The following is a 115343-nucleotide window of genomic DNA, read 5'->3' on the forward strand; positions in this document are numbered from 1 at the left end:
GATTTGTCGCTAGCAGGAAAGACACGCCCGTGATCCTCTACCTTTAGTTTGACGCCATTTTTCGTAAAAAAGTTGATAATATCATGGTTATCAAACTGGGAGAAGACGCTGTATAGAAAGCGCCCATTTCCAGGAATGCCGGCTAATAGGTCATCTAGGGTTCCGTTGTTGGTTACATTGCAACGACCACCACCAGTTCCAGCTAATTTTTTTCCGGGTTTCCGATTTTTTTCAATGAGAAGGGTTTTCTGCCCGTAAAAGCTACTGGAAATCGTAGCCATCATACCAGCAGGGCCACCTCCGATGACAATAGTATCAAAATGTTTCATAAGAGTATTGTACCATAAAAAAACAAGAGATGATTAGACATCTCTTGTCAGATTTATTAGTTGATTTCGTATCCCATGAGGAGCCCGCCTTCTTCCGCATAGAAACTGCAGAGTCCAGAAGTTGGGATGATTTTAATGTCAGCTTGTGGGTATTTTTCTCGTAAGAGCTCTGAGAGCTGTTGGCAAAATTTTTCATTGCTGCGGTGAGCCATGACGATACGCCCACCAGCATAGCCAGCTTTGATTAACTCTTCATAGGCAGCCTGAAGGGACTTTTTAGCACCACGAGCTTTTTGGAGGAGTTCCAAGGTTCCAGTTTCGCTTGCTTCACCAACCATACGAATATTGAGGAGCCCGACAACTGTACCGATAAGCTTACTCAATCGACCGTTTTTAACCAGGTTATCCACTTTAGCAAGAACGAACAACAACTTCGTTTTTTCTTGGTAAGTAGTAATCACTTCAACGACTTCTTCAAAAGAAAGTCCTTGTTTGATCAAATCATTGATCTTTTCGACGATTAAGTCAACTTCCCCACCAGCAGACAAACTATCAATAACGTGAATCTGAGTGTCAGGGTGGTCTTCGAGATAAATGTTTTTAGCTAATTGAGCGCTATTGTGGCTACCAGAGAGAGTTCCTGTGATGGTCACTACAAAAATATGTTTGGCACCTTCAAATGCTCGTAAATAATCATCAGGACTAGGGCAAGCTGATTTAGAAGCTTCAGAAGTCGCATACATAGTTTCCATCATTTGATCAATATCCAGATTGGCATCATCGACAAAGACCTGGTCCGCAACTTGAATCGTTAATGGGACACTGACAAATTCAGTATCAAAAGCAGGATTTGCCAGTTGACGATAATCACAACCAGAGTCAGCTATAATCTTCCAAGTCATAGAATTTCTCCATCTTTATCACTTATACATTGACAAAGGTTCTGTCTTTTTTTACAATTATATCATGAAAGCCCTTGAAACAAAAGTAGTACCTCTCTGTTGTCACAAGTAGAAAGAAATTGTTATGTCTGAACGTAAAATATCTGAAAAATCGCTTGAAAATCTTAGAAAATCCAATCAAGAATCTAATTTGCTAACCAGAGAAGCGATTGAAACAGCTCTTTTGCAACTCTTGGAGAAAAAGGAGTTAGCTAAGATTAGCATTTCTGAGCTAGTCAAACGTGCTGGCGTTTCTCGTGCAGCCTTTTATCGAAACTATGATTCAAAAGAAGAGATTTTAGAAAGTGTCTTTAAACGTAGCGTCCATAACATCATGGAGCAACTAAGTCATTACGATGTCAAGACGGATCTCTATCTAGTTTGGGTTCATCTTTTCCGAGAAGCCAAGAAAGAAGCCAAGGTTATTCAGCTTGCCCTGGACTATCACCTGGAAAAAATCTTTGTTCAAGCTATGCAGGAATTTTTGGAAAAATATTATGGAAAATCAAAGGGTGTTAGCAGTTATCTGCATTCTTTTTGGAGTTCTGCTATCGTATCCGTTTTGCTAAAATGGATCAAGGATGGAATGAAGGTTCCTGCTGAGAAAATTGCCGATTTACGCTTGCCATTTTTCAAAAAATAAGTTAAGAGGAGAAAAACTATGACAGAAAAAAGACTGGCTTGGGATGAGTATTTCGCTGCTCAAGCTCTATTGATTGCCAATCGCTCAACCTGTAAACGTGCCAAGGTAGGAGCCGTTTTAGTTAAGGATAACAAGGTTGTTTCAACAGGCTATAATGGCTCTGTATCAGGAACAGAACATTGTATTGACCACGACTGTCTGGTGATTGAGGGCCACTGTGTCCGCACTCTTCATGCAGAGGTAAATGCTATTTTACAAGGGGCAGAGCGTGGCGTTCCAAAAGGCTTTACAGCCTACGTTACTCATTTCCCATGTCTCAACTGTACCAAGCAACTCCTTCAAGTAGGTTGTGAGCGTGTTGTTTATATCAACCAATACCGTATGGATGACTATGCCCAACATCTTTATCGCGAAAAAGGGACAGAGTTAACCCATTTACCACTTGAAACAGTACAAGCAGCTCTCCAAGAGGCTCACCTAATCTAGAAATTATAAAAAATAAATTGTTTAGAAAGCTTTTTAAGCCATTTTTTGATATAATAAGAAGAATAAATTGAAAGAAGGAATTCTTAAAATGGGAAAACTTGAAGTTATTAATCATCCATTGATTCAACACAAATTGTCAATCTTGCGTCGTACTGACACTTCTACAAAAGCTTTTCGTGAGTTAGTTAACGAGATTGCAATGTTGATGGGATATGAAGTACTTCGTGATCTTCCACTTGAAGACGTTGAAATCGAAACACCTATCACAAAAACAGTTCAAAAACAATTGGCTGGTAAAAAATTAGCGATTGTTCCAATCTTGCGTGCAGGTATTGGGATGGTTGATGGATTGTTGAGCTTGGTTCCAGCAGCAAAAGTAGGACATATCGGTATGTATCGTGATGAAGAAACCCTTCAACCAGTGGAATACTTAGTAAAATTACCTGAAGATATCGACCAACGTCAAATCTTTGTGGTTGACCCTATGCTTGCAACTGGTGGTTCAGCAATCTTAGCTGTTGATTCCCTTAAAAAACGTGGGGCTTCAAACATCAAGTTTGTCTGCCTTGTATCTGCTCCTGAAGGGGTTAAAGCTCTCCAAGAAGCTCACCCAGATGTAGAAATCTTTACTGCAGCTTTAGATGAACGTTTGAACGAACATGGTTATATTGTTCCAGGTCTTGGTGACGCAGGAGACCGCTTGTTCGGTACAAAATAAGATTCTAAGCATACACTAAAACTGTTCATTGGTTTTAGTTTCGAAAGGAGGTTGAATTTTTGTGTCTGTCTTTAGAATGGAGCAAAAATTTGACCTTTTTTGACCAAAGATATATAATAATCTTATTAACAAAGAAATTAGAAATCAAAAGGAGAAATGAATGATTCCTGTAGTTATTGAACAAACAAGTCGTGGAGAACGTTCATATGACATTTACTCACGTCTTCTAAAAGATCGTATCATCATGTTGACTGGACCAGTCGAAGACAATATGGCAAACTCAGTCATCGCCCAATTGCTCTTCTTGGATGCCCAAGATAGTACAAAAGATATTTACCTTTATGTAAATACTCCTGGTGGTTCTGTATCAGCTGGTTTGGCAATTGTTGATACTATGAACTTTATCAAGGCAGATGTTCAAACTATCGTCATGGGTATGGCTGCTTCAATGGGTACAATTATTGCTTCAAGTGGAGCAAAAGGTAAACGTTTCATGCTTCCAAATGCAGAGTACATGATTCACCAACCAATGGGTGGTACAGGTGGTGGTACTCAGCAAACAGATATGGCTATCGCTGCTGAACACTTGCTTAAAACTCGTAAGACTTTGGAGCAAATTCTTGCAGATAATTCTGGTAAATCAGTTGAGCAAATCCATGCAGATGCTGAACGTGATTACTGGATGAGTGCTCAAGAAACACTTGAATATGGTTTCATTGATGAAATTATGGCTAATAATTCTTTGAATTAATCTACTAAAGCAAACTCGACTGAGTTTGCTTTTTTTGTTATAATAAGAGGAAGATTACTAGAAGGAAGATGAATTATGTTTCAAAAAGAAAATCGGTCTGGTCTGATTATCTACCTATACTATAATCGTGATGCAAAAAAACTCGCAAATTATGGCGATATTTGTTATCACTCTAAAAAACACCGTTATCTGCAACTTTATGTTCAAACAGAAGAAGTAGAAGACCTGGTAGGTCGTTTAGGTAAAGAGAAATTTATCAAAAAAGTGAGACGATGTCATATCCAAGAATTAGAAACTCCTTTCGTTGGTAACCTCTATAAAAACACCGAAAACGTTATCATTTAAAAAAAGAGATAAAGTTGTTGACAATTTTCTGATAATTCGGTATATTCTTAACATGTAATTTAAATTAAGAAATCAAAAGGAGATAAACATGAAGAAAAAATTCGCATTATCACTTGTAGCTCTTGCAAGTGTAGCTGTTTTAGCAGCCTGTGGAGAAGTGAAGTCAGGAGCTTCAAATACAACTGGTAACCCAATTGATGAAAAAGTTGTAAAAATTGGTTTCAACTTTGAAGAAACTGGAGCTGTAGCGTCTTACGGTTCATCTGAGCAAAAAGGTGCTCAACTTGCGGTTGATGAAATCAACGCAGCAGGTGGTATCGACGGAAAACAAATCGAAGTAGTAGATAAAGATAACAAATCTGAAACTGCTGAAGCTGCTTCTGTTTCAACAAACCTTGTTACTCAATCTAAAGTTGCTGCAATCGTAGGACCTGCGACTTCAGGTGCAACTGCAGCAGCAGTAGCAAATGCTACACAAGCTGGAGTTCCATTGATTTCTCCAAGTGCTACTCAAGATGGTTTGACTAAGGGACAAGATTTCCTTTTCATCGGAACCTTCCAAGATAGCTTCCAAGGGAAAATCATTTCTAACTATGTTTCAAATAAATTGAACGCTAAGAAGGTTGTCTTGTATACAGATAACTCAAGTGACTACGCTAAAGGAATTGCAAAATCATTCCGTGATTCATTTACAGGTGAAATCGTAGCAGATGAAACATTTGTTTCAGGTGATACAGACTTCCAAGCAGCTTTGACAAAAATCAAAGACAAAGACTTTGACGCTATCGTGTTGCCAGGTTACTACACAGAAGCTGGTAAGATTGTAAACCAAGCTCGTGGTATGGGAATTGATAAACCAATCATCGGTGGTGATGGATTTAACGGTGCAGAATTTGTTCAACAAGCAACTGCTGAACGCGCATCAAATATCTACTTCATCTCAGGATTCTCAACTACTGTTGATGTTTCAGATAAAGCAAAAGCCTTCCTTGAAGCTTACCGTGCAAAATACAACGAAGATCCTTCAACATTTGCAGCTCTTGCTTATGACTCAGTTTACCTTGTAGCTAACGCAGCAAAAGGTGCAAAAACTTCAGTTGATCTCAAGAACAACCTTGCTAAAACACAAAACTTCGAAGGTGTTACAGGTCAAACAAGCTTTGATGCAGACCATAACACTGTGAAAACAGCCTTCATGATGACCATGAATAATGGTAAAGTAGAAGCGGCAGAAGTCGTAAAACCTTAATTTTATAGATATCGTAAATGGGGAATGAGCTTTTACTCACTCCCTGTTTCGGTATTTATAAAGGGATTATTTTTTTATATAAATCCTAAGAAAAATAATTAGAAAGAGTGAACCATATGCTTCAACAACTTGTCAATGGTTTGATCCTGGGTAGTGTTTATGCACTACTAGCACTGGGTTATACCATGGTTTATGGAATTATCAAACTCATTAACTTTGCCCACGGTGATATCTACATGATGGGTGCTTTTATGGGTTATTTCTTGATTAATTCCCTACAATTAAATTTCTTTTTAGCCTTAATTTTGTCCATGATTGGTTCAGCCATTCTCGGTGTTATCATTGAGTTTCTAGCTTATCGCCCACTGCGTCATTCAACTCGTATCTCTGTACTGATTACAGCTATCGGGGTATCCTTCTTATTGGAATACGGAATGGTCTATCTGGTGGGTGCCAATACACGTGCCTTCCCTCAAGCAATCCAAACTGTACGATATGACTTGGGACCAATTAGTCTTACAAATATCCAATTGTTGATTTTGACTGTCTCAATTGTCTTAATGATTCTTTTGCAACTTATCGTACAAAAAACCAAGATGGGGAAAGCTATGCGTGCCGTTTCTGTAGATAGCGATGCTGCTCAGTTGATGGGGATTAACGTGAACCGTACAATCAGCTTTACCTTTGCTTTGGGTTCAGCTTTGGCTGGAGCAGCAGGTGTCTTGATTGCCCTTTATTACAACTCTCTCGAACCATTGATGGGAATGACTCCAGGTATTAAATCTTTCGTTGCTGCCGTTCTTGGTGGTATCGGTATCATCCCTGGTGCAGCTCTTGGAGGTTTTGTAATCGGTCTATTGGAAACTTTTGCAATCGCTTTTGGATTGTCAGATTTCCGTGATGCCATCGTGTATGGAATCTTGCTCTTAATCTTGATTGTTCGTCCAGCTGGTATTCTTGGTAAGAATGTGAAAGAGAAGGTGTAAACAATGAAAGTAAATGTAAAAGCTAATATTCTCTGGATATTCCTTTTGTTGCTTGGATATGGTATGATTAGCCTATTAGTTTCACTTGGTATTTTAAACCTTTTCCATATTCAAATTCTGGAACAAATCGGTATCAATATTATTCTTGCAGTAGGACTTAACCTGATCGTTGGTTTCTCTGGCCAATTTTCACTTGGACATGCTGGATTTATGGCTATCGGTGCTTATGCAGCAGCTATTATTGGATCAAAATCTCCAACTTATGGTGCCTTCTTTGGAGCTATGTTGCTCGGCGCCATTATTGCTGGTTTGGTTGCCCTTATCGTTGGAATTCCAACCCTCCGATTAAAAGGGGACTATCTTGCAGTTGCGACACTTGGGGTTGCTGAGATTATTCGTATCTTAATCGTCAATGGTGGTGATTTAACAAACGGAGCTGCTGGTATCCTTGGTATTCCAAGCTTCACTAATTGGCAAATGGTATATATCTTTGCTGTAATTACAACAATTGCAACGCTTAATTTCCTTCGCAGTCCAATCGGTCGTTTAACCTTGTCTGTTCGTGAAGATGAGATTGCAGCTGAGTCTGTTGGGGTCAATACAACAAAAATCAAAATTATTGCTTTCGTCTTTGGAGCTATGACTGCAAGTATTGCAGGTTCGCTTCAAGCAGGATTTATCGGTTCTGTTGTACCTAAAGATTATAGTTTTATCAACTCTATCAACGTTTTAATTATCGTTGTATTTGGTGGCTTGGGATCCATTACAGGGGCAATTGTTGCTGCGATTGTTCTTGGTATTTTAAACATGCTTCTTCAAGACGTGGCTAGTGTTCGTATGATTATCTATGCTTTGGCCTTGGTACTTGTTATGATTTTCAGACCAGGTGGTCTCCTTGGAACATGGGAATTGAGCCTATCACGTCTCTTTAAAAAAGGTAAGAAGGAGGGACAAAACTAATGGCGTTACTTGAAGTAAAAAATTTAACCAAACACTTTGGTGGTCTGACAGCCGTTGGGGACGTTACTCTTGAATTGAACGAAGGTGAACTTGTTGGTTTGATTGGACCGAATGGAGCGGGCAAAACAACTCTTTTCAACTTACTGACAGGAGTTTATGAACCGAGTGAAGGAACCGTTACTTTGGATGGGCATTTACTAAATGGGAAGCAACCTTATAAAATCGCATCCCTTGGTTTAGGGCGTACCTTCCAAAATATTCGTCTTTTTAAAGACCTAACAGTTTTGGACAATGTTCTCATCGCATTTAGCAATCATCATAAACAACATGTATTTGCTAGTTTCTTGCGCTTGCCAGCTTTCTATAAAAATGAAGAAGAATTGAAAGCCAAAGCTTTAGAATTACTAAAAATCTTTGATTTAGATGGTGATGCTGAAACTTTAGCTAAAAACTTAGCTTATGGTCAACAACGTCGTTTGGAGATTGTTCGTGCTCTTGCCACAGAACCTAAAATCCTTTTCTTGGATGAACCTGCGGCAGGTATGAATCCACAAGAGACTGCAGAATTGACTGAGTTGATTCGTCGTATCAAGGATGAATTCAAGATCACCATCATGCTGATTGAACATGATATGAACTTGGTCATGGAAGTCACTGAACGTATCTATGTTCTCGAGTACGGTCGTTTGATTGCTCATGGAACACCGGATGAAATTAAGAACAACAAACGCGTTATCGAAGCTTATCTTGGAGGTGAAGCCTAATGTCTATGTTAAAAGTTGAAAACCTCTCAGTACACTACGGTATGATTCAAGCTGTACGTGATGTGAGCTTTGAAGTCAATGAAGGAGAAGTTGTTTCTCTTATCGGTGCTAACGGTGCTGGTAAAACAACCATCCTTCGTACTCTATCAGGACTTGTTCGCCCAAGTTCTGGTCGAATTGAATTTTTGGGCCAAGAAATCCAAAAGATGCCTGCTCAAAAGATTGTGGCATCAGGACTTTCTCAAGTGCCAGAAGGACGTCATGTCTTCCCTGGTTTGACAGTTATGGAAAACTTGGAGATGGGAGCCTTTCTTAAGAAGAACCGTGAAGAGAACCAAGCAAATTTGAAGAAAGTCTTTTCACGTTTTCCACGTTTGGAAGAACGTAAAAACCAGGATGCAGCAACCCTATCTGGAGGTGAGCAACAGATGCTTGCTATGGGACGTGCACTTATGTCGACTCCTAAACTCCTTCTTTTGGATGAGCCATCAATGGGGCTTGCACCAATCTTCATTCAAGAAATTTTTGATATCATCCAAGATATTCAAAAACAAGGAACAACCGTTCTTTTGATTGAACAAAATGCTAATAAAGCACTTGCCATCGCAGATCGAGGATATGTACTTGAAACAGGTAAGATTGTTCTTTCAGGAACAGGCAAAGAACTCGCAGCTTCAGACGAAGTCAGAAAAGCATATCTAGGTGGCTAAAACAATCCAGTGAATTGTTTTAGTCAGCGGATAAGGATTGCGTAGTATTCTTCGTATAGTCTGGGAGACTAGTTTAGGTTGCGGATAAGGATTGCGCAAGCAATCCACATTATTCCGGGGGACCTTTTTAGTCGGCGGATAGAGATTGCAAAGCAACCATAGAATCCATATAAGTAAATGATTAAGAGCTCTTAGGTGGAGCTCTTTTTCGTAAAGTTCACCAGATTTTTCTGAATCTTGAAAAAGAGATGAAAGCGTTTGATAGCTTTCCGTAAAAAGTGTATAATAAAACTATAAACATAAAGGAGATTTCCTATGGCAGTTAAAGATTTTATGACTCGTAAGGTCGTTTATATTAGTCCTGATACAACTGTTGCGCATGCAGCAGATTTAATGCGTGAACAAGGCTTGCACCGTCTTCCTGTTATTGAAAATGATAAATTAGTAGGATTGGTGACAGAAGGAACAATTGCTGAAGCTAGTCCATCAAAAGCAACTAGTCTTTCAATCTTTGAGATGAACTACTTGCTTAACAAGACAAAGGTAAAAGATGTCATGATTCGTGATGTTGTTACTGTTTCAGGATATGCAAGCTTGGAAGACGCAACTTATCTCATGCTTAAAAATAAGATTGGTATTTTGCCAGTTGTTGACAATGGACAAGTGTATGGAGTCATTACAGATCGTGATGTATTCAGTGCCTTTCTTGAAATTGCTGGTTATGGTGAAGAGGGAATTCGTGTTCGTTTTATCACTGAAAATGAAGTTGGGGTACTCGGTAAGATAGTTTCTTTAATCGTTGAGGAAAATCTTAATATTTCTCATACTGTTAATATTCCACGTAAAGATGGTAAGATTGTTATCGAAGTCCAAATTGAGGGAAGCATTGACCTTTCTTCATTAAAAAAGAAATTTGAGGATGAAAATATTCTCGTAGATGAAATTACCCAGACTTCTGCAAAGAAACTCTAAAAAGTAAACAATTATTGTTTTATACTTGCGAAAAAAATTTTTTTCTAGTATAATAGTTTATTGTGAGCAAACCTCACTTACCCCATGCAAAGACTTGGGGTCATTAGACCAAAAGGAGGAACATATCAATGGCTAAATACGAAATTCTTTATATCATTCGTCCAAACATTGAAGAAGAAGCGAAAAACGCTTTGGTAGCACGTTTTGACTCTATCTTGACTGACAACGGTGCAACTGTTGTTGAATCAAAAGATTGGGAAAAACGTCGTCTTGCATACGAAATCCAAGATTTCCGTGAAGGACTTTACCACATCGTTAACGTTGAAGCAAACGATGACGCAGCTCTTAAAGAGTTTGACCGTTTGTCAAAAATCAACGCTGACATTCTTCGTCACATGATCGTCAAGCTTGACGCGTAAGAAGGTAGATTATGATTAACAATGTTGTACTTGTAGGGCGTATGGTACGTGACGCTGAGTTGCGTTATACCCCATCAAATGTAGCAGTAGCTACTTTTACTCTTGCAGTAAACCGTACATTCAAGAGTCAAAATGGTGAACGTGAGGCTGATTTTATCAATGTCGTAATGTGGCGCCAACAGGCTGAAAACCTTGCTAACTGGGCTAAAAAAGGCTCACTTATTGGGGTTACAGGCCGTATCCAGACTCGTAGTTACGATAACCAGCAAGGACAACGTGTCTACGTGACTGAAGTCGTAGCTGAAAATTTCCAAATGTTGGAAAGCCGTAGCGTGCGTGAAGGTCAAACTGGTGGAGGTCATTCTGCACCAAGTTCAAGTTATTCAGCACCTACACAATCAGTACCTGACTTTTCACGAGATGAAAATCCATTTGGAAAAACCAATCCTTTGGATATTTCAGACGATGATTTACCATTCTAATGGACAATTAAAACTATAAAGGAGAGAAAAACATGGCTCAACAACGTCGTGGCGGATTCAAACGCCGTAAAAAAGTTGATTACATCGCAGCAAACAAAATTGAATATGTTGATTACAAAGATACTGAGCTTCTTAGCCGTTTCGTTTCAGAACGTGGGAAAATCCTTCCTCGTCGTGTAACAGGAACTTCAGCTAAAAACCAACGTAAAGTAACAACAGCTATCAAACGCGCTCGCGTAATGGCTTTGATGCCTTTCGTAAACGAAGATTAAAGAAAAGACCCGGGTGGGTCTTTTTTTCAGGTCCGGGGGACCTCTTTTTCACGAGCTTGAAAACAAGAGAGCGAGTAAGACCCTTACGGGTCTTTTTTTACGAGATAGTTTTTTTCTGACCTTAGCGTGCTATAATGGTAATAGAAAGAGTAAAGGTTGGTAAGTCAAAGATGAATTGTACGATTAGAAATATGATTAAGTCTGACATTGAATCCTTATCTCATGGATTTATGAATCAAGGTTGGCCTGGTAGAGAGGAAATTTTGGCTAGATATTTTCTGGAACAGGAAAGTGGGGAGAGAGAAGTCTTAGTTGCAGAGATTGATGGTGCTGTAGCGGGCTACGTTACCATTTTACCCTCTGCTAAACATGGTCCTTTTGTAGAAGTCTATCCAGAATTATCAGATTTTAATGTGTTTGAGCCTTTTCGAAATCAAGGGATTGGGAATCAACTGCTAGAAGAAGCAGAAAAACGAGTAAAACTCGTATCGGATAAGGTGACGCTTGGTGTTGGGCTCCACTCAGGTTATGGACCTGCTCAGAGATTGTACATCAAACGAGGTTATATTCCAGATGGGACAGGTGTCTGGTATCGAAATCAACCCTTGGAAATGAATGCAACTAGCCAAAATAATGATGATTTGGTTTTGTATCTAGTAAAGGAATTCGGATAAGAGAAAAGGACTTTATTGGGGATGTGGGATTTGCCTACTTTATGGTATAATGGAAAGAGTGAATTGAAGGAGGTATTATAATGGATGCCAAGTTAAGATACAAGGCTAAGAAGATTAAGATTATCTTTTTTGATATAGATGATACTTTACGAAATTCAAAGACAGGTTTTGTTCCAAGTAATATTCCAACGGTTTTTCAACAATTACGCGAGAAGGGAATCTTGACAGGAATTGCGACTGGTCGGGGCTTATTTGGCGTCGTACCAGAGATTAAAGCCCTCAAACCTGATTTCTTTGTAACCTTGAATGGTGCTTATATTGTGGACAAAAAGGGCAATGTCATATATAGTAATAAAATTGCTAGAGATAAGGTTGAAGAGTATATTGCTTGGACTAAGGAAGTAGGAATTGACTACGGCTTGGTCGGTAGTCATGCAGCTAAACTATCGAGACGAACTGAGATGATTAGCCAGGCTATTGATCCAATTTATCCTGATTTAGAGGTGGACCCTGATTTTTATCAAAAAGAAGATATTTATCAGATGTGGACATTTGAGGATCAGGGAGATGACTTAACTTTGCCTGAAAGTTTAGCATCGACTTTACGTATGGTACGCTGGCATGAACATTCGTCAGATGTTGTGCCGATTTCCGGTTCAAAAGCAGCTGGAGTTGCCAAGGTGGTAGACCAATTAGGTTTAAAACCTGAAAACGTTATGGTTTTTGGGGACGGTCTTAACGATTTAGAACTCTTTGATTATGCAGGCATTAGTGTAGCTATGGGAATTTCTCATGATAAAATCAAAGAAAAAGCAGATTATGTTACAAAAACATTAGAAGAAGATGGCATTTTTGATGCCCTAGAAGGATTTGGTATGGTAGAAAAAGAATTACATTTTCCACAAGTAGACATTGAAGCAGTAGATGGTCCAATTGCGACTATTAAAACAAATCACGGAGATATGCGCATTAAGCTTTTCCCTGAGCATGCACCAAAAACAGTAGCCAACTTTATTGCTCTATCAAAAGATGGTTACTATGACGGTGTCATTTTCCATCGTATTATTAAAGATTTTATGATTCAAGGTGGAGACCCAACTGGAACTGGTATGGGTGGAGAGTCTATCTATGGAGAGTCTTTTGAGGATGAGTTTTCAGAAGAACTTTACAATGTCCGTGGAGCCCTTTCTATGGCTAATGCTGGGCCAAATACAAATGGTAGCCAGTTCTTTATCGTACAGAACCAACACTTGCCATATTCTAAGAAAGAAATTGCTCGCGGTGGCTGGCCAGAACCAATTGCGGAAATTTATGCTGAACAAGGTGGGACTCCTCATCTAGACCGCCATCATACTGTATTTGGTCAACTTGCGGATGAAGCTTCTTATGAAGTTCTGGATGCAATTGCAGGTGTCGAAACAGGTGCAATGGACAAGCCAGTTGATGACGTAGTCATTGAAACTATTGAAATTGAGGACTAAAATGAAAATCGGTGATAAGCTAAATGGCCGTATTACTGGGATTCAGCCCTATGGAGCTTTTGTTGAGTTAGAAACAGGAGTGACAGGCCTGATTCATATCTCGGAGATTCGGACAGGATTTATCGAAAATATTTACGAGGTTTTAAAGATCGGTGATGAAGTCCAGGTACAGGTCGTAGATTTTGATGAATATACTGGGAAAGCTAGCCTTTCCATTCGTACCTTGGAAGAAGAAAAGCATCAACTTCCTAGACGGAGACGTTTTTCGAATGATCGCATCAAACATGGTTTTGCACCGCTTGGTCGCATGATGCCTGTTTGGACTCGAGAAGCCTTGGAGCATTTAAAGAAAAACAGTAATTGATAAATTTCTAACCATCTTTGATGTTATTAAATTTGTGGCAATAGAAGTATGAACGAAGAACAATTATTAAAATCAGGAGAGCGCATTAACCAACTCTTCTCTACAGATATCAAGATTATTCAAAATAGAGAGGTTTTCAGCTATTCAGTGGATAGTGTTCTCTTGTCGCGTTTTCCTCGTTTCCCAAAAAATGGGTTGATAGTGGATTTCTGTGCAGGTAATGGAGCTGTTGGGCTTTTTGCCAGTAGTCGTACTAAGGCGAAAATTCTGTCTGTTGAAATCCAAGAACGCCTGGCTGATATGGCTGAACGGTCGGTTCGTTTAAATGGCTTAGAAGAGCAGATGCAGGTTATTTGTGATGATTTGAAAAATATGTCTAGCTACATTCAGGGGAGCAAGGTCGATTTGATTTTGTGCAACCCTCCCTATTTTAAGGTGGACGCAAATTCTAATCTGAACGAAAGCGAACACTACTTGTTGGCTCGGCACGAAATTACGACTAATCTCAAGGAAATCTGTCGTAGTGCTCAAAGTATTCTCAAATCTAACGGACGTCTAGCCATGGTTCATCGTCCTGATCGTTTATTAGATATTTTAGAAACCCTTCAACAACACAATTTAGCTCCAAAGCGTCTGCAATTTGTCTACCCTAAACGGGAAAAGGAAGCCAATATGCTTTTGATTGAGGCTATCAAAGACGGCTCCACTAGTGGCTTTAAGGTTTTACCACCACTCATTGTTCATAATAATGATGGTACTTATACACCAGAAATTCAAGAGATTTATTATGGATCATAAGGCTTATATGTATGTAGTTGAGTGTCGTGATGGTTCTTACTATACAGGCTATACAACAGATGTGAAGAAACGAGTTGCTGTCCACAATAGTGGCAAAGGAGCCAAGTATACACGAGCTCGTTTGCCGGTAAAACTCATCTATGCAGAAGGTTTTGATAGTAAGGAAGAAGCAATGTCGGCTGAGGCCCTACTCAAACGGAAGAAGCGTCCTCAGAAGGAAAGCTACCTAAACGATAATCAAAATAAAAATCTAGTGAGTGCTTTTAACCTATAAAGAGAAGCCCTTTAGGCTTCTCTTACTTTTGTCAAAAATTGAAAAAAATGCTACAATAAAGAGAATAAAGAAACGAGGTATTATCATGTCTAAGATTCTAGTATTTGGTCACCAAAATCCAGATTCAGATGCTATCGGCTCATCTGTAGCCTTTGCTTATCTTGCGAAAGAAGCTTATGGTTTGGATACAGAAGCAGTGGCTCTTGGTACTCCAAATGAAGAAACAGCTTTCGTATTAGATTATTTTGGTGTTGAAGCACCGCGTGTTATCACTTCAGCTAAGGCAGAAGGTGCAGAACAAGTCATTTTGACTGACCACAATGAATTCCAACAATCAGTGTCAGATATCGCTGAAGTAGAAGTTTATGGTGTGGTGGACCACCACCGTGTGGCTAACTTTGAAACTGCCAGCCCACTTTACATGCGTTTGGAACCAGTAGGATCAGCATCTTCAATCGTGTACCGCATGTTCAAAGAACATGGTGTAGCAGTGCCAAAAGAAATCGCAGGTTTGATGCTTTCAGGTTTGATTTCAGATACCCTTCTTTTGAAATCTCCAACAACTCATCCATCTGATAAAGTGATTGCGCCTGAATTGGCTGAATTGGCTGGTGTGAACTTGGAAGAATATGGTCTTTCAATGCTTAAGGCGGGTACAAACTTGGCAAGCAAGTCAGCAGAAGAATTGATCGACATCGATGCTAAGACTTTTGAATTGAACGGAAACAACGTTCGTGTGGCTCAAGTCAATACAGTTGATATCGCTGAAGTCTTGGAACGCCAAGCTGAAATCGAAGCAGCTATCCAAGCAGCAAATGCAGCTAACGGTTACTCTGACTTTGTTTTGATGATTACAGACATTGTCAACTCAAACTCAGAAATTTTGGCTCTTGGTGCCAACATGGACAAGGTAGAAGCAGCCTTCAACTTCAAGCTTGAAAACAACCACGCTTTCCTTCCAGGTGCCGTTTCACGTAAGAAACAAGTGGTACCACAATTGACAGAAAGCTTTAATGCATAATGATAGATGGGGAAACCCATTATTAAAAAGGAGTTTCGGCTCCTTTTTTGCTAGTAGAGAAGTATGTTAGAAAATGGTGATTTAATCTTTGTGAAAGATAGTTCGGATATAGGACAAGCCATCCAGGAATCTACTGGTAACTATAGCCACGTGGCCATCTTTTTGGACGGACAGGTCTATCATGCTACGGTGGAAGGTGGCGTCCTTGCCCAATCCCCTGAAGATTTCTTTGAAGCTGAGAAAGTCTATGACCTTTATCGCTATCCGAAAATCAATCACAAAGAAGTCAAAAAGCGGGTAGAAGGCCTTTTAGGGGCTCTCTACAATGCTTCCTTTTATCCGGATGGAGATGGTTATTACTGTTCCCAGTTCATTGCTGAACTACTACCTATTTTTGAGACCATTCCCATGAAATTTGGGAATGATACTCAGGAAATTAGTGATTTCTGGAGTGAATACTATAGAGAACTAGGACTAGCTGTACCTTTGAATCAGCCTGGCACTAATCCGAGTCAATTAGCAACATCACCACTTTTAGTTTGTAAAGAAAGGAATCTTTATGATTCAGATTTTTAATCCATCTCGTTTGACACGGCAACCATTCTTTAGAGATTTGGTTGATTATCTTGATCAGCATGATGATGTTATCCTCCGTGAAATCAAGGCTCAGTTTCCAGGGGTTGCAGTTGACAAGTACTTGGAGGAATATATTAAAGCTGGTTTCATCCTTCGAGAAAACAAACGCTATTATCTCAATCTTCCTTTTCTAGAGTCTACGGAATCTCTTGAACTAGACCAAGAAGTCTTTGTGAGAGACGATAGTCCTGTTTATCCAGAAATCCTGGAGAAACATTTTCAGACGGAATTACGCAATCAAACCAATGCAGCAATCCTAGAAGAGTATACAGATTTTGCTAGGGAGCAGATGACCTTGTCTAATTACTTTTATAAGGTTAAGCACCAGTATCCGCTGACAGAAAATCAGCAGAAACTCTATGCTGTTTTGGGGGATGTAAACCCTGAGTATGCTCTCAAGTATATGACAACATTTTTGCTTAAATTTCTCAAAAAAGACCAGCTTATGCAGAAACGTCGTGATATCTTTGTCGATAGTTTAGTTTTATTGGGCTACATCATTCAAAATGAAGATGGGAAATATGAGTTAGCTGTAGAATTTGATAAAGAAAGATTCATCTTTATAAAAAAATAGAAAAAGGCTAGGAAATTTTCTAGCCTTCTTTAAGTCCTTATAGATAACGTTCTGCGATAGTTGCATCTCCAGGGTAGTCTTCCTTCTTGCCTTGGACGATTTGATAGCAATCAGCTCCTTTACCAGCGATAATCACAGCGTCCAGTTCTTGACTTGTAACAGACATAGCAGCCTTGATAGCTTGCTCGCGATCGACAATCTTTTCAACAGGATGATGGATATAGCTACTGATTTCATCTGCAATGGCCATCGGATCTTCATAGTTTGGATCATCAGCTGTTAGAAAGACTTGAATTTCAGGATGTTGATCAAGGAGAAGTCCAAAGTCCTTACGACGGCTTTCTCCCTTGTTTCCAGTTGAACCAAGTACTAAAGCAATCTTTCCAGTTTGATGAGTTTCAACGACAGAAATAAGTTTTTTAAGACTGTCACCATTGTGGGCGTAGTCGATGAAAACTTTTGCACCATTTTTCTGAGTGAGAACTTCCATACGACCAGGTACTCGAGTAGTCGCAATCCCTTTCTTGATGTCATCCAGACTAGCACCTAAACGAAGACAAGCAAGTCCTGCAGCGACTGCATTTTCTTGGTTGAAGTGCCCAATCAACTGAATATTATAGTCTCCAGCTAATTTACCAGTAGCTGAGAAGCTAAAGGCTTTAGAGTTTTCAATTTGATTACTTGATTGGCTACCGTAGAAGTCATGGTTTTGGTTCTCAACTTGTTCTTTTAGAACAGAGAAGTGGTCCATATCACTATTAATGACAACTGCGCGACTATTTTTCATCAAGAGACGTTTGTGATAGAAGTAGTCTTCAAAGGTCGGATGCTCAATAGGACCAATATGGTCAGGACTAATGTTGAGGAAGACACCGACATCAAAAGTTAGGCCGTAGACTCGTTTCACCAGATAGGCTTGACTGGAAACTTCCATAATAAGGTGGGTTCTTCCGTTATCAACTGACTGGGCCATCATCTCAAAGAGGTCGATGCTTTCAGGAGTTGTTAGAGCAGATTTAAAGAAAGTCTTACCGTCCAAAGTAGTGTTCATGGTTGACAACATAGCTGGACGATGTTTTTGATTTAAGATATTGTAGGCAAAGTAAGCCGCAGTTGTTTTTCCTTTAGTACCAGTGAAAGCAAGGAGTTTTAGTTTTTCCTGAGGATTGCCATAAAACTCCATAGCAATCAAACTCATGGCTTTCTTGATATCGCTAACGACAATAACAGGGATGCCTACTTCATAGTCTTGTTCAGCTACATACCAACCGAGCCCTTGTGAGATTGCCGAGAGGAGAAATTCCTTCTTAAAAGCAGCTCCTTTTACAAAAAAGAGGCTATTATCTTTTGCTTTTCGACTATCGTAGCAGATGCTATCAAAAACGACATCACTGTAATAATAATGGTAATGTCCTTGGTCAATAATCTCACGGAAGAGATCGTCTTTCTTTAAAATATCTAATACGGTTTCAATCTTTATCATACTTTCTATTGTAAACTGAAAGTCTGAATTTTACAAGTAACAAGGAAAAGTTTATAATGGAAGATAAGGAACATTTCCTAGTTATTAAAATTGAATGAGGAAGTTATGTCTAACGAAAATAATCATCAGCAGGCCCAGATGTTACGCGGGACTGCCTGGCTTACAGCTAGTAACTTTATCAGTCGCCTCCTCGGGGCTATTTACATTATTCCCTGGTATATTTGGATGGGGACTTATGCCGCAACAGCTAACGGTCTCTTTACCATGGGCTATAATATTTACGCCTGGTTCTTGTTGATTTCGACAGCAGGTATTCCAGTTGCAGTTGCTAAGCAGGTCGCTAAATACAATACCATGCAAGAAGAAGAGCATAGTTTTGCCCTGATTCGAAGTTTCTTGGGCTTTATGACTGTGCTAGGACTTGCCTTTGCCTTGATCTTATACCTCTTTGCACCTTGGTTGGCTGACCTTTCTGGAGTCGGTAAGGACTTGATTCCTATTATGCAGAGTCTAGCGTGGGCGGTCTTGATTTTCCCATCTATGAGTGTTATCCGTGGATTTTTCCAAGGGATGAATAATCTTAAGCCCTATGCTATGAGCCAAATCGCTGAGCAGGTTATCCGTGTCATTTGGATGCTCTTAGCAACCTTTATCATCATGAAACTTGGTTCAAGAGATTATCTATCAGCTGTTACCCAATCTACCTTTGCGGCTTTTGTGGGAATGGTAGCTAGTTTTGCAGTCTTGCTTTATTTTCTTTATAAAGAAGGATTGCTCCAAAAAGTTTTTGAAACACGAGATAAGATTGACAGTAAGAGTCTACTGGTCGATACGATTAAGGAAGCTATTCCTTTTATTATAACAGGTTCAGCTATTCAACTTTTCCAAATCTTGGACCAAATGACCTTTATCAATAGCATGAAGTGGTTTACCAACTATAGTAACGAAGATTTGGTTGTCATGTTTTCTTATTTCTCTGCCAATCCTAATAAGATCACCATGATTTTGATTTCTGTAGGAGTATCAATCGGTAGCGTTGGTTTGCCTCTCTTGACCGAGAACTATGTCAAGGGTGATTTACCAGCAGCTTCTCGGTTGGTGCAAGATAGTATTACTATGCTCTTCTTATTCCTACTACCTGCAACGGTTGGAGTAGTCATGGTAGGGGAACCCCTCTATACAGTCTTTTACGGCAAACCTGATAGTTTGGCTTTGGGCTTGTTTGTCTTTGCAGTCTTGCAGTCAACAATCCTAGGTTTGTACATGGTCTTGTCTCCAATGCTTCAGGCTATGTTCCGTAATCGTAAGGCAGTTCTATATTTTATCTATGGTTCGCTTGCTAAGCTTGTCTTACAACTACCAACAATAGCGATTTTCCACAGTTATGGACCATTAATTTCAACGACCATCGGTCTCATCATCCCAATTGTTTTAATGTACCGTGAAATCTGTCAGATTACAGGTGCTCGCCGAAAGATTATCTTGAAGAGAACAATCTTAGTCACTATTTTGACTTTAGTCATGTTTATCCTTGTTGGATTCTTGCAGTGGATTATCGGCTTTGTCTTCCATCCAACTGGACGTTTCTGGAGTTTTATCTATGTCGCCCTTATTGGTGTAATCGGCGGTGGGATCTATGGCTTCATGAGTCTCTATACTCGACTCTTGGATAAGATTATTGGAAAGGCAAAAGCTGACCAGTTGAGAGCACGATTAAAATTATCATAATGCTTTATAAATAAAACGAACAGTTTGAACTTTTAAAGAAAAAAAGTTTAGATTGTTCTTTTTTTCTTTAAAAAATACAAAAAAATATAAAAATTGGAGAAAAAAGTAATTTTTTAACACATAAACGCTTGACTAAAAAAAACTTTAACTGTATAATGATACAAATATTTAAATTTGGAGGTTCTGGAGATGAAAAAGTCTAAGGCAAAATATCTGACGCTGGCAGGCGTCGTCTTAAGTGCTGGTCTGCTCTTAGCGGCTTGTAGCAACTCTGCTAGTTCAACAAAGACTTACAATTATGTATACAGTAACGATCCTTCCAGTCTGAACTATCTAGTAGAAAATCGTGCAACAACAGGTGATGTAGTTACAAACTTGGTAGATGGTTTGATGGAAAATGACCAATACGGGAACTATATTCCTTCATTGGCAGAAGATTGGTCTGTTTCCCAAGATGGCTTGACCTATACATACAAACTTCGTAAGGAAGCCAAATGGTATACTGCAGATGGTGAAGAGTATGCACCTGTAACAGCACAAGATTTTGTGACAGGATTGAAGTATGCTGCGGATAAAAATTCAGAAGCCTTGTATTTAGTGCAAGATTCTGTTGCTGGTCTGGCTGACTATGTTAGCGGGAAAACAACAGACTTTTCAACAGTTGGAGTTAAGGCTATTGATGACCAGACTGTTCAATATACTTTGACTCAACCAGAACCTTATTGGAATTCAAAAACAACTGCAACTATTCTATTTCCAGTAAATGCTGACTTCTTGAACTCAAAAGGGGATGATTTTGGTAAAGTGGATCCAGCAAATATCTTGTATAATGGTCCATTCATCCTAAAATCATTCACATCTAAATCTGTACTTGAATACAAGAAAAATCCAAACTACTGGGACGCAAAAAATGTATTTGTAGATGATGTCAAATTGACATACTATGATGGAAGCGACCAAGATGCGCTTGTTCGTAACTTTAGCGAAGGTGTCTATAGTTTCGCACGTCTCTACCCAAATAGTTCAAGTTTTGCAGGTGTGCAAGAGAAGTACAAGGATAATATTATCTATAGTATGCAAACTGCGACATCCTACTATTATAACTTTAACCTAGATAGAAAATCTTATAACCACACATCAAAAACGACAGACGTTGAAAAGACAGCTCAACAAGAAGCAGTCTTAAACAAATCATTCCGTCAAGCCATTAACTTTGCCTATGACCGTAAAGCTTATGGGGCTCAGTCACAAGGGGAAGAGGGAGCGACTAAGATTATCAGAAACTTGCTTGTTCCACCTTCATTTGTAACACTTGATGGTAAAGATTTTGGTGATGTCGTAGCTTCTAAGATGGTTAACTATGGCCAAGTATGGCAAAATATGAACTTTGCTGATGGACAAGATGCCTACTATAATGCTGATAAGGCTAAAGAAGCTTTTACACAAGCCAAGAAAGAATTGGAAGCTAAAGGCGTTCAGTTCCCTATCCATCTTGACTTACCAGTAGATCAAGCTTCGAAAAGAGGTGTCCAAGAGGCAAGTTCCTTCAAACAATCTATCGAGTCTGTTTTGGGTGCAGATAATGTCGTCATCGATATTCAAATGCTGACTACAGAAGAAATGGATAGCATTGGTTACCTTGCTAATACAGCTGCTCAAAAAGATTACGACCTTTATAATGGTGGTTGGGGACCAGACTACCAAGATCCGTCAACTTATCTTGATACACTTAACCTTACAAATGGTGGTTCATTGCAAAACCTTGGCTTAGAACCTGGTGAAAGTAATACTAAAGCAACTGCGGTTGGCATGGATACCTACACTAAGATGATAGAAGAAGCCAATGGTGAACAAGATTTGACAAAACGTTATGACAAATACGCTGAAGCACAAGCTTGGTTAGTGGATAGCTCTCTCACGCTTCCAAGCGTATCTCTTGGTGGAACACCAGGAATCAGAAAAACAGTTCCATTCTCTGCTGCCTTCTCTCAAGCAGGTAACAAGGGTGTGGAATCATACAAATACGTTAAACTGCAAGATAAGATTGTCACAACAGCTGAGTATGAAGAAGCTAGACAAAAATGGCTAAAAGAAAAAGAAGAATCTAACAAAAAAGCCCAAGAAGATCTTGCCAAACACGTTAAATAATGAGTTTTAACAGAAAAACGATAACTTTAGAAAAGGTTATCGTTTTTTATATAGTTTGAAACTATAACTAGCTCTTGAAAACAAGAAAATGAGTAGATGGAAATAAGTGGTACAATAGTTAGTATAGATTTGGAGGTATTGTATGAGTAAATCTTTTCACATCAACACAATTTTAGCACAAGCAGGGATCAAGTCTGATGAAGCAACAGGTGCTTTGGTTACACCAATCCACTTTTCAACGACTTATCAGCACCCAGAATTTGGTCAATCAACGGGATTTGACTATACCCGCACCAAAAACCCAACTCGTAGCAAGGCAGAGGAAGTCTTGGCAGCTATTGAATCTGCCCACTATGCTCTAGCAACTAGTTCAGGTATGTCTGCCATTGTGTTAGCCTTTAGCGTTTTTCCAGTAGGAAGCAAGGTTTTGGCTGTTCGTGACCTTTACGGTGGATCTTTCCGCTGGTTCAATCAAGTGGAACAGGAAGGTCGTTTCCATTTTACCTATGCAAACACAGAAGAAGAGTTGATTGCTGAGCTAGAAAAGGATGTGGATGTACTCTATATTGAAACACCAACCAACCCTTTGATGTTGGAATTTGATATTGAAAAATTGTCAAAATTAGCTCATGCTAAGGGTGCTAAAGTTGTCGTGGACAATACCTTCTACAGTCCAATCTATCAACGTCCAATTGAAGATGGTGCAGATATCGTCATTCATTCAGCAACAAAATACCTTGCAGGACATAATGATGTTCTAGCTGGTGTAGTTGTGACAGATAGTACGGATTTATACGAAAAACTCTTTTACAATCTCAACACTACTGGGGCTGTTTTGTCACCATTTGATAGTTATCAATTGATTCGTGGTCTTAAGACTTTGTCACTTCGTATGGAGCGCTCAACAGCCAATGCCCAAGAAATTGTAGCCTTTTTAGAACAATCACCTGCAGTTAAAGAAGTACTGTATACAGGACGTGGGGGGATGATTTCCTTTAAAGTAGCTGATGAGAAGCGTATTCCTCATATCTTAAATACCTTGAAAGTATTCTCTTTTGCTGAAAGTTTGGGTGGGGTTGAAAGTCTGATTACCTACCCAACTACTCAAACCCATGCAGATATTCCTGCAGAGGTTCGTCATTCTTATGGATTGACAGATGACCTCTTACGCTTGTCTATTGGTATTGAGGATGTTAGAGATTTGATTGAAGACTTGCGTCAAGCCTTGGAAGGATAAAACTATGGGGAAATATGATTTTACGACCTTGCCCAATCGTTTTGGACACCATACCTATAAATGGAAAGAAGCAGAGACTGACCGAGAAGTATTGCCGGCTTGGATTGCTGATATGGACTTTGAGGTGTTACCTGAGATTCGTCAGACAGTCCATGACTATGCAGAGCAATTAGTCTATGGCTATACCTATGCTAGTGATGGATTGATTGAAGCCGTTCAAAACTGGGAGGAAAAACACCATGGTTATCGCTTTGATAAGGATGCCCTAGTCTTTATCGAAGGGGTAGTACCAGCTATTTCAACAGCCATTCAAGCCTTTACCAAGGAAGGCCAAGCAGTGCTCATTAACACACCAGTATATCCTCCTTTTGCTCGCAGTATTAAGCTCAATAATCGTAGACTAATCACCAACTCTCTAGTAGAAAAAGACGGACTTTTTGAGATTGATTTTGATCAATTAGAGAAAGACTTTGTTGAAGAGGATGTGAAACTTTACGTTCTCTGCAACCCTCATAATCCTGGTGGACGTGTTTGGGAGAAGGAAGTCTTAGAGAAGATTGGACAACTTTGTCAAAAACATGGCGTTTTGCTAGTATCTGATGAGATCCACCAAGACTTGGCCTTGTTTGGAAACAAGCACCAGTCATTAAACACTGTAAATAAAGACTTCAAAGAATTCTCACTGATTTTAAGTAGCGCTACCAAGACCTTTAATATTGCAGGAACCAAGAATTCCTACGCTATTATCGAGAATCCTAAGTTAAGACTTGCTTTCCAAAAACGTCAGCTGGCTAATAATCAACATGAAATTTCAGGATTAGGATACTTAGCAACAGAAGCTGCCTATCGCTATGGTGAAGATTGGTTAGCAGAACTTAAAGAACTGATCGAGAAGCATATCAATGATGTAGTGGATGTATTTGGTAAAGAAACTAAAATCAAGGTCATGAAACCTCAAGGGACCTATCTCATTTGGCTTGATTTTTCAGCCTATGATGTTAGCGATGAAGAACTAAGAAAACTCTTGAGAGACGAAGCCAAGGTTATCCTGAACAGAGGCCTGGACTTTGGTGAAGAAGGAGCTCTCCATGCTCGCTTAAATGTAGCCATGCCTACATCTGTCTTGGAAGAAGTTTGCCAACGAATCATTACCACTTTTTCAAATCATTAAAAAACTAGCCTTTTAGGAGAAAAGTACTCCTAGAAGGCTATTTTCATAGACAGAAATGTGGTATAATTAAGAGATAAAGAAAAGGGGACACTATGGCTAAATTGATTCCAGGAAAGCTTCGAATGGAGGGAGCTCAACTCTACGAAACTGGTCAGATTGAAATCATCAAAGAACAAGACCATCGCATCTATGCGCGTGTAACGGATGAAGAAATCCGCTATAGTTTAGATGACGATTTGGTTTTTTGTACCTGTGCATTTTTCAAAAAAAGAGGTTACTGTGTTCATTTGGCGGCATTGGAATATTATCTGAAAAATGACCAATTAGGGCAAGAAATCTTACTCAATCTAGAGGCTAATCAGGAAGAAAAGGAAATTGTTGAGACACAAGTGACTTTCGGAGGAAAATTCTTGGAGTCTATCCAAGCACCTAGTCAGTCTGACCTCTATCAGCTTTCTGCTCAAGGACAGTTGGAAGCAGGAACCAATCGCCTTATCTGGACTTTAAGGATTGGTCTTTCTAACCAAGAAAAATTTTATGTAATTAGGGATATTCCTCTATTTTTAAAAGTCATAGAGGCCGCTAAACCATACATGATAGGGAAACATTACGAGACCTTATTAAGACTTGAGTATTTTGATAAAGCTAGCCAAGAAGTTTTGAGTTTCTTGCTAGGACTGGTTGAGGAGAAAACGGACAATCCTATTTTTTTCCAAAATCAAGGGCGACATCTCTATTTCCCTAAGACTTTTTTTGAGCAAGGTGTCAGTCTTCTGATGAGCTTAGATGTATTCCAATTTGATCATCAGCTTTCGATATATCACCATCTTCTTTTCCAGGATTTTGATGGTCATGCAGGTTTGTTTTCTTTTGAGATTGAAGAAAAATCCAACTATTATGAGATGGAAATCTGCGAACAGGCAGGAGTCAATGTCTTTTATGGGGGACAAGTTTTATTCTCTAAAGGCAATTTTTACCTATTGACGAAAAAACAGGCTAGTTTATTAGATGCGCTTAGAAAAGTTCCTTTAGATCATAGTGGTAGAAAGATTTTACAGTTTGATACTAGTGATCGAGATCTCTTAGCTTCGACTCTGTTCCAGTTTAAAGAACTCGGAAAAGTAGAGGCACCTGAGTCTCTTCAAATCCAATCTTTTCGTCCCTCTTTCTACATGGAACGAGAAGAGGACGGATCTATTCGATTAGATATGCAATTTCAATATGAAACTTGCTTAGTAACTACTCGAAATGAACTAGAGAACCTCCCTTTTGCTAGTGACATTCAATTGGAAAAACAGATTTTTCAGTTGGCCTTATCTGCTGGGTTTGAAGCGGATTTTCGTTCGTGGCGTCAAAGTTTGAAAGCTGAAGCAGTCCATGCTTTCTTTCAGGAAGTTTTACCAGCCTTTGCAGCACTTGGAGAATTAAAGATTTCAGAGAGCATGCAAGATCTTTATCAGATTCAGAAACCTCAAGTCCACATCTCGTCCAAGGGAAGTCTTTTAGATATTCAATTTGATTTTCAGGATATAGACCAAGAAGAAATCAATCGAGCGATGAAGGCTCTGGTTGCCAAGCAGGACTATTATATTAGCTCGTCAAATCAGGTTTATTATTTCGACGAAGAGACCAAGCGTATTCGTCAGGATTTGGATGATTTGGGAATTGGAGAGATAGAGAGTGATACTTTCCATGCACGCAAATCATTGGCTTATACCCTTTCTCATCTTTTTAAGGATCAGGACCAAGTAATATTTACTGAAGAATTTAGGCATTTGGCGTACGATTTGACGCATCCAGAGGATTTTCCGATGAAGTCCCTAGATATTCGAGCCCAGCTCAGAGATTATCAGAGAAAAGGGATTCAATGGCTCCAAATGCTAGACCATTATGGTTTTGGTGGAATTTTAGCAGATGATATGGGACTTGGAAAGACTTTACAAGCCATCGCCTTTTTAAGTAGCCAGCTTCAGGAGAATAGCCGTGTCTTGATTCTTGCTCCGTCTGGTCTAATCTATAACTGGGCTGATGAATTTAAAAAGTTTGCACCGAATTTGGATGTGGCTGTCGTACATGGATTGAAACCTTATCGTGAGACTATTTTAGCAGAAAAACATCAGGTCTATGTGACCAGTTATGCCACTTTCCGTCAGGATAGTGAAATCTATCGAAATTTATCTTTTGATTTTCTATTTCTAGATGAAGCCCAAGTGATGAAAAATGCCCAAACCAAAATTGCTAAGATTTTGAGAAAGTTTGTGGTTCCATCAGTTTTTGCTCTTTCCGGAACACCAATTGAAAATAATCTAGGGGAATTATGGTCTATCTTTCAGATTGTATTGCCAGGACTTTTGCCAGCAAAAAAAGACTTTATGAAATTGCCTGCTGAGAGAGTGGCACAGTTTATCAAACCATTTGTCATGCGTCGAAAAAAAGAGGATGTTCTTACAGAGTTACCTGATCTGATAGAAGTCGTTTATAAAAATGAACTGGAGGACCAGCAAAAAGCTATCTATCTAGCTCAACTTCAACAGATGCAAGAGCGCTTGGGACAAGTGACCGATGCAGAATTTCAACGAAATCGAGTTGAAATTTTAACAGGACTCATGCGTCTTCGCCAGATTTGTGATACTCCAGCTCTATTTATGGAAGATTATAAGGGAGATAGCGGGAAGCTTGATAGTTTACGAGATCTGCTAGGTCAAATTGCTGAGGGAAATCATCGTGTACTCATCTTCTCTCAATTTAGGGGAATGCTTGATCGCATCGAAAAGGAGTTGCCTCAACTTGGCTTAACTTCCTTTAAGATTACTGGCTCTACACCATCACAGGAGCGTCAAGAAATGACCAAGGCATTTAACCAAGGTGAGCGCGATGTGTTTTTGATTTCTCTAAAAGCTGGTGGTGTTGGTCTCAATCTTACTGGTGCTGACACAGTTATTCTGGTCGACTTATGGTGGAATCCAGCAGTCGAATCACAGGCTATTGGAAGAGCTCATCGTATGGGACAAGAACAAGCTGTTGAAGTTTATCGCCTAGTAACTCGTGGAACAATCGAAGAGAAAATTCAAGAGTTACAGGAAGAGAAAAAAAATCTGGTCTCAGAAGTCTTGGACGGAACAGAGTCTCGTGGAAGTCTGACACTTTCTGAAATTCAAGAAATATTAGGAATTTCTGAAGCCAAGACTTGAAAAATCAAGACTTTACGCTATAATGGAGTATTGAAAGGAAATAAAAATGAAGCTAGAACGATTTCCAATAGTGTCAGATGATGAAATTATGCTGACAGAGATGCCGTTTATGAATTTATATGATGAGTCGGATCTCATTAGTAACATTAAGGGAGACTACCAAGATAAAAACTACTTGGAATGGTCACCAATTACTAGTGAAAAAAAGTCATCGACTAAGGCGCCAGAGAAATTGACTGAAAAAAAGGAAAAAACCTACGCTGAACTTGCTCGTGAAGAAGCCAGAGCTGATTTGAAACGAAAACGTTCAGCAAAGTATTTGACCCAAGATGTTAGTTTTACAAAACGCTATAAATCTTCAAATAATGTAGTAAGGCAAGCAAATCAGCCAACAGCTCCTTTCCAAAAGGAAAATCCAGGTGAGCTTACCAAATATAGTGACAAACTAAAACAAAGCCATTATATTTTGGCTGAAATAGCTCCACAGATGCAACAAACAAGTAAAGAAGAGCATCTGGGACCAAAGAAAAATAATTATGATTTTCTAAAGAAAAGCCAGATTTATAACAAAAAAGTAAATCAAACAGAAAAAGAACGTAAAATTGCTCAAGAGTTGAACTTGACAAATATGACAGAGTAAAGGGGAAAAAGATGGCAAAAACCTATCATTTTATCGGAATTAAAGGATCAGGAATGAGTGCCTTGGCTTTGATGTTGCACCAAATGGGGCACAAGGTCCAAGGATCTGATGTTGAAAAATATTACTTTACCCAACGTGGACTAGAGCAAGCAGGGATTAAAATTTTACCTTTCGATGAGAAAAATCTTCAGGGTGATTTAGAAATTATCGCTGGGAATGCCTTTCGTCCAGATAACAACGTTGAAATCGCCTATGCAGACAAGAATGGTCTAAGTTATAAACGTTATCATGAGTTTCTTGGTAGTTTTATGCGTGACTTTATCAGCATGGGAGTTGCTGGTGCACACGGTAAGACTTCAACAACCGGGATGCTTTCTCACGTCTTGTCACACATTACTGATACTAGCTATCTAATTGGAGATGGTACAGGTCGTGGCTCTGAAAATGCCAAGTATTTTGTCTTTGAGTCAGACGAGTACGAGCGCCATTTCATGCCATATCACCCAGAATACTCTATCATTACCAACATCGACTTTGACCACCCTGACTACTTCACAAGCTTAGAAGATGTTTTCAACGCCTTCAATGATTATGCAAAACAAATCAGCAAAGGTTTGTTTGTCTATGGTGAAGATGCTGAGTTGCGTAAGATTACATCTGATGCTCCAATTTACTATTATGGTTTTGAAGCAGAAAACAATGACTTTGTAGCCAGTGACTTGCTTCGTTCTACTACAGGTTCAACCTTCACCGTTCACTTCCGTGGTCAAGAGTTAGGTCAATTCCACATTCCAACTTTCGGACGCCACAATATCATGAATGCTACTGCAGTGATTGGTTTGCTTTATACTGCTGGTTTTGACTTGAATCTAGTGCGTGAACACTTGAAGACTTTTGGTGGGGTGAAACGTCGCTTTACAGAAAAAATTGTCAATGATACTGTTATCATCGATGATTTTGCGCATCACCCAACTGAAATTATCGCAACTCTAGATGCTGCACGACAAAAATACCCAAGCAAGGAAATCGTTGCTATTTTCCAACCGCATACCTTTACTCGTACAATTGCTTTGTTGGATGATTTTGCACAAGCTTTGAACCAGGCTGACGCAGTTTACCTAGCACAAATCTATGGATCTGCTCGTGAAGTTGACCATGGTGATGTTAAGGTTGAGGATTTAGCAGCCAAGATTGATAAAAAACATCAAGTTATCACTGTTGAAAATGTGTCTCCGCTCTTAGACCATGACAATGCTGTATACGTCTTTATGGGAGCAGGTGACATTCAATCATATGAATACTCATTCGAACGTCTCTTGTCAAATTTGACAAATAATGTTCAGTAAGGAACAAGATGGAATTTCCAATTAAAATTCGAGAAGCCACGCAATCAGATATGGAACAAATTTGCTTGATTTCTAATTGCACAGCAGGTTCTCGAGAAATAACAAATAGAAAAATGATAGAAGAACGTATCCGCAGTCATGCGGATACGTTTCTCTTAGCTAGTCTTGATGATGTGGTAATTGCTTATATCCTAGGAACAGATCTTGCTAATTCCTCACTAATCAGATGGATAGAAGAGTTGGCAAATGTAGAACTTATCAGTGATAGAAATTATGTGATTGCTGATTTATCTGTTCATCCGGATTATCAGAGGCAAGGATTTGGAACCTTATTGCTAGCAGCCTTCAAACAAGTTGTTCTTCAACAAAATAGTCCCGGTATTTATCTTCTTTGTGAGGATGAATTGCTAGCCTACTTTGAAATGAATGGATTTGTGGAACAAGGGATTATAGAAGGAGAAAGGAGCAGTGAGTTTGCCTTTCTCATGCATTGGCAGAATCCCTATTATCAGGAGGAAATATGATTATTCGACAAGCTAGATTTAGCGATTTAGACCGTATTTTAGAGATTGAATTAGAGAATTTTTCAATTGAGGAAGCCATACCTCGATCTGTTTTTGAAGCTCATCTAAAAGAGATTAAGACTAGTTTTTTAGTGGCCGAAAAAGATGGAGAGATACTCGGTTATATTGAAGGGCCAGTGGTTCCTCATCGCTATTTACAAGATCAGTCCTTCACAGAGGACATACAAGATCACGGTCATAGAGCAGGTGGTTATATATCTGTTACATGTTTGTCTGTTGCAAAGAAGGCTCAATCCTTAGGGCTGGGAAGAAAACTACTGGCAGCCTTGAAAGAGGTAGCTCTTAAGCATGAGCGAGAGGGAATTAATTTGACCTGCCATGACTACCTTATTGATTACTATGAGAAGCATGGTTTTGTCAATGAAGGTAAGTCTAAGTCCCAATTTGCGGGAGAAGAATGGTATGATATGGTCTGGGAAAATAAGAATTAATAGTAGAAAAGCTTATAAGGTTGCTTTTCTCTAGTTTTTAAGATATAATATTATGGATTATCAACAAGGAGGTAAATACCTTTGAGCGAAAATTCAAATGAAGAAGAAAAGTTAAGTTTTAAAGAGCAAATTTTACGCGATTTAGAACGACTTAAAAAAGAGGCAAATGGGGCGGAACAAACTGACGACCTTTTTTCAGCTTTAGCAGATTCTTCTGAATCAATTCCAGAAAAAAAAGAACCAGGTATTTCTGAAGAAGAATTAATTGCACAATCAATTTCAGCTGTTGATCAGTTAATTGATAATGCACCAGTTGTTCCTCCACGTTCAACTGATACAGAAGGAACTCCTGAAGAGGTAGTTGAGTCACCTCAAACAATCTTAGAAAAAGAAGAAAAACATTCGATTCCAACTAGGGTTTCAGTTTCTTACAAAACTCAAGATGCTTCACCAGAAGCAACTGAAACTGTAAGCTTCTCATCTAGCAAAGAAGAGTTCGCGAATGAAAATCATGCGGATGTTGAAACTGAAACTGCAGAACTTCCTAGAAGAAGTCGTAGAGAGTCTGTGAAACCAACCAAGAAAAAGAAAAAATCTCACTTAAAAGGATGTTTAGTGACAGTATTTCTATTACTGATTTTATTCAGTGTAGGTGGTTTCTTTGGTCTTCGTTATGCAGAATCGGCCTTGCAACCTGTAGATCCATCATCTAAACAATTTGTAAAGGTTCAGATTCCAAATGGTTCTAATACTCAGGAAATTGGTTCAATATTAGAAAAATCTGGCCTAGTTAAGCATGGTATGCTTTTTACTTTATATGTAAAATATAAAAATTATACAGAATTAAAGTCAGGTTTTTATAATTTGCAGAAGAGTATGAGCACTGATGAATTAATTAAAGCCTTGCAAGTTGGTGGGACTCCAGAGCCTCAAGAAGTAGTATTTGCAAATTTAACTATTCCAGAAGGTTATACGCTTGAGCAAATTGCACAAGCTGTTGGACAACTTCAAGGTGATTTTAAAGAACCATTAACAGCAGATGCCTTTAAGGCAAAAGTTCAAGATGAAAACTTTATTGCTCAAGAGGTTGCAAAATATCCAAATCTTCTCGAAAGTTTACCTACAAAAGATAGTGGTGTTCGATATCGTTTAGAGGGTTATCTTTTCCCTGCAACATATAGTATTAAAGAAGGTACGACTGTTGAAAGTTTAATTGATGAAATGTTAGCTGCTATGGACAAAAGTTTAGCTACACATTATACTACTATCAAAGAAAAGAACTTAACAGTAAATGAGCTCTTAACGATTGCTTCACTTGTAGAAAAAGAAGGAGCAAAAACAGAGGATCGTAAGTTGATTGCGGGAATTTTCTACAATCGCTTGAACCAAAATATGCCACTTCAAAGTAATATTGCTATCCTTTATGCAGAAGGAAAACTTGGTCAAAAAATCAGTCTTGCTGATGATGCAGCTATTGATACATCAATTGATTCACCATACAATGTCTATACAAAAGTAGGTCTTATGCCTGGACCAGTTGATAGCCCGAGTTTAGATGCTATCGAATCAAGTATCAATCAAACAAAGAGTGATTATCTATACTTTGTGGCCAATGTTCAAGATGGTAAAGTTTACTTTGCCACAACATTGGAAGAACATGACAAAAATGTTCAAGAACATATCAATGGTAAATTAAACAAATCAAATAGCACAAACTAAAATTATGTGGTTTTCCACATAATTTTGCTTTAAGAAAGTAAATTTTATTGAAACAATCAAAAGAAAGTTGAGAAAAATGGTAGAAAAAACTTATCCAATGACATTGGAAGAAAAGGAAAAACTCGAAAAAGAATTAGAAGAATTAAAATTAGTACGTCGTCCAGAAGTCGTAGAACGTATCAAGATTGCTCGTTCATACGGTGATTTGTCAGAAAATAGTGAGTATGAAGCAGCTAAGGACGAACAAGCCTTTGTTGAAGGACAAATCTCAAGCTTGGAAACAAAAATTCGTTATGCAGAAATCGTGAATAGCGATGCAGTTGCGCAAGATGAAGTTGCTATCGGAAAAACTGTAACTATCCAAGAAGTTGGAGAAGACGAAGAAGAAGTTTACATTATCGTTGGTTCAGCTGGTGCAGATGCCTTCGCAGGAAAAGTATCAAACGAAAGCCCAATCGGTCAAGCCTTGATTGGTAAGAAAACAGGTGATATCGCTACAATCGAAACACCTGCTGGAAGCTATGACGTTAAAATTTTAAAAGTTGAAAAAACAGTTTAATAGGGTAAAAAAGAAGGAGTAGATACAGGGAAAGCGCTTCCTATCACTCCTTTTCTTCATTCTAAAAACTTGAGGAGACTAGATGAATTCAGAAAATAAACATAAAAAGAAAAGTAAAATGGAACGTGGATTAACAAACCGCCACGTTCAAGTTATGGCCATTGCGGGAACAATCGGGACTGGACTATTTTTGGGAGCTGGTCGCTCTATCAGTTTAACGGGACCTTCGATTGTCCTTGTCTATATGATTACGGGTGGTTTTATGTATCTCATGATGCGAGCTATCGGAGAGATGTTGTACCAGGACCCAGAGCAACATACCTTTATCAATTTTATTACTCGTTATCTAGGTAAGGGCTGGGGCTATTTCTCAGTTTGGTCTTATTGGTTATCGGTGGTCTTTATCGGAATGGCTGAGATTACAGCCATCTCGCACTATGTTCAGTTTTGGTTTCCATCCTGGCCATCTTGGTTGATTCAGGTTGTCTTTCTAACAATTTTAGGACTGGTCAATTTGATTGCCGTTAAAATCTTTGGTGAAGTAGAATTTTGGTTTGCCATGATTAAAATTGTGGCTATTCTTGCCATGATTGCGACAGGTGTTTTTATGGTTTTGACCGGCTTTGAAACTCCTTATGGTTCAGCAAGCCTGACAAATATCAGCGAGCATTTCTCCCTTTTCCCAAATGGTGGTATGAACTTTGTCATGGCCTTCCAGATGGTTTTCTTTGCCTACTTGATGATTGAATTTATCGGTGTTACCACATCTGAAACTAAGGATCCAAGAAAAGTATTGCCTAAGGCTGTTAAGGAAATTCCTTTGCGAATTATCTTCTTCTACGGTGGAGCACTCTTAGCTATTATGTCTATTATTCCTTGGCGTGAGCTTTCTGCAGCAGATTCACCATTTGTAACGGTATTTGAACTTGTTGGTCTTAAGTGGGCGGCTGCTTTGATTAACTTTGTTGTCTTGACTTCAGCAGCGTCAGCATTGAATTCAACCCTTTACTCAACAGGTCGTCACTTGTATCAGATTGCCCATGATTCACCCAATCGTTTCTTGAAAGCTATTAAGGCAGATACCCTCTCACGCCACAACGTTCCTCAGAATGCAATCATTGCTTCTGCCGTATTGATTGGTTTTGCTGCCTTCATCAATGTACTTCCTGGCGTATCAGATGCCTTTGCTTTGATTACAGCTTCTTCATCAGGTGTTTATATTGCCATCTACATCTTGATCATGGTAGCCCATCTCAAATATCGTAAGTCTAAGGACTTTATGGAAAATGGTTATCTCATGCCCCAATATCGTTTGTTAAATCCTCTGACCATGCTCTTCTTTATCTTTGTGTTTGGAACACTCTTCCTACAAGAATCAACTGTAATGGGAGCTCGAGGTTCAGCAATCTGGATTGTTGCATTCGGTATATACAGCCAATGGAAGTTTAGAAAATAAGTCAGAAGCTCATCAACTCAGGTTGGTGAGCTTTTTTTAGTTTGACAGTTATTTAAAATAGGAATATAATCAAGGCGTAAGTGTCTTTGAGGAGGGTTTGATGCACATTCGATTGGAAGATACAGAGTCTCAGAAAGCGCAAAAAATCGGAGAGTTGGTTCGCTCTTATAATCGTTCCAAAAGGGAAACAGCTGAAAGTGAGCCACTTAACCTTTATGTTGAAGATGATAGCGGTGAACTCCTAGCTGGTTTAGTAGCAGAGACCTTTGGAAATTGGCTAGAAATCGAGTATTTATTTGTGAAAGAAGAATTGCGAGGACAAGGAATTGGTTCCCAACTATTGCAGCAAGTAGAGAGTGAAGCTAAGAAGAGAAACTGTCGCTACGTTTTTGTGAATACGTATCAGTTTCAAGCGCCAGCCTTCTATCAGAAACATGGTTACCAGGAAGTCTTTGCCTTAAAAGACTATCCCTGTACTGGACAAAGGCATTATTATCAAAAAGATTTATAAACAGACATTGGACGCTTAAAGAGATTGTTCACATAATGATGGAGGTAGGTTGATGGATATCATACTGGATATGGGTAATGTTCTACTGGAATGGAACAAGGATAAGATTTTGAAAGCTGTAGCTAAAACTCAGAAAGATTATCTAATTTTAGACAAGGCTATTTTTCAGTCGGGGCTATGGGAAAGGTTGGACCTGGGGACCTTGACTCGGGAAGAATTGGTTGATAAGGTTCTTTCCCTATTAGGAGATTGCTATCAGAAAAAGGTTGAAGAAATCATTTGGAACTGGCCTGCCTATATCGATATTTACACGGAAGTCTTTCCGCTTCTTGCACGTTTAAAGGAAAATGGCCATCGTATTTTTGTCCTATCTAATACCTCACCAGTTTTTTATGAATTATTGAAAGATCAACTAGCACCTCTAGAAAAGATTTTAGATGGGTTTGTTCTTTCCTGTGATATCAAGGCTATCAAACCTGATCGAAAAATGTTTGAAGAAATCCTCCGTAAATATCAGTTGGATCCTTCAAATTGTATTTTTCTAGATGATGTAAAAGATAATACCAACATGGCTGAAAGTCTAGGAATCAGAGCCTATCAAGTCAAACAGAGAAGTGACGTTGTAGATATTTTGAAAAAATTTGAATAAACAGAAAGAGGCTGGGACAAAAGTCCTAGCCTCTCAATTGTCTTTGGATTGTCGAGCAAGACGCAGTGGTTGAGTGGGCTCTACTACGCTGATTTCATCAGCTTTTACAGCCCTACTCAACTGTGCGGAGGTGGGACGACGAAATCGAATTCTACCGAATTACCGATTTCTGTCTCACTCTCTTTTGTTAAAAAAATCGTACAAAACGACATATATATATTGCATAATGTAAAATATATGATATAATAAAGTTGAAAAAAGAAGCGCAACTTTTAAAATTAAGGAGGAGGTTACAAGTGGCTAAGAATTTAAAATTAAAACTAGCTCGAGTAGAGCTTGATATGACACAAGGTGATTTGGCAGAAGCTGTAGGTGTGACTCGACAGACTATCGGCTTGATAGAAGCTGGAAAGTATAATCCTAGTCTATCCCTTTGCCAGTCTATTTGCAGATGCTTAGGTAAAACGTTAGACCAATTATTTTGGGAGGAAGAAGATGAAAAATAGATTTTATTATTATCAATTATTAGATGAAAGAGAAGAGCAACTGATGAATAAAGCGGGAGCTGAAAGTTTCTATATCTCTATAGCTTTCTTGCTTTTATCTTATATGATTACAGTATTAGCACCAAGTCTTTTTAATCCGAGAATGATTCTCATCATTATCATTATTGGAACTTCTTATTTTTTCGGCCGTGCTCGAGATTTGGGTGTGAACTACTATAGTCGTTTTCATTTTACAATTATAGGGTGTTTGCTGGTAACTCTCGCTATTACGACTCTTTTGATGTTGCAGAATTATCAATTCAATATCGAAATTTATCAGCACAATCCTCTGAACGTTAAATACTTCTCTGCTTGGATCATTACCTATCTACTTTATCTTCCTTGGGTCTTTCTTGGAAACTTTGGATTAAAAAGTTATGGTGAATGGGCTCAGAAAAAGTATGAAAAAGATATGGATAAGCTCGAGAGCATGGAATAGCTTGTTAGCTTTTTATCAATATCGAGAAAATGTGATATAATAGTACTAATTTATGAGAAAAGAAGAAACATTTTCATCTTTTTACAAATAGGGAAGAAGGATAGTATATGTACCCAGATGACAGTTTAACTTTGCACACAGATTTGTATCAGATTAACATGATGCAAGTTTACTTCGACCAAGGGATTCATAACAAGAAAGCGGTTTTTGAAGTTTATTTCCGCCAACAACCTTTTAAAAATGGTTATGCTGTTTTTGCGGGTTTGGAACGAATTGTGAAATACCTTGAAAATTTGCGTTTCTCAGATAGCGATATTGCTTATTTGGAGTCACTTGGTTATCATGGTGCCTTCTTGGAATATCTCCGTAATCTAAAATTAGAATTGACTGTACGTTCTGCTCAAGAAGGGGACTTGGTATTTGCCAATGAACCGATTGTTCAAGTGGAAGGTCCTTTGGCTCAGTGTCAATTGGTTGAAACAGCTCTCTTGAATATCGTCAACTTTCAAACATTGATTGCGACCAAGGCAGCTCGTATTCGTTCAGTCATTGATGATGAACCTTTGATGGAATTCGGAACACGACGTGCGCAAGAAATGGATGCGGCTATCTGGGGAACTCGTGCGGCTGTTATTGGTGGTGCCAATGGAACTAGTAATGTACGTGCAGGTAAGCTCTTTGGTATTCCGGTTTTAGGAACTCATGCCCATGCTTTAGTTCAAGTTTATGGAAATGACTATCAGGCTTTCAAGGCTTATGCCTCAACGCACAAAAACTGTGTTTTTCTAGTAGATACCTATGATACTCTTCGCATCGGTGTTCCAGCAGCTATTCAGGTTGCGCGTGAACTTGGTGATAAGATTAATTTCCTTGGTGTCCGCATTGATTCTGGAGATATTGCTTATATTTCTAAAAAAGTTCGTCAGCAACTGGATGAAGCAGGATTTACGGATGCTAAGATCTATGCATCCAATGATCTTGATGAAAATACCATCCTTAACCTCAAGATGCAAAAAGCTAAGATTGACGTCTGGGGTGTAGGTACTAAACTCATCACTGCTTATGACCAACCAGCACTTGGAGCAGTTTACAAGGTTGTTGCTATTGAAGACGAGAATGGTCATATGCGTAATACCATTAAACTTTCAAATAATGCAGAGAAAGTTTCAACACCAGGTAAGAAACAAGTTTGGCGCATCACCAGTCGTGAAAAAGGCAAGTCAGAAGGTGATTACATTACCTATGATGGTGTCGATGTTGCTAGCATGACTGAAATCAAGATGTTCCATCCAACCTATACTTACATCAAGAAAACTGTCCGTAATTTTGATGCTGTTCCTCTCTTGGTAGACATTTTCAAGGAAGGTAAGCTGGTTTATGACTTACCAAGTCTGCCTGAAATTCAAGCCTATGCTCGTAAGGAATTTGATAAGCTCTGGGATGAATACAAACGCGTACTGAACCCACAACACTATCCTGTGGACTTGGCTCGTGACGTATGGCAAGACAAGATGGACTTGATTGATAAGATGCGTAAGGAAGCTCTAGGCGAAGGAGAAGAAGAATGAGTTTGCAAGAGACCATTATCCAGCAACTAGGCGTGAAACCAGTGATTGACGCCCAGGAGGAAATCCGTCGTTCGATTGACTTTTTAAAACGATATTTAAAGAAGCATCCCTTCTTAAAAACGTTTGTGCTAGGCATTTCTGGAGGTCAAGACTCGACCTTAGCTGGACGTCTTGCCCAACTAGCTATGGAAGAAATGCGAGCAGAAACAGGTGATGATAGCTATAAATTTATCGCAGTTCGCCTGCCTTATGGAGTGCAAGCTGATGAAGCAGATGCTCAAAAAGCCCTAGCTTTTATTCAGCCAGATGTCAGTTTGGTAGTGAATATCAAGGAATCTGCTGATGCTATGACGGCAGCAGTGGAAGCAACAGGAAGTTCTGTTTCCGATTTTAACAAGGGGAATATCAAGGCTCGTAGTCGTATGATTGCCCAATATGCCCTTGCGGGTGCCCATAGCGGAGCTGTTATCGGGACAGACCATGCTGCGGAAAATATCACAGGTTTCTTTACTAAATTTGGTGATGGTGGTGCAGATATTCTCCCACTTTATCGCCTCAATAAACGTCAAGGAAAACAACTCTTGAAGGAGCTTGGAGCTGATCCAGCCCTCTATGAAAAAGTTCCAACAGCAGATTTGGAAGAAGAAAAACCAGGTATTGCAGACGAAGTAGCCTTGGGAGTCACTTACAATGAAATTGATGATTACCTCGAAGGCAAACAAGTAAGCCCAGAAGCCCAAGCAACCATTGAAAAATGGTGGTACAAAGGCCAACACAAACGCCACCTACCAATCACAGTATTTGATAAGTTTTGGGAGTAAAAACCTCCAGTGGATGTTTTTACCCTGAGCCTAGAAATGAGAAAGCGAAGAAGGTCCGGGGGGCCTTTTTCACTTTATAACTTGAAATAGGAGAGTGAGAAAGTTCAATGCAAGTTTGAAGCCATCCATAGAATAGAAAGAGAGTTACCATTATGAAAGCAGTAGGGACACAAACTATAGAGACTGAACGTTTGATATTAAGAAGATTTGTGGAAGATGACGCTCAAGCCATGTTTGATAATTGGGCTTCACGCTCAGAAAATCTGACCTATGTGACTTGGGATCCACACCTGAATGTTGAACAAACTCAAAATTCTATTGGCAATTGGGTAAAATCCTATGACGATCCAGATTATTACAAATGGGCCATTTGTCTCAAAGAAAATTCGGACCATGTCATTGGAGATATTAGTCTTGTCAGTGTGGATGAAACTAACTCTAGCTGTGAGATTGGATATATCTTAGGGCAGGACTACTGGGGACGAGGACTCATGACAGAAGCCTTGAAAGCTGTCTTATCATACTGTTTGGATAAGATTGGATTTGAACGAGTTGATGCTTGCTATGTAAGTTTAAATCCCGCTTCTGGACGTGTCATGGAAAAAGCAGGTATGACTTTTTGGAAGACTGTTCCAAATGCAGTTGAACGAAAAGGTTATATAGCTGATAAAATTTATTATCAAATCAAAAAATAAGATGGAAAAGTCTCACTTTTCCATCTTATTTTTTATAATATACTTTTTAATCAAAATAAAGCAAATCTTTGCTGGTACTTGTAAAGAGGTCAAAGCCGTCTTTGGTCACAACACCGCAGTCCTCGATACGAACACCGACTTTACCAGGAATGTAGATACCAGGCTCAACTGAGAAGCACATGCCTTCTTCGATGACCATGTCATTTCCTTCCATGATAGATGGGAATTCGTGGACGTCCATACCGATACCATGACCGAGACGATGGTTGAAGTACTCACCGTAGCCAGCTTTTTCAATCACTTCCCGAGCTGCTCGGTCTACTTCATGAGCTGTCACACCAGGTTTGATAAAGTCAAGGGCAGCTTGCTGGGCTTCAAGAGTCAAGTTGTAAATGTCTTTCTTGAATTGGTCAGGTTTACCAACAGCGACTGTACGAGTCATATCTGATGCATAACCATTCACCATTACACCGAGGTCAAAGAGGAGAAGGGCATTGTTTTCAACCTTATTGGCTCCAGGAATACCATGAGGGTTTGCAGCGTTATCACCTGTCAAGACCATAGTATCAAAGCTCATTTCATAGCCTTCGCGTTTCATGGCAAAATCGATTTGCGCGATAATATCAGTTTCAGTATTATCAAGAGAGATATTGTCAAAACCAACTTTAACAGACTTATCGGCGTAAACACCTGCCACCATCATTTTTTGCACTTCGTCTGCCGATTTAATCAAGCGCATACGTTGGATTAGTGGAGTCAAGTTTTCAAATTCAGCAGTTTCAAAGACAGATTTTAAACCGTGGTATTTAGTCAAAATGAGGTTGTCAAACTCAACTGCGACACGTTTGAAATCAAGTTGTGGCAAGGCGTTTTGGATTTTTTTCCAAGGGTTTTCAGAGTCCACATAACCAACAACTGGGAATGAGACAGTGCTAGTTGCACGCTCAACTTCAAGAGCTGGAACAAAGAGAAGTGGTTCCTGGTCAGCAAGGACAAAGAGGAACATTTGGCGTTCGTGTGGATCACTGTAAAAACCAGTGAGGTAATTGATAGTGACGGGGTCAGATACGACTGCGACGTCTAACTTTTCAGATTCGAGATATGTTACAATTTGTTGTAATTTAGACATATGTTACCTTCTTTCTACCCCTCTATTTTTGCAAAAATTAGTAGAAAATGCAAGGGAGAAGGGGAAAAGAGCCTAAAAAAATTCCAACAGCCGATGGCATGCTGGAATAGAAAGATTAGTTGAATTCTGCCTTGCTTTTCACATCGCTATATTCTTCAGCGACTTCTTGGCTCAGGATATCCTCATAAGCTGGAAGGACGATGTCCTGACCATACTTTTTCTTGAGGGCAGTAGTGACCAAGCGATAGGCTAAGTTTGCATTACGGGATAAAATAGGTCCGTGGAAATAAGAACCAAAGACATTTTTATAGTGAACACCTTCACCGATCTTTTCTTCATTATTTCCATTTCCGTATACGACCTGCCCGAGTGGTTTTTGGTCATCTGAGAGGAAGGTACGGCCTTGGTGGTTTTCAAAACCATAATAGGTTTCATCAAATTCTTCGTTATGAATTTTAATGTCACCAATAAAGCGGTTGTTGGTTTGGTTGAGGGTGTAGTGTCCCATGACACCTAGACCTTCGATACGTCTTCCAGAAGCTTCAATATAGTATTGACCCAATAGTTGGAAGCCACCGCAGATAGCAAGGACAACACCATCATTTTGGATAAAGTTATCGATGTTTTCTTTTTTAGCAGGTAAATCACCAGCAATGATACTTTGTTCAAAGTCTTGGCCACCACCGAAAAAGGCGATATCGTAATGATTTTCATCGAAATCATCATGAAGTGAAACGATGTCAACTGTTACATGGGCACCAAGCTTTTCAGCTACGTACTTGAGCATGAGGATATTCCCGTTATCTCCGTAGGTATTCATGAGGTTACCATAGAGGTGGGCGATATTTAGCTGGTAAGGATAGTTGCCGTCTTTTGAGGAAAGTGAAGTATAAACCATTAGTTCATCTCCTTTCTAACAAGCTGACGATTGGCTAGTAATTCTCGGAATTCCAGCATGGCCGTATAAGTCGCAAGGATATAAGCATGCTTGCAGTCTTGAGCTTCAATCGTTTTAAGAACTTGTTCCAGACTACTTGTTTCAGTGATTTTATCAGCTGGGTAGCCAGTCACTCTAAGACGACGAGCAATTTCAGAATGACGCACGCCACCAGCGTTGATTTCTGGAATGTCCATGTCAGTAATTTGTTCAAAATCAGCATCCCAAATCCAGCTGGTATCAATCCCGTCTGCATAATTCGCATTTAGGAGAACAGAAAGGCTAAACGGATAAGGAGCCAATTTAATCATTTCAATAGCTTGAGTAGCACCAACAGGATTCTTGATGAGAACCAGCGTGCACTCCTTATCACCAATATGGAAGGTCTCCTGGCGACCGAATACAGCGCGACTTTTGTCAAATCCTTGCTTAATCAGTTGAGAATCAGCACCAAGGTAACGCGCGATAGCTACCGCAGCCAGAGCGTTGTAGATATTGTAGAGTCCACCGATTTGAATACCGTATTCCTGTCCGTCAATAACAAAGCGAGAACGATTGTTGGTTAACTCAACCAATTCTGTCAGACGGTAGTCCAAGTCAGGACGTTTACATCCACAGTTTTCGCAGATATAAGCTCCTAAGTTGGCATAAGTATTAAGCTCATATTTCAAAATACTTTGACAGTCTGGGCAGAGAATACCTTCAGTATTGTAGTGAGCAAGTTTTGCTGGACCTTTTTCCAAATCAAAACCAAAATACTGAACAGGATTTGGAATTGCAGGTTTGTAGAAAAGAGGACTGTCACCGTTTAGCAGAACAGTAGCAGTAGGAACTTTTCGAATAGCGTCCAAAATCATGTTGTAGGTCGTATAAATCTCACCGTAGCGGTCCATCTGATCGCGGAAGATATTGGTGATGACGAAAAGACTAGGCTGGATATAGTCACAGATGTGTGAGAGACTAGCTTCATCGATTTCAAGCACTGCAATATTTTTTCCAGTTTTTGAAGATTTTGCAGTCAAGAAAGTTGTCGTAATCCCTGTGATCATGTTGGCACCACTTGGATTAGTTAAAACTTGGCCATAAATTTCCCTTAGGATACCGACCGTGAGAGCAGTCGTCAAGGTTTTCCCATTGGTACCAGTTACTACAACAATCTCATAGTTCTTCGCTAAATTTTGTAGAATATCTTTATCAAATTGGAGGGCGAGTTTTCCAGGGAGCGTACTTCCACGTCCAAGACGACTCAAGATAAAATGAGAAGAACGTCCAGCCAGAAGGCCCAAAGTAGTTTTTAATTTCATGTTTCTATTATATCATAAAAGCCAGAAAAGATAGATTTGAGATTTTGGATAAGAAAAAACAACCCTAGGAGGGTTGTTTTTCATAAGTTTATCTTAGCTTAAATCGCAAACAAGTCATTCAAGTTTTCAGCCAAGGTTGGGTGAGTGAAGATTTGTTTTGTGAAGTAAGTGTATGGAATCTTGTTGTCCATAGCAACAGTGATGATGTTGATGATTTCTTGTGAACCTTCTGAGAAGATAGTTGCACCGAGAATTTCTTTGGTTTCTGTATTGACAACTGCTTTGAAGGCTCCACGAAGGTCACCATTTACATGACCACGAGGCATAGCAGCAACAGGGATTTCCTTAACAGCATATGGAAGTTTCAAATCAGCTGCTTGACTTTCAGTCAAACCAACTTGTGAAAGTGCAGGTGTTATAAAAATGGTGTTTGGTACATTGAGACGGTCCTCAAGAGTGTAGCTGCCATCACCAGCAAGGTAGCTATAGACAACACGGAAGTCATCGAGTGAAATGTAAGTGAATTGAAGTCCACCATTGACATCTCCAACTGCAAAGACACCAGGAACGTTTGTTTGACAATGTTTGTCCACCTTTATAGCACCACGTTCAGTTAGTTCAATATCTGTATTTGAAAGTTGAAGTGATTCTACATTTGGTTTACGTCCTGTTGCGTAGAGAAGGGCATCGAAACGGTATGTTTCGTTCTCAGTCACGACAAGAACTTGGTCACCGTCATTTTTGATTTCAGTAGTGTGGATGTTTTGAAGCAATTCGATTCCGTCTTCTTCCATGTACTGTTTAGCAAGAGCAGCGATAGAAGGTTCAGCACGAGGCAAGAAAGTATCCAAAGCGTCTAAGACGGTTACCTTGCTTCCAAGTTTGTTGTAGAGACCTGCAAATTCAAGACCGATATTACCGCCACCAAGAATTCCAAGTTTTTCTGGCAATTTGTCCAAGTTTTGGATGCCTGTTGAGTCAAAGACGTTCTTACTTGTAGCAAGACCTGGGATTGGTAATACATTTGAAACAGCACCAGTGTTGATGACGATAGTTTCAGCTGTTAGTTCTTGTTTTTCATTACCAGCTTGAATTTCGATGACTTTATTAGAAACAAAGTGAGCTTCAGCATCAATGATATCAACGCCTGTACCAGCAATAGTCGCATAATTTTTTCCATTGAGACGTGTAGTAACTGTATTTTTTGTAGCCATAACCTCGTCAAATGACAAGTTTTTTTCTGCAGCGACTAACAAGGTTTTAGTTGGGATACAACCGATGTTGATACAAGTTCCTCCGTACATTGCCTTGTTGCGTTCGATAAGAGCAACTTTTTTACCAGCTGAAGCTAGCTTCCCAGCAAGCGTCTTACCAGCCTTACCAAATCCAATGACAATTAAATCGTATGTTAACATTTTTAAATCCTCCTGTTTGATTTTCATTCTAGCACAAGAAAAAAACTTTTGCACAAATCTGCTACGGGAAAAAATATCCAAACAAAATAGTCTCGAGAATGCTTTGATAAATCGACTTCAAAAGATAGAAAAATCGTTTACATGATTTAATCAGGTGGTTAGACTATCTTTTGCCCCGGTCTTGTGTTATACTAGATAAGTTGCAAAAAAGCAGTACTTTTCTTTAGTGGAAAAGAAGCAACACGGTCTTTCATAAAAGGTATGAAAGTACGTCATGACAAGAAAAGTATAAACTAAGCGCTATAGGATGGCTTCGCACCATCTTTAGAAAGAAGAATAACGTGAAATTTAATGAATTTAATCTTTCTGCGGATTTGTTAGCAGAAATCGAAAAAGCAGGATTTGTAGAAGCAAGTCCTATCCAAGAGCAAACCATTCCTTTGGCTCTTGAAGGGAAAGATGTTATCGGACAAGCTCAAACCGGTACAGGGAAAACTGCAGCCTTTGGCTTGCCAACCCTTGAAAAAATTCGTACAGAAGAAGGAACTATTCAAGCTTTGGTCATTGCACCAACCCGTGAACTAGCTGTACAAAGTCAGGAAGAACTTTTCCGCTTTGGTAGAAGCAAGGGTGTAAAAGTCCGTTCTGTTTATGGTGGTTCAAGTATCGAAAAACAAATCAAGGCTCTTAAATCAGGTGCTCATATCGTAGTTGGAACGCCTGGTCGTCTCCTAGACTTGATTAAACGCAAGGCCTTGAAATTACAAGACATTGAAACGCTCATCCTTGACGAAGCAGATGAAATGCTCAACATGGGCTTCCTTGAGGATATTGAAGCCATCATCTCTCGTGTTCCAGAAAAACGTCAAACTTTGCTCTTTTCAGCAACTATGCCTGAAGCTATCAAACGCATCGGGATTCAATTTATGAAAGATCCTGAGCATGTGAAGATTGCTGCTAAGGAATTAACAACTGAATTGGTTGACCAATACTATATCCGAGTTAAAGAACAAGAAAAATTCGACACCATGACTCGTCTCATGGATGTTGATCAACCCGAGTTGTCTATTGTCTTCGGTCGTACCAAACGTCGTGTAGACGAGTTGACTCGTGGTCTGAAAATCCGTGGTTTCCGTGCAGAAGGGATTCATGGAGATTTGGACCAAAACAAACGTCTTCGTGTCCTTCGTGATTTTAAAAATGGCAACCTTGACGTCTTAGTTGCAACGGACGTGGCTGCTCGTGGTTTGGATATTTCAGGTGTGACTCATGTCTACAACTACGATATCCCACAAGACCCTGAGAGTTATGTTCACCGTATTGGTCGTACAGGACGTGCAGGTAAGTCAGGTCAGTCTATTACCTTCGTTTCACCTAATGAAATGGGTTATCTACAAATCATTGAGAACTTGACTAAGAAACGTATGAAAGGTCTCAAGCCGGCAAGTGCAGAAGAAGCTTTTCAAGCTAAGAAGCAAGTAGCTCTTAAGAAAATTGAACGTGATTTTGCGAATGAGGAGATTCGTAGCAACTTTGAGAAGTTTGGCAAGGATGCTCGTCAATTAGCCTCAGAATTCAGCCCAGAAGAATTGGCCATGTATATTCTCAGCTTAACTGTTCAAGACCCAGACAGTCTTCCTGAGGTTGAGATTGCACGTGAAAAACCATTACCATTTAAACCATCTGGTGGTGGCTTCGGTGGCAAAGGCAAGGGTGGTCGAGGAGGCCGTCGTGGAGATGACCGTCGAGACCGTGATCGCCGTGGCAATGGACGTCGTGATGACTATCGTAAAGGTGGACGTTCAAAGGATCGCTTTGATAAAGAAAAGCGTTACCGCAAGGATACTAAAAAACCACGCAATACTTCAAGCGAGAAGAAAACAGGCTTTGTTATTCGTAACAAAGGAGATAAATAACAAAAAAAGCGGTTCACTGAGGTGGATCGCTTTTATATATAAGGAGACCGAGAGTCATATGAAAAAGTAATACGAGAAGTTTGTATTTATAAATTTGTTATTTTGTAATATTATTCTATCAAAAAATCAGGAAGCTGTCAATAAGAAAATTATAAAAAATAGGAAAAATCTTCGAATACACTTGAATTGCAATTCAATAAACAATTTTCAGATAATTGTTGAAGTAGTCAGAATTTTATGATATAATGAAAGCGATTATATGCGAGGTAAAAAATGGCACATTTATTAGAAAAAACAAGAAAAATCACATCAATGTTGAAGCGTTCGGAGGAGCAATTACAAGATGAGCTTCCTTATAATGCCATTACACGTCAATTAGCAGATATTATTGACTGTAACGCTTGTATTGTGAATAGCAAGGGTCGTTTGTTGGGCTACTTTATGCGCTACAAAACTAATAATGACCGAGTAGAGCAATTCTTCCAATCAAAGACTTTCCCAGAAGATTATGTGCAAGGTGCGAACATGATCTACGATACGGAGGCCAATCTTCCAGTAGAGCATGATTTGACAATTTTCCCAACTGAGAGTCGTTCTGATTTCCCAGATGGTTTGACAACGATTGCTCCAATCCATGTCTCTGGTATTCGCTTGGGTTCATTGATTATTTGGCGTAATGATAAGAAGTTTGAAGAAGATGATTTGATCCTTGTTGAGATTGCAAGCACTGTAGTAGGAATTCAACTCTTGAACTTCCAACGTGAGGAAGATGAGAAAAATATTCGTCGTCGTACGGCTGTAACTATGGCGGTTAATACCCTTTCTTACTCTGAACTTAGAGCAGTATCGGCTATTCTAGCTGAATTAAATGGCAATGAAGGTCAATTAACAGCTTCAGTCATTGCAGACCGTATCGGTATCACTCGTTCTGTAATTGTTAATGCCCTTCGTAAACTCGAATCTGCAGGGATTATTGAGAGTCGTTCTCTTGGTATGAAAGGAACTTATCTCAAAGTTCTCATTCCAGATATTTTTGAAGAAGTGAAAAAGAGGGACTATTAATGGCTAAGGCTTTAATTTCTATTGACTATACAGAAGATTTTGTAGCGGATCATGGGAAACTGACTGCGGGCGCTCCAGCTCAAGCAATATCTGATAATATCTATCATGTGACCCAAAAGGCTTTTGAACGTGGAGATTATATTTTCTTTACGATTGATGCTCATGAAGAAAATGATGTTTTTCATCCGGAAAGTAAACTCTTTCCACCTCATAACATCATTGGTACTAGTGGACGCAATCTGTATGGCAAGTTAGCAGACTTTTATCAGGAGCATGCTGATGATAGTCGTGTTTTCTGGATGGATAAGCGTCACTATTCAGCATTTTCTGGGACTGATTTGGATATCCGTCTCAGAGAGCGTAAAGTGGATACTGTCATTTTGACGGGAGTTCTTACAGATATCTGTGTTTTGCATACGGCCATTGATGCTTATAATCTTGGTTACCAGATAGAAGTTGTGAAACCAGCAGTAGCATCCATTTGGCCTGAGAATCATGCCTTTGCACTTGGACATTTCAAGAATACACTTGGTGCGAAATTGGTTGATGAAAATTTGCTTGAAATTACAGAATAATACATTTCAAGATGAAAAAATCTGAAAAAAGTCTTGACAATTTTTTTCAAAGTTGATATACTAGTAAAGTAATCGACGCGGGGATGGCGGAATTGGCAGACGCGCAGGACTAAGGATCCTGTGACCGCTTTAGATCGTGAGGGTTCAAGTCCCTCTCTCCGCATAGGAAAAGAGTTAGCTTTGGCTAGCTTTTTATTTTTCATCAAAAAGAGCAAAAATATTTTTGCTCTTTTTTTGGTATTTCATAAACATTTCATATTTGAATATTATAATGGTTTTACAAATATGGAGGTGCTATATGAATCCCACTCAAAGAGCTTGGGCTTACGTCAGCAGAAAACGACTGAGAAGTCTCATATTATTCCTGATTCTATTTGTCTTATTGGCTGGAATATCGGCTTGTTTGACGCTCATGAAGTCCAACAAAACAGTAGAAAATAATCTCTATCGCTCATTAAACACGTCTTTTTCGATTAAAAGAATAGAAGCAGATCAGACCTTTCAACTGTCTCAACTAGACGAGCTTAAACAGATAAAAGGTCTTGAGGAGATTTCCCCAGAGCTTGAGACAATAGCTAAATTGACTGACAAAGAAGTTGTTACTGGAGAGCAAAGTATCCAAAGGGATGATTTGACAGAAGCTGAAAAGAATCTTATCAGTTTGATTGCATTAGCAGATTCTTCCAAGGATGTTTCTTTTACAAGTTCCGCCTTTACCCTTAAAGAAGGAAGACATCTACAAAAAGGAGATAACCAGAAAATATTAGTCCACGAGGAATTGGCTAAGAAGAATAACCTAAAACTTGGGGATAAGATTAGTCTAAATCCTGGTCAAGTAGAAGGAAATAGTGGACAAAGGCTAGACTATGAAATCGTGGGTATTTTCTCAGGTAAGAAGCAAGAAAAATTCACTGGTCTTAGCTCAGATTTTAGTGAAAATACGGTCTATACAGACTACGAAAGTAGCCAAACTCTTCTTGGAAATAAGGAAGCTCAAGTTAGCGCCGCTCGTTTCTATCTAGAAAATCCAAAAGATATGGATAGTATCATTCAAGAGGTTGAAAAGTTATCCCTGGAAAACCAAGGTTACCAAGTCGAGAAGGAAAATAAGGCTTTTGAACAAATCAAGGATTCAGTTTCGACCTTCCAAACCTTCCTACAGATTTTCCTCTATGGCATTATGATCGCTGGTGTAGGAGCGCTGATCTTGGTCTTGTCACTTTGGTTACGAGAGCGAGTCTACGAGGTTGGTATTTTATTGGCACTAGGTAAGGGAAAAGGAGCAATCTTTAGCCAATTCTGCCTGGAAGTCATCCTAGTTTCATTGGCATCTATTCTGCCTGCATTTGTGGCTGGGAATGCCATTACTTCCTATCTCTTGAAGACTGTACTAGCAAGTGGCGACCAAGCTGCCCTACAAGATACGCTGGCAAAAGCAACGAATCTTTCAACAAGTCTTCTATCATTTGGAGAATCTTATATCTTCCTACTTATAATCAGCTGCTTGTCAGTTGCACTTTGTTTCCTATTTTTATTTAGAAAATCACCGAAAGAAATTTTATCATCCATCAGTTAATAAAGGAGAAATTATGACTTTACTACAATTACAAGATCTTACTTATCGTTACAAGAACACTGCAGAAGCTGTATTATATAAAATCAATTACGATTTTGAACCTGGCAAGTTTTATAGTATTATCGGAGAATCAGGAGCTGGGAAGTCAACACTCTTATCTCTCTTAGCAGGACTTGATAGTCCAGTCGAAGGTGCTATCTTATTCGAAGGCAAGGATATTCGTGAACAAGGATATTCTTATCACCGAATGCACCATATCTCTTTGGTTTTCCAAAACTATAACTTGATTGATTATCTTTCTCCATTGGAAAATATCCGCTTGGTTAATAAAAAAGCTAGCAAGGATACCCTTCTTGAACTTGGTTTAGATGAAAGTCAAATCAAGCGGAATGTTCTCCAATTATCAGGAGGGCAGCAACAACGTGTTGCCATTGCTCGTAGTCTTGTATCGGAAGCGCCAGTGATTTTAGCAGATGAACCAACAGGAAACTTGGATCCTAAGACTGCTGGAGATATTATTGACCTGCTCAAATCTCTCGCTGAGAAAACAGGAAAGTGTGTGATCGTTGTGACCCACAGTAAGGAAGTGGCACAGGCGTCAGATATTACACTTGAATTGAAGGATAAGAAACTGACTGAAATTAGAAATATTAGTCATTAATCAGCTGAAAAAAACAAAATTTCTACTAAGCGAAGTAAATCTAGAAAGGAATCTTATGTTACACAACGCATTTGCCTATGTCACAAGAAAATTTTTTAAGTCTATTGTGATCTTTCTTATCATTCTCTTGATGGCTAGTTTGAGTTTGGTCGGCTTGTCTATCAAGGGTGCAACAGCCAAGGCTTCTCAAGAAACCTTTAAAAATATCACCAATAGTTTCTCCATGCAAATCAACCGCAGGGTCAACCAAGGAACTCCACGTGGTGCTGGGAATATCAAGGGTGAAGATATCAAAAAAATTACGGAGAACAAGGCCATTGAATCCTACATCAAACGGATTAATGCTATCGGTGATTTGACAGGCTATGAACTGATTGAAACGCCTGAAACCAAGAAAAATCTAACTGCAGATCGAGCTCAACGTTTTGGAAGTAGCTTGATGATAACAGGAGTTAATGATTCGGCTAAAGAAGACAAGTTTGTATCAGGCTCTTACAAACTGGTCGAAGGAGAACATTTAACAAACGATGACAAATACCAAATTCTCATGCACAAAGACTTGGCTGCTAAACATGGCTGGAAAGTTGGCGACAAGGTCAAACTGAATTCTAATATCTACGATGCAGATAATGAAAAAGGAGCCAAGGAAACAGTAGAAGTAACGATCAAAGGACTTTTTGATGGACATAACAAATCTGCTGTGACCTACTCACAAGAACTTTATGAGAATACAGCTATCACAGATATTCACACAGCTGCCCAGCTCTATGGTTATACAGAAGATACAGCTATTTATGGAGATGCGACCTTCTTTGTAGCTGGAGATAAGAATCTAGATACTGTCATGCAAGAACTAGGGTCTATCAACGGTATCAACTGGAAGATGTATACCTTGATTAAGAGTTCATCTAACTATCCTGCTCTCGAACAATCTATCTCAGGCATGTACAAGATGGCTAATCTGCTTTTCTGGGGTAGCTTAGGCTTCTCAGTCCTCCTACTTGGTCTATTACTCACACTTTGGATTAACGCCCGTCGTAAAGAGGTTGGAATTCTCCTTTCAATTGGTCTTAAACAAGCAAGTATTCTAGGACAATTTATCACAGAAGCAGTTATGATTGCTATTCCAGCACTTATTTCAGCTTACTTCCTAGCTAATTACACAGCCCGTGCTATTGGAAATACAGTTCTTGCAAATGTCACATCAGATGTGGCTAAGCAAGCTAGTAAGGCAGCCCAAGCCTCTAATCTTGGTGGTGGTGCAGAAGTTGACGGCTTTAGCAAGACTCTTTCAAGTTTAGATATATCCATTCAACCTTCTGACTTTGCTATCATCTTTGTACTTGGCTTGGTTCTAGTAGTACTAGTTATGGCACTTGCTTCCAGCAATCTCCTCTTTAAACAACCAAAAGAACTCTTGTTGGATAGTGAATAAAAAAACCTGCTACCTATTCTCACTCAAATGAGATATAATATAGGTAGCATTTTTGATAGAAAAGGATTTATATGAAAATTCTAATTGTAGAAGATGAAGACATGATTCGTGAGGGAATTAGTGATTACTTGTCGGATTGTGGCTATGAAACGCTTCAGGCTTCAGATGGTCAAGAAGCTTTAGAGCAGTTTTCGAACCATCAAGTTGCTCTGGTTCTCTTAGATATTCAAATGCCTAAACTCAATGGTTTAGAGGTTTTGTCAGAAATCCGAAAAAGTAGTCAAGTTCCTGTCTTGATGTTAACAGCCTTTCAGGACGAAGAATATAAGATGAGTGCCTTTGCTGCATTAGCAGATGGTTATTTGGAAAAGCCTTTTTCTCTATCTTTGTTAAAAGTACGAGTGGACGCCATCTTTAAACGTTATTATGATACTGGTCGTATTTTTACCTATAGAGACACCCAGGTAGACTTTGACAGCTATAGCGCCAAAGTGGCTGGTCAAGAGGTCGCAGTGAATGCAAAAGAACTGGAAATCTTAGATTATCTGGTCAAAAATGAAGGTCGAGCCTTAACACGGTCGCAGATTATCGAAGCTGTATGGAAGATGACAGATGAGATCCCTTTTGACAGAGTGATCGATGTCTATATCAAGGAACTACGGAAAAAATTGGATTTAGACTGTATTCTTACCGTGCGCAATGTTGGTTATAAATTGGAGAGAAAATGAGACGTTCAGGTTTATTTAAAAAAATTTTTATCTATACCTTCTCGGTATTTTCTACCTTGGTCATTTGTTTGCATTTGGCCATCTATTTCCTCTTTCCATCGACCTATCTCAGTCACCGTCAGGAGAGCATAGGTCTCAAGGCTACCGAAATTGCACAATCCCTCCAAGGAAAGGACAGTCAAACTATCCAGGAAGTCCTTGAACTCTATTCTCAAAGTAGTGATATTAAGGGATCCATCCAGGGTGAGATGACCCAGGATAAGTTGGAGGTTAAGGACAATCTTCCCATTGATAAAGAACGACAAACGGCCTCCTTGGTCATTGAGGAAAGAGAAGTTCAAACTAAGGATGGGAAGACGATGACCTTACAGTTTTTAGCTTCTATGGATTTGCAGAAAGAAGCAGAAGATATCAGTCTTCAATTTCTGCCTTATACTTTGTTAGCGTCTTTCATCATTTCGCTCCTCATCGCCTTTATCTATGCTAGAACCATTGTTGCTCCTATTTTGGAAATCAAACGAGTGACTCGACGGATGATGGACTTGGATGCAGAAGTTCGCTTGCGCGTGGATTCTAAGGACGAGATTGGGGATCTCAAGGAACAAATCAATAGCCTCTATCAGCATCTCTTGACCGTTATTGCAGACTTACATGAAAAGAATGAAGCCATTCTCCAGCTAGAAAAAATGAAGGTTGAGTTTTTGCGAGGAGCTTCCCATGAGCTTAAGACACCTCTTGCTAGTCTGAAGATTCTTCTGGAAAATATGCAAGCCAATATCGGACGTTATAAAGATAGAGATTATTACCTTGGAGTTTCTCTAGGAATTGTGGATGACTTAAGTCACCATGTCCAGCAAATTCTATCCCTTTCTTCGGTACAGGAATTGCGAGATAAGAAGGAAGAAATCAATCTTCTGGATATGACCAATCTTCTATTGAAGGACTATGACTTGTTAGCCAAGGAGAGAAAAATCTCAGTAGAGAACCAACTAACTGATCAGCACGTTTATCTAAATCCTTCAGTACTCAAGCTGATTCTTTCCAACCTTATCAGTAATGCGGTGAAACATTCTATCCAAGGTGGCTATCTAAAAATTGGTTCAAAAGATGGTTGGATGTTTATTGAGAACACCTGTACACCTGAGGAGCAAGATAAATTTGAACAATCCTTCACATCCTCTAGTCGACAAAGCAAGGGAGCTGGTTTGGGACTCTTCGTAGTTAAAAGTTTATTGGAAAATGAAGAAATTGACTATCGATTTGAACGCTATGAAGACCACTTAGCCTTTTATATGAACCTACCTAAAGACCTATAAAATTAGGACTTTGAGGAGAGTTCCATATTTTTAGATAGAAGAAATTCAATCTAAACTACAGGAAAAACTAGATTTTTTTGTCAAAAAGTGATAAAATGAACAATGTAAATGGGATGTCCCATAAAAATATACAGGAGGCCTGATAAAATGGCAATCGTTTCAGCAGAAAAATTTGTCCAAGCAGCTCGTGACAACGGTTATGCAGTTGGTGGATTTAACACAAACAACCTTGAGTGGACTCAAGCTATCTTGCGCGCAGCAGAAGCTAAAAAAGCTCCAGTTTTGATCCAAACTTCAATGGGTGCTGCTAAATACATGGGTGGTTACAAAGTTGCTCGCAACTTGATCGCTAACCTTGTAGAATCAATGGGTATCACTGTACCAGTAGCTATCCACCTTGACCACGGTCACTACGAAGATGCACTTGAGTGTATCGAAGTTGGTTACACTTCAATCATGTTTGACGGTTCACACCTTCCAGTTGAAGAAAACCTTAAATTGGCTAAAGATGTAGTTGAAAAAGCACACGCTAAAGGTATCTCAGTAGAAGCTGAAGTTGGTACTATCGGTGGTGAAGAAGACGGAATCATCGGTAAAGGTGAATTGGCTCCAATCGAAGACGCTAAAGCAATGGTTGCTACAGGAATTGACTTCTTGGCAGCTGGTATTGGTAACATCCACGGTCCTTACCCTGCAAACTGGGAAGGTCTTGACCTTGACCACTTGCAAAAATTGACAGAAGCTCTTCCAGGCTTCCCAATCGTATTGCACGGTGGATCAGGTATTCCTGATGAGCAAATCCAAGCAGCTATCAAACTTGGTGTTGCTAAAGTTAACGTTAACACTGAATGCCAAATCGCATTCGCTAACGCAACTCGTAAATTTGCTCGTGACTACGAAGCAAACGAAGCAGAATACGACAAGAAGAAACTCTTCGATCCACGTAAATTCTTGGCTGACGGTGTAAAAGCTATCCAAGCATCAGTTGAAGAACGTATCGACGTATTCGGTTCAGAAGGTAAAGCTTAATCTAGCTGAACAATACAGATGAAACCTGCCCATTGGGTGGGTTTTTTGTGTTTCTTTTATAGAGAATGTACTTAAGACTACTACATCCAAAGTTGCTAAACGAATGTAATTTTTTACAATGATTCTAAGATTACCCTTAGCGAACGAATATAACAGCTTTACACCTGTTTTCAAAGGAAATCACTGCCTTTCCCAAAGTAAATTGGAACACCTAATTTTTAGGAATACAGAGTAGCTAAATTAATGATAGAACTTTCATTCAAAATAATAATATGATTTTTCTAGTTTCGTGATCTAAGTAGTAAAAGTATCCAAATAGATAAGGGAGATAAAAAATAATAATAAAAACCAATAATAGTTGACTTTTTTGAAATAAAATCTTAAAATAAGACTATAAAATTAAACGAGGTACTCTATGGAAAATTTACCAACCCAAATCTTTAAGTTTGCTCAAGTATTTTCAACAAGTCACAAGAGAGATATTGAGAAAATATTTTATGATAATGAGTTTGAAACTAAGAATAGTCTACCAATTTTAACTTGGGATTTTATTTATCGTGATATTGTGAATACCGCTAAAGTAAATGATTTAATATCACCCACTATGTATATGGGGGCTCTGTGGACGGCAAGAGGAGTAATTATTGAGGGTGTTCTATATGTTTTTATGATGAAGAAAAGATTTGAAGATGTAACTGATAAATACGAAAAGCATCACTATCTTACTTGTATAGCACGTGCGAAAAATTCTCATTTAAATGGAAAAGAAGACGGTAAACTATCCATTGAATTATTTAATGACCTGGATGATGATGGGTTGAGTGATTCACAAATTGAACAATCGAAGAAATTATTGGGAGATCATTATAATTCGATTGATGAGATTAGGGTTGTTACCTTTGATAAAAAAACTAAAGAAGTGATTGTTAATCAGGTAAATGCCTTTTGTGAATTTATTGATGCTGTAAATATCACAGAATTTGATTTTACAAAACTTGAAGAAGATGGACGTGGAAATAATCCTGAAAAACCTCTTGTTGCATTGAAATCTGACGTACAGAAACAATTGGAGTCACAAAAGCATGTTAGTCTTCCTGTTGAAAAGAAGGAAGAGAATACTAAATTATAATATTTTATATAAAACAGGAGTAAATAATGCTTCAGATTAGTTTTAATGGTGCTCGCTTAAAAGAGGCAAGACTTTTTAACAAAAAAAGTATTACTCAGATTGCAGAGTTTTTAAACGTTTCAAAACAAATGGTTTCTAAATATGAAAAAGGACGTGCAACGCCAAGTGAAGAATCGTTAGAAATATTGGAAAAGAAATTAAAGTTTCCGAGAGATTTCTTTTTTGGAAATGATAATTTTAGCTTAAGTTCTACAGGCACATTTTTTAGAAGTCGTTACACAGCGACTCAAACAGAAAAAATGCCTGCAGAAATAAATAAAAACTATGTTGCTTTAATAAGAGATTATTTGGGAGAATTTATTGATTTTCCAAATCTTGACTGGGATCTTTCTGGTTTAGACTATACTCCACAAGAATACGCAAGCTACATAAGAGAGAAATGGGAACTTGGAGATAAACCAATTGATAACTTGTCGTTGTTGATGGAAGAAAAAGGTTTTGTTATTTCTAGAATAGACACTCAGAGTGATAAGGTTGATGCTTTTGGTTCTGCTGTTAAAGTAAATAATAATGAATATTATGTTGTTATGTTAGAAGGGACAGAGTATTCATTCTATCGTCAGCAGTTTAGTTTAGCCCATGAATTAGGACATTGGTTAATGCATGAAAATTGTAAGTCGCCTCAAGACATGGGAGCAATTGAATATAAGAAAATGGAAGACGAAGCGAATGAGTTTGCGGCTGAATTTCTATTGCCAATGGATTCGTTTAAAGCTTCTCTCATTGGGCATGAAAATGATCTAGAGTACTACAGGTATCTAAAAAGAATTTGGCAAGTCTCAATTAGTATGATGATAATGCGTGCTAAGTCATTGAATATCATAGATTCCAATGAGTATACAAACTTGTATAAGAAGCTTAGTTACAGAGGTTGGAGAAAAAATGAGCCCTTAGACTCAACGAAATTGATTAGTAATCCTCTATCTTTAAAACAGTCAGTAGAGCTATTAGTGGAAAATAGAATTGTGATGGATATATCTGCTGATATTTATAGAGTATACAATAAATTGTTGCCGAATTTTTTAATTGAGGATTTGTGTGGCTTAGAGGCAGGATATCTTGATGAACTGAATGATAGGTATCCAAATATTATTAGTCTTACTAAAGAAAGAATAAGAAGAACATAGAATAGTCCGAAGCATATTATGTGATTAAACATTTGTAGAGATTTTAGAATTAGGAGAACTATGGATATTGGTATTCGTGCTGATGGCATGACAACATCAGATTTTGAAAATTTTGCCATTGAAATTGTAAAGAAAAAATTTGATAATAGTAGTTTACATGGATTTAAGGAAGGAAGGGATGATGGTATTGACGGCATTGATGATATTGCTTCTCCCTCTCTCGTTATCCAAGCTAAACGCTGGCAAGTAACAAAAAATCATGCTACAGCTGTAAAACTTTTGAAAGAGGAAATTGATAAGATTGCTCTGACTAAAGAAAAATATGGTTGGAAAAATGATTTCAATTATGTTATTGTTACAAGTATGAGCTTATCTCCTGCAAACTTAAAGGAGATACGTGATTACGCAGATACAATAATTCCTAATGCTATTCCAACTGATGATTATATTATATTCTCTTCTACGTTAACAACTCTTTCCCAACATAAAGAATATAGTGAGATTTTTATAAAGTATGGATTGCTAGAGAAAGATATAACAAATGTTTTGAGAAATATTAAGTTTAAAAATATAGAAGCGGAATCAAAAGACTATTTTTCAGATTTTGATGCTCACTATTTTGTTGAAACACGTTTTCTAGGAGAAGCTTATCATATTTTACAAAGGGAGCATATTTTATTAATTCAAGGGCCAGCTGGAATTGGTAAAACAACAACTTGTTCAATGCTTGGAAATCTATTTTTAAATAATAATAAGAATATCTTTGATATCATTATGCGTAGAGTAGAAGATATTAATGAAGTTCTTAGATTATATAATGAAAATTATCGAGATAATGAGGATAGAAATCTTTTTGTCGTTTTTGATGACTTCTTGGGGCGTAATGAGTTTGATGTTGGAGAGAGGGTGTTACAAGATATAAAAAAATTATATTCGGCCTCTACTAACACCAATAACCTTTTTATTTGTTTAAACTCTCGTACTCAAATTCTTCAAGATGCAACATTGATAAATTTTGAGTTTCAAAAACTAATAAATGAAAAATTTTCAGAGGAAAGAAGATTTATTATTGATCTATCTAAGTATTCGGATATAGAAAGAGCTCATATCTTTAGGAAAGTTTTTGAACGAAAAGCAGATTATCTTGACATCGATGACAAGAAAGAACTTGTAGAAAAATATAACAATCTTATTGGAAAGGATTGGAAGAAAATTGTACGACACCGAAATTATTTTCCTAGGTCAATAGAATTAATAGCAAATAATTTCAAGGAAGCTAGCGGAAGTTTTTATGATTATGTAATGTATTATCTTGACCATCCCAATCAGCTTTATAATAATTTATTCGATAATCTGAAGATTGAAGAGAAATATTTGCTATTTTCTTTATTACAATTCGATGCTTATCCTGTTGAAGAAGAGTGGTTAATAAATTCACTTCATACTTTGGAACTTAATCCAATATTTGATTTTCAGAAATCGTTAAAAAAACTAGACGGCTCATGGCTAGCTTTTACAAAGGAAAGCTTTGACAGTATAAGTAAGGTGGACTTTTTTAATCCTAGTATTATTGACTTTTTAAATGATAAATTAAAAGAGTATCCCAATATAACCCAAAAATTAACTCAGAATTCTATTTATCTTCATCAATTATGTAAAGGATGTGGTAGTTATATTTTAGGTGAATTAACTGACACACAGGCTATGTTTTTTAGTAAACTATTAGCTAACTGGAACAACTTCAAAGATAAAGATGATTTTATTGGCGAAAAAATTCTATCCATTATATATTTAAATCAATTTTCAAAATTTAAGACTGATTTTGAGGAGTTGCTGAGAATATATGATGGGCGGAATAATTTAAATATTTATCAGAATGGGTGGAGTAATATTATTAGTCAGATTTATTTTTCTGATAATAAAGCAATGAAAAGAGTATTCCTGAGTATTCTTGATGATAAAAGTGTTTTAGATAAGCTAGTAAATAGTCCTTATCTTGATTCGGAAGAACTAGATGCTATTGTAAATACAATAAGTGAGATAATTTATGAGGTAAGTAAAGCAGATGATGATTATCAAGAAGGTTCTTTAAAAGAGATGTACTGCTATAGCGTTTTTAGACAGAAAAAAATTGAGTTACTCCAAGATTATTTAGACAGTAGCAGCACTTTGGAAAAGGAAGACGTTGATTGTACTAATGACCCAGATGGCTTTGATTTGGATTGGGAAGTTGAAGAACAAATATCAGAATTTGAAAATAGAATAACAGAGCAGTTATTAGGGGGGGTCTATGAATGGGATGATATCTCAGTAGAAAATTTTGATTATTCAAGTTTACAATACCATCTTGAAGAATATTTGCAGTGGAAATATGATAGCATTTCATACGCAGATGAAGCCTATGATAGATGGAGAGATTCTCAACTGGAAGAAAGGGTGACATTAGAAAGCATTTTAAACAAACCACTGTTATAGTTTAGAAAGTAAGGTGCTAGACTAATCTCAGAAGTCACTAGAATCTTACAGACACAACCTATTTTTTGTACAATAATATTCTGAAAAAATAAAATAATGTAGTATTGGCTTTTTAGTTTCATTCTTGTGTTTTAGTCTCCACATTTGTATTTCACAAAATCAGTTTACAAAAGGAAAATGAATTACTAACATCTAATGAATGTCTTTGATATCAGAAAACGATTTTACTTAGTTCACATGGGAATTTGATAGGAATACTACTACATCACTTTGATTCCAGTTTTGATTATTAAAAATGGGAGCAGATGACCTTTCCAGATTGTTTTCTAATTGATAGAAATGGGATTGTGAAAAGAATTATGAAAGATTAGTGCTTTAATTAAATAGTGAATCATATTAATCAAAATAGTTTGATTTTTATAATTGGTAACCTGCCCATTGGGTGGGTTTTTTGTTTCTGGATATATACAGATTATACTGGAAAATTCTTAAACTTAAGTTGCTAAAAGAGTCTAATTTTTGTACAATAATGCTATGAAAATACTGAAAAAATGGTGTCTAGGGCTTCTTAGTTTCATTCTTTTGTTTTTAGTAGGGACATTTTTCTATCACAGAATCAGTTTACAAAAGGAAAATAAATTCTTAACACCTATGGGACAAACAGTTCTTGTCAATGGGCATCAAATGAATGTTTATGTTCAAGGTGAAGGATCTGAGACGATAGTGTTTCTATCAGGTGCTGGTATTGCTTCACCTATATTAGACTTTAAGAATCTAACAGATTCCCTATCAAAGAATTATAAAATTGTCGTAGTTGAGAGAGCTGGCTATGGTTATAGTGATGATAGTAATCAATCCAGAGATGTGATGGAGGTTTTATCTGAAACTCGTCAAGCTCTTTCTCAGTCTAATGTCACAGGGCCTTTTATTATTCTATCTCATTCCATGGCTAGTCTTGAGAGTCTGGCTTGGCAGGAAAAGTATCCTGATGAAGTGAAAGCCTTGGTTGGTTTGGATTGGGCATTACCAGCAAGTTATGAGGATTTAAAGGATAATCAGGCCTTGCTTACTGTGGTTTATTGGAGCAGTAAGATTGGCTTATTACGCTATTTCCCTGAGTCCTTTTATATAAAAAATCTAACTCTGACTGAAACTGAACGACAACAGTATAAACTCCTAGCTTATAAACAGTTGATGTCGCAAGCCATGCTAAATGAATCCAATTTAGTAAAGGAGAATGCTAAGAAAATAGGAAATTCAATTCATTCTAAAATTCCTGCCTTACTCCTGGTTTCTAACGGTGAAGACACGACCTTTAGCCAATCAGAATGGCAACATTATGCAGAGAGATTTGCAAGCGACCAGTCTAATGTTCAAGTCATCTATATGGATGCGCCTCACGAACTTTATCATTATCAAAGCGATGCTATTGTTTCTCGCATTATAGAATTTTTAGAGAATAATTGAGGGCTTAAAAATCCATTGAGACTGATGATAATAATTGAAAGGTAATGACTTATGAATAATTCTTATATTTTACTTAGACATGCTCATTCAAGATTTTCAAGTGATGATTTTAATAGAACTTTGTCAGAAAAAGGATTTTCATCTCTTAATCAGTTAGATTTTTTGAATTCTTTTAATATTGATTATTATTTTTCTAGTCCTTATAATCGAGCATTTGAAACGATTAATAGCTCGCCAATTCAATTTGATAAAATAGTTCTTGATAATCGGTTACGAGAGCGAAAATTATCTTCAACCTTTATAAAAGATTCTGAGTTTGAAGACAGTATTAAATATTTATGGCAAAATCCCAGTGAATCACTTTCAGAAGGGGAATCAAATCAAGATGCACTAGCTAGAGTACTAAATTTTTTAATTGAATTGGAAGAGAGATACTCAGAAAAAACGATTTTACTTAGTTCACACGGGAATTTAATAGGAATACTACTACATCACTTTGATTCCAGTTTTGATTATGAAAAATGGGAACAGATGACTTTTCCAGACTGTTTTCTTATTGATAGAAATGGGATTGTGAAAAGAATTATGAAAGATTAGTTCTTTGATTAAATAGTGATTCATATTGATCAAAATAGTTTGTCTTTTTACAATTCGTAGACTGCCCCTAATGGTAGGTTTTTTGGTGTTTTAAGAGAGAAATCTCTAATTTCATAATCTATAAGCAAACGCTTGCATTCCTTTTTTTATTGGATTATAATAGGTTGGTATAAATCATTCTGTAATAATATTGAGAAAGTGTAGAAAGTAAGGATTTAGAATATTTGTAGTCAAAAATACAATGTTGTTTCTTACGATAGGGAGATAGATATGGCAATGATAGAAGTGGAACATCTTCAGAAAAATTTTGTGAAGACTGTTAAGGAACCGGGCTTGAAGGGGGCTTTGCGCTCCTTTATTCATCCTGAAAAGCAGACTTTTGAAGCGGTCAAGGATTTAACCTTTGAAGTTCCAAAAGGACAGATTTTAGGATTTATCGGGGCAAATGGTGCTGGGAAGTCAACCACCATCAAAATGCTGACAGGAATTTTGAAGCCCACATCTGGTTTTTGTCGGATTAACGGCAAGATTCCACAGGACAATCGCCAAGATTATGTCAAGGATATTGGAGTCGTTTTCGGACAACGCACCCAGCTATGGTGGGATTTGGCACTACAAGAGACCTACACGGTTTTGAAGGAGATTTACGATGTGCCAGACTCGCTTTTCCATAAGCGCATGGACTTTTTGAATGAAGTTTTAGATTTGAAGGAATTTGTCAAGGATCCTGTGCGGACTCTTTCACTAGGTCAACGGATGCGGGCGGATATTGCGGCTTCCTTGCTTCACAATCCCAAAGTTCTCTTTTTAGATGAACCGACTATTGGTTTGGATGTGTCGGTCAAGGATAACATTCGACGTGCTATCACCCAGATAAATCAGGAGGAAGAGACAACTATTCTCTTGACTACTCATGATTTGAGTGATATTGAGCAACTCTGTGATCGGATTTTCATGATAGACAAGGGGCAGGAGATTTTTGATGGAACGGTGAGCCAGCTCAAGGAGACCTTTGGCAAGATGAAGACGCTCTCCTTTGAACTGGTACCAGGTCAAGGTCATCTAGTTTCTCACTATGAAGGTTTTTCGGATATGACAATTGACAGACAAGGAAATAGCCTCAACATTGAATTTGATAGTTCACGCTACCAGTCGGCGGACATTATCAAGCAAACCCTGTCTGATTTTGAAATCCGCGATTTGAAGATGGTGGATACGGATATCGAGGATATTATCCGTCGCTTCTATCGAAAGGAGCTCTAAGATGGTCAAATTGTGGAGACGTTATAAACCCTTTATCAATGCAGGTGTTCAGGAATTGATTACCTATCGAGTCAACTTTATTCTCTATCGGATTGGCGATGTCATGGGGGCTTTTGTGGCTTTTTATCTTTGGAAGGCTGTCTTTGACTCATCGCAGGAGTCCTTGATTCAGGGTTTCAGTATGGCAGATATCACCCTCTACATCATCATGAGTTTTGTGACCAATCTTCTGACTAGATCGGATAGCTCCTTTATGATTGGGGAGGAGGTCAAGGATGGTTCCATCATCATGCGATTGTTGCGACCAGTGCATTTTGCAGCCTCCTATCTTTTCACTGAGCTTGGTTCCAAGTGGTTGATTTTTATCTCTGTTGGACTTCCATTTTTAAGTGTCATTGTGCTGATGAAAATCTTATCTGGACAAGGAATCGTAGAAATGTTGGGCTTAACTGTTCTTTATCTTTTTAGCTTAACGCTGGCCTACCTGATTAATTTTTTCTTTAATATCTGTTTTGGGTTTTCAGCTTTTGTGTTTAAAAATCTATGGGGTTCCAATCTCCTCAAAACTTCCATAGTGGCTTTTATGTCTGGAAGTTTGATTCCTTTGGTTTTCTTTCCAAAGGTGGTTTCAGATATTCTCTCATTCTTGCCTTTTTCATCCTTGATTTATACCCCAGTCATGATCATTGTTGGGAAATACGATGCTAGTCAGATTCTTCAGGCCATCTTGCTCCAGTTCTTCTGGCTCTTAGTGATGGTAGGTTTGTCTCAGTTGATTTGGAAACGAGTCCAGTCCTTTATTACCATTCAGGGAGGTTAGTATGAAAAAATATCAACGCATGCATCTGATTTTTATCAGACAATACATCAAACAAATCATGGAATACAAGGTGGATTTTGTGGTTGGTGTGCTGGGAGTTTTTCTAACTCAAGGCTTGAACCTCTTGTTTCTCAATGTCATTTTTCAACACATTCCATCACTAGAAGGTTGGACTTTTCAAGAAATCGCCTTTATCTATGGATTTTCCTTGATTCCTAAGGGATTAGATCATCTCTTTTTTGACAATCTCTGGGCTTTAGGTCAACGACTAGTTCGAAAAGGGGAGTTTGACAAGTATTTGACTCGTCCTATCAATCCTCTCTTTCACATCCTAGTTGAGACCTTTCAGATCGATGCCTTGGGCGAGCTCTTGGTTGGTGGTATCCTACTGGGAACAACAGTGACTAGCATTGCTTGGACTCTTCCAAAATTCCTGCTTTTCCTAGTTTGTATTCCTTTTGCGACCTTGATTTATACTTCCTTGAAAATCGCGACTGCCAGCATCGCTTTTTGGACCAAGCAGTCAGGCGCCATGATTTACATTTTCTATATGTTTAATGATTTTGCCAAGTACCCCATTTCCATTTATAATTCAGCTCTTCGTTGGTTGATCAGCTTTATCGTGCCTTTTGCCTTTACGGCCTACTATCCTGCTAGTTATTTCTTGCAGGACAAGGATGTCTTCTTTAACATTGGAGGTTTGATTTTGATTTCCCTAGTCTTCTTAGGTATTTCCTTGAAACTCTGGGACAAGGGCTTGGATTCCTACGAAAGTGCAGGTTCTTAAGATGAAGAAACTCAAAGCCTTGTCTCAGGACAGGCTTTTTCAAATAGAGATGAAAATTCCTTGACATCCATCCTCAGAGTGCTATACTGTAAGTGTAATCGCCGATTTAGCTCAGTTGGTAGAGCACCGCACTCGTAACGCGAAGGTCACAGGTTCGATCCCTGCAATCGGCAAAGTGAAGAAGCTCATTAGGGCTTCTTTTTTTCTTTTTATAAGATTCTAACCACATAGTCTATCATAACTACCACATAGACAAAAGCTGTTGTTTGTGATTTTTATTTCTGTTATAGTAGTAACTGTCAAAGGGAGACAAAGCTTCCTAACAAATTAGAAAATGAGGTAATATTATGAAAAAAGTATTAGGTATCGGATTGTTAGTAGTTGCAGCAGTAGTCTTGTATTTTGGTTTTGTTGGATGGCCAAGTTTGGATGTTAACATCTGGGCACTCTTTCCAGTAGGTCTATTTCTATTCTTTACTCTTGAAAATCTAGTGAAAAAAGATTATAAAGCTAGTCTCATGTGCTTGATTATTGCTTTTATTATTGCAAATGCTATTCTTGATATTTTGCCACTTTCAAGTGGGTTGGTAATCGGTGCTGGTGTTCTGGCTTGTGTGGGGATTGGTTTCCTCGTTCCAGAAACTAATAAGAAAGAAGAGTAACAAAAAGTCTCGAGATTTCTCGAGACTTTTTCTTTATTGACCTGCGTAATATTTTTGAATACCTTTGACAATCCCTGCTACCAATCTATTTTGATAAGCATCACTGCGGACTTGTTGATTTTCATTGAAATTGTCAATATATCCCAATTCCAATAGAACGGCTGGTTTGTCAGTTTCTCGAAGGACCGCAAAACTACTTTGTAGGAGTCCTGCATCCTTGGCACCAGTTTCAGCTAGGAGTGAAGAGTGGATATCAGCAGCAAGGCGATTGCTTTCACTGATACGGTCTGGATGGTTATGCCAGTATGGATTGATCTTAGAAGGATAACCTGCAGCTTCTTCATAAGAATAAGTTTGAATTCCAGAACGATTGGAAACAGGACTTCCACTGGCGTTAAAATGAATACTGATAAAGATATCTGAGTCAGTATTATTAACCATTTTTGAACGCTCGGTGACAAAGTCGACAAAAACATCACTATCTCTTGAAGAAAGAACAGTATAGCCGAGACCTTCAAGCTCCTTGCGTAGTTTTTGGTAAACTTGCATATTTAGTTCTTTCTCAGTGATGTTATAATAAGATGCACCGGGGTCTTTACCGCCGTGTCCTGGATCTAGGAAGATGATATTGTTATATTTACCCTTTTTAAAACCACGACTTACAGAAGTTTCACCAATCCATTTCCCATTGCTTTGGAATTGATGAGTTTGTCCATTGATCTTATGGGTCCCTGTAACATAGACTCCATTTTCATCTACATAGTAGCGAGCTTTATAGTAGCTGTCGTCAATCCATTCGCTCTTAGCCATGTAGCCACCAGCTTTGAGGTAGTAAGATCCAATCCATTCACGCGCTGCGTATACACCACCTGACTTCAAATAAAACCAACTATTGTAATTTTTATCGAAAATCCATTCTTTTTCAGCCATTGCACCACTATCTTTTAGATAGTAGCTACCTTGCCATTGGTTGCTTGCCATGATGGCATCTTTGTTAAAGTAGTACCAGGTACCACCAATTTTATCCCATTTATTTTTGATTAATTTACCAGAAGCAAGGGCATAGTACCATTGTCCATCTTGTTTGACCCAAGAATTCTCAGCCATGGCGCCACTATTGGTAAAGAGATAACCGTCAAAAATGGTGTTGCTGAGCATGACTCCGTCTTGATCAAAATAGTACCAGACACCACCGATTTTTTCCCATTTTTGTTGAGAAATTTTTCCATAAGCGTTAGCGTAATACCATTTATCTTGGAGTTTACTCCAACCATAATCGACCATAGCCCCGCTACTAGTCAGGATATATCCGTCAAAAATAGTATCGTTCAGCATGATGCCATCTTTGTTGAAGTAGTACCATTTTCCTTGAATTTTTTTCCAGTTAAGAACAGGGGCATTATTTTCAAAGAAACGCCAGTGGTTTTCCTCTAATACCCAACCTTCTTTTTTGACTTCTGGAGCCTTGTCTTCCTCTTTCTTAGCTGGAGTTTCACTTGGATTTGTTGTAGAAGTTGTTGGTACGCTTGAACTTGCGTCAGTTGAGTGAGCAGTTTCCTTAGTTGAAGGTTCCTTCTTTTCGACCTTATCAGTTCTTGTATTCTCTTGAGTTGTTTCTACCGTTGTAGTTTGTACTTTACTTTCTTCAGCTAAAGCTGGGTTTGTTGCAAATCCTAGATAAGTAAGCGTGATGGCGCTTGCCAAGAGTGTTTTTTTCACTTTTTTTATCTCCTATTTTTTTTTTTAATAATCTCTTTTTAAAAACGTCATTAGAAAAGCACCTCATATAGAACCTTGAGTCGCCAACTATTGAGGTGCTGGCAAAATTTATAGTAGTTATTTCATCATGAAAATTTGAACAATCATGATGATGTAGATGAGCAATGTAAGTAGAAATCCAGCTCTCCAAAAGAATTTAAGGAATTTTGGATAATAAAAACTACGTTTTTTTCTCAAAAAGAAAAAGGTTAGAACGATAGCGAGCAAAGATAACGCTGTTCCCAAAATGGGAAGTTGATTGTGTGTAAAAACCTTAGCACTGATATAATAATATTCAAAAATCAGAAAAGGAAAAGCCAAATCAGCAGCATTGATACCTCTTTTCTTTAACTTAAAAAGTCTGCTTAGAATAATCGACAGAGCCAAGGTTAGTACCAAAAGCAAGACGGAAGAGAGTTTCATTAAAATCATAACAATATTGTATCATAAAATTTTGAGAATAGAAAAGTAAATTCCTTGATTTATCACTGTTTAATCAAAAAGTCATTAGTAAGAAACAGATTTTATACTTCCTTCTTGTTTAAAATAAATCGTGTATTTGATATGATGATAGTTTGAGTCTTCATTATAAATCTTTTTTATGGTGACCATAGAAAAAATATATTAGTCAGAGGAGAAGAATAGTAGTAGAATGAGTAGCAAATAAAACAAAGGAGTTTCTTATGAAATTAGTTACGTTATGGTCAAAACTCTCACTAGGCATTCAATTATTGGTGGCTTTGGTCTTAGGTGTTATCGCTGCGGTCATCTGGCCACAATTTGCAGGCTTTTATCAATTTTTAGGTCAAGCCTTTATTAAATTAATCAATATGGTTATCATTCCGCTAATCTTCCCAACCATCGTTGTTGCAGTAGCTGGAGTTATCGGAAAAAAATCTTTTGGAAAAATCTTGACCAAGAGTTTGGTTTACTTTTTTGCCATAACAACTGCCATTACGCTCTTGTTTGTTTTCTCTAGTTACTATTTGGGATTTGGACAAGGTGTGAACATTGGTCAAACTGGTGGGAACCTTGATGGGATTGCCAACAATGTCAAGTTCAGCGAATTTTTGCTTGGTTTCATTCCATCAAATATCGTTAAATCTCTTTCAGATGGTGCTCTATTGCCAATTATCGTTTTTGCAATCTTTCTTGGTTACGGAATTGGGAATCTTAAGTCTGAGAAATCTCAGAAGATTATTGAAGGTTTCCAAATCTGGATTGAAGCCATCTACAAGATTGTTGCAGTAATTATCAAATTATCACCGATTGGAATTTTTGGCTTTATTGCCAAAGACGTTGCAACGACTGGTGTTGATAAATTGATTGGACTTGGTCAATTTGTAATTGGAACTTATTTGGCTTATGCTGTATTGGTTCTTCTTATTTTCCCTTTGATTGCTTTCTTCTTTAAAGTACCGTATTTGACAGCCTTTCGTGAAAATTGGAGTCTCTTGACTCTAGCTTTTGTTACGGGTAGTTCTAGTGTTGTCTTGCCATCCCTTCTTAAAGATTTGAAAAAACAGGGCCATGACGAGCATACAATTGATTTAGTTGTTCCTTTAGGATATACTTTTAATTTAGAAGGAGCAGCAGTTTATTTCTCAGTAGCGACAATCTTTATCGCGCATGCCTACGGCATTCAATTTTCTTTATCAAGTCTCTTGTTTACTGTTTTATTGTTGACCTTGATTGGAAAAACTGCAGCAACTGTGCCATCAGGGGCTATCGTGGTTCTATTAGCAGCAGCACCTCAACTGGGATTGCCAGTTGAAGGAGTAGCCTTAATCTTTGCAGTTGATTTCTTTGTCAATGCTGGTCGTACTATGATCAATGTTTTGGGTCAAATCTTAACAGTCAGCGTTATCGAAAAAACAGAAGGATATATTTTAGAAGAAGAAAAGGAAAGCCAATTATCAGTCAGCTTTTCTTAAGGAGATATGAATAATGAGTGAAGCAAAAGTTTATGTAATTCATGAGAATCTTGAATGGACCCAGCATTTGGTCAAATGGTTGGAAGAACTAGAAGTCCCTTATGAACTGTGGGATTTGTCTAGTGGAATTTTGGATCTGCAAAGTCCACCGCCACAGGGTATCTTTTACAATCGCATGTCTGCATCCTCTCACACTAGAGGACATCGCTATGCGCCAGAATTTACTGAGCAGATAATTACTTGGTTAGAAGCACATGGACGCAAGGTTGTGAATGGAACAGGCGCTATCAACCTAGAAATCAGTAAAGTCAAACAATATTTGAAGTTAAACGAGTCAGGTATTGAAACGCCTGCGACAGTTGCAGTTTTGGGCCAAGAAAATATCATTGAAGCAGCCAGAAAATTGAACATCTATCCATTGATTACCAAACACAATCGAGCAGGTAAGGGATTAGGCGTTCAACTCTTCCAAAATGAAGAGGAGCTTGAAGCTTACGTCAATAGTCCCCTCTTTGAACCATCAGTGGACGGGATTACCTTGTTACAAGCTTACATCAAGCCAAGTGATGGACGTATCCGTCGTTCAGAGTTTATCAATCAAAAATTCCTCTATACTGTTTCGATCGATTCTTCAGATGGATTCCAACTGTGCCCAGCAGATGGTTGCCAAATCGGCAAGAGACCAGAGCAACTAGAAACGTCTGAAAAATTCCAGATTACAGAACCTCTACCAGATGACCGAAGAGAAGTTTATGAGAATTTCTTGAAAAATGCTCAGATTGAAGTTGCGGCGATCGAATGGGTTCAATCAGAGAGTGGAGACATTTATGTCTATGATGTAAATACCAACACCAACTACAATCCTACCGCAGAAAAAAATGCCAATATTTTTGCTCACCAACATTTGGCTCACTATCTAAAAACAGAATTGCAAGCCATCACTAGTGGACAATAAAGTAGGACATTCAAAAATCCCCCAGTATCAAATGACTGGGGGATTAATTTGTTTATACTCTTCGAAAATCTCTTCAAACCACATCAGCTTCCATCTGCAACCTCAAAATAGTATTTTGAGCTGCCTTCGTTAGTTCTATCCACAACCTCAAAATGGTGTTTTGAGCAACCTGTGGCTCGCTTCCTAGTTTGCTCTTTGATTTTCATTAAGTATTAATCGATAAAAAATTATTGATTTGCTTTAAAGTCTGGATCCTTCAAACTTTGAACACTGGCATTGATGACAGCACCGATAATTAATATCTTTGCAATGATAATGAACCAGAACATCATGACGACGACGACAATCGAACTGAAAAATCTAACGTCAACGAGATAATTGACATAATTGTTGAAATAAGCTGCAAAGATGTTTAATAAAGCAATCGTCGTAACTAGTACAAAGAGACTTCCAGGTATGACGTAGCGAATCTTACTTACTTTAACATTTGGTAGGAAATAATAGAGCATGATTACGATTGCAAAAAGGAAGGCATAAATCAGCGGTCCTGTAAAATCTTGTAGATATGAAAACAGAGCACTCTCAGATTTCCAGTAGTTTTTAAGCAAATCCAATAGCATATGGCCAAACATACTAAGGAATAATGCAAGCGCAAAGAGAATTTGAAGTCCAAAGCTAACTAAGAGGCTCATCATCTGATGTGAGATAATTCCTCTATTTTTTGCGATTCCATAGGCTTTATTAAAAGCCTTTTGAAGAAAATTCATGGATTTGGAGAAAGTCCAAAGAGCTGATAAGATAGCAAAACTCAGTAAACCTGTCGATGGTTGAGTCAGAACTTCTCTGACAATCTTTGCAACAACTTCATAGATTGTATCTGGTAAAAATTCCTTGATGGTTAATAGAAAGTTTGAGATGGGAATTTGAAAGTAGGGTAAGATATTGACCACTATCATGAGTAAAGGGAAGATTGAAATCAACCAATAGTAGGCAACAGCAACGCTGGTTAGCTCGCTATCAGAGGCTTGATAGTAGTGTAAAAAAGCTTTTAATAATGGTCTATCGTTCAGCTGTTTCCACAACTTTTTCATTTCACAAACCTCCAGTTTTTCTTGTTTTGTATAGACTTTAATTTCTTCGAACTAATTCCATCATATCGTAAGGTAAGGTATTAGCAGATTCTTTTAAGGAATAGGTTTCTAAATTATTGACATTTTGGCGTAGCTTTTTGGCATACTGAGCTGAGATGAGTTTTTGAGCTTCGTATTCAAAGATACACTTACGTTCAAGGTAGTAACCTCTAAGCATTTCATCGATGTTATTGGGTTTGATACGATTGATAACCCGTTCCACAAAGGCGCCACTCGTAATATGACTGGTTTCACGTAGACGAGATTCCTGCATGAAGCTGATCAGAGAACTTTTATAAATCCCTTTAAGGTTTTCCAAACTTTCGATGATGATTTCAGTGTTGGCTAGGTAGAGTTCAGCAATCTGGTCATAGTCAATGGCCAGAAGTCTTTGGGTTTCTTTGTTCTTCAAGGAACGAAGGGTTTTGCCAAATGTAAGCAACTCGTGTAGGAGAAAACGTATAATCCGAATAGAAACAAGGAAGTAGTAGGTTATTCGAGAAGCGAAGTTTCGTTTAATATTTTTCTCCATGCTTTTCAGATAACGTTGGTAGACACGATATCCTCTTTCGCCGATTTTGCCTTCTTCATAGGCTTGCTCCAAACCATCGCTCTCGATACTGAGAATCAGTAGTTTGAGAGCTTCCCAGTCTTCCTGGATTTCCTTGTTCTCCTGACTGAGGATGAGATTTTCAATACGTCCATGATAATTGTCAATAGCCGCATAGAGTGGAACCTTGTTTTTTGTGTTCTCTAAATCCTTCTCTAACTCCATGGCGACATCATTTAAGATAGCGATGTGCATGAGCTGATCCTTAGATGGTTCTTTCTCTTCGGAAAGGTGTGGAAGTACCAGTAATCCCGTAAGGAAACTGACAAGTGTTACACCAGCTACGAGGAAGAGAAGAAGAGGATATTCTTGTTCTAGATTAGACGGTATCAAAAGGATAGTGGCAATGGATACAGTTCCCTTGACGCCAGAAAAGGTAAGGAGAAGCATATCTTTGACATACTTATCTAAGCTTTTATGAAGTTTCTTAATCCGAAAAGCGTAAAAGCCGTAGATCATCACAAAGCGGATGGCAAAGAGTAGGAAGGTCAAGAGAAAAACGCTGACTAAGAGAAGCACTTTGTTGTAAAATGCACTCTTAAGAATTGGTTCAGCAATCATTTCCAGTTCCATCCCAAGAATGACAAAGACAGAACCATTGAGCATGAAGGTTACAGTGTGCCAGACAGTCTCGGTAACAGTATCAACCTGGGCTTCAAGCAAGTTGATTTTTTTGAAACGACTGGCTTTCAAAATCCCAGCGACTACAACGGCGATAATACCTGAGACATGAATCTCTTCAGCTATGAAAAATGTCAAGAGGGGCAAACTGAGTTCTAGCAAGAGCTCGCTTGCGATATCTGTTGCGCGGACACTAAGTAAAAAGGTATGGAGGAAGCGATTGATTAGGGCTGTTATAAAGCCGACTGCAAAACCTCCAACAATGGAAATAGCTAATGAAGTTCCGGCTTGGGTGAGCGAAAATGTTCCTGTTGTCCAAGCGATGAGAGCCACACGAAAGGCTACTAGACCAGAAGCATCATTAAGAAGACCTTCCCCTTTTAAGATATTAGAAACCCGTTTTGGAAAGGAAAAACGTTGAGAAAGGGAAGCGAAGGCAACTAGGTCTGTAGGCCCTAAGGCAGCACCAACTGCTACACAGGCTGCTAATGGTAGGCTAGCCCAAAGGACATGAGCGAGTCCACCCATGCTCAGAGCTGATATAAAGATAACTGGGAAAATCAAGTAGAGAACGATTCTCCAGTGCTTTAAGATAGAGGTTACATCTGCTTCTTGAGCTTCACGAAAGAGTAGTGGGCCAATGACTAAAGCCAGAAACAACTCAGTATCTAAGTGATATTGGTTGTTAGGTAAGCAAAGCCCAATTCCAATCCCTAACAAAATTTGAATCAGGGGCATGGGTAAAAAGGGAAGAAGTTTATTGGTCGTGCTAGAAACAATAAGAACTAGTAAAAATACTAAGAGATAAAAAAGTAAATTCATCTTCTACCTCCTTATTTTTGTTTGCGACAAGCTTCAAAAAGTTCCTTTTGTTCTTGGATTTTTTGATCAATCTTCGAGCAGTCCTTATGCTCGATTTTCTTCTGACAACGCTCCATTTCAAGTGAAATCATTTTTTTCTTGATTTTCAACATCTTCTTGCTCATATGGGCTTCATCTAACATACCAACTGCACGTTCATGTTGGGTTGATTCGACGAAGTTATGCCGGAGAGTTTCAATTTTGTCTTTTAGGTATTGTTTATCCATGTCGATACCTTTCTATCTTTTCAATCATAACTAAAAAAGGAGGATTGTTAATTTGGTTGAGGGTGCGATAGATAGTGGCAGTGTATTCTTGTTGTGGTAAGTGACTGACAAAATCCATGACTGCATCCCGTTCTATATCTCCGCCTTCATGCCCGTAATAAATCATGATGGCTATTCGTCCGCCTTTAACGAGCATCTGACAGAGTTTTTCAAGTGCCTCAATGGTTGTGTGAGGTTTAGTAATAATAGACTTATCGGCAGAAGGAAGATAACCTAGATTAAAGATGGCTGCCTTCACCTCAGTTACAAACTGATCTACGGTTTCATGACCTTGGAGAAGTAATTCAACATTGGTCAAACCGGCTTCTTGTAGACGTTGACTTGTTTTTTGAAGAGCTTGTTCTTGTATATCAAAAGCGTAGACTTGTTTAGCTAATTTAGCAAGAAAAAGTGTATCATGTCCATTTCCCATTGTTGCATCTACAACAACATCATCTTTTGTGATGACTTGGGCAAGAAAATCATGCGCCAATTCAAGTGGTCTTTTCATTCATAAACTCCTGTTTTACAGCCTTGCATCCTTGGACACTACCTCGACGTCTCATTTCAGCTTCAATGCTGTTTAGAACTTCCCATTTGTTGAGACTCCACATAGGACCAATCAGCATGTCTCTAGGTGCATCTCCTGTTATGCGATGGATAACAATATGTTTTGGAATAATTTCTAGTTGGTCACAGATAACCTTGACATATTCATCCTGACTCATGAGCTGCAAACGACCTTCGTGATAATCTCGCTGCATCCGAGTATTCGTCATAAGGTGAAGTAGGTGTAGTTTAATCCCTTGGATATCATTATCAGTCACACAACGACGAACATTTTCCACCATCATGTCATGAGTTTCACCTGGTAAACCATTAATCAAATGAGCTACAATTTCAATCTTGGGATATTTTCTCAAGCGCTTAACCGTTTCCACGTAGAGTTCATAGGAGTGGGCACGGTTAATCAATTCAGAAGTTTCCTCATAGGTTGTTTGTAAACCTAACTCTACAGTAACATGCATTCGTTCTGACAGATCTGCCAAGTATTCGATAGTCTCATCAGGCAGGCAATCTGGTCGTGTACCGATATTGATTCCAACAACACCAGGTTCATTAATAGCCTGTTCATAGCGTTCACGAATCACTTCGAGCTTTTCATGAGTATTAGTAAAGTTTTGGAAATAGACTAGATATTTTTTTACATCTGGCCATTTACGGTGCATAAAGTCAATTTCCTTATAAAATTGCTCGCGAATAGGAGCATCAGGAGCAACGATTGCATCTCCAGAACCAGAAACAGTACAAAAAGTACAGCCTCCATGTGCTACAGTTCCATCTCGATTGGGACAATCAAAGCCAGCATCAATAGGGACTTTAAAAGTCTTTTCTCCAAATAAATTTCGATAGTAATCATTCAAGGTATTATAGGATTTCATAGCTAATATTATATCAAAAAAGACCCGCAAACTCAAAGTCAGCAAATAAGTGAGAGATATTGAAATGATTGGACAGAAAAAAATTTTTAAAAAAGCCTTTACAAAAAAATAAAAAGTGGTATAATTAAGTCACAAACAAGTGCAAACGTTTTCGTAAAACGTTTGCCTAATAAATATAAAAGGAGATTTGAATGATGAAAGATACATTCAAAAATGTCTTGTCTTTCGAATTTTGGCAAAAATTCGGTAAGGCTCTAATGGTGGTTATCGCTGTTATGCCAGCGGCTGGATTGATGATCTCAATCGGTAAGTCACTTGCAATGATTGACCCAAACCTTGCTCCCCTAGTTATTACTGGTGGCGTACTAGAGCAAATTGGTTGGGGAGTTATCGGTAACCTTCATATTTTGTTTGCCCTCGCTATTGGAGGAAGCTGGGCTAAAGAACGTGCTGGTGGTGCTTTTGCGGCAGGTCTTGCATTTATCCTTATTAACCGTATCACTGGTACAATCTTCGGTGTATCAGGGGATATGTTGAAAGATCCTAACGCTATGGTTTCAACAATCTTTGGTGGATCTATCAAGGTTGCTGATTACTTCATTAGTGTACTTGAGGCACCAGCCCTTAACATGGGGGTATTTGTAGGGATTATCTCAGGTTTTGTTGGAGCGACTGCATTTAACAAATACTATAATTTCCGTAAACTTCCTGATGCCCTTTCATTCTTTAACGGGAAACGTTTTGTACCATTTGTAGTTATTCTTCGCTCAGCAATCGCTGCAATTCTTCTTTCAGCTTTCTGGCCAGTTGTTCAAACAGGTATCAACAACTTCGGTATCTGGATTGCCAATTCACAAGAAACAGCACCAGTTCTTGCACCATTCTTGTATGGTACTTTGGAACGCTTGCTCTTGCCATTCGGACTTCACCACATGTTGACTATCCCAATGAACTATACAGCTCTTGGTGGTACTTATGATGTGTTAACTGGTGCAGCAAAAGGCACTCAAGTATTTGGACAAGATCCACTTTGGCTTGCATGGGTAACTGACCTTGTAAACCTTAAAGGTACTGACGCAGGTCAATACCAACACTTGTTAGATACAGTACATCCAGCTCGTTTCAAAGTTGGACAAATGATTGGTTCGTTTGGTATCTTGATGGGTGTAATTGTGGCTATCTACCGTAACGTTGATCCAGATAAGAAACACCAATACAAAGGTATGATGATTGCAACTGCTCTTGCAACATTCTTGACAGGGGTAACTGAACCAATTGAGTACATGTTCATGTTCATCGCAACACCTCTTTACCTTGTCTACGCTCTTGTTCAAGGTGCTGCCTTTGCAATGGCTGATATTGTGAACCTTCGTGTTCACTCATTCGGCTCAATCGAATTCTTGACTCGTACACCATTAGCTATCAACGCTGGTCTTGGTATGGATATCATTAACTTTATTTGGGTAACAGTACTTTTTGCAGTTATTATGTATGTTATCGCTAACTTCATGATCAAGAAATTCAACTACGCAACTCCAGGACGTAACGGAAACTACGAAAATGCTGAAGGTTCATCAGAATCTGCAGCTGCTGGTGAGTCAAAAGTTGCAGAAGCTTCTCAAGCTGTGAACATCATCAACCTTCTTGGTGGACGTGCGAATATCGTTGATGTGGACGCATGTATGACTCGTCTTCGTGTTACTGTAAAAGACGCTGAAAAAGTCGGAACAGAAGAACAATGGAAGGCTGAAGGAGCTATGGGACTTGTCATGAAAGGACAAGGTGTCCAAGCTATTTATGGACCTAAAGCTGACGTTTTGAAATCAGATATCCAAGATATCCTTGACTCAGGTGAAGTGATTCCTGAAACTCTTCCAAGTCAAATGGCAGCAGCTCAAAAAGATGCTGTTGTATATAAAGGTGTGACTGAAGAAGTTTACTCAGTTGCTGACGGTCAAGTGATTGAATTGGACCAAGTGAAGGATCCTGTATTCGCACAAAAAATGATGGGTGATGGATTTGCAGTAGAACCAGCAAACGGAAACATTGTATCTCCAGTATCAGGTACTGTATCAAGCATCTTCCCAACTAAACATGCTCTTGGTCTTGTGACTGAAGCAGGCCTCGAAGTACTTGTTCACATTGGTTTAGACACAGTAAGTCTTGAAGGAAAACCATTTACAGTTCGTGTTGCTGAAGGACAACAAGTTGCTGCAGGTGATCTTCTTGTCACAGCTGACTTAGGTGCTATCCGCGAAGCTGGTCGTGAAACTACAACTGTAGTTGTCTTTACAAATGGCGATGCAATTAAATCAGTTAAATTAGAACAAACAGGTTCTCTTGCAGCTAACACACCAGTTGCAAAAGTAGAATTGTAATATTTAGGAGGTTGGAAGTATTTTTCCAACCTCTTGTTTATAGGAGAAAAGCATGAAGTTTTTAACACTCAATACTCATAGTTGGATGGAAAAAGATCCTGAAGAAAAATTTCAGCTCTTGTTGCAAGATATCCTTGAACACAAGTATGATTTGATTTGTTTTCAGGAAATTAACCAAGAAATCACCTCAGAGCAAGTAGAGGCTGGTCCACTTTATCATCCGTTACCTTCAGCAGAACTGATTCACCAAGACCACTATGTCCGCCTTATGGTAGAGAAATTAGCTGAAAAAGGACTGAAATACTATTGGACATGGGCTTATAACCATATCGGTTATGACCGCTATCATGAAGGTGTTGCAATCCTATCTAAAACACCGATTGAAGAGCGTGAGATTTTGGTTTCAGATGTGGATGATCCGACAGATTATCACACACGACGAGTTGCTTTAGCAGAAACAGTAGTTGAAGGTAAAGAACTTGCTGTTGCGAGTGTCCATCTCTCTTGGTGGGATAAAGGCTTCCAAGAGGAATGGGCGCGTTTTGAAGCAGTTCTGAAAGAATTAAATAAGACTCTCTTACTAGCAGGTGATTTCAATAATCCTGCTGGCCAAGAGGGTTACCAAGCTATTTTAGCTAGTCCACTAGACTTGCAAGATGCATTTGAAGTTGCAAAAGAAAGAAGTGGTAGCTACACCGTTCCGCCTGAAATTGATGGTTGGAAGGGAAACAGCGAACCTCTTCGAATCGATTATATCTTTACAACAAAGGATGTGCAGGTAGAAAAACTTCACGTGGTCTTTGATGGTAAAAACAGTCCACAGGTGAGCGATCATTACGGTCTACAAGCAACACTATCTTGGAAAGACTAAATAAGGATTTTTAGTAAATAAATAAGTCCCCCTTCTGTCAGTAGAAGGGGGATTTATTTATTTAAAGAGTTAATATAGTTAAAGTTTTTAGTTGAATAACTTGTAAAATAAGATAAAATCCTTTAAAATAAAAAGTGTTGGAGGAATTTATGATTGTAAATCAAATTGTGCGTATGATCCCGACGCTAAAGGTAAATAATAGAAATTTAAATGAATCATTTTATATTGAGACTTTGGGTATGAAACCCTTGCTTGAAGAGTCAGCTTTCTTATCATTAGGAGACCAGTCAGGCATAGAAAAGTTAGTTTTAGAAGAGTCACCGAGTATGAGAAGCCGTAAGGTTGAAGGGGTAAAAAAATTAGCTAGATTGATTGTAAAAGTAGAAAATTCATCTGAGATTGAAGCGCTACTAGCTAGAATGGAAAAGCTTCCTCAACTCTATAAAGGAAACAAGGGATATGCTTTTGAGGTTCTTTCTCCAGAAGGCGATTGTGTCCTTGTCCATGCGGAAGATGATATTAGAGATTTGGAAAAGGTTGAAGAAGAAGTCACTTTTTCAAAAGACGAGAACATGCAATATTTGACGGCGTTTGAAATCTCAGTGGAAGTTAACTTGCCAGAAGATACAAGCAGCCTACTTGAAAAAGAAGAAATCGAAAATCGAATCGCTTTTAGAGAAGCTCAAGGCGGTGATTTACTTGTTGAAAATAACGTAACTTGGGACTTGTCTATGTTGAAATTCCAAGTGAAAGAACTTGACCTAGCAAGTCTTCGCCAACGTTTTGAAGCTACAGGTGACTTTATTCCTAAATCTGAGAAGTTCTTCCTAACTAAGGATACCAACAATGTCGAATTGTGGTTTGAAGCAGTATGAAACAAAAAATCATTCAAAAAATAGAGCAACAAATTGAGGCAGGGATTTATCCTGGTGCCTCTTTTGCGTATTATCAGTATGGCGTTTGGTCTGACTGGTATCTAGGTAAAGCAAATCCAGAAATTGCTGAGAAGACGCGTGAAGGGTTGGTCTATGATTTAGCAAGTGTGAGCAAGGTCGTCGGAGTAGGAACGGTCTTAACCTTCTTGTGGAAGGAAGGTAAGATTGAGCTCAATCAATCCATAAAGGCGTACCTTCCAGAGACGGATTATCCAGACATCACCGTTCGACAATTATTAACTCATGCGACGGATTTAGATCCTTTTATCCCTAATAGAGATCAGCTCTCAGCAGACCAACTTAAAGATGCCATGTTTCATCTGAATCGTCGAGAGAAACGAGCTTTTCTCTACTCGGATGTGCACTTTCTCTTGCTTGGTTTTCTCTTAGAATCCTATTTTGAAAAGGACCTGGATCAGATTTTACAAGAGCAAGTTTTGGATCCATGGAAGATGAAGGAAACGAGGTTTGGTCCTGTAACCAGTGCTGTGCCGACTGTTCGTGGTCAGAAAGCAGGAGTGGTACATGATCCCAAGGCGCGTTTACTAGGTAGACACGCTGGGAGTGCAGGTTTATTTTCAACTGTTCATGATTTAAAAATCTTCCTAGAGCATTATTTACAGGATTCCTTTGCTGAAGACTTAAGTCAAAATTATTCAGACTTGGATGACAAGGAACGTTCATTGGCTTGGAATATAGAAGGTGAATGGTTGGACCATACAGGCTATACTGGAACTTTTATCATGTGGAATCGAAAGAAACAAGAGGCAGTAATCTTTCTCTCTAACCGAACCTATGAAAAAGATGAGCGTGCCCAGTGGATATTGGACCGTAATCAAGTCATGGACTTAATACGTGAAGCAGACTAGGGAGGACTTATGTCTAAAGCTTTAAAAGGAACTCTATTTACAGTCATTGCAGGTATTGCTTGGGGACTGTCAGGAACCAGTGGGCAGTACCTGATGGCTCAAGGAATTTCTGCTCTTGTTTTAACCAATATTCGTTTAATTATCGCAGGTCTTCTCTTGGTTCTTTTATCTTATATAAAATCTAAAGAGCAGTTTTTGGCTTTTCTGACGGATAAATCAAGTCTGTTTTCTCTCTTGTTATTTTCTTTGTTTGGGCTCTTTTTAAATCAATTGGCCTATTTATCAGCTATTCAGGAAACAAATGCTGGTACAGCGACAGTCCTTCAGTATGTCTGTCCAGTTGGAATCTTAGCTTATACTTGTATAAAAGATAAGGTAGCCCCTACACTTTCAGAAATTCTGTCTATGATTTTGGCTATAGGTGGAACTTTTCTCATTGCAACCCATGGGCAGTTGGATCAGCTTTCTATGACACTAGCTGGACTCTTCTGGGGTTTGTTCTCAGCTCTGACCTATGCTCTTTATATCATTTTACCCATTCATTTGATTCAAAAGTGGGGAAGTATTCTAGTCATTGGTGTTGGGATGACCATCTCTGGGTTTGTAGCGGTGCCATTTACTGGGATTATCGGTGCTAGTGTCCCCTTAGCTTTTGATACCATTCTAGCTTTTGCAGGTATTATCCTTATTGGAACAGTCTTTGCCTATACAGCCTTTCTTAAGGGTGCCAGTATGATTGGACCGGTCAAGTCTAGTCTTTTGGCATCTATTGAGCCCATCTCGGCAGTGTTTTTTGCCTTTATGATTATGGGGGATATCTTTTATCCAGTAGATTTTCTTGGTATGACAATGATTTTACTAGCTGTAACCATTATTTCATTGAAGGATTTAATGTTAGAAAAGAAACAGAATCCAAAAAGGTCATAAAAAATCCACTCTTTATTTGAGTGGATTTTTTATGTTTAGAGATTTAAATATTTAATCTTTATTTTCGTATGGTAAAATCAAGTTCAAGATGATACCTGTCATAGCTGAAAGAGCAGTCCCAGAAAGGGTAACTGGACCAAGTTTGAGGATTGCTCCACCAAGTCCAAGTACCAACATCGCACTTGCGATGATTAGGTTACGCATTTGACCAAAATCAACACGTTCCTTGATCAAGACTTTCAAACCGTTGCTTGCGATAACCCCGTATAGAAGGATTGACATACCACCAAGTACAGCGTTTGGAATTGTAGAAATCAAGGCAGTAAATTTACCAAGGAAGCTAAGGGCAATAGCGATAAAAGCAGCGTTACGGATAACAGAGACAGAAGCGATGCGAGTCATACCAATAACCCCTGTATTTTCACCGTAAGTCGTATTTGCTGGTCCACCAAGGAAGGCAGAAACAGAAGTTGCGATACCATCACCGAGAAGGGTACGATGAAGACCTGGGTCTTTCAAGAATTGGCGTCCACAGATTTGACCTAGAACGGTGTGGTCACCGATATGTTCTGAAATGGTTACGATAGCGATTGGTAAGATGGCGATTGTTTCAGGACCAAAGTAAAGGTCGTATTGTTTGAAGGCACCACCTGTGCTAAATGGTAGGTAGAAGCCTGGAATTTCGAACCAGTTAGCTTGAAGAACAGGAGTGAAGTCAACTAAGCCAAGTACTAGCGCGAAGAGATATCCACCAATAATTGCAAAGAGGAAAGGAATGATACGAAGGAAACCTTTTCCTTTTGTATTGATAAAGGCAGCGATGAGGAAGGTAACCACAGCTACAAGAGCATTTTTCCAGTTGCCGTCAGCTACAAGACCAGCATTGGTTACGGCAGAACCAGCAAGCCCAAGACCGATAACGATAATCATTGGTCCGATAATGATTGGAGGCAAGAGTTTATCAATCCATTTTGTACCTGCGAAGCGAACACTTGCAGCAACAAGGACATAAACAAAACCAGTTAGGATAACCCCTGTCTGAGCAGCAGATACATCACCCCCCATTTCTTTCATGGCAAGTGACATGGCTGTAATAAAGGCGAAAGAAGAACCAAGATAAACAGGAACTCTAAAACCTGTTGCAATCATATAGATGAGGGTACCAACCCCTGAAGCAAAGAGGGCAACGGACACAGGCATTCCCAAAATGAGTGGGACCAAAATTGTTGCACCAAACATAGCAAAAACGTGCTGGAAGCTGAGAAGAATTCCCTTACCAGCAGAAGGACGTTGGTCGACGTCTAATAACAAATCAACAGTTGATTCTTGTTTCATAAATACCTCACTTTTGGGCATCAAAAAAGAGCCCATTATTTTACAGCAATAGGCTCTCAGAGTAAGACTTCATTAAAAAATAATTGACCACATTTTAATGAATGTTATGTATATCTGCGTCTTCGTCACCTCACGGGATGACATTAAAAACCTTTGCTTGTGATAGTATAGCAGAAAAAAATGATTTTGTAAATCATTTTTTCCCGAGCCCAGAAATCAGAAAGCGAGGTATGATTTTGTAAATCATTTTTTCCCGAGCCTAGAAATAGGAAAGCGAGGTTGATTCTGCAGATTTATTTATAATTCCTCTAAAGCGGGCGTTTATTTGGCATACCTGCTTTTCTTGGATATTTATTTGGAGTTTCTTTTTTCTTATCTACTACAGTAATATAGCGAGGATCTCCATTGGGAAGAGTATAGCTGATGTTGTCCTCAACTTTGCTAAAGAGAAGGGTAAGAGCATTTTTTGCCTCTGCCAATTCCTCGGGTGCATTGCTTGCCTTGAGTGCCAGTAATTTTCCACCGATTTTTAGAAAAGGAATGGTTAATTCAGATAAGACCTGCAGACGAGCAACTGCTCGAGCTGTGACGATATCAAACTGGGCACGAAAATTCTTGTCTTGACCGAAATCTTCTGCACGTCCATGGTAGAAGTGAACATTTTCTAAGTCTAACTCTTGTGCTAAGAGATTAAGGAAGTTGATTCGCTTGTTTAGAGAGTCAATAATGGTTATATCTAACTGAGGGTAAAGAATTTTCATAGGAAGGCTTGGAAATCCAGCACCAGCTCCAATATCTAATAACTTAATTTCCTGATTTTCAATCAACCCTTGCAGGATAGGTGCAATCGAATCATAAAAATGCTTGAGATAGACTTCTTCCTTATCCGTAATGGCAGTTAGATTGATTTTTTCATTCCACTCGACTAAGAGTTCAAAATAACGCTCAAATTGTGCTTTTTGCTGGTCAGTAAGAACAATATTTTGTTCAGTGAGTAATGTGTAAAAAGTTTCTGGTTTCATAGTTATATCCTTCTTGTATATCATCTTATTTTACCACAAAAACATGGAAATTTGATATACTTGTACTAATCAAAAGGCAGAAAGGAGCTTTATGATGAATTGGATTTTTTATGGACTTCTTGCGCTAATTATTTTCTTGGTAATTGACTGCTATAATAAATTGGTGAAAAATCGTATGCAGACCAAGGAAGCTTGGAGTCAGATTGATGTTCAGTTGAAGCGTCGAAATGATCTCTTACCGAACTTAATTGAAACAGTTAAAGGTTATGCGAAATATGAAAACTCTACTCTGGAAAAAGTTACTCAACTTCGAACACAAGTAGCTGCAGCAACTACACCCGCGGAAGCCATGAAAGCTAGTGATGCACTGACTCGTCAGGTATCTGGTATTTTTGCGGTTGCAGAGAATTATCCTGACTTGAAGGCTAGTAGCAATTTTGCTCACTTACAAGAAGAACTGACTAACACAGAAAATAAAATTTCTTATTCACGTCAGCTTTATAATAGTGTCGTTAGCAACTACAATGTTAAATTAGAAACTTTCCCAAGTAATCTGGTTGCGACTATATTTGGCTTCAAGGCAGCGGATTTCCTTCAAACTCCAGAAGAAGAAAAGGCTGTGCCTAGAGTTGATTTTAGTGGTTTAGGTGACTAAGATGCTGTACAAACAAATCGCTAGTAATAAACGAAAAACTTGGGTTCTATTAATTGTCTTCTTTCTTTTGTTAGCCTTGGTTGGTTATGCTGTTGGTTTTCTCTTCATAAACTCAGGAATATGGGGAGTGACCGTAGCCATGATTATCGGTTTCATCTATGCCTTGACCATGATTTTTCAATCTACAGAGATTGTCATGAGTATGAATGGTGCGCGTGAGGTTGATAGGAATGAAGAACCTGTTCTCTATCATGTTGTTGAGGATATGGCTATGGTAGCTCAGATTCCTATGCCACGAGTTTATGTTATTGATGACCAAGGTTTGAATGCTTTCGCCACAGGTTCGAATCCTCAAAATGCTGCTGTTGCTGCTACGTCAGGACTTTTAGAGATCATGAACCGTGAGGAGTTAGAAGCCGTGATCGGCCATGAGGTTAGCCATATTCGCAACTACGATATTCGTATTTCAACTATTGCTGTTGCTCTAGCTAGTGCGATTACGCTATTATCAAGTATGGCTGGTCGTATGATGTGGTGGGGAGGTGCTGGCCGTAGTCGTAGAAGTAATGATCGTGATAGTTGGGGACTTGAAGTGATTATGTTAGTAATTTCTCTCCTATCCATTGTTTTAGCGCCTTTAGCAGCAACTTTAGTGCAATTAGCTATTTCTCGCCAGCGGGAATTTTTGGCGGATGCTTCGAGTGTTGAACTAACTCGTAATCCTCAAGGGATGATCAATGCTTTACAAAAATTAGACAATAGTCAACCCATGAGTCATCATGCGGATGATGCTAGTAGTGCGCTTTATATCAATGATCCTCAAAAACCAAGTTTCTTGAAAAAACTATTTTACACTCATCCACCTATTTCAGAAAGAATTGAGCGTTTGAAACATATGTAAAAAAACATCCAGAGAAAGTTCTCTGGGTGTTTTATTTCCAAAAGTTAAAGATCTTGTAAATCAACTATTTTTAAACCATGCTCTGTCAGACTATAGATACTCGTACAAATTTCTTTTAAGAAACGTCGATCATGCGAAACAGTGACAAGACCACCAGAATAATTGGCAAAGAGTTTTCTGATTTCAGGTTGTGAAGTTGGAGAAAAGTTTCGTGTTGGTTCATCCAGAATGAGAAAGTTTGGTTTTCTCAGCACTAAATTCAAAAGAAGGAGTTTGCCTTGTTGGCCGCCAGATAAGGAGCGGACTTGCTGGTGCATCTCTGGATAGCTGAAATTAAGACTAGCTAAGTGAGATTGGATTTTCTGTATTTCCTCTTTGTGTCCAGTTTGGCTGAGAAATTCTACTGGGGATAGATCCAATTGCAGTTTTTCTTGGTAATTTTGTGGCATAAAACCAAGCGAATTCTCTCTTTTGCCGCTTAGTAGTTGATGTAACTTTGCTAAAAGAGTGGATTTGCCAACGCCATTGGGACCGATAATGCCGATTTTATCTTGACCACGGACAGTCAATTGTAGCCCTTGAGACAGAATTTGTTGGCCAATGGATAAAGTCTCATTTTCTAGTCGAACTAAGACTTTTGAAGCCGCTAATGGCTCTATATCTGAAAAGAAAAGTTGGATTTGTTCCTCTTCAAGTGGCTTTTGGGTCATGGACTGAGCTGCTTTTTCGTAGCGTTTTTCTTGAGAAAGAACATTTTTCATCTTTTTAGCTAATAGGCGGCCCGCAACATCATTTTTAGTGTTACGCAAGGCAGTTTCTACTTTTTGCTTGACTCTGCGATGCTTTTCCATGGTTTTTTCATAGGAACGTTGGTCGTTGGCAGCTTGCTGGCTTTGTCTGGCAAAATGAGCCTTTCTCTGTTCACTATAGCGATCATAGTCTAGATGTTCGACTAGGGTTTCAGCTTCCTTTCGATGCTTGACCAGTCGTAAATGGATAATGGTGTCTGCTGTTTGAGAGAGAAAGTCTTCATCATGAGAAATGAAAATAACTGTTTGCCTGGTTTTATGAATCTGTTTTTTTAGCCAATCAACCATCTCTATATCCAGGTCATTTGCAGGTTCATCTAAAAATAAAATCTCAAAGGGTTTGGCAAATTCATGGATGAGCTGAATTTTCAAAGCTTCACCACCCGAGAGACTACCAATTTCTTGGTCGCTTGCAAAACGGTCGCTATCAAAGTGCAACTCCTCAGCCAAACGATAAAGAATGCTGTAGTCTAAATCAGCAGAATCCAAAAAGAAGTAGTCATGTAAAGTTTTCTTTTTCAGGTCCTCAGGTAGTTTTTGAGGAATGTAAGCCAGTGATTGAAGGTCAGATTGGATTTCTCCCCTGATAGAGAAATCAGCTAATTTTTCTCCCATTAAAGTTCGAAGTAAGGTTGATTTTCCATTTCCTTCTTCGCCTATAATAGCGACCTTTTCTCTGTCTTGGATGTTAATGTTTAAATCGGAAACAAGGTCTCTTAAATCTTTGTTTTGTGTAATGGTCAGATGATTGATGTTTATCATATTATTGCCCTTTCTAGAATGTCCATATTGCATAACAAAAAGCTCTACTTTATCTAGTAGAGCCAATCGTCTATGTCAAAAAATCCTCTTTTAAAAAGGCTGAAAATCCACCACAAAAAAGAGTACGCAAAAAGAGACAAGAACAAGATCTACTAAATAAAGGTTCTTTATTTGATAGACTTAGTTGTTCATGTCTCCCTTACCTCCGAGTATTGTTGCAATCATCATACTCTTTTTGAGAAAATTTGTCAAGATTAAGCCAGAAAATCCTCTATTTGTTAAAAACCAAAAACAGGTCCATAGAGTGTTAATGTATGTTTAACGTGATCGAAGTGGAACTTGTCATAGTTTCTCCAAGCAGTGCGAGCTTGATCGTTTAGTTTTAGTGAGCCAAGTCCAATCAAAAGACTAGTCCGTTGGTAAAAGCTTTCCAGTTCAATTAGAATAGCATTGTCTAATTTCTCAGCTTTTTTGAGTGCTCTGAGAATCTCATCAATATTTTGTTGTAAGCGTAGGTCATCAGGTAAGCCTTGTTTACAACTTTGTATTGTTTGATTTAATTCTGAAACGAGTTGATAGGCTTCAGTTAAAAGAACTTTGTCTTCCATATGAGCGTCCTCCTTTGCTCATGTATTGATGCCTATAGTATAGCACAAAAAGAAAAATTGTCATAATAAATATATCAAAAAATGTAGAATGATTTTTTTAAAAGTTTAGTTGACTTGCTTACGCTCTTTTCATGGTATAATCAAGGGAGTAAATCTTTATGGAGGAAGTATGAAATTAAATATTCAAGAAATTCGTAAGCAGCCTGAAGGCTTGCACTTTGAGCAAACTTTAGACTTGGCAACTGACTTACATGCTCGTAATCAAGAAATTTTAGATGTAAAAGATATCAAAGCAGTAGGGAAGGTTCAGTACGAAGACCGAATGTTTTTCCTAGACTATCTCTTGTCATATACAATTGTCCTAGCTTCTAGCCGTAGTATGGAACCGGTAGAATTGAAAGAATCATATCCAGTAACGGAAGTCTTTATGGAAGGTGCTACCAATCAACTGGACCAAGAAGTTCTAGATGATGACTTAGTTTTACCGATTGAAAATGGTGAAATTGACTTGGCTGAAAGTGTTTCAGATAATATCTTGCTCAATATTCCAATCAAGGTCTTAACAGCTGAGGAAGAAGCTGGTCAGGGTTTTGTTTCCGGAAATGACTGGCAAATCATGTCTGAGGAAGAATATCAAGCCCAACAAGCAGTCAAAAAAGAAGAAAATAGTCCTTTTGCAGGTTTGCAAGGGCTGTTTGACGGAGATGAGTAGATGGTTTTATCCAAAAAACGTGCCCGTCATGTCATTGAAGAAATCATAGCCCTTTTTCCAGATGCAAAACCTAGTCTAGATTTTCGTAATCATTTTGAGCTTTTGGTTGCCGTTATGCTATCTGCTCAGACGACAGATGCTGCGGTAAATAAAGCAACTCCAGCTCTTTTTGAAGCGTTCCCTACGCCTCAAGCTATGGCAGATGCCAGTGAGAGTGAAATTGCAAAACATATTTCTCGTCTAGGTCTCTATCGCAATAAGGCTAAGTTCCTCAAGAAATGTGCCCAACAACTATTAGAAGATTTTGATGGTAAAGTACCTCAGACACGTGAGGAATTAGAAAGTTTGGCAGGAGTTGGGCGTAAAACAGCTAATGTAGTCATGAGTGTGGGTTTTGGAATTCCAGCTTTTGCGGTAGATACCCATGTGGAGCGCATTTGTAAACACCATGATATTGTTAAAAAATCAGCTACACCATTAGAAGTTGAAAAACGTGTCATGAATGTCTTGCCACCAGAAAAGTGGTTGGCGGCGCATCAGGCCATGATTTACTTTGGTCGTGCTATCTGTCATCCCAAAAATCCAGAATGCGAACACTATCCACAGTTATACGATTTTAGTTCATTATAAGGCCAAGTATTGAATGTTTTTACTTGCTTTGCACTGGGCTTTGTGATATAGTAAGGACAATAAAATATTCCTTTAAACCTGTCCCGTGAGGCAGGCAAGGAGCTCGATAAAGTAGAAGGGTAAGTCTATACTGTTTACAGTAAGGCTCGCTTAGTTATACATTCTCAAGTCTCCTTGAAAAAGGAGACTTTTCTTTTTGGAGGTTTGTCATGAAGACAAAAGAGGTTGTAGACGAATTAACCGTCAAGCGAGCAATTACGCGTATCACTTATGAAATCATCGAACGCAATAAAGATTTGAATAAAATCATTTTAGCGGGTATCAAAACACGAGGTGTCTTTATTGCTCACCGTATTCAAGAACGCTTGGAACAATTGGAAAACATCTCAGTTCCTGTTGTAGAATTAGATACTAAACCTTTCCGCGACGATGTTAAAAGTGGTGAGGATACTTCATTAATTTCTGTCGATGTGACAGACCGCGAGGTCATCTTGGTGGATGATGTGCTCTATACAGGCCGTACAATTCGAGCTGCTATCGATAACATTGTTGGACATGGTCGTCCAGCGCGCGTGAGTCTTGCGGTGTTAGTTGACCGTGGACACAGAGAATTGCCAATTCGACCAGATTACGTTGGGAAAAATATTCCAACCAGTCGTTCGGAAGAAATCATCGTTGAGATGACAGAACTTGATGGTCAAGATAGAGTTTTGATTACTGAAGAAGCTCAATAGCTAAAGGAGTAGCCATGTCAGAAAATCAACAAGCACTGAAACATGTGGTGTCCATGGAAGATCTCACTGTGGATCAGGTTATGAAATTGATTAAACGAGGGATTGAGTTTAAGAATGGAGATCAGTTGCCTTACGAAGACCATCCCATTGTTTCCAATCTTTTCTTTGAAAATTCGACAAGAACGCATAAATCGTTTGAAGTTGCTGAAATCAAACTAGGATTGGAACGACTTGACTTTGATGTAAAGACAAGTTCAGTCAACAAGGGTGAGACACTCTATGATACCATCCTGACTTTGTCAGCGCTTGGTGTAGATGTCTGCGTTATTCGTCACCCTGAAGTTGATTACTACAGAGAATTGATTGCGAGTCCGACGATCACGACTTCGATTATCAACGGTGGCGACGGTTCAGGGCAGCATCCTAGTCAGAGTCTGCTTGATTTAATGACCATTTACGAAGAATTCGGACATTTTGAAGGACTCAAGGTCGCGATTGCTGGAGACTTGGATCATTCACGTGTTGCCAAATCCAATATGCAGATTTTGAAACGCTTAGGTGCAGAGCTCTACTTTGCAGGACCTGAAGAATGGCGAAGTCAAGAATTTGCGGACTATGGACAGTTTGTTACCATTGATGAGATTGTTGATCAGGTGGATGTTCTGATGTTGCTTCGAGTTCAACATGAACGCCACGAAAGTGGAGCCGTCTTTTCAAAAGAAGGCTATCATGCTCAACATGGCTTGAACCAAGAACGCTACAATCGCTTAAAAGAAGAAGCAATCATTATGCATCCTGCTCCAGTAAATCGGGATGTAGAAATTGCTGACCACTTGGTTGAAGCTCCAAAATCACGCATTGTCCAACAAATGACCAATGGAGTCTTTGTTCGAATGGCAATCTTAGAATCCGTATTGGCAAGTAGGAAAGCCAAATAAGACACAAAACGTTAAAAGACGCCAGTGAGCGTCCACGAGAGGTGAGAATATGACAAAACGACTTCTAGTTTTAGAAGATGGCACAGTTTTTGAAGGTAAAGCCTTCGGTGCAGATATTGATGTAACAGGGGAAATCGTCTTTAATACAGGGATGACAGGCTATCAAGAATCCATTACAGACCAGTCTTATAATGGGCAAATCTTGACCTTCACTTATCCATTGGTGGGGAATTATGGGATTAACCGTGATGATTACGAATCTATTAGCCCTACCTGCAAGGGTGTTGTAGTATTTGAAGAGGCACGTAGAGCAAGTAACTGGCGGAATCAAATGACGCTGGATGAATTCCTGAAAGCTAAGAAGATTCCTGGTATTTCAGGGATTGATACCCGTGCACTTACAAAAATTATCCGTAAACATGGAACCATGCGAGCAACCTTGACACACGCTGGAGACAGTATGGATCATGTTGCTGATCAACTTCAAGCGACTGTTTTACCGACTGATAATATCAGACAAGTTTCTACCAAGACATCCTATCCAGCTCCAGGAGTTGGGTTAAGTGTTGTTCTTGTTGATTTTGGACTAAAACACTCGATTCTACGAGAACTATCTAAACGAGATTGTAACGTGACTGTAGTTCCATACACAACTACAGCTGAGGAAATTCTACATTTGAATCCTGACGGAGTTATGTTGTCAAATGGTCCGGGAAATCCAGAAGATGTACCAGAAGCACTTGATATGATTCGTGGTATTCTTGGCAAGATTCCAATCTTTGGTATTTGTATGGGGCATCAACTCTTTGCAATGGCAAATGGTGCTAAGACCTACAAGATGAAATTTGGTCACCGTGGTTTTAACCATGCAGTGCGTGAAATTGCTACAGGGCGAGTGGACTTTACTAGTCAAAACCATGGTTATGCCGTTAGTCGTGAGGACTTACCAGAGCACTTGATTATCACCCACGAAGAAATCAATGACAAGTCAGTTGAAGGCGTACGTCACAGATATCTACCAGGTTTCTCTGTGCAATTCCACCCAGATGCAGCTCCTGGTCCACACGATGCAAGTTATCTATTTGACGAGTTCATTGAGATGATGGAAGCCTTTAAACAAGCAAATTAATGACGAGTGTGAAATCGTCGGAGAATTTATGTAACTGAACACGGACGGAAAGCTCGGAATTTAGAGAAACCAACTTGGATTGTCAATCCTTCCTTGGTTTCCTAAAATTCAATCGCTTTCTATTCGTCCTTTGTATCTTATTTAATGTCGCTCTGTGAGGCGACGAATAGAAAGGAGAAGGGTGGTCCGTATTTGCTGAACTGAATACGGGCTAGGGACGGTGCTAAAAATATAGTTATTCCTAGAACTAATGGTTCTTCGTCATAACTCCTATTTTAGCTTTGTCCGCTTAACGCCCTTAATATCTTATAAATGCCTAAACGTACTGATATCAAAAAAATTATGGTGATTGGTTCTGGTCCGATTATTATTGGTCAGGCTGCTGAGTTTGACTATGCTGGAACCCAAGCCTGCTTGTCTTTGAAAGAGGAAGGTTACGAGGTTGTCTTGGTAAACTCAAACCCTGCAACCATCATGACTGATAAGGAAATTGCAGACAAGGTTTATATCGAGCCAATCACACTCGAGTTTGTGACTCGTATTCTCCGTAAGGAACGTCCAGATGCTTTGCTTCCAACTCTTGGAGGTCAAACAGGGCTTAATATGGCCATGGAATTGTCTAAAAACGGTATTCTTGATGAATTGGGAGTAGAACTTCTCGGGACTAAATTGTCTGCCATCGATCAAGCGGAGGACCGTGACCTCTTTAAACAGTTGATGGAAGAGCTGAACCAACCAATTCCTGAATCAGAAATTGTTAACACAGTAGAAGAAGCAGTTGCCTTTGCAGCGACAATTGGTTATCCAGTTATCGTCCGTCCAGCCTTCACACTTGGTGGTACAGGTGGTGGTATGTGTGCCAACGAGGAAGAATTGCGTGAAATTGCTGAAAATGGTTTGAAGTTGTCACCTGTTACCCAATGTTTGATCGAACGTTCTATTGCCGGTTTCAAGGAAATCGAGTATGAAGTCATGCGTGACTCAGCTGACAATGCCCTTGTTGTATGTAACATGGAAAACTTTGACCCAGTCGGGATTCATACAGGGGATTCCATCGTATTCGCCCCAGCGCAAACCATGTCAGACTATGAAAACCAAATGCTCCGTGACGCCAGCTTGAGCATTATCCGCGCTCTCAAGATTGAAGGTGGATGTAACGTTCAGTTAGCCCTGGATCCACACAGCTTTAAGTATTATGTCATCGAAGTAAACCCTCGTGTATCTCGTTCTTCTGCCCTTGCTTCTAAGGCCACAGGTTACCCAATCGCTAAATTGGCTGCCAAGATTGCTGTAGGATTGACCTTGGATGAGGTTATTAACCCTGTTACAGGTTCAACTTATGCTATGTTTGAACCAGCCCTTGACTACGTCGTTGCTAAGATTCCGCGTTTCCCATTTGACAAGTTTGAAAAAGGTGAACGTCGTCTAGGTACTCAGATGAAGGCAACTGGAGAAGTTATGGCTATCGGTCGTAACATCGAGGAATCACTTCTTAAAGCTTGTCGCTCGCTTGAAATTGGAGTTCACCACAATGAAATGCCTGAACTTGCAAATGTTTCAGATGATGCCTTGACTGAAAAAGTTGTCAAAGCACAAGATGACCGTCTCTTCTACGTATCAGAAGCTATTCGCCGTGGTTACACACCAGAAGAGATTGCTGACTTGACTAAGATTGATATCTTCTATCTTGATAAACTCTTACACATCTTTGAGATTGAGCAAGAATTGGGCGCACATCCACAAGATGTAGCAGTTCTAAAAACAGCAAAACTCAATGGCTTCTCAGATCGTAAAATTGCTGAACTCTGGAACACTACAGCTGACCAAGTTCGCCAACTACGTTTGGAAAACAAGATTGTCCCAGTTTACAAGATGGTGGATACTTGTGCAGCAGAATTTGAATCAGAAACTCCATATTTCTATTCTACTTATGGTTGGGAAAATGAATCTATCAAGTCTGATAAGGAATCTGTTCTAGTATTAGGTTCTGGTCCAATCCGTATCGGTCAAGGTGTTGAGTTTGATTACGCAACTGTTCACTCAGTTAAGGCGATTCAAGCTGCTGGCTACGAAGCCATCATTATGAACTCAAACCCAGAGACAGTTTCAACAGACTTCTCTGTATCAGACAAACTTTACTTTGAACCATTAACGTTCGAAGATGTTATGAATGTTATCGACTTAGAGCAACCAAAAGGTGTTATCGTTCAGTTCGGTGGTCAAACAGCTATCAACCTTGCTGAACCACTAGCAAAAGCTGGTGTAACTATCCTTGGTACTCAAGTTGCTGATCTAGACCGTGCCGAAGACCGTGACCTCTTCGAGCAAGCCCTTAAAGACTTGGATATTCCACAGCCACCTGGCCAGACTGCAACAAACGAAGAAGAAGCAGTGCTTGCAGCTCGCAAGATTGGTTTCCCAGTCCTAGTTCGCCCTTCATATGTTTTGGGTGGACGTGCTATGGAAATCGTAGAAAATGAGGAAGATCTTCGTTCTTACATGCGTACTGCGGTTAAGGCAAGTCCAGACCATCCAGTTCTTGTCGACTCTTATATCGTTGGACAAGAATGTGAAGTTGATGCCATCTCAGACGGCCAAAATGTTCTCATCCCAGGTATCATGGAGCATATCGAACGTGCTGGTGTCCACTCAGGTGACTCCATGGCTGTTTATCCTCCTCAAACTTTGTCGCAAAAAGTGCAAGAAACGATCGCAGACTACACCAAACGTCTTGCAATCGGCCTCAACTGTCTTGGGATGATGAATATTCAGTTTGTTATCAAGGATGAGAAAGTCTACGTTATCGAAGTAAACCCTCGTGCCAGCCGTACCGTACCATTCCTTTCAAAAGTAACCAATATCCCTATGGCTCAGGTAGCAACTAAGTTGATTCTTGGACAAAGTCTTGAAGAACTTGGTTACCAAGATGGACTTTACCCAGAAAGCACTCGCGTTCATATCAAGGCGCCAGTCTTCTCCTTTACTAAGCTAGCGAAAGTAGACAGCTTGCTCGGGCCTGAAATGAAGTCAACAGGGGAAGTTATGGGTTCTGATACTACTTTGGAAAAAGCTCTCTACAAGGCTTTTGAAGCTTCCTACCTACACTTGCCAACCTTTGGAAATGTTGTCTTTACCATCGCTGATGATGCCAAAGATGAAGCCTTGGACTTGGCGCGTCGTTTCCAAAATATTGGCTACGGAATCCTTGCAACTGCAGGAACAGCGGAGTTCTTTGCAAGTCATGGATTGCAGGCTCAACTCGTTGGTAAGATTGGCGATGATGAACATGATATCCCAAGCTATGTTCGTAAAGGAAAAATCCAAGCTATTATCAATACCGTTGGTACCAAACGGACAGCCGACGAAGACGGTGAACAAATCCGTCGATCTGCCATCGAACATGGTGTTCCGCTCTTTACAGCCCTAGATACAGCAGATGCCATGCTGAAAGTACTAGAAAGCCGTAGCTTTGTTACTGAAGCGATTTAAGAAAAAAATGATTCTCGTAAGGGAATCTTTTTTCGATGAAAACGTTGTTACCATTTTCACAAAAAAAAATAATCTAGAAAATATAAAAAGCAAAAATAAAAATATAGTAAAAATTAGAACATATTCAAATAAATCCTATAAAAAGCGATATTATATCAATCGTGCATAAAAAAATATATAATAAAAAAATAAGATCTTAGATAATGAAAAAATTTATAAAGTAAACGTTTTCAAAGGCATATAATTCTTTGAACTTATCTTAAACTTATGATATGATAAAGGAGCTAAAGACAGAATATAATTCTTGTATAAAAGAGACAAAAATTATAAAATTCTGACTCCTAGTAAAATAAAAAATTTATAAAGGAGAACTTATCAAAATGATAAGAAAGGAACAACAACGCTTTTCTTTACGTAAATATAAAGTTGGTGTTGCATCGGTATTTTTAGGAACCACTCTAAGCTTTCTAATGGCAAATGGTGGTGGAGTAAAAGCTTCAGAAATTCCTGCACAACCAAGTTCGGAAGAAACAACTGAGTTGGTGAAAAAGGATAGTAGCGAGGATTCCTCTAAAAAGGAACAGAATGTTGTAGAAAATGTTGCAACAAGTGAACTTGCTGAGACAAACAAGGTTGAAGAAGGAAAAGCAGCTTCTGAGGCTAAAACAGAAGAAGCTAAATCTGAACCAGTGTCTTCAGAAAAAGCAGAAGAAGTAAAACCTGCTTCAACTGAGACTGAGATTGCTAATAAGGAAACTGCTAAGCCGGTTGAAAAAGCTGAAGAAACTAAGCCAGCTGTTTCAGAAGGTGATAAACCTAAAGTTCGTAATCGTCGTGCTACAACGGAAGATGCAGTTTCTGGAGACCACAACTCTAACCCTTTAGCGGTAAGTACTTACTTAAAAGATGGGGAAAAAGTAACTCCAGAAATCAAAGATGCTAACGGTGCAACTGTAAGATCTCAAACGGTACCAGCTGGTTATTCTGCTAAAGAAGGAGATTGGTACACATACGCTATCTGGGATTTAACTAGATTCAATGAACGTTATGGTACAAAATACTATGCTCGTGCTTATAAGAGATTTGATGAATCCACAGATACAACTGTTGAATTAATCGATAAAACGACTGGGAATGTAGTAGAAACAAGAACGGTTACTTCATCAAGTGGCGTTCAAAAATTCACTACTACCACAGCTGCGTCTAATAGTCAATTAACCTTCCAAGTGGATTATAAAGCAGGTACTGCTGAAAAAGGTAAAACTACTCAACCATTTATTCAAAATGGTTATGAAGTTGGAAAGAGTATAACAGATTTAGTTGCTGCTGGACACAAACTTACGCCAGCAGAGCAAACACTTTATACTGCGGTTTATAATGCTCGTACTACAACAGATGTTCTAAACGTTGTTGAACCAGCTTACAATGGCCGTACAATTACTGATTCAAACGCTAAAATACCAGAAACAATTAATAAAACAACTTACTATAAAGTAGTTGATAAAAATAACCCTACTTTCAACGCTAATAAAACGGATAAAACTGTTCAAGATTATAAAGAAAATGGTAATGAAGTAGACTTAGCTAGATATACACTTAAAGCTGAAGAAGGACAAAGATTCACAGCATCTGGTGAGCGCCAATTTGATGGATATAAATTGTACCAAACAGCTAATGCAAATGATCAATCAGGCTTTGTAAATCGTCCTTATACTATCGGTTCTAAATTCATGGATGCGGACCGATACGGTATCAAACGTATCAAAGAAGTTGTTGGAGAAGACGGTTCAGTAGTTATTCGTGTTTACTTATTAGATCCAAGACAACAAAGCAAGCGTTCTGATGGTTCATTAAGTACTGATGGCTATATGTTGCTTGCTGAAACTAAACCAATTAAACCAGGGGAAGCTAATACGCAAGAACTAGTTGTTAAAAAATCACCTCTTAATACGATTGCACATACTGTAACAGATCCAAAAACAGGAGCGCAGACTCAATATCCAAATGGTAAAGAAGTTGCATTCGATTTCCAAAGTTCAGCAGGATATACACCTAAGAAAACGGTATTCGTACCATTCTTGGGAGATGGAATTGGACACCATTCAGCTAACGCACAATTAGAACGTGGAGTTGGTGGTATCGGTACAAACGTTGACTTGCTTAACACTTTGACACCGTATAAACAACCTATTTACTACTATGTGAAACGCGAACCAGCAAAAGTTACACCAGAATTTGAAAAAGAGCTTGCTGGACGTGTATTAACAGATGGAGAATTCAGCTTCAAGTTAACAGAAGAAAAGAGTACTCCAGATAAACATGAAGAAACAGTTACAAACAAAAATGGCAAGGCTACATTTAGTGAATTATCATTTAGCAATCCTGGTACCTATAAATATAAGATTACAGAGTTAAAAGGTTCTGATACAAATGTTGATTACGATGCGATGACAGTTACTATGACTGTTACGGTAACTGAAAAAAATGCAGTGGGTGATCTCGAAGCTACAGTTAAGTATAGTTCTGAAGGTGGATTTAGTGCAGACGCTAATGACAAAATCTTTAACAACTATGTAGTTTCACCAGTAGTTACTAAGTTTGATTTTACGAAGAAACTCGCAGGTCGTAAACTTAAGGAAGGTGAATTTAGCTTCGTCCTTAAGAATGCAGCAGGTGAAGAAGTTGAAACTGTTAAGAATAAAGAAGACGGAACTGTTACCTTCTCAGAATTATCATTCGATAATACAAAAGTTGGTACCCATACTTATACAGTAGAAGAGGTTATCCCAGCTACTAAAGAATTAGGAATGACTTATGACACCATGAAAGCAACGCTTACTGTGGAAGTTGCAAAAAATGGACATACCCTAACAACTGTAACAAATGTCAGCTCAGCAGGTGGTGTGAATGAGAATGGAGACTCAACAGATGGAACGGAAGATAAAGAGTTTAACAATAAAATAACTCCTCCAGAAACACCTGAGTTCCAACCAGAAAAATTCGTTCTTAACAAAGAAAAATTTGATATCACTGGTACAAAACTCGTTGACGATGATGATGAGTTGACAGACGAGTACGCAGATACAAATTCAAACCCTTATGCTGACAAAACTACTAACAACGAAGCAGAAAACATCAATACGAAGGTTGTTGAACGCGGTGAAAAATTAGTTTACCAAGTATGGTTAGATACTAAGAACTTCACTGATAGAAACAATATCCAATCGGTTGGAATCTCTGATACCTATGATGCTGATAAATTAACGGTTAACTCTAGTGAAATCAAGGCTTACGATAGTGAAACTGGTAATGAAGTCACTGATAAGTTTGATATTAAGGTTGAAAATGGTGTTATTACAGCAACATCTAAGACTTCTGTAAACAAATCATTAGGTGATGTAGATAATACACAAGTTATCGATACAACTAAATTTGCATTTGGTCGCTACTATAAATTTGATATTCCAGCAACAGTTAAAGATTCAGTTCCAGGTGGAGCAGATATCGAAAACAAAGCCAACCAAATCGTTCATGTTTACAACCCAGTAAGCAAATCTGTAGAGAAACCTGAAAAACCAACACAAAAACGTGTTAATAGTGTTCCTATCGAAGTAGAATTTAACTTCACTAAGAAACTTGAAGGTCGTGAACTGAAAGCTAACGAATTTAACTTTGTTCTGAAAGATTCAAAAGGTAAAGAAGTTGAGACCGTTAAGAACGATGCAGATGGTAAAGTAAAATTCAAAGCTCTTAAATTTGAAAAGAGTCAAGTTGGTGAACATAAATACACTGTTGAAGAAGTAGCTGGAACTGACGCAACTATTACTTATGATACGATGAAGGCTGAAGTTAAAGTTACTGTTTCACATGATGGTACTGCAAAAGCTTTAATCGCAAATGTAACTGAACCAGCTGATAAAGAATTCAATAATACAGTTACACCACCAACTGAACCTAAGTTCCAACCAGAGAAGTATGTCTTGAATACAGAGAAATACTCTATTACAGACAACAAATTGTTGGATGACGATAAAGAGTTGGAGGATAAGTATAAAGATACTAATACCAACCCATATGCCGATCAAACAAATAACAACGAAGCTGAAAATATCAATACTAAGACTGTTAAACGTGGAGATAAATTAGTTTATCAAGTTTGGTTGGATACTACTAAATTCACAACTGATAACAAGGAAAAGGTACAATCAGTTGGAATTACGGATGATTTCGATGAAACTAAGGTTGATGTTGATGGTACTAAGATCAAAGCTTACGATTCAGTATCAGGTGATGATGTAACAAATAAATTTGATATTACAGTTGAAAATGGAGTAATGACAGCGACACTTAAAGCTGGTAATACTAAGTCACTTGGTGATGCAGAAAATACTCAAATTATCGATACAACTAAATTTGAGTTTGGACGTTACTACAAGTTTGATATCCCGGCAGTTGTTAAAAATGATGTTGATGGTGGAGTTGATATTGAAAATACAGCGACACAAGTAGTTAACTACTACAATCCAGTTACTAAGAAAGTTGAAAAACCAGAAAAACCAACTGAAAAACGTGTGAACAGTGTACCAATTTCAGTAGAATTTAATTTCACTAAGAAACTAGAAGGTCGTGAACTGCAAGCCAACGAATTTAGCTTTGTTTTGAAAGATTCAAAAGGTAATGAAGTTGAAACAGTTAAGAATGATGCAACAGGAAATGTTAAATTCTCAGCCTTAGAATACAAGAAGGGTGAAGAAGGTGTATACAACTATACTGTTGAGGAAGTTGTAGGAACAGATGCGACTGTAACATATGATACTATGAAAGCAGAAGTGACTGTAACAGTATCACATGATGGTACAGCTAAAGCTCTCATTGCAACTGTGACTAATCCAGCTGACAAAGAGTTCAACAATACTGTAACACCACCAGAAGAACCTAAGTTCCAACCAGAAAAATATGTTGTAACTAAAGAAAAATACGATATTACTGGTGACAAACTACTTGATGACGATAAAGAATTAACAAACAAGTATACTGAAACAAATACTGATCCATATGTTGATAAAGATAACAACAATGAAGCAGAAAACTTAAATACTAAGACTGTTAAACGTGGTTCTAAATTGGTTTACCAAGTATGGTTAGATACAACTCAATTTGATGCTAATAACAGAGATAATATTCAATCAGTAGGAATTTCTGATAACTACGATGAAGCTAAATTAACTCTGAATGAAGCTGATATCAAAGCCTACGATTCTGTAACAGGAGCTGAAGTAACAGATAAATTTGATATTGCTGTTAATAATGGAGTTATTACAGCAACTCTCAAAGCTGGTAACACTAAGTCATTGGGGGATGCAGAAAATACTCAAATTATTGACACAACTAAATTCGAATTTGGGCGTTACTACAAATTTGACATTCCAACAACAGTTAAGGATGATGTAGCTGCAGGTGCAGATATCGAAAATACTGCTGCTCAAGTGGTGAACTACTATAATTCAATTACTAAGAAAGTTGAAAAACCTGAAAAACCAACACAAAAACGTGTCAATAGTGTTCCAGTTCCAGTGGAAATGAACTTCACTAAACGTTTGGAAGGTCGTGAACTTCAAGCAAATGAATTCGAATTCGTCTTGAAGAAAAACGGCGTTGAAGTTGAGCGCGTGAAGAATGATGCTACTGGTAAGATTGTCTTCAAGGCTCTTGAGTTCGGTCGAGATGATCTTGGTAAGACATACAACTACACAGTTGAAGAAACTCCTGGTACAGATGCATCTGTCAAATACGACACAATGGTTGCTACTGTGAAAGTTGTTGTATCTCATGATGGTACAGCTAAAGCAATCGTAGCGAATGTAACAGATGCTGTTGATAAAGAATTCAACAATACCGTAACCCCACCAACTGAACCTAAGTTCCAACCTGAGAAATACGTTGTTTCTGAAGAGAAATACGATATCACAGGCGACAAGCTCGTTGATGATGATAAAGAGTTGGCAGACAAGTACGCAGATACCAATGCGAACCCATATGCGGATGATGCATCAAACAACGAAGCTCAAAACTTGAACACCAAGACTGTGAAACGTGGCGACAAGTTGGTTTACCAAGTATGGTTGGATACAACTAAATTTGACGCAAACAACAAGGACAACATCCAATCAGTAGGAATCTCAGATGACTACGATGAAACTAAGTTGAATCTTGACGCTACTAAGATTAAAGCTTACGATTCAGTAACAGGCGCAGAAGTAACAGATAAATTCGATATCACTGTGAACAACGGTGTGATTACTGCAACCCTTAAAGATGGCTTCACGAAGTCACTTGGCAATGCAGAAAACACACAAGTGATTGACACAACTAAATTCGAATTTGGACGTTACTACAAGTTCGACATCCCAACAACAGTGAAAGCTGATGTACCTGGTGGTGTAGATATCGAAAATACTGCGGCTCAAGTAGTCAACTACTACAACCCAACTACTAAGAAAGTTGAGAAACCAGAAAAACCAACTGAAAAACGTGTCAACAACGTTCCAGTTGAAGTAGAATTCAACTTCACGAAACGTTTGGAAGGCCGTGAGCTTAAAGCTAACGAATTCAGCTTCGTTCTTAAAGATTCAGAAGGTAAGACTCTTGAAACTGTAAGCAACGATGCATCAGGTAATGTTAAGTTCTCTAAACTTGAGTTCAAGAAAGACCAAGAAGGTGTACACAACTACACAGTAGAAGAGGTTAAAGGAAGCGACGCAACCGTTACATACGACACAATGAAAGCGAATGTAACAGTCACAGTGAAACACGATGGAACAGCTAAAATTCTGATCGCGACTGTAGGCGACATTGCGGATAAAGAATTTAACAACCGTGTAACTCCTCCAGAAACTCCTGAGTTCAATCCAGAGAAATATATTCTTAATGAAGAGAAATTTGATATCACTGGTAATAAACTCCTTGATGATGATAAAGAGTTGACTGATAAAGTAGTTGATACCAACAAAGATCCATATGTGGACAATGTTGATAATAATGAAAAGCAAAATATCAATACTCAAACACTCCATAAAGGTGATAAGGTTGTTTACCAAGTATGGTTGGATACAACTAAATTCACAGAAGGTCACAATATTCAATCTGTAGGAATTACAGATAAATATGACAGCGAAAACTTGGATGTTATTGTATCTGAAATTAAGGCTTATGATTCAGTAACTGGTGAAGATGTAACAGCTAAGTTTGATATCTCAATTGTGGATGGTGTCATTACTGCTACATCTAAGGCTGACTTGACTAAGTCTCTTGGAGATGCGGAAGATACACAAGTAATTGATACTACTAAGCTAGCGTTTGGTCGTTACTATAAGTTTGATATTCTTGCACGTATCAAGGACACTGCTAAGGAAGGTGTAGATATTGAAAATACAGCTTCTCAAATCGTTCACCAATACGATCCAACTAAGAAATCAGTTGAAAAACCAGAAAAACCAACTGAAAAACGTGTTGTTAATATCCCAGTGAAAGTTGAATTCAACTTCACGAAGAAATTGGAAGGTCGTGCGTTGAAAGCTGGTGAATTTAGCTTCGTATTGAAAGACAAAGATGGCAACGTGATTGAAACCGTAAGCAATGATGCTGAGGGTAAGATCAAGTTCTCAGCTCTTGAGTTCAAACGTGGTCAAGAAGGCACTCATATCTATTATGTAGAAGAAGTGAAAGGTACAGAGGCTGGAGTTGAGTACGATAAGATGGTAGCGACTGTTGGAGTCACTGTAACTAAGGATGGTAAAGTGTTGACCCTTACTTCACAAATGCCGGAAGACACTGAGTTTAACAACAAGGTGACACCGCCAACACCGCCAACACCGCCAACACCGCCAACACCGCCAACACCGCCAACACCACCAACACCGCCAACACCGCCAACACCGCCAACACCGCCAACACCACCAACACCACCAACACCACCAACGCCGCCAACGCCGCCAACACCGCCAACACCGCCAACACCGCCAACACCGGTAACACCGTCAACATCAGAAAAACCTAAAGGTCCTGAATTGCCAAATACTGGTGAACAATCTAAATCTGGAGTTGTTGCACTTGGTGCTGCGCTTGGTCTCGTAGGTCTAGGTTTGGTTGCAAAACGTAAAAAACGTGAAGACTAAAATTAACAAGTTATCTGTTCTAAAATGATGAAGTACAAATTATAGTCGTATAAAAAGAGGCTTTACTCGGAAGAGTGGGGCCTCTTTGTTACTTTGTAAAAAAACTAGTTTCTTTCTCTAAAATACACTAGTCTTGTTGCATTTTAGAACTGACTAGGATTACAAAACTAAGAAGCAAAGAAAATTCTATAATTGCTCATTGAGAAGATTGATTACCTGTTTAAGATAGGTTGTTAATAAATTTAGTAACTTCGTGAAGAACTTTCAAAACTCTAAGTTATGAATGGGAAATAAGTTTTTTTGAATCTATAGGGCAATCTTAATAAGGTTGAATCTTAAATATTTGTAGTTCAATTTTATATTTTGGAAATAAATTGAAAATATTCAGAAATTATACGAAAATTAATTGTATTTACATATTTTTTTTGATAAACTTAATATGAATTTTATAAAATAAGATTTTTTCTAAAGAAAATTTTTTTAATTTAAAAAAGGAGTTTGTCATGTCATCGTTAAAGAATAATAAAACAATCAAGTATGCCTTGAGAAAAACCTCAGTTGCTTTTGGTTCTGTTGCAGTTGCAACAGTGATTGCTGCAGCGGGTATTGCCACTGTATCAGCCGATGAAACTTCATCTGCAACGACACCTGTTACTTCAACTACAACAGTAGCTGGAGAAGAAACAAAAGAAGTTGCGGTTCCAGAGAAGTTGGAAGAAGCTAAAACTGCTGCCACAAATGAAGGTCTTGAAGTTAAAGAAACTGAGACTAAAAAGCAAGATTCTGAGGAAGCTGCTGTTAAAGATTACGAAAAACAAGTTACAGATATTTATAAAACTGTAGCTGATTATAAAGCTGAAGTAGCAGCAAATCAAGAAGCTTACGAAAAAGAAAAAGCTGAAGTTGATGCTAAAAATGCTGCTGCACAAGCAAACTACGATAAAGAGCTTGAAGCTTACAACGAAAAACTTACTGCTTATAAAAAAGAATTGACTGAAAAAACAGTAGAAAAAACAGCAGTAGAAAAAAGTAATGAAGAAGCACGTGTTGCTTATGAAAAAGCGCTTGAAGAATATAACACAGCTCTTGCAGCATATAATGCATCTGTAAAAGCAAATCAAGAAGCTACTGAAAGCAATAAATTAGCTCAAGCAGAGTATGAAGCTAAATTAGCTGACTACAAGACTAAAAAAGCTGCTTATGATGAAGCACAAGCTGCTTACTTGATTGAGCTCGAAATTTACAACAAGAAAAAAGCACAATACGATGATGCTAAAGATGCCTTCAATAAGATGGTTGCAGAGCGTGGTGGAAATCCTGAGAAATACAAACAAGATTTGACATTCCTCTCTGAAGAACTTGCTGATGGCGAAACAACTAAAATCACACACCAAACAACTGGATTAACAACTTACTTGACAAAAGAAGGTCAATCTCGTATGTACGGTGATGGAAAAGCTACTAAAATGTATGAAACAAAGAATCTTCAAGATTCTGATTTGACAACTACAAATCCATATGCCAACAATGAAATTGAGTGGGGAGTTGTAAAAGTCGGAGATAAATTTGATGTGACATACACAGGACTTACTCAAGCTAAAATTGTAAAAGGTAGCGAAGAAAAACGTATTGCAAAAGTTGTTTATAAATACGAAGTGAAGAGCCTTCCATCATCAGATGGAAAAGGAATCGTTCAAATTTATAACGATCCAGCAGTTACAATGACAATTGGTAGCTCAACAGATACTGAAAACCCAGTAACTGTTGGTGTTGACATTGAGTTTTACGATGAAAATGACCAATTAATTGATTTGTCACAACACAATGCAATCCTTGCCCTTAACTCACTTAACCACTGGAATGGTGCATCTTATGTTGAAAATGACAAACCTCGTCCTCTAGTTGTTGAAGCTAAAGATAGCGAAGGCAGTACAGTTCGTGGAACTTGGGATCCATATTCAGATGGAAGTGAACCAAAACTTGATGGTGCAGACGTCGTTGTGAAAAGCGGTAAAGCTGACTTCGGTAGTGCAGAAGTTGATATCAATGCTGATAATCCTTTGAAAATTGTTGATCAAAAAGCAACATGGGTTGATGATGCCTTTAAAGTAACTGAAGAAACAGTAGTTGATGCTACAACAGTGAATGCATCTGGTGGTGGAAATGGTCACTCAGTTGGTACTGAAGATTACACATTTGGTGATAAATCAGACGTTATCGGTACTTACACTGTTGACGCAACGTCAGGCGTTTTGAGATATACACCAAAAATGAAACACCAAAATACTCCTCACGTTGAGTCTGTAAACATTGGTGACAAAGAGTTTATTAAACTTCCAAATTCAAGTGTAGACCAAGATTCATCGACAAAAGAAGTATCTGCTAAAGAACAAAACCAATACATGGCTCAAGGTGCTACATTTAATGCAGACTCTTCAAGTGAAACTAAGGGTTGGGATGATCCTAAGAGCCCTTACCTTTACTATGGTGGTGCTGCTGTTATTTTGAAAGATGGTCATCTTGAATTTACAGCAAAAGGTGCTAACGCAACAGGCGAAGCAACTCTCTATTGGTTCTCTATCAACTCAAACGTTGGCTTCCCTCAAGATCCAGGTGAAGAGCCAGTTAAACCAACAGAACCAACACCTCCAGTTAAACCTGAAAAACCAGAATTGACAGAAGTACCAACTGTTAAAGAAAAACCAGTTCCACCGACAGAACCAGAATATAAAACTGTACCTGTCTTACCAAGTGAACCGGTTAAACCAGAAGCACCTGAGTTGGTGAAGGAACCTGTTAAGAAAGAAACAGAAAAACCAGTTGTTGAATGGAATAAAAATGTTGTGCTTATCAAGGAAAATGAAAAACCACAACCTAAGCCAGAACCAAAACCAGAGCCTAAGCCAGAACCAAAACCAGAACCAAAACCAGAACCTAAGCCAGAATCAAAACCAGAATCATCTAAGAAATCATTGCCAAATACTGGTTCAGTTGAACAATCATTCATGACTTATTCAGCACTTATTGGTTTAGCTACTGCCGGTTATGCTTTGTCAAGAAAGAAAAAAGAAGACTAATTCATTCTGACAGTTTAAAAAGAGAAGACTAGTTTAGTCTTCTTTTTTTACTTAACTTTATCCTATAAAATTTAAAATATTAAACCGTTTTCACTTGACAAAAATTGGTCTATACCATATAATAAAATAAAGAAATATGGAGGAACAATTATGAAAGTTATTCAAGTGAAAAATCCTGAAGAAGGTGGAAAAGTAGCTTTTGATATTTTAAAAGAAAAGCTAGCAAACGGTGCTAAAACATTAGGGCTTGCGACAGGTAGCAGCCCGCTTGAATTTTACGCAGAAATCGTTAAGAGTGATCTTGATTTTTCAAATCTTACTAGTGTGAACTTAGACGAATATGTAGGCTTAGATGGAGATAATCCTCAATCCTATCGTTACTTTATGCAAGAAAATCTTTTCAATAAAAAGCCATTCAAAGAAAGCTTTTTACCGCGTGGTGTCAAAGACAATGCAGAAGAAGAAGTAGAACGCTATAACCAAATTCTTGCAGATCATCCAGTCGATTTGCAAATTTTGGGAATTGGTCGAAACGGTCATATCGGATTTAATGAACCAGGCACACCATTTGATAGCCAAACTCACCTTGTAAATCTTGATCAGTCTACTATTGAGGCTAATGCTCGTTTCTTTGAAAAAATCGAAGACGTCCCAACACAAGCTATCTCAATGGGAATCAAAAATATCTTAGATGCTAAGTCTATTCTTCTATTTGCTTATGGTCCTTCAAAAGCAGAAGCTATTGCAGGAACTGTTGAAGGTCCAGTGACTGAAAATCTACCAGCAAGTAGCTTACAAAATCATCCAGATGTAACCATTATTGCGGATGCAGAAGCGCTAAGTCTATTGAATCAATAATATTTATACTATACTATACTATAGAGGGAAGCTATTCAAAATTCATTTGGATGGCTTTTCATTTTGAATATATTAAATTTGTCTGACTCCCTAGATTTCTAGTGGATAATTTTACGAAAAATGTACGTTAAACAATAGAATGTTATAAAAGGATTGGAAATTAAAAAAATAATTAAAAATATACTAAATAATAGGCTTTTAACGCCTGAATTTATTGACTTTTAAATTGAAATATAGTACTATTGTCTTGGATTATTTAATAATTCAATATATTTAAAAAAATAGGGAAAGAAGGAAATATTTAATGGTGAAAAAGTTAAAGAAAAAGCCGTTTATAATATTTTTTGTATCAGTTCTGACCTTCTTGAGCGCATTGTTCTTATCGACCAATGTCGCTTATGCAGATGGGAAAGAATTAACGGGTGTAGTAACTGATATCAGTGTCCTCAATATGTCGGATTCCAAATTGGAACCGAATAGTGACGGTACTTATCAGATTATTACCAATCGTTCAAATCAGTTCTTTGTTCAATTTGACCTCAAGCAATATGATGGTAAATTGGCCAATGGCGATTACTTTGATGTAGATATTCCTACACCGGTAACTGTCTACAATGGAACGACTGAATTGTTCGATAAAGAAACAAAAGTTAATATTGGTACAGTAGTTGTTACTGCTAATGGTGATAACCAAGGTGGTAAGGCACGTGTTACTTTGAAGAACCTTGATGAGTTCCAAGCTAAAACAGGCGGGGATACCGTTAAAGGCGTGAAAGGAAATTATGCAATTACTTTCTTGTTCAAGAGTGACCAAACAGCAACGCCGCTTACTTTTGAAAACAAGGGTGTTGGTAAAACAATCACACATACCTTTACATCTAAGACAGTTGACAGCAAGCAAGAAGGTTTCGAAAACTATGCTAAGGTTGGTAACGATGTAGTAAGTAAAGAATGGACTTCAGCAAAGTTGGCAGCTATTGGTTCAGTAGGTAAAGGTGATGTATACTCTCCATGGAGAATTCGTGTCAATACTGGAAGACAAGACTATGGTAAAAACCTAGTTTTGAATGACTTCCTTCCAAATACATCTGAGTTTGCTCCTATCCAGTATATCCCAGAATCATTGGTAGTTTATTCATCTGCTACATTGAACGATGGTACTTCTCAAGTTCCGTCTGATGCTAAGAAGATGGTAGAAGGTACTGACTATACTGTAGCTTGGAATGAGAACTATACTCAGTTTAAGCTTATCTTTGCAGATGGTTCTAAATCATACTGGGTTGAGTATCATACAACTACACCTGGTGATGGTAGAAAAGTTCAAAACGTTATCCAGTTGACTACAGCAGATGGAACTCCACTTACTTATCGTAGTAATCGTCCACAACAAAAATTTGAAGCTGAACGTGTATCTCTTGTAAAAGGACAAATCGAAGCTTCTACAGCCTTCAAGATTAAGATCAACAAGACAAATGCCTTCACATTGGTTCCAGTTGCAGGCGCAGTTTATACTGTTAAGTCAGAAGACGGAACTATCTCTACAGAATTGACTACAAATGAAAAAGGTGTGGCAATCTCTGATGAGTTTGATCAGAAATATGTCGGTAAGACATTCATTATCAAAGAGAAAACAGCTCCTGCTGGATATACTCTTGATGAAAAAGAATATAAGGTAGTTCTTGGAGCCGAAGGTTCTAAGATTAACCTTCAAGACGAACCAATCGCAGCAGATTTCTCAATTACTGCTAAGAAAGTAATTGCTGGAAATCGTCCAGTAGCCTTGAAAGAAGGTGAGTTCAAGTTTGATTTGTACAATGCAAACAACTTGACTACTCCAATTGCTTCAACAACAAACAAAGCAGATGGAAGCATCACATTTGAAGGTTTGAAAGCTAAAGGTCCTGGTACCTACAACTATGTCATCAAAGAAAATACTGAAACAAAAGTTCCTGGTATCACATTTGATGAAAACTCATACGAAGTAACAGTCGTTGTTAAAGCTGAAGGTGGAACACTTAAAGCTGAGGTTACAACTCAAACACCTACTTTAACAAACACATATGAGCCATCACCTGCTCGTGCTACATTCAAAGCAACGAAAGAATTAGTTGGTAAAGAACTTGCTAAAGAACAATTTGAGTTTGAATTGAGCGAAGGTGGAAAAGTCATTGCAACATCATCAAACGGTAAGACAGTTAATGGTGTTGAAGCAGCAACAGATGAAGTAGTCTTCTCAGTTCTCTATACTGAAGCTGGAGACCACGAATATACAATTACAGAAAAAGCTGGTACAGCAGAAGGAGTTACATACTCTAAAGAAAGCTACACAGTTCATGTTAAAGTTGTAGATAATGGTGAAGGTAAACTCGTAGCTACTGTTACAGAAGCAGATGAAGCTCGTAAGTTCACAAACACTTATAAAGCAACTCCAGCAGAAGCTGTAATCAAAGCAACTAAAGAATTAGTTGGTAAAGAACTTACTAAAGAACAATTTGAGTTTGAATTGAGCGAAGGCGGAAACGTCATCGCAACATCATCAAACGGTAAAGAAGTTGAAGGTGTTGAAGTTGCAACAAACGAAGTAGCCTTCAAACTTTCATACACTGAAGCAGGCAATCACGAATACGTATTGACAGAAAAAGCTGGTTCAGCAGCAGGAGTTGAGTACTCTAAAGAAAGCTACACAATCCACGTCTCAGTAGCAGATAACGGAGAAGGTAAATTGGTAGCAACTGTTACAGAAGCAGATTCAACTCGTAAGTTTACAAACAAATATAAAGTATCACCAACAGAAGCAGTTATCAAAGCAACTAAAGAATTAGTTGGTAAAGAACTTGCTAAAGAACAATTTGAGTTTGAATTGAGCGAAGGTGGCAACGTAATCGCTACATCATCAAACGGTAAAGAAGTTGAAGGTGTTGAAGTTGCAACAAACGAAGTAGCCTTCAAACTTTCATACACTGAAGCAGGCGAGCACGAATACGTGTTGACAGAAAAAGCTGGTTCAGAAGAAGGAGTTACATACTCAACTGAAAGTTACACAATCCATGTCTCAGTGGTAGACAACGGCGAAGGTAAACTCGTTGCAACTGTAAAAGAAGCTGATGCAGCACGTAAGTTTACAAATACTTACACTACAACAACAGAAGCTCCTACAACAACAGAAGCTCCTACAACAACAGAAGCTCCTACAACAACAGAAGCTCCTACAACAACAGAAGCTCCTACAACAACAGAAGCTCCTACAACAACAGAAGCTCCTACAACAACAGAAGCTCCTACAACAACAGAAGCTCCTACAACAACAGAAGCTCCTACAACAACAGAAGCTCCTACAACAACAGAAGCTCCTACAACAACAGAAGCTCCTACAACAACAGAAGCTCCTACAACAACAGAAGCTCCTACAACAACAGAAGCTCCTACAACAACAGAAGCTCCTACAACAACAGAAGCTCCTACAACAACAGAAGCTCCTACAACAACAGAAGCTCCTACAACAACAGAAGCTCCTACAACAACAGAAGCTCCTACAACAACAGAAGCTCCTACAACAACAGAAGCTCCTACAACAACAGAAGCTCCTACAACAACAGAAGCTCCTACAACAACAGAAGCTCCTACAACAACAGAAGCTCCTACAACAACAGAAGCTCCTACAACGACAGAAGCTCCTACAACGACAGAAGCTCCTACAACGACAGAAGCTCCTACAACAACAGAAGCTCCTACAACAACAGAAGCTCCTACAACGACAGAAGCTCCTACAACAACAGAAACTACTACAACGACAGAATATCATAACCCACATGGTAGAGGTGACGGTAGCACTACAACAACAACTACAACAACCACTACTACTGAAGAACCAGGTCGTCCAGGAAACGGAGATGGAGATGGTGCTGGTAGAACAACTACAACTCCAGAACCAGGTCGTTCAACAACAACAGAAGAAGGACCAACTCTTCCATTTACTGGTGAAGCTACAAGCCTAGTACTTGTATTGGCAGGTGTGGTAATCTTGTCAGGTACTGTAGTAATGAAACGTAAATTTTCTAAATAATCATGTTTAGAAAATCTATAATTTCTTGAAGAGGACTATATAGTCCTCTTTCTTTATGAATCAAAATTAATAGGTACACTATTTTTTCTTGACAATTTTCACCAATTCATGTAGAATAGAATAGATCTTGAACTTGAAGGGAGTGAAAAAAATGTCTAAAACAGTAGTACGTAAGAATGAATCTCTTGACGATGCTCTTCGTCGTTTCAAACGTGCGGTTACTAAAGCTGGTACTCTTCAAGAAACACGCAAACGTGAATTCTATGAAAAACCTTCTGTAAAACGTAAACGTAAATCAGAAGCAGCTCGTAAACGTAAAAAATTCTAATTGAAATGAAAGGCTAGACTTGTCTAGTCTTTTTTTGCACATTGTTTAGAGATATGAGGAACTTATGAAAGAGTATATAAAAGAATATCAAAAGATGCGCGAAGTACGTTTTAAGGATTGGGGTTATTATTCAACTCCTATAAACTGGCAGGAATTTGAAGAGTCTAATCAGAGGATTTTTCAAAAGTATTTGAAGGATTCGAAAGTATTGTCCGATAATGTTTTAAGGACAAAGTTGTACAGTAGCTTATTGCTAGATGATATCAAGTATTTTGCATACTATATAGCTTTTTTAGACGGAGATTACAAACAATTAAATAATGCTCTGTGGCAAACAGGAAGAGAAGAATTGATCAGAGGAGGTTTGCTTGCAAGTGGAACAATCTATACAGATGGTATTTTGAGAGGCTTATTTACTTCTTTTGCATGTAACGATTTTTCAGTCATTTCATCTTATATACCAAAAGACTTGCCTTTACTGAAAGGAACCTATTATCCCCAAAATGTCATCAATCTTTTACACGCTCTTTATTATCAGGATGAAGACAGATTATCAGAGTCTATCATATTGGCACAACAGTTTCTAGAGAAGAAAAAACGAACAGGTATGGAAGAATTTTCTGTTCGTTACTTTATAAACTTGGCAAGAAAAGACGCAGCTGGGATAAGCCAAAACTTACAAAACTTATGCCTAGCTTATCAGAGACGGGGTTATCCCTTTGAGAAGATAGATAAATGCTTCGCTGATGAAGTTCATGGTCTTTATCGCTTGGTGAAATATTTTGATGATTCCATGTTTGAAGAGGTTCGTATGCCGTCTCATAAGACTTTTCTGCAGGAATTTGAAAAATGGCAAGTTCAAAATCAGTTTCCACAAGGACAACAGTTCTATATTTATCCACAAGATATGGCTGATGCAAACAAAATACTAAAAAATGAACTTCCGAGAATTCACATAGAAAAATCTGGAAGGGATTTGGTGATAGACGTTGACCGGTTTGCCGTTGATTTGTCTCAACTGATTTGAGAAAGTACGAGAAGACTCACATGCTAAATCATTTTTAAGGCAACTTTAAATAAATACTGTAAATCTTGCAAAAAAAGGAAACTTCCAGCTACAATCTGATATAATAGTAAGAGAACTCGATTTAAGGAGAAATATATGTCGGTTTCAGTAAAAGAAGTAATTGAGAAGCTTAGATTAGACATTGTCTATGGGGAGCCTGAATTACTTGAAAAGGAAATTAATACTGCAGATATAACGCGACCTGGTCTCGAAATGACAGGCTATTTTGATTACTATACTCCAGAGCGTATTCAATTGTTGGGGATGAAGGAGTGGTCTTACCTAGTCTCTATGCCTTCTCAAAATCGTTACGATGTCTTGAAAAAAATGTTTCAACCGGAGACACCTGCGGTCATTGTTGCGCGTGGTCTAGTTGTTCCTGAGGAAATGTTAAAGGCAGCTAGAGAATGTAAAATCGCAATTTTAACAAGTCGTACAGCAACCAGTCGTTTGTCTGGAGAACTATCTAGCTATCTTGATTCTCGTCTAGCAGAACGTACTAGTGTACACGGTGTCCTAATGGATATCTATGGTATGGGTGTTCTCATTCAAGGTGATAGTGGAATTGGTAAGAGTGAGACAGGTTTAGAACTAGTTAAACGTGGTCACCGCTTGGTGGCAGACGATCGAGTAGATATCTATTCTAAGGATGAAATGACTCTCTGGGGTGAACCTGCTGAAATTTTGAAACATCTGATTGAAATTCGTGGAGTTGGTATCATTGATGTCATGAGTCTTTATGGAGCTAGTGCTGTTAAGGATTCTTCACAGGTCCAGCTAGCTGTTTATTTGGAAAATTACGATACACATAAGACCTTTGACCGCTTGGGGAACAATGCTGAAGAGTTGGAAATTTCAGGTGTTTCTATTCCGCGTATTCGGATTCCTGTAAAAACAGGTCGCAATATTTCTGTGGTCATCGAAGCTGCTGCCATGAACTATCGTGCTAAGGAAATGGGCTTTGATGCGACACGTCTCTTTGAAGAAAGATTGACGAAATTAATTGAAAAGAACGAGGTGCAAAATGATTGATCCAGTTGCTTTTCAAATAGGTCCCTTTGCTGTTCGCTGGTATGCTATCTGCATTGTATCTGGATTAATACTAGCAGTTCTTCTTGCAATGAGAGAAGCACCCAAAAAGAAAATTTTATCTGATGATATTATTGACTTTATCCTAGTAGCCTTTCCTCTGTCCATTATTGGTGCAAGACTCTACTATGTCATCTTTAAGTTTGACTATTATAGTCAACATATTGGAGAAATCTTTGCTATATGGAATGGTGGTCTTGCGATTTACGGCGGTCTAATTACTGGAGCGATTGTACTTTATATTTTCGCAGACCGTAAATTAATCAATACCTGGGATTTCTTGGATATTGCAGCTCCGAGCGTTATGATTGCTCAGAGTCTAGGACGTTGGGGAAATTTCTTTAACCAAGAAGCTTATGGCGCAGTTGTAGAGAGTCTTGACTACTTGCCTGGTTTCATTAAGAATCAGATGTATATTGATGGCTCATATCGACAACCAACCTTCCTGTACGAGTCCATTTGGAATCTGATTGGTTTCGCTTTAATTGTTATTTTTAGACGCCGATTAAAGGGTATTCGTCGTGGTCATATCACAGCTTTTTATCTAATTTGGTATGGATTTGGCCGTATGATTATTGAAGGTATGCGTACAGACAGTCTGATGTTCTTAGGAATTCGAGTATCTCAGTTGTTATCTGTCTTCTTAATTGGTCTTGGAATTTATATTATTATGTATCAAAACCGAAAAAAAGCACCATTTTATAATGTAAAAAAGGAGAATTAAAATGTTAGAAGTTGCTTATATTTTTGTGGCTATCGCCTTGATTGTATTTATAGTTTATTTGATTATTACGCTTCAAAAAGTTGGACGTGTAATCGATGAAACTGAAAATACTGTTAAAACGCTAACTTCAGATGTAAATGTTACTCTACATCACACAAACGAGCTTCTTGCCAAGGTCAATGTTCTTGCTGATGATATCAATGTCAAAGTTGCAACCATTGATCCACTCTTTACAGCTGTTGCAGATCTTTCTGTTTCTGTTTCTGATTTAAATGAGCAGGCTCGTGTCTTGAGTAAAAAAGCATCATCTGCAGGTTCAAAAACATTAAAGACTAGTGCAGGTTTGTCTGCCATTCGTGTTGCAAGTAAATTTTTTAAAAAATAAAAAGGAGATAAGTCATGGGTAAATTATCATCAATCCTTTTAGGAACTGTTTCAGGTGTGGCTGTTGCCTTGTTTTTAACAAGTGAAAAAGGGAAACGCGTTACGAGTCAAGCACAAGACTTTTTAGAAGATCTGAAAGAAGATCCAGAATACGCAAAAGAACAAGTCTGTGAAAAGCTGGCTGATGTCAAAGATCAAACCAAAGAATTTGTTCTTAAAACTAAGGAACAAATCGAATCTGGGGAAATTACGATTGATACAGTCCTAGATAAAGCAAAATACCATGCTCAACAAGCGACTGAAGCTTCAAAAGAGACCTTGAACAATCTCAAGGAACAATTGGAAGAAAAAGTAGTTGTTGAAGAGCAAGAAGACGGTCAAGAAATCATCATTGAAATCGAAGAAGACTAAAATAGAATCACTATTCTTGATTTTCTAAAGAATCAGGAATGGTGATTTTTTTCTTGAGGCAAGTCTTTGTGGTATAATAAATACTATGCAGAAGAAACCAACATCAGCTTATGTGCACATCCCTTTTTGTACACAAATCTGTTATTATTGTGACTTTTCTAAGGTCTTTATAAAAAATCAACCGGTAGATAGCTATCTAGAGCATCTCTTAGAAGAGTTTGCTTCTTATGATATTCAAAAGTTGCGTACTCTCTATATTGGAGGAGGGACACCGACAGCCTTGTCTGCTTCACAATTGGAAGTTTTATTAGACGGTTTGACTAGGAATCTGGATTTGTCTGTTTTAGAAGAGTTAACCATAGAGGCCAATCCTGGCGATTTGGATGAGGATAAGATTGCAGTTTTAAAGAATTCAGCTGTCAATCGTGTTTCACTAGGTGTTCAAACATTTGATGATAAAATGCTGAAAAAAATTGGTCGAAGCCATTTGGAAAAAGATATCTATGAAAATATAGACCGTCTCAAGTTAGCAGGGTTTGATAATATTTCCATTGACTTAATCTACGCTCTTCCTGGTCAGACTATGGACCAGGTTAAGGACAATGTTGCCAAGGCCATCGCTTTGGACATTCCCCACATGAGTCTCTA

General features: G+C 38.5%; 103 protein-coding genes and 2 tRNA genes (2 of these 105 only partly in view). 87 read left to right on the top strand and 18 right to left on the bottom strand.

Translation table 11 applies throughout. The features are described 5' to 3' along the window. On the bottom strand, positions 1–329 hold the 5' portion of the coding sequence (locus ACWPVF_RS02760) for an NAD(P)/FAD-dependent oxidoreductase (protein ID WP_454384576.1). 847 nt of this gene lie to the left of the window's left edge; the window shows 329 of its 1176 coding nt (coding positions 1–329); the start codon lies at positions 327–329; the stop codon falls past the left edge of the window. Positions 330–385: 56 nt separating this feature from the next. Beyond that, a complete protein-coding gene (locus ACWPVF_RS02765) occupies positions 386–1231 on the bottom strand; it encodes a DegV family protein (RefSeq protein ID WP_454384578.1) in 846 nt (281 codons plus the stop codon). 124 nt (positions 1232–1355) lie between these two features. Between ACWPVF_RS02765 and ACWPVF_RS02770 the strand changes: the two genes are divergently transcribed. The 22 genes from ACWPVF_RS02770 (at position 1356) to ACWPVF_RS02875 (ending at position 16849) form a co-directional block, all read left to right on the top strand. Then, a complete protein-coding gene (locus ACWPVF_RS02770; RefSeq protein ID WP_004252362.1) occupies positions 1356–1913 on the top strand; it encodes a TetR/AcrR family transcriptional regulator in 558 nt (185 codons plus the stop codon). 18 nt (positions 1914–1931) lie between these two features. Next, positions 1932–2399: a deoxycytidylate deaminase gene (locus tag ACWPVF_RS02775; protein WP_075228224.1), complete on the top strand. Its 468-nt coding sequence runs from the start codon at positions 1932–1934 to the stop codon at positions 2397–2399. 88 nt (positions 2400–2487) lie between these two features. Then, positions 2488–3117 (top strand): uracil phosphoribosyltransferase, encoded by a 630-nt coding sequence (gene upp / locus ACWPVF_RS02780; protein ID WP_006150334.1) that lies wholly within the window; start codon positions 2488–2490, stop codon positions 3115–3117. A 160-nt stretch (positions 3118–3277) separates the two neighbouring features. Beyond that, positions 3278–3868 carry an ATP-dependent Clp protease proteolytic subunit ClpP gene (clpP, locus tag ACWPVF_RS02785; protein ID WP_000613459.1) on the top strand — a complete coding sequence of 197 codons (591 nt, stop codon included), beginning with the start codon at positions 3278–3280 and terminating at the stop codon, positions 3866–3868. Positions 3869–3943: 75 nt separating this feature from the next. Next, complete coding sequence (locus ACWPVF_RS02790; RefSeq protein ID WP_454384581.1) at positions 3944–4213, top strand: YlbG family protein; 270 nt, start codon at positions 3944–3946, stop codon at positions 4211–4213. A gap of 88 nt (positions 4214–4301) precedes the next feature. Beyond that, positions 4302–5462 (top strand): ABC transporter substrate-binding protein, encoded by a 1161-nt coding sequence (locus ACWPVF_RS02795; RefSeq protein ID WP_414264419.1) that lies wholly within the window; start codon positions 4302–4304, stop codon positions 5460–5462. Positions 5463–5578: 116 nt separating this feature from the next. After that, the gene (locus ACWPVF_RS02800) at positions 5579–6448 is read left to right on the top strand and encodes a branched-chain amino acid ABC transporter permease (protein ID WP_006150094.1); all 870 of its coding nucleotides are present in this window, start codon (positions 5579–5581) and stop codon (positions 6446–6448) included. Between the two features lie 3 nt (positions 6449–6451). After that, entirely contained in the window at positions 6452–7408 is a 957-nt protein-coding gene (locus tag ACWPVF_RS02805; protein ID WP_454384584.1) for a branched-chain amino acid ABC transporter permease, read from the top strand. Continuing rightward, positions 7408–8172, top strand: coding sequence for an ABC transporter ATP-binding protein (locus ACWPVF_RS02810; RefSeq protein ID WP_454384586.1), 765 nt, complete (start codon positions 7408–7410; stop codon positions 8170–8172). The genes ACWPVF_RS02805 and ACWPVF_RS02810 overlap by 1 nt, the downstream gene beginning before the upstream one ends. Continuing rightward, the gene (locus tag ACWPVF_RS02815; protein WP_000062228.1) at positions 8172–8882 is read left to right on the top strand and encodes an ABC transporter ATP-binding protein; all 711 of its coding nucleotides are present in this window, start codon (positions 8172–8174) and stop codon (positions 8880–8882) included. The genes ACWPVF_RS02810 and ACWPVF_RS02815 overlap by 1 nt, the downstream gene beginning before the upstream one ends. 315 nt (positions 8883–9197) lie before the next feature. Next, positions 9198–9854 (top strand): CBS domain-containing protein, encoded by a 657-nt coding sequence (locus ACWPVF_RS02820; protein ID WP_454384589.1) that lies wholly within the window; start codon positions 9198–9200, stop codon positions 9852–9854. A gap of 128 nt (positions 9855–9982) precedes the next feature. Then, the gene (gene rpsF / locus ACWPVF_RS02825; protein ID WP_002896497.1) at positions 9983–10273 is read left to right on the top strand and encodes a 30S ribosomal protein S6; all 291 of its coding nucleotides are present in this window, start codon (positions 9983–9985) and stop codon (positions 10271–10273) included. An 11-nt stretch (positions 10274–10284) separates the two neighbouring features. Continuing rightward, a complete protein-coding gene (locus ACWPVF_RS02830) occupies positions 10285–10755 on the top strand; it encodes a single-stranded DNA-binding protein (protein ID WP_045614047.1) in 471 nt (156 codons plus the stop codon). A gap of 32 nt (positions 10756–10787) precedes the next feature. Beyond that, positions 10788–11027, top strand: a complete 240-nt coding sequence (rpsR, locus tag ACWPVF_RS02835; RefSeq protein WP_000068664.1) for a 30S ribosomal protein S18 — start codon at positions 10788–10790, stop codon at positions 11025–11027. 170 nt (positions 11028–11197) lie between these two features. Continuing rightward, complete coding sequence (locus ACWPVF_RS02840; RefSeq protein WP_454384591.1) at positions 11198–11701, top strand: GNAT family N-acetyltransferase; 504 nt, start codon at positions 11198–11200, stop codon at positions 11699–11701. An 80-nt stretch (positions 11702–11781) separates the two neighbouring features. After that, positions 11782–13182, top strand: a complete 1401-nt coding sequence (locus tag ACWPVF_RS02845) for a bifunctional Cof-type HAD-IIB family hydrolase/peptidylprolyl isomerase (RefSeq protein WP_454384593.1) — start codon at positions 11782–11784, stop codon at positions 13180–13182. A 1-nt stretch (position 13183) separates the two neighbouring features. After that, positions 13184–13546, top strand: coding sequence for a S1 RNA-binding domain-containing protein (locus tag ACWPVF_RS02850; protein WP_004252382.1), 363 nt, complete (start codon positions 13184–13186; stop codon positions 13544–13546). Positions 13547–13594: 48 nt separating this feature from the next. Next, on the top strand, positions 13595–14344 hold the full coding sequence (locus ACWPVF_RS02855) for a tRNA1(Val) (adenine(37)-N6)-methyltransferase (RefSeq protein ID WP_414307182.1): 750 nt from the start codon (positions 13595–13597) through the stop codon (positions 14342–14344). Beyond that, positions 14334–14618 carry a GIY-YIG nuclease family protein gene (locus tag ACWPVF_RS02860; protein ID WP_414307181.1) on the top strand — a complete coding sequence of 95 codons (285 nt, stop codon included), beginning with the start codon at positions 14334–14336 and terminating at the stop codon, positions 14616–14618. The genes ACWPVF_RS02855 and ACWPVF_RS02860 overlap by 11 nt, the downstream gene beginning before the upstream one ends. Before the next feature lie 85 nt (positions 14619–14703). Continuing rightward, complete coding sequence (locus tag ACWPVF_RS02865) at positions 14704–15639, top strand: manganese-dependent inorganic pyrophosphatase (protein WP_214262180.1); 936 nt, start codon at positions 14704–14706, stop codon at positions 15637–15639. A 63-nt stretch (positions 15640–15702) separates the two neighbouring features. Then, complete coding sequence (locus ACWPVF_RS02870; protein ID WP_414307180.1) at positions 15703–16215, top strand: YiiX/YebB-like N1pC/P60 family cysteine hydrolase; 513 nt, start codon at positions 15703–15705, stop codon at positions 16213–16215. After that, complete coding sequence (locus ACWPVF_RS02875; RefSeq protein ID WP_414307179.1) at positions 16199–16849, top strand: DUF1803 domain-containing protein; 651 nt, start codon at positions 16199–16201, stop codon at positions 16847–16849. Before ACWPVF_RS02870 ends, ACWPVF_RS02875 begins: the two co-directional genes overlap by 17 nt. Before the next feature lie 37 nt (positions 16850–16886). Here the strand turns inward: ACWPVF_RS02875 and ACWPVF_RS02880 are convergent, their stop codons facing one another. Continuing rightward, on the bottom strand, positions 16887–18332 hold the full coding sequence (locus ACWPVF_RS02880; protein WP_454384597.1) for a UDP-N-acetylmuramoyl-L-alanyl-D-glutamate--L-lysine ligase: 1446 nt from the start codon (positions 18330–18332) through the stop codon (positions 16887–16889). 105 nt (positions 18333–18437) lie between these two features. On the opposite strand from ACWPVF_RS02880, the gene ACWPVF_RS02885 reads away from it, so the two are divergent. The 19 genes from ACWPVF_RS02885 (at position 18438) to ACWPVF_RS02975 (ending at position 39770) form a co-directional block, all read left to right on the top strand. After that, positions 18438–20060, top strand: a complete 1623-nt coding sequence (locus ACWPVF_RS02885; protein ID WP_414307177.1) for a putative polysaccharide biosynthesis protein — start codon at positions 18438–18440, stop codon at positions 20058–20060. Positions 20061–20249: 189 nt separating this feature from the next. Further along, positions 20250–22208 carry a peptide ABC transporter substrate-binding protein gene (locus ACWPVF_RS02890; RefSeq protein WP_454384599.1) on the top strand — a complete coding sequence of 653 codons (1959 nt, stop codon included), beginning with the start codon at positions 20250–20252 and terminating at the stop codon, positions 22206–22208. Between the two features lie 142 nt (positions 22209–22350). Beyond that, positions 22351–23445 (top strand): cystathionine gamma-synthase, encoded by a 1095-nt coding sequence (locus ACWPVF_RS02895; RefSeq protein WP_414307175.1) that lies wholly within the window; start codon positions 22351–22353, stop codon positions 23443–23445. Between the two features lie 4 nt (positions 23446–23449). Further along, positions 23450–24616, top strand: a complete 1167-nt coding sequence (locus ACWPVF_RS02900; protein ID WP_454384601.1) for a MalY/PatB family protein — start codon at positions 23450–23452, stop codon at positions 24614–24616. A 92-nt stretch (positions 24617–24708) separates the two neighbouring features. Beyond that, on the top strand, positions 24709–27807 hold the full coding sequence (locus tag ACWPVF_RS02905) for a DEAD/DEAH box helicase (RefSeq protein ID WP_454384603.1): 3099 nt from the start codon (positions 24709–24711) through the stop codon (positions 27805–27807). Between the two features lie 46 nt (positions 27808–27853). Then, positions 27854–28447: a cystathionine gamma-synthase gene (locus ACWPVF_RS02910; protein WP_414307172.1), complete on the top strand. Its 594-nt coding sequence runs from the start codon at positions 27854–27856 to the stop codon at positions 28445–28447. Positions 28448–28458: 11 nt separating this feature from the next. After that, positions 28459–29793 carry a UDP-N-acetylmuramate--L-alanine ligase gene (gene murC / locus ACWPVF_RS02915; RefSeq protein WP_045614013.1) on the top strand — a complete coding sequence of 445 codons (1335 nt, stop codon included), beginning with the start codon at positions 28459–28461 and terminating at the stop codon, positions 29791–29793. Positions 29794–29801: 8 nt separating this feature from the next. After that, the gene (locus ACWPVF_RS02920; protein WP_414307171.1) at positions 29802–30317 is read left to right on the top strand and encodes a GNAT family N-acetyltransferase; all 516 of its coding nucleotides are present in this window, start codon (positions 29802–29804) and stop codon (positions 30315–30317) included. Beyond that, on the top strand, positions 30314–30808 hold the full coding sequence (locus tag ACWPVF_RS02925) for a GNAT family N-acetyltransferase (protein WP_414307170.1): 495 nt from the start codon (positions 30314–30316) through the stop codon (positions 30806–30808). Before ACWPVF_RS02920 ends, ACWPVF_RS02925 begins: the two co-directional genes overlap by 4 nt. Before the next feature lie 75 nt (positions 30809–30883). Next, complete coding sequence (gene mltG / locus ACWPVF_RS02930; RefSeq protein WP_414307376.1) at positions 30884–32527, top strand: endolytic transglycosylase MltG; 1644 nt, start codon at positions 30884–30886, stop codon at positions 32525–32527. Positions 32528–32603: 76 nt separating this feature from the next. Further along, positions 32604–33086 (top strand): transcription elongation factor GreA, encoded by a 483-nt coding sequence (gene greA / locus ACWPVF_RS02935; RefSeq protein ID WP_004252406.1) that lies wholly within the window; start codon positions 32604–32606, stop codon positions 33084–33086. An 82-nt stretch (positions 33087–33168) separates the two neighbouring features. After that, on the top strand, positions 33169–34542 hold the full coding sequence (locus tag ACWPVF_RS02940) for an amino acid permease (RefSeq protein ID WP_414307169.1): 1374 nt from the start codon (positions 33169–33171) through the stop codon (positions 34540–34542). A 100-nt stretch (positions 34543–34642) separates the two neighbouring features. Then, a complete protein-coding gene (locus ACWPVF_RS02945) occupies positions 34643–35053 on the top strand; it encodes a GNAT family N-acetyltransferase (protein WP_414307168.1) in 411 nt (136 codons plus the stop codon). Between the two features lie 52 nt (positions 35054–35105). Beyond that, a complete protein-coding gene (locus ACWPVF_RS02950) occupies positions 35106–35702 on the top strand; it encodes an HAD family hydrolase (protein ID WP_414307167.1) in 597 nt (198 codons plus the stop codon). 296 nt (positions 35703–35998) lie between these two features. After that, positions 35999–36208 (top strand): helix-turn-helix transcriptional regulator, encoded by a 210-nt coding sequence (locus ACWPVF_RS02955; protein WP_001107501.1) that lies wholly within the window; start codon positions 35999–36001, stop codon positions 36206–36208. Next, positions 36198–36686 (top strand): DUF6773 family protein, encoded by a 489-nt coding sequence (locus ACWPVF_RS02960; RefSeq protein WP_414307166.1) that lies wholly within the window; start codon positions 36198–36200, stop codon positions 36684–36686. The genes ACWPVF_RS02955 and ACWPVF_RS02960 overlap by 11 nt, the downstream gene beginning before the upstream one ends. 107 nt (positions 36687–36793) lie before the next feature. Then, on the top strand, positions 36794–38254 hold the full coding sequence (locus ACWPVF_RS02965; protein WP_454384608.1) for a nicotinate phosphoribosyltransferase: 1461 nt from the start codon (positions 36794–36796) through the stop codon (positions 38252–38254). Further along, a complete protein-coding gene (gene nadE, locus ACWPVF_RS02970; protein WP_414307164.1) occupies positions 38251–39075 on the top strand; it encodes an ammonia-dependent NAD(+) synthetase in 825 nt (274 codons plus the stop codon). Before ACWPVF_RS02965 ends, nadE begins: the two co-directional genes overlap by 4 nt. Before the next feature lie 152 nt (positions 39076–39227). Further along, the gene (locus ACWPVF_RS02975) at positions 39228–39770 is read left to right on the top strand and encodes a GNAT family N-acetyltransferase (protein WP_045613997.1); all 543 of its coding nucleotides are present in this window, start codon (positions 39228–39230) and stop codon (positions 39768–39770) included. Positions 39771–39816: 46 nt separating this feature from the next. Here the strand turns inward: ACWPVF_RS02975 and ACWPVF_RS02980 are convergent, their stop codons facing one another. From ACWPVF_RS02980 to ACWPVF_RS02995, 4 genes are all read right to left on the bottom strand, one after another. Then, a complete protein-coding gene (locus ACWPVF_RS02980; protein WP_153225158.1) occupies positions 39817–40899 on the bottom strand; it encodes a M24 family metallopeptidase in 1083 nt (360 codons plus the stop codon). A 115-nt stretch (positions 40900–41014) separates the two neighbouring features. Then, the gene (gatD, locus tag ACWPVF_RS02985) at positions 41015–41797 is read right to left on the bottom strand and encodes a lipid II isoglutaminyl synthase subunit GatD (RefSeq protein WP_045613993.1); all 783 of its coding nucleotides are present in this window, start codon (positions 41795–41797) and stop codon (positions 41015–41017) included. Further along, positions 41797–43140 carry a lipid II isoglutaminyl synthase subunit MurT gene (gene murT, locus ACWPVF_RS02990; protein WP_414307163.1) on the bottom strand — a complete coding sequence of 448 codons (1344 nt, stop codon included), beginning with the start codon at positions 43138–43140 and terminating at the stop codon, positions 41797–41799. Before murT ends, gatD begins: the two co-directional genes overlap by 1 nt. Before the next feature lie 98 nt (positions 43141–43238). After that, positions 43239–44555 (bottom strand): FAD-containing oxidoreductase, encoded by a 1317-nt coding sequence (locus tag ACWPVF_RS02995; protein ID WP_414307162.1) that lies wholly within the window; start codon positions 44553–44555, stop codon positions 43239–43241. Positions 44556–44896: 341 nt separating this feature from the next. Here ACWPVF_RS02995 and ACWPVF_RS03000 point away from each other — a divergent pair, with 341 nt between their 5' ends. The 20 genes from ACWPVF_RS03000 to ACWPVF_RS03095 all read left to right on the top strand — a co-directional run bounded on the left by ACWPVF_RS03000 (position 44897) and on the right by ACWPVF_RS03095 (position 65240). Then, positions 44897–46471 carry a DEAD/DEAH box helicase gene (locus tag ACWPVF_RS03000; protein WP_414307161.1) on the top strand — a complete coding sequence of 525 codons (1575 nt, stop codon included), beginning with the start codon at positions 44897–44899 and terminating at the stop codon, positions 46469–46471. Between the two features lie 273 nt (positions 46472–46744). After that, positions 46745–47533: a GTP-sensing pleiotropic transcriptional regulator CodY gene (codY, locus tag ACWPVF_RS03005; protein WP_004252433.1), complete on the top strand. Its 789-nt coding sequence runs from the start codon at positions 46745–46747 to the stop codon at positions 47531–47533. Then, positions 47533–48108 (top strand): cysteine hydrolase family protein, encoded by a 576-nt coding sequence (locus ACWPVF_RS03010; RefSeq protein WP_414311766.1) that lies wholly within the window; start codon positions 47533–47535, stop codon positions 48106–48108. Before codY ends, ACWPVF_RS03010 begins: the two co-directional genes overlap by 1 nt. 77 nt (positions 48109–48185) lie before the next feature. Continuing rightward, a tRNA-Leu gene (locus ACWPVF_RS03015) sits at positions 48186–48271 on the top strand. A gap of 135 nt (positions 48272–48406) precedes the next feature. Continuing rightward, the gene (locus tag ACWPVF_RS03020; RefSeq protein WP_454384614.1) at positions 48407–49684 is read left to right on the top strand and encodes an ABC transporter permease; all 1278 of its coding nucleotides are present in this window, start codon (positions 48407–48409) and stop codon (positions 49682–49684) included. Between the two features lie 13 nt (positions 49685–49697). Next, positions 49698–50345, top strand: a complete 648-nt coding sequence (gene vex2 / locus ACWPVF_RS03025) for an ABC transporter ATP-binding subunit Vex2 (RefSeq protein ID WP_414307158.1) — start codon at positions 49698–49700, stop codon at positions 50343–50345. Between the two features lie 55 nt (positions 50346–50400). Beyond that, positions 50401–51780 (top strand): ABC transporter permease subunit Vex3, encoded by a 1380-nt coding sequence (gene vex3, locus ACWPVF_RS03030; protein ID WP_414307157.1) that lies wholly within the window; start codon positions 50401–50403, stop codon positions 51778–51780. Positions 51781–51851: 71 nt separating this feature from the next. Continuing rightward, positions 51852–52508, top strand: a complete 657-nt coding sequence (locus ACWPVF_RS03035) for a response regulator transcription factor (RefSeq protein WP_414307156.1) — start codon at positions 51852–51854, stop codon at positions 52506–52508. Then, complete coding sequence (vncS, locus tag ACWPVF_RS03040) at positions 52505–53824, top strand: sensor histidine kinase VncS (RefSeq protein ID WP_454384617.1); 1320 nt, start codon at positions 52505–52507, stop codon at positions 53822–53824. The genes ACWPVF_RS03035 and vncS overlap by 4 nt, the downstream gene beginning before the upstream one ends. Before the next feature lie 147 nt (positions 53825–53971). Next, positions 53972–54853, top strand: coding sequence for a class II fructose-bisphosphate aldolase (locus tag ACWPVF_RS03045; protein ID WP_033688381.1), 882 nt, complete (start codon positions 53972–53974; stop codon positions 54851–54853). A 415-nt stretch (positions 54854–55268) separates the two neighbouring features. Further along, the gene (locus ACWPVF_RS03050; protein ID WP_454384619.1) at positions 55269–55982 is read left to right on the top strand and encodes a DUF5986 family protein; all 714 of its coding nucleotides are present in this window, start codon (positions 55269–55271) and stop codon (positions 55980–55982) included. Positions 55983–56008: 26 nt separating this feature from the next. Beyond that, a complete protein-coding gene (locus tag ACWPVF_RS03055; RefSeq protein ID WP_454384621.1) occupies positions 56009–57169 on the top strand; it encodes an XRE family transcriptional regulator in 1161 nt (386 codons plus the stop codon). Positions 57170–57229: 60 nt separating this feature from the next. Beyond that, positions 57230–59644 carry an ATP-binding protein gene (locus ACWPVF_RS03060; RefSeq protein ID WP_454384623.1) on the top strand — a complete coding sequence of 805 codons (2415 nt, stop codon included), beginning with the start codon at positions 57230–57232 and terminating at the stop codon, positions 59642–59644. A gap of 534 nt (positions 59645–60178) precedes the next feature. Then, entirely contained in the window at positions 60179–61111 is a 933-nt protein-coding gene (locus tag ACWPVF_RS03065; RefSeq protein WP_454384625.1) for an alpha/beta fold hydrolase, read from the top strand. A gap of 51 nt (positions 61112–61162) precedes the next feature. Beyond that, positions 61163–61708 (top strand): histidine phosphatase family protein, encoded by a 546-nt coding sequence (locus ACWPVF_RS03070; RefSeq protein ID WP_454384627.1) that lies wholly within the window; start codon positions 61163–61165, stop codon positions 61706–61708. 270 nt (positions 61709–61978) lie between these two features. Beyond that, positions 61979–62971, top strand: a complete 993-nt coding sequence (locus ACWPVF_RS03075) for an ABC transporter ATP-binding protein (RefSeq protein WP_454384629.1) — start codon at positions 61979–61981, stop codon at positions 62969–62971. A 1-nt stretch (position 62972) separates the two neighbouring features. Further along, positions 62973–63791 carry an ABC transporter permease gene (locus ACWPVF_RS03080; protein WP_454384631.1) on the top strand — a complete coding sequence of 273 codons (819 nt, stop codon included), beginning with the start codon at positions 62973–62975 and terminating at the stop codon, positions 63789–63791. A gap of 1 nt (position 63792) precedes the next feature. After that, entirely contained in the window at positions 63793–64578 is a 786-nt protein-coding gene (locus ACWPVF_RS03085) for an ABC transporter permease (protein WP_265481946.1), read from the top strand. Between the two features lie 100 nt (positions 64579–64678). Next, positions 64679–64751 (top strand) — tRNA-Thr (locus ACWPVF_RS03090). 174 nt (positions 64752–64925) lie between these two features. Next, a complete protein-coding gene (locus ACWPVF_RS03095) occupies positions 64926–65240 on the top strand; it encodes a hypothetical protein (protein WP_414307151.1) in 315 nt (104 codons plus the stop codon). 33 nt (positions 65241–65273) lie between these two features. Here the strand turns inward: ACWPVF_RS03095 and ACWPVF_RS03100 are convergent, their stop codons facing one another. Together ACWPVF_RS03100 and ACWPVF_RS03105 are read right to left on the bottom strand one after the other, a co-directional pair. Beyond that, positions 65274–66959 (bottom strand): N-acetylmuramoyl-L-alanine amidase, encoded by a 1686-nt coding sequence (locus tag ACWPVF_RS03100; protein WP_414307150.1) that lies wholly within the window; start codon positions 66957–66959, stop codon positions 65274–65276. A gap of 117 nt (positions 66960–67076) precedes the next feature. After that, positions 67077–67436 (bottom strand): DUF3397 domain-containing protein, encoded by a 360-nt coding sequence (locus tag ACWPVF_RS03105; protein WP_045613958.1) that lies wholly within the window; start codon positions 67434–67436, stop codon positions 67077–67079. A 245-nt stretch (positions 67437–67681) separates the two neighbouring features. On the opposite strand from ACWPVF_RS03105, the gene ACWPVF_RS03110 reads away from it, so the two are divergent. Continuing rightward, the gene (locus tag ACWPVF_RS03110; protein ID WP_454384634.1) at positions 67682–68932 is read left to right on the top strand and encodes a dicarboxylate/amino acid:cation symporter; all 1251 of its coding nucleotides are present in this window, start codon (positions 67682–67684) and stop codon (positions 68930–68932) included. A gap of 13 nt (positions 68933–68945) precedes the next feature. Next, on the top strand, positions 68946–69887 hold the full coding sequence (locus ACWPVF_RS03115; RefSeq protein ID WP_454384636.1) for an ATP-grasp domain-containing protein: 942 nt from the start codon (positions 68946–68948) through the stop codon (positions 69885–69887). A gap of 227 nt (positions 69888–70114) precedes the next feature. Here ACWPVF_RS03115 and ACWPVF_RS03120 read toward each other — a convergent pair whose 3' ends face one another. From ACWPVF_RS03120 to ACWPVF_RS03140, 5 genes are read right to left on the bottom strand one after another with little or no spacing between them, the layout of a single operon-like run. Beyond that, positions 70115–70978, bottom strand: coding sequence for a YihY/virulence factor BrkB family protein (locus ACWPVF_RS03120; RefSeq protein ID WP_045613953.1), 864 nt, complete (start codon positions 70976–70978; stop codon positions 70115–70117). A 37-nt stretch (positions 70979–71015) separates the two neighbouring features. Continuing rightward, positions 71016–73070 (bottom strand): cation:proton antiporter, encoded by a 2055-nt coding sequence (locus ACWPVF_RS03125; RefSeq protein ID WP_454384638.1) that lies wholly within the window; start codon positions 73068–73070, stop codon positions 71016–71018. Between the two features lie 11 nt (positions 73071–73081). After that, a complete protein-coding gene (locus tag ACWPVF_RS03130; RefSeq protein WP_281137956.1) occupies positions 73082–73336 on the bottom strand; it encodes a hypothetical protein in 255 nt (84 codons plus the stop codon). Next, positions 73329–73886 carry a tRNA (mnm(5)s(2)U34)-methyltransferase gene (locus ACWPVF_RS03135; protein ID WP_414307147.1) on the bottom strand — a complete coding sequence of 186 codons (558 nt, stop codon included), beginning with the start codon at positions 73884–73886 and terminating at the stop codon, positions 73329–73331. The genes ACWPVF_RS03130 and ACWPVF_RS03135 overlap by 8 nt, the downstream gene beginning before the upstream one ends. After that, positions 73870–74817, bottom strand: a complete 948-nt coding sequence (locus ACWPVF_RS03140; RefSeq protein ID WP_045613947.1) for a TIGR01212 family radical SAM protein — start codon at positions 74815–74817, stop codon at positions 73870–73872. Before ACWPVF_RS03140 ends, ACWPVF_RS03135 begins: the two co-directional genes overlap by 17 nt. A 191-nt stretch (positions 74818–75008) precedes the next feature. Here ACWPVF_RS03140 and ACWPVF_RS03145 point away from each other — a divergent pair, with 191 nt between their 5' ends. From ACWPVF_RS03145 to ACWPVF_RS03165, 5 genes are all read left to right on the top strand, one after another. Next, positions 75009–77195 (top strand): PTS transporter subunit IIBC, encoded by a 2187-nt coding sequence (locus ACWPVF_RS03145; protein WP_142321337.1) that lies wholly within the window; start codon positions 75009–75011, stop codon positions 77193–77195. Between the two features lie 52 nt (positions 77196–77247). Beyond that, entirely contained in the window at positions 77248–78066 is an 819-nt protein-coding gene (locus ACWPVF_RS03150) for an endonuclease/exonuclease/phosphatase family protein (protein ID WP_045613945.1), read from the top strand. A gap of 149 nt (positions 78067–78215) precedes the next feature. Continuing rightward, positions 78216–78941 (top strand): CppA N-terminal domain-containing protein, encoded by a 726-nt coding sequence (locus tag ACWPVF_RS03155; RefSeq protein ID WP_454384642.1) that lies wholly within the window; start codon positions 78216–78218, stop codon positions 78939–78941. Further along, positions 78938–79870: a serine hydrolase domain-containing protein gene (locus ACWPVF_RS03160; RefSeq protein ID WP_414307144.1), complete on the top strand. Its 933-nt coding sequence runs from the start codon at positions 78938–78940 to the stop codon at positions 79868–79870. Before ACWPVF_RS03155 ends, ACWPVF_RS03160 begins: the two co-directional genes overlap by 4 nt. Before the next feature lie 9 nt (positions 79871–79879). After that, positions 79880–80797, top strand: coding sequence for a DMT family transporter (locus ACWPVF_RS03165; RefSeq protein WP_414307143.1), 918 nt, complete (start codon positions 79880–79882; stop codon positions 80795–80797). Positions 80798–80848: 51 nt separating this feature from the next. Here ACWPVF_RS03165 and ACWPVF_RS03170 read toward each other — a convergent pair whose 3' ends face one another. Both ACWPVF_RS03170 and rsmG read right to left on the bottom strand, forming a co-directional pair. Continuing rightward, entirely contained in the window at positions 80849–82132 is a 1284-nt protein-coding gene (locus ACWPVF_RS03170; protein ID WP_414307142.1) for a uracil-xanthine permease family protein, read from the bottom strand. 308 nt (positions 82133–82440) lie between these two features. Then, positions 82441–83154 (bottom strand): 16S rRNA (guanine(527)-N(7))-methyltransferase RsmG, encoded by a 714-nt coding sequence (rsmG, locus tag ACWPVF_RS03175; protein ID WP_045613937.1) that lies wholly within the window; start codon positions 83152–83154, stop codon positions 82441–82443. Positions 83155–83248: 94 nt separating this feature from the next. Between rsmG and ACWPVF_RS03180 the strand changes: the two genes are divergently transcribed. Both ACWPVF_RS03180 and htpX read left to right on the top strand, forming a co-directional pair. Further along, positions 83249–83809 carry a LemA family protein gene (locus ACWPVF_RS03180; protein ID WP_045613936.1) on the top strand — a complete coding sequence of 187 codons (561 nt, stop codon included), beginning with the start codon at positions 83249–83251 and terminating at the stop codon, positions 83807–83809. Between the two features lies 1 nt (position 83810). Continuing rightward, positions 83811–84710: a zinc metalloprotease HtpX gene (htpX, locus tag ACWPVF_RS03185; protein ID WP_454384646.1), complete on the top strand. Its 900-nt coding sequence runs from the start codon at positions 83811–83813 to the stop codon at positions 84708–84710. Between the two features lie 44 nt (positions 84711–84754). Here the strand turns inward: htpX and ACWPVF_RS03190 are convergent, their stop codons facing one another. Then, complete coding sequence (locus tag ACWPVF_RS03190; protein ID WP_454384648.1) at positions 84755–86314, bottom strand: ATP-binding cassette domain-containing protein; 1560 nt, start codon at positions 86312–86314, stop codon at positions 84755–84757. Between the two features lie 245 nt (positions 86315–86559). After that, positions 86560–86889 carry a helicase BlpT gene (locus ACWPVF_RS03195; protein WP_454384650.1) on the bottom strand — a complete coding sequence of 110 codons (330 nt, stop codon included), beginning with the start codon at positions 86887–86889 and terminating at the stop codon, positions 86560–86562. A 169-nt stretch (positions 86890–87058) separates the two neighbouring features. Here ACWPVF_RS03195 and ACWPVF_RS03200 point away from each other — a divergent pair, with 169 nt between their 5' ends. The 17 genes from ACWPVF_RS03200 to hemW form a co-directional block, all read left to right on the top strand. After that, positions 87059–87601, top strand: coding sequence for a YceD family protein (locus ACWPVF_RS03200; protein WP_454384652.1), 543 nt, complete (start codon positions 87059–87061; stop codon positions 87599–87601). Continuing rightward, positions 87602–88231: an endonuclease III gene (gene nth, locus ACWPVF_RS03205; protein ID WP_414307137.1), complete on the top strand. Its 630-nt coding sequence runs from the start codon at positions 87602–87604 to the stop codon at positions 88229–88231. It begins immediately after the preceding gene. A 209-nt stretch (positions 88232–88440) separates the two neighbouring features. After that, complete coding sequence (pyrR, locus tag ACWPVF_RS03210; protein ID WP_414307136.1) at positions 88441–88965, top strand: bifunctional pyr operon transcriptional regulator/uracil phosphoribosyltransferase PyrR; 525 nt, start codon at positions 88441–88443, stop codon at positions 88963–88965. Positions 88966–88979: 14 nt separating this feature from the next. Further along, the gene (locus ACWPVF_RS03215) at positions 88980–89903 is read left to right on the top strand and encodes an aspartate carbamoyltransferase catalytic subunit (RefSeq protein WP_454384654.1); all 924 of its coding nucleotides are present in this window, start codon (positions 88980–88982) and stop codon (positions 89901–89903) included. 49 nt (positions 89904–89952) lie between these two features. Then, the gene (locus ACWPVF_RS03220; protein ID WP_178895177.1) at positions 89953–91032 is read left to right on the top strand and encodes a carbamoyl phosphate synthase small subunit; all 1080 of its coding nucleotides are present in this window, start codon (positions 89953–89955) and stop codon (positions 91030–91032) included. 312 nt (positions 91033–91344) lie between these two features. Further along, positions 91345–94521, top strand: coding sequence for a carbamoyl-phosphate synthase large subunit (carB, locus tag ACWPVF_RS03225; protein WP_454384656.1), 3177 nt, complete (start codon positions 91345–91347; stop codon positions 94519–94521). Between the two features lie 380 nt (positions 94522–94901). Continuing rightward, the gene (locus ACWPVF_RS03230) at positions 94902–102695 is read left to right on the top strand and encodes an SspB-related isopeptide-forming adhesin (protein WP_454384658.1); all 7794 of its coding nucleotides are present in this window, start codon (positions 94902–94904) and stop codon (positions 102693–102695) included. A 503-nt stretch (positions 102696–103198) separates the two neighbouring features. After that, complete coding sequence (locus tag ACWPVF_RS03235) at positions 103199–105772, top strand: GbpC/Spa domain-containing protein (protein ID WP_454384660.1); 2574 nt, start codon at positions 103199–103201, stop codon at positions 105770–105772. A gap of 150 nt (positions 105773–105922) precedes the next feature. After that, a complete protein-coding gene (locus ACWPVF_RS03240; protein WP_454384662.1) occupies positions 105923–106630 on the top strand; it encodes a glucosamine-6-phosphate deaminase in 708 nt (235 codons plus the stop codon). Positions 106631–106934: 304 nt separating this feature from the next. After that, complete coding sequence (locus ACWPVF_RS03245) at positions 106935–110693, top strand: Spy0128 family protein (protein ID WP_454384664.1); 3759 nt, start codon at positions 106935–106937, stop codon at positions 110691–110693. A gap of 151 nt (positions 110694–110844) precedes the next feature. Then, positions 110845–111021, top strand: coding sequence for a 30S ribosomal protein S21 (rpsU, locus tag ACWPVF_RS03250; protein ID WP_000048054.1), 177 nt, complete (start codon positions 110845–110847; stop codon positions 111019–111021). 64 nt (positions 111022–111085) lie between these two features. Beyond that, a complete protein-coding gene (locus tag ACWPVF_RS03255) occupies positions 111086–112048 on the top strand; it encodes a hypothetical protein (protein ID WP_454384666.1) in 963 nt (320 codons plus the stop codon). 135 nt (positions 112049–112183) lie between these two features. Next, positions 112184–113119, top strand: a complete 936-nt coding sequence (gene hprK / locus ACWPVF_RS03260) for an HPr(Ser) kinase/phosphatase (RefSeq protein ID WP_247912109.1) — start codon at positions 112184–112186, stop codon at positions 113117–113119. Further along, positions 113112–113900: a prolipoprotein diacylglyceryl transferase gene (lgt, locus tag ACWPVF_RS03265; protein WP_414261645.1), complete on the top strand. Its 789-nt coding sequence runs from the start codon at positions 113112–113114 to the stop codon at positions 113898–113900. The genes hprK and lgt overlap by 8 nt, the downstream gene beginning before the upstream one ends. Position 113901: 1 nt before the next feature. Beyond that, on the top strand, positions 113902–114285 hold the full coding sequence (locus ACWPVF_RS03270) for a DUF948 domain-containing protein (RefSeq protein ID WP_414261646.1): 384 nt from the start codon (positions 113902–113904) through the stop codon (positions 114283–114285). A gap of 14 nt (positions 114286–114299) precedes the next feature. Next, a complete protein-coding gene (locus ACWPVF_RS03275; protein ID WP_414261647.1) occupies positions 114300–114695 on the top strand; it encodes a YtxH domain-containing protein in 396 nt (131 codons plus the stop codon). Between the two features lie 85 nt (positions 114696–114780). Next, positions 114781–115343 carry the 5' end (the start) of a radical SAM family heme chaperone HemW gene (gene hemW / locus ACWPVF_RS03280; protein ID WP_454384669.1) on the top strand. 568 nt of this gene lie beyond the right edge of the window, so the window shows 563 of its 1131 coding nt (coding positions 1–563); the start codon lies at positions 114781–114783; the stop codon falls past the right edge of the window.

The sequence above is a fragment of the Streptococcus sp. Marseille-Q7087 genome (genome assembly GCF_965111935.1).

Excerpts from the sequence above, each read along its gene's own strand:
- nadE (WP_414307164.1), top strand. The coding sequence starts at position 38,251 with ATGAGTTTGCAAGAGACCATTATCCAGCAACTAGGCGTGAAACCAGTG.
- ACWPVF_RS03045 (WP_033688381.1), top strand. The coding sequence starts at position 53,972 with ATGGCAATCGTTTCAGCAGAAAAATTTGTCCAAGCAGCTCGTGACAAC.
- ACWPVF_RS02945 (WP_414307168.1), top strand. The coding sequence starts at position 34,643 with ATGCACATTCGATTGGAAGATACAGAGTCTCAGAAAGCGCAAAAAATC.
- ACWPVF_RS02905 (WP_454384603.1), top strand. The coding sequence starts at position 24,709 with ATGGCTAAATTGATTCCAGGAAAGCTTCGAATGGAGGGAGCTCAACTC.
- ACWPVF_RS03020 (WP_454384614.1), top strand. The coding sequence starts at position 48,407 with ATGAATCCCACTCAAAGAGCTTGGGCTTACGTCAGCAGAAAACGACTG.
- murC (WP_045614013.1), top strand. The coding sequence starts at position 28,459 with ATGGCAAAAACCTATCATTTTATCGGAATTAAAGGATCAGGAATGAGT.
- ACWPVF_RS03215 (WP_454384654.1), top strand. The coding sequence starts at position 88,980 with ATGTCAGAAAATCAACAAGCACTGAAACATGTGGTGTCCATGGAAGAT.
- ACWPVF_RS02995 (WP_414307162.1), bottom strand. The coding sequence starts at position 44,555 with ATGTTAACATACGATTTAATTGTCATTGGATTTGGTAAGGCTGGTAAG.
- ACWPVF_RS02900 (WP_454384601.1), top strand. The coding sequence starts at position 23,450 with ATGGGGAAATATGATTTTACGACCTTGCCCAATCGTTTTGGACACCAT.
- ACWPVF_RS02870 (WP_414307180.1), top strand. The coding sequence starts at position 15,703 with ATGTTAGAAAATGGTGATTTAATCTTTGTGAAAGATAGTTCGGATATA.
- ACWPVF_RS02830 (WP_045614047.1), top strand. The coding sequence starts at position 10,285 with ATGATTAACAATGTTGTACTTGTAGGGCGTATGGTACGTGACGCTGAG.
- ACWPVF_RS02925 (WP_414307170.1), top strand. The coding sequence starts at position 30,314 with ATGATTATTCGACAAGCTAGATTTAGCGATTTAGACCGTATTTTAGAG.
- htpX (WP_454384646.1), top strand. The coding sequence starts at position 83,811 with ATGCTGTACAAACAAATCGCTAGTAATAAACGAAAAACTTGGGTTCTA.
- ACWPVF_RS03060 (WP_454384623.1), top strand. The coding sequence starts at position 57,230 with ATGGATATTGGTATTCGTGCTGATGGCATGACAACATCAGATTTTGAA.
- ACWPVF_RS03070 (WP_454384627.1), top strand. The coding sequence starts at position 61,163 with ATGAATAATTCTTATATTTTACTTAGACATGCTCATTCAAGATTTTCA.
- ACWPVF_RS02895 (WP_414307175.1), top strand. The coding sequence starts at position 22,351 with ATGAGTAAATCTTTTCACATCAACACAATTTTAGCACAAGCAGGGATC.
- ACWPVF_RS03065 (WP_454384625.1), top strand. The coding sequence starts at position 60,179 with ATGAAAATACTGAAAAAATGGTGTCTAGGGCTTCTTAGTTTCATTCTT.
- ACWPVF_RS02790 (WP_454384581.1), top strand. The coding sequence starts at position 3,944 with ATGTTTCAAAAAGAAAATCGGTCTGGTCTGATTATCTACCTATACTAT.
- ACWPVF_RS03075 (WP_454384629.1), top strand. The coding sequence starts at position 61,979 with ATGGCAATGATAGAAGTGGAACATCTTCAGAAAAATTTTGTGAAGACT.
- gatD (WP_045613993.1), bottom strand. The coding sequence starts at position 41,797 with ATGGTTTATACTTCACTTTCCTCAAAAGACGGCAACTATCCTTACCAG.
- ACWPVF_RS03160 (WP_414307144.1), top strand. The coding sequence starts at position 78,938 with ATGAAACAAAAAATCATTCAAAAAATAGAGCAACAAATTGAGGCAGGG.
- ACWPVF_RS03200 (WP_454384652.1), top strand. The coding sequence starts at position 87,059 with ATGAAATTAAATATTCAAGAAATTCGTAAGCAGCCTGAAGGCTTGCAC.
- ACWPVF_RS02965 (WP_454384608.1), top strand. The coding sequence starts at position 36,794 with ATGTACCCAGATGACAGTTTAACTTTGCACACAGATTTGTATCAGATT.
- vex3 (WP_414307157.1), top strand. The coding sequence starts at position 50,401 with ATGTTACACAACGCATTTGCCTATGTCACAAGAAAATTTTTTAAGTCT.
- rpsU (WP_000048054.1), top strand. The coding sequence starts at position 110,845 with ATGTCTAAAACAGTAGTACGTAAGAATGAATCTCTTGACGATGCTCTT.
- ACWPVF_RS03180 (WP_045613936.1), top strand. The coding sequence starts at position 83,249 with ATGAATTGGATTTTTTATGGACTTCTTGCGCTAATTATTTTCTTGGTA.
- ACWPVF_RS03235 (WP_454384660.1), top strand. The coding sequence starts at position 103,199 with ATGTCATCGTTAAAGAATAATAAAACAATCAAGTATGCCTTGAGAAAA.
- ACWPVF_RS03165 (WP_414307143.1), top strand. The coding sequence starts at position 79,880 with ATGTCTAAAGCTTTAAAAGGAACTCTATTTACAGTCATTGCAGGTATT.
- hprK (WP_247912109.1), top strand. The coding sequence starts at position 112,184 with ATGTCGGTTTCAGTAAAAGAAGTAATTGAGAAGCTTAGATTAGACATT.
- ACWPVF_RS03125 (WP_454384638.1), bottom strand. The coding sequence starts at position 73,070 with ATGAATTTACTTTTTTATCTCTTAGTATTTTTACTAGTTCTTATTGTT.
- ACWPVF_RS03110 (WP_454384634.1), top strand. The coding sequence starts at position 67,682 with ATGAAATTAGTTACGTTATGGTCAAAACTCTCACTAGGCATTCAATTA.
- ACWPVF_RS02860 (WP_414307181.1), top strand. The coding sequence starts at position 14,334 with ATGGATCATAAGGCTTATATGTATGTAGTTGAGTGTCGTGATGGTTCT.
- ACWPVF_RS03140 (WP_045613947.1), bottom strand. The coding sequence starts at position 74,817 with ATGAAATCCTATAATACCTTGAATGATTACTATCGAAATTTATTTGGA.
- clpP (WP_000613459.1), top strand. The coding sequence starts at position 3,278 with ATGATTCCTGTAGTTATTGAACAAACAAGTCGTGGAGAACGTTCATAT.
- ACWPVF_RS03230 (WP_454384658.1), top strand. The coding sequence starts at position 94,902 with ATGATAAGAAAGGAACAACAACGCTTTTCTTTACGTAAATATAAAGTT.
- ACWPVF_RS02795 (WP_414264419.1), top strand. The coding sequence starts at position 4,302 with ATGAAGAAAAAATTCGCATTATCACTTGTAGCTCTTGCAAGTGTAGCT.
- ACWPVF_RS03275 (WP_414261647.1), top strand. The coding sequence starts at position 114,300 with ATGGGTAAATTATCATCAATCCTTTTAGGAACTGTTTCAGGTGTGGCT.
- ACWPVF_RS02815 (WP_000062228.1), top strand. The coding sequence starts at position 8,172 with ATGTCTATGTTAAAAGTTGAAAACCTCTCAGTACACTACGGTATGATT.
- ACWPVF_RS03150 (WP_045613945.1), top strand. The coding sequence starts at position 77,248 with ATGAAGTTTTTAACACTCAATACTCATAGTTGGATGGAAAAAGATCCT.
- ACWPVF_RS02960 (WP_414307166.1), top strand. The coding sequence starts at position 36,198 with ATGAAAAATAGATTTTATTATTATCAATTATTAGATGAAAGAGAAGAG.
- ACWPVF_RS03145 (WP_142321337.1), top strand. The coding sequence starts at position 75,009 with ATGATGAAAGATACATTCAAAAATGTCTTGTCTTTCGAATTTTGGCAA.
- ACWPVF_RS02920 (WP_414307171.1), top strand. The coding sequence starts at position 29,802 with ATGGAATTTCCAATTAAAATTCGAGAAGCCACGCAATCAGATATGGAA.
- ACWPVF_RS02950 (WP_414307167.1), top strand. The coding sequence starts at position 35,106 with ATGGATATCATACTGGATATGGGTAATGTTCTACTGGAATGGAACAAG.
- ACWPVF_RS02810 (WP_454384586.1), top strand. The coding sequence starts at position 7,408 with ATGGCGTTACTTGAAGTAAAAAATTTAACCAAACACTTTGGTGGTCTG.
- ACWPVF_RS03080 (WP_454384631.1), top strand. The coding sequence starts at position 62,973 with ATGGTCAAATTGTGGAGACGTTATAAACCCTTTATCAATGCAGGTGTT.
- greA (WP_004252406.1), top strand. The coding sequence starts at position 32,604 with ATGGTAGAAAAAACTTATCCAATGACATTGGAAGAAAAGGAAAAACTC.
- ACWPVF_RS02885 (WP_414307177.1), top strand. The coding sequence starts at position 18,438 with ATGTCTAACGAAAATAATCATCAGCAGGCCCAGATGTTACGCGGGACT.
- ACWPVF_RS03190 (WP_454384648.1), bottom strand. The coding sequence starts at position 86,314 with ATGCAATATGGACATTCTAGAAAGGGCAATAATATGATAAACATCAAT.
- ACWPVF_RS03085 (WP_265481946.1), top strand. The coding sequence starts at position 63,793 with ATGAAAAAATATCAACGCATGCATCTGATTTTTATCAGACAATACATC.
- lgt (WP_414261645.1), top strand. The coding sequence starts at position 113,112 with ATGATTGATCCAGTTGCTTTTCAAATAGGTCCCTTTGCTGTTCGCTGG.
- ACWPVF_RS03120 (WP_045613953.1), bottom strand. The coding sequence starts at position 70,978 with ATGAAAAAGTTGTGGAAACAGCTGAACGATAGACCATTATTAAAAGCT.
- ACWPVF_RS02820 (WP_454384589.1), top strand. The coding sequence starts at position 9,198 with ATGGCAGTTAAAGATTTTATGACTCGTAAGGTCGTTTATATTAGTCCT.
- ACWPVF_RS03195 (WP_454384650.1), bottom strand. The coding sequence starts at position 86,889 with ATGGAAGACAAAGTTCTTTTAACTGAAGCCTATCAACTCGTTTCAGAA.
- ACWPVF_RS03050 (WP_454384619.1), top strand. The coding sequence starts at position 55,269 with ATGGAAAATTTACCAACCCAAATCTTTAAGTTTGCTCAAGTATTTTCA.
- codY (WP_004252433.1), top strand. The coding sequence starts at position 46,745 with ATGGCACATTTATTAGAAAAAACAAGAAAAATCACATCAATGTTGAAG.
- ACWPVF_RS02865 (WP_214262180.1), top strand. The coding sequence starts at position 14,704 with ATGTCTAAGATTCTAGTATTTGGTCACCAAAATCCAGATTCAGATGCT.
- ACWPVF_RS03245 (WP_454384664.1), top strand. The coding sequence starts at position 106,935 with ATGGTGAAAAAGTTAAAGAAAAAGCCGTTTATAATATTTTTTGTATCA.
- vex2 (WP_414307158.1), top strand. The coding sequence starts at position 49,698 with ATGACTTTACTACAATTACAAGATCTTACTTATCGTTACAAGAACACT.
- ACWPVF_RS02940 (WP_414307169.1), top strand. The coding sequence starts at position 33,169 with ATGAATTCAGAAAATAAACATAAAAAGAAAAGTAAAATGGAACGTGGA.
- rpsR (WP_000068664.1), top strand. The coding sequence starts at position 10,788 with ATGGCTCAACAACGTCGTGGCGGATTCAAACGCCGTAAAAAAGTTGAT.
- ACWPVF_RS03135 (WP_414307147.1), bottom strand. The coding sequence starts at position 73,886 with ATGAAAAGACCACTTGAATTGGCGCATGATTTTCTTGCCCAAGTCATC.
- ACWPVF_RS03130 (WP_281137956.1), bottom strand. The coding sequence starts at position 73,336 with ATGGATAAACAATACCTAAAAGACAAAATTGAAACTCTCCGGCATAAC.
- vncS (WP_454384617.1), top strand. The coding sequence starts at position 52,505 with ATGAGACGTTCAGGTTTATTTAAAAAAATTTTTATCTATACCTTCTCG.
- ACWPVF_RS03055 (WP_454384621.1), top strand. The coding sequence starts at position 56,009 with ATGCTTCAGATTAGTTTTAATGGTGCTCGCTTAAAAGAGGCAAGACTT.
- ACWPVF_RS03240 (WP_454384662.1), top strand. The coding sequence starts at position 105,923 with ATGAAAGTTATTCAAGTGAAAAATCCTGAAGAAGGTGGAAAAGTAGCT.
- ACWPVF_RS02880 (WP_454384597.1), bottom strand. The coding sequence starts at position 18,332 with ATGATAAAGATTGAAACCGTATTAGATATTTTAAAGAAAGACGATCTC.
- ACWPVF_RS03035 (WP_414307156.1), top strand. The coding sequence starts at position 51,852 with ATGAAAATTCTAATTGTAGAAGATGAAGACATGATTCGTGAGGGAATT.
- ACWPVF_RS02765 (WP_454384578.1), bottom strand. The coding sequence starts at position 1,231 with ATGACTTGGAAGATTATAGCTGACTCTGGTTGTGATTATCGTCAACTG.
- ACWPVF_RS03170 (WP_414307142.1), bottom strand. The coding sequence starts at position 82,132 with ATGAAACAAGAATCAACTGTTGATTTGTTATTAGACGTCGACCAACGT.
- murT (WP_414307163.1), bottom strand. The coding sequence starts at position 43,140 with ATGAAATTAAAAACTACTTTGGGCCTTCTGGCTGGACGTTCTTCTCAT.
- upp (WP_006150334.1), top strand. The coding sequence starts at position 2,488 with ATGGGAAAACTTGAAGTTATTAATCATCCATTGATTCAACACAAATTG.
- ACWPVF_RS02975 (WP_045613997.1), top strand. The coding sequence starts at position 39,228 with ATGAAAGCAGTAGGGACACAAACTATAGAGACTGAACGTTTGATATTA.
- ACWPVF_RS03220 (WP_178895177.1), top strand. The coding sequence starts at position 89,953 with ATGACAAAACGACTTCTAGTTTTAGAAGATGGCACAGTTTTTGAAGGT.
- ACWPVF_RS02850 (WP_004252382.1), top strand. The coding sequence starts at position 13,184 with ATGAAAATCGGTGATAAGCTAAATGGCCGTATTACTGGGATTCAGCCC.
- ACWPVF_RS02890 (WP_454384599.1), top strand. The coding sequence starts at position 20,250 with ATGAAAAAGTCTAAGGCAAAATATCTGACGCTGGCAGGCGTCGTCTTA.
- nth (WP_414307137.1), top strand. The coding sequence starts at position 87,602 with ATGGTTTTATCCAAAAAACGTGCCCGTCATGTCATTGAAGAAATCATA.
- rsmG (WP_045613937.1), bottom strand. The coding sequence starts at position 83,154 with ATGAAACCAGAAACTTTTTACACATTACTCACTGAACAAAATATTGTT.
- pyrR (WP_414307136.1), top strand. The coding sequence starts at position 88,441 with ATGAAGACAAAAGAGGTTGTAGACGAATTAACCGTCAAGCGAGCAATT.
- ACWPVF_RS02855 (WP_414307182.1), top strand. The coding sequence starts at position 13,595 with ATGAACGAAGAACAATTATTAAAATCAGGAGAGCGCATTAACCAACTC.
- ACWPVF_RS03095 (WP_414307151.1), top strand. The coding sequence starts at position 64,926 with ATGAAAAAAGTATTAGGTATCGGATTGTTAGTAGTTGCAGCAGTAGTC.
- ACWPVF_RS02770 (WP_004252362.1), top strand. The coding sequence starts at position 1,356 with ATGTCTGAACGTAAAATATCTGAAAAATCGCTTGAAAATCTTAGAAAA.
- rpsF (WP_002896497.1), top strand. The coding sequence starts at position 9,983 with ATGGCTAAATACGAAATTCTTTATATCATTCGTCCAAACATTGAAGAA.
- ACWPVF_RS02840 (WP_454384591.1), top strand. The coding sequence starts at position 11,198 with ATGAATTGTACGATTAGAAATATGATTAAGTCTGACATTGAATCCTTA.
- ACWPVF_RS02800 (WP_006150094.1), top strand. The coding sequence starts at position 5,579 with ATGCTTCAACAACTTGTCAATGGTTTGATCCTGGGTAGTGTTTATGCA.
- ACWPVF_RS02805 (WP_454384584.1), top strand. The coding sequence starts at position 6,452 with ATGAAAGTAAATGTAAAAGCTAATATTCTCTGGATATTCCTTTTGTTG.
- carB (WP_454384656.1), top strand. The coding sequence starts at position 91,345 with ATGCCTAAACGTACTGATATCAAAAAAATTATGGTGATTGGTTCTGGT.
- ACWPVF_RS03270 (WP_414261646.1), top strand. The coding sequence starts at position 113,902 with ATGTTAGAAGTTGCTTATATTTTTGTGGCTATCGCCTTGATTGTATTT.
- ACWPVF_RS03255 (WP_454384666.1), top strand. The coding sequence starts at position 111,086 with ATGAAAGAGTATATAAAAGAATATCAAAAGATGCGCGAAGTACGTTTT.
- ACWPVF_RS03115 (WP_454384636.1), top strand. The coding sequence starts at position 68,946 with ATGAGTGAAGCAAAAGTTTATGTAATTCATGAGAATCTTGAATGGACC.
- ACWPVF_RS03010 (WP_414311766.1), top strand. The coding sequence starts at position 47,533 with ATGGCTAAGGCTTTAATTTCTATTGACTATACAGAAGATTTTGTAGCG.
- ACWPVF_RS02775 (WP_075228224.1), top strand. The coding sequence starts at position 1,932 with ATGACAGAAAAAAGACTGGCTTGGGATGAGTATTTCGCTGCTCAAGCT.
- ACWPVF_RS02875 (WP_414307179.1), top strand. The coding sequence starts at position 16,199 with ATGATTCAGATTTTTAATCCATCTCGTTTGACACGGCAACCATTCTTT.
- ACWPVF_RS02910 (WP_414307172.1), top strand. The coding sequence starts at position 27,854 with ATGAAGCTAGAACGATTTCCAATAGTGTCAGATGATGAAATTATGCTG.
- ACWPVF_RS02845 (WP_454384593.1), top strand. The coding sequence starts at position 11,782 with ATGGATGCCAAGTTAAGATACAAGGCTAAGAAGATTAAGATTATCTTT.
- ACWPVF_RS03155 (WP_454384642.1), top strand. The coding sequence starts at position 78,216 with ATGATTGTAAATCAAATTGTGCGTATGATCCCGACGCTAAAGGTAAAT.
- ACWPVF_RS02980 (WP_153225158.1), bottom strand. The coding sequence starts at position 40,899 with ATGTCTAAATTACAACAAATTGTAACATATCTCGAATCTGAAAAGTTA.